This window comes from Novosphingobium percolationis, assembly GCF_020179425.1.
GTDB lineage: Bacteria > Pseudomonadota > Alphaproteobacteria > Sphingomonadales > Sphingomonadaceae > Novosphingobium > Novosphingobium percolationis.
The window spans coordinates 230,043-340,409 of sequence record NZ_JAILYM010000001.1; the positions used below are offsets into that span (position 1 = coordinate 230,043).

Here is a 110,367-nt window from a genome sequence, read left to right on the forward strand (position 1 = left end):
CTGCGGTGTGCGCGGGCAGCCGACCGTGCCCTATGCCGGGCCGGTCGACTGACCATTCACGTCACCCGGGTTCGGCCTACTGGGCCGTAAGGCCGCCATCGACGACGAATTCGCCGCCGGTCACGTACTTGGACGCAGGCGAGGCGAGGAAGGCGATCATCTCGGCGATGTCGTCCGGCTCGCCCATGCGGCCCATCGGGATCGAGGCGTTGATGGCGTCGTACTGGTCGGGGTTATCCTTGATCGCGACCTGCTGCATGTCGGTCCAGATCACGCCGGGATGGACCGAGTTGACGCGAATGCCCTCGCGCGCGACTTCGAGCGCCAGCGCCTTGGTATACAGCCGCACGCCGCCCTTGCTGGCGGCATAGGCCGACGCACCGGGAATGCCGACGAGGCCCGCGACCGACGACAGGTTGACGATCGAGCCCGTGCCCTTGGCGCGCATCGCCGGAAGCGCGGCGCGGCAGCCAAGGTAGACGCTGGTGAGGTTGACGTCGATCTGGCGCTGCCACGAGATCGGATCGAGATCGGGCGTTGCGTGCAGCACGGCAATGCCGGCATTGTTGACGAGAATATCGGGCGCGCCGGTTTCCTGTTCGATCGTGGCGAGAACCGAGGCCCACGCCTCGGCGCTGGTCACGTCATGGCCGAGCGCGTGCGCGTTCAGTCCGGCCGTGTTCAATTCGGCAGCGCGGTCCGTTACTGCAGCTTCGGCAAGATCGGTCAGCCATACCGTCGCGCCCAGCTGGGCGAGCTTGCGGGCGGTAGCAAAGCCGAGACCGGCGGCCGAAGCAGCGCCGGTGACGAGGGCAACCTGGCCCTGAAGGATCGTCATTTCGGGGTCATCCTTTGCAATACGGCTAAAAAGATACCCCGGCACACAAAGGTGCCGGGGTACAGGGAGGAGATCGTCACCGCAGTTCGGAAGACGTTCAATCACTCCCAGCCGCAATCGTCAAAGAAAACTACAGTGAGCTGTATAAAATCACAGGGGGCCTGAAGCGATATCCAGGCAACGATCAGGCAGCCGGCCCAGCATGGAATTCCGCCAGCAACTGACGTGTTCCAGCAGGCGTCGCCCATGGCAAAAGCGGTTGCGCACATTGGCGCACAAGCCAGCTTTCGAACTCGGCATCGGCAACCTCGCCCTTCGACCAGAACAGCACGCTCGACACGATGCCGAGGCGAATCGCGCGAACGAGTGCATCGACCGGAGCTTGGGCCACAAGATAACCTTCGCCGACCATATCGCGCAGGCTGGCGCCGACGTGGTCGACGTACAGGGCATGCAGGCCGACCAGCTCGGCATGATCGAGCAGCAGCACCGCCATGGCGCGCGACAGCAGTGGTTCATCGAGTGTCGCCTGGGTCGCTTCGGTGCAGAAACGACGCAGTTTCTGCCAGCCGGACATTGGCTCGGCGGCTGCGGCGCGCTGGAACACGCCTTCGGAGCGATCGTGCGCTGCAAGCGCGACGAGCCGGTCCTTGGTGCCGAAGATGTTGTAGAGCGTCTTTTCCGCCGTGCCCGCCGCAAGTGCGATTTCGCGCATGGTCACCGCGTCGTAGCCGTCGCGCGCCACCAGCGCTTGCGCGGCGTTAAGGATGCGGCGCCGTCGTTCCGCCTGGCGCGCGGTCAGCGGCTTTTCGGTAGGGCTTGATACTGGATCCGGCATGCACCGCCCATGCAGCCAAGTGCGCGCGCTGCCAAGGGCTGGTGTCGCAGCAACCGGCCCACCCCATCAAAGCGCCAGTCCCCAAGCGGTTCACCGGCCCCTAGCCTTGGCATTCATACCAGAAAAAGGGGAGAGGTTCATGGAAGCAGTCGCCGCAGGAATAACCATTCGCATGATCGTGCTGTTCGCGGTCTCGGTAGCGGGGCAGATCGGCGGATCGCTGCTGCTGGGCCGCACCGATGGCTGGACCAATCCGCTGTGGAGCGCGGTATGCGTGGCTGTCTATGCCCCCAGTTTCTGGGCGATCGCCACGCTGATCCGCGAAGGCGGTCCGCTCAGCCTGATCATGCCGCTGCTTGCCGCCGTGGTGCCGCTGGCGGTGGCGCTGATCGCGGTGCTGGTGCTGGGCGAGGCGGCCTCGTGGGCGCGGCTTGGCCTGCTGGTCTTCGCTTGCGCGGTGATCGGCGTGGCGGGCGCGGTTTAAGCGCCTGAAGGCCTAATGTCCTGAAGGCCGGGCGCCGCGCGTGATCAGACGCGCGGCGCTGTGGCGCAGCGTATCGAAGGGCAGGGCGGGGTCGAGCTTTCCGGCCATCTGCAAGACGACGAGCCCGTGCAGCACCGCCCAATAGGCGTGGGCGATGTGGTCGGCATCGCCTTCCAGAAGCCCGGCCTCGACCATGTCGCGGACGTAGCGCGTCATCAGGTTCCCTGCGCGGGCCTGTGCGGCGCGAAGTTCGGCGCTCTTGTCCGCTTCGTCTTGTTCGAAGGCGAAGATCAACTGGTAGGCGGCGGGCTCGCGAAAGGCGAAATCGGCATAGGCATCGCCGATCGCACGCGATTTTTCCCACATGTCGCCACCGCTTTGCCCGGCAGTTTCGATGCAATTGGAAAAACGTTCATAGGCGGCGGCGCGGGTGGCATCGAGCAGCGCGGCCTTGCTGGCATAGTAGCGATAGAGCGAGGCGGCGGTCCAGCCCATCTCGGCGGCAATGGCGCGCATCGAGGCCCCTTGCGGACCATCGCGCGCGATGTGGCGTTCGGCCACTTCCCGGATCTTCTGCCGCACATCGGCGACCTGTTCTTTGGTGAGCAGCACGGCCATGCGCTTGCCATAGTGAACGCTGTTCGTTACGTCTACTGCCAAACAGTGTTTAGTATGAGAGGGGATTCGCCGTGAGCATCAAGTATCCGCACGTCTTTTCGCCGCTGAAGGTGGGCCACACCACGGTCAAGAACCGCATCCTGATGGGCTCGATGCACACGGGCCTTGAGGACGTGCCCAATGCGGCGGAACGCCTTTCGGCCTACTTCGTGGAGCGCGCCAAGGGCGGCGTCGGCATGATCATCACCGGCGGGATCGGGCCGCACCCGACGGCGGGGATGGGGGCCAAGCTGATCAACGCCGATGAGGTGGCGCTGCATCGGCAGGTGACCGATGCGGTCCACGCGGCGGCGAACGACGTCAAGATCGTGATGCAGGTGCTGCACACCGGCCCGCTGGCGGGCACGCCCGATTGCGTTGCGCCGTCGCCGGTCAAGTCGCGCATCGGGCGCTATCAGCCCAACGAGCTGACCGAGGAAGGCATCGAGGAGCAGATCGAAGCTTTCGCAAGCTGCGCCGCGCGGGCCAAGGAAGCGGGTTATGACGGGGTCGAGATCATCGGCTCGGCGGGCTACCTGATCTCGACCTTCCTCGTTTCCAAGACCAACCAGCGCACCGATCGCTGGGGCGGCGAATGGGCCAACCGGATGCGCTTCCCGGTCGAGATCGTGCGCCGGACGCGCGCGGCGGTGGGCGACGACTTCATCCTGATCTTCCGCATTTCCGCGATGGACATGCTGCAGGAAGGCCTTGCGTGGGACGAAGTTGTCAGTCTCGCCAAGGCGCTGGAAGCCGAGGGCGTGAACGTCATCTCCACGCACTTCTGCTGGCACGAAAGCTTCGTTCCCACCATCGCCACGATGGTGCCGCGTGCGGCCTTTGCGCAAGTGACGGGCCGACTGCGCAAGGAACTGACGATCCCGGTCATCACCAGCAACCGCATCAACATGCCACAGGTCGCCGAAGAAGTGCTGGCGCGGGGGGATGCGGACCTCGTTTCGATGGCCCGCCCGATGCTGGCGGACCCGGATCTGGTCAACAAGGCCGCCGAAGGCCGCGAGGACGAGATCAACACCTGTATCGGCTGCAACCAGGCGTGCCTTGATCACACCTTCACCGGGCGGCTGACCACCTGCCTGGTGAACCCGCGCGCCTGCCGCGAGACCGAGCTGACGATCGCGCCCGCACCTGCGCAGCGCAAGGTCGCCGTGGTGGGCGCAGGGCCGGCCGGCCTTGCCTATGCCGTAACCGCCGCCGAGCGTGGCCATGCCGTGACGTTGTTCGATGCAGGCGACGAGATCGGCGGCCAGTTCAACTATGCCAAGCGCATTCCAGGCAAGGAGGAGTTCTACGAAACCTTGCGCTACTATGGCCGGATGCTCGACAAGCTGGGCGTCGATGTGCGGCTGAACACGCGCGTCGGTGTCGATGCGATCAAGGCGGGCGGGTTCGATCACGTGGTCGTTGCAACCGGTATCGCCCCGCGCACCCCGCCGATCCCCGGCATCGACCACGCCAACGTGGTGAGCTACATCGACGTCATAACCGGCAAGGTCGAGGTCGGCCAGAAAGTGGCGATCATCGGCGCGGGCGGCATCGGCTTCGACGTGGCCGAACTGATCACCCACGCGGGCAAAAGCAGCGCGCTCGACGTCGATGTCTTCGCCAAGGAGTGGGGCATCGACTTCAAGAACCACCCGCGCGGCGGCGTGACCGGAGTGACGCCTGAGGTCGCCACCAGCGGGCGCGAAGTGACGCTGCTCCAGCGCAAGGAAACGCCGGTGGGCCAGGGCCTTGGCCGGACGACAGGCTGGACGCACCGTATCACGTTGCAACGGCGCGGGGTGAAGATGGTCTCGGGCGCCGACTACGTGAAGATCGACGATGCGGGCCTTCATACCCTGGTCGGCGGAGAGCCGGTGCTGTTCGAGGCCGACACCGTGATCGTCTGCGCCGGACAGGACCCGCTGCGAACTCTGCACGACGAACTGGCGGCGGCGGGCATTTCGTCCGAACTGGTCGGCGGCGCCTATGAATCCGCCGAACTCGACGCAAAGCGGGCGATCAAGCAGGCAACCGAGCTGGCAGCGGCGGCCTGATCTACCCGATGCCCGCTTGCGTCATTGCCTGCCGTGCCCAGGCTGTGATGGCGCTGGCGGGAATTGCGCCCGACTGGCGCGCGATTTCCCGGCCCTTGTGGATCAGCACAAGGGTCGGAATCGATTGGATGCGATAGCGCACGGCGATCTCGCGCTCGGCTTCTGTGTCGAGCTTGCCGAGGCGCAGGCGTGGTTCGAGCTGCCCGGCAGCGGCGGCGAACGCCGGCGCCATCGTGCGGCACGGCCCGCACCACGTCGCCCAGAAATCGACCAGCAGCGGAAGGTCGCTGCGCGCGGCGTGCGCGTCGAAATTGGCCGAGGTCAGCACCACCGGATGGCCGGCGAACAGCGGCTGCTTGCAGCGCCCGCACGTCCCCGATGCCCCGAGTTTTGCGCGCGGAACGCGGTTCGCCGCGGCGCACGATGGGCAGGTGATGATCAGCGGATCGGGCAGCATCGGTCGCGTCTCCTTCACGCCCCCGGCACGGGGCACAAATCGCACAAGGTGTGGATCACCCCGCGCACGATCGGGTCGGCCAGTCGGTAGTACCGCGTCTGCGCCTCGCTGCGCGTAGCGACGACACCTTCCTCGCGCAGCAGCGCGAGATGCTGTGAGGCCGAGGATTGCGAAAGCCCGGTCAGGTTCACGAGTTCCGTTACGGACACTTCGCCTTCGTCCATGCGGCACAGCATCAGGAGGCGTTCCGGGTGGCTCATCAGCTTGAGCTTGCCCGCCATCATCGCGGCATTGGCCTTCAGCTCGGAAAGGTCGGTGGGCTTCATCGCGTCTTACCGTTCGACCGGCAGATCGGCCTGCGCCCAGGCGCCGAAGCCCCCGGCGAGGTGCGTGTCGACCAGCGCCTGCGCCGCCGCGCAGCGATCGAGCGCCATGGCCGACCGCTTGCCACCAAGGCAGTTGAGCACCAGCTTGCGCCCGCCGGCATCGGGCAGGTGTGCCACGTCGAAACCCGACAGCGGCACGTTGATCGCGCCCGGCAGGTGGCCAGCGGCAAATTCGTCGGGCTCGCGCACATCGACGACCTGCACGTCGCCCCGTTGCAACATGGCGTTGAGTTCGGCGGGGGAAACCTCGTTATGGGCCATGGTCATGCGTCCTTTCGCGATGGCGGTCTTGCCTTGCATTCGATATTTCGAATATAACGTCGTGGCAATGTTGTTCAAGCGCCTGTGTTCTTGACAGCGCAGGTCAATTCGTCCCACCACCGCGCGCGAACGAACAATGGGGCAGGATACGATGCGCGGGCGAGGCGGGTTGAAGCATTACGTCGGACGCGGTTGCGCGGCGCTGGCCATGGCCGTGGGCCTGACCGGCGCGCATCCGCCGCGTGCCGCTGCCCCCTTTCCGATGCCCGCTCCTGCACCGGCCGAGCGCGCGCGCCTGTTCGTGCTGTCCGATATCGGCAACGAGCCCGACGACCAGATGTCGCTGGTGCGGCTGCTGCTCTACGCCAACGAGATCGACATCGAGGGCTTCGGCGCGACGACCTCGGTGTGGCAGAAGGACAAAGTACGCCCCGACATCGCGCGCGAGGTGATCGGTGGCTATGCGCAAGTGCAGGCCAACCTGCTGCGTCACGCGACGGGCTATCCCACCGCCGAAGCGCTTTCGGGCAGGGTCAGCGAGGGGCTGACGGGCTACGGCCTCGCCGCGTTCGAGAAGGCTCCGGTCGAGACTCCGTCGTCGGCCGCGCGCGCGCTGGTAGCCGCCGCCGAGCGCCCCGATGCACGCCCGCTCTGGGTGGCGCTGTGGGGCGGGGCAAACACGCTCGCCGAAGCGCTGCGCTATGCGCAGGCGACGAAAAGCCCCGAGGCCTTCGCCGCGATCGTGGGCAAGCTGCGCGTCAGCTCGATCTCCGATCAGGACGATGCCGGGCCGTGGATCCGCGCGCATTACCCGGCGCTGTTCTACATCGTATCGCCCAGCACTCCCGATGGTTCCGACTATGCCCGCGCGACGTGGACCGGGATTTCGGGCGATCGCTTCTACCGCAACGGGCAGGGCGCGGACTTCACCACCGTCACCAACGAATGGCTCGACGCGCATATCCGCAAGGGCCCGCTGGGCGCGCACTACCCGCGCTTCATGTTCATCATGGAGGGCGACACGCCCAGCTATTTGAGCCTGATCCCCAACGGGTTGCAGCCCGGCGAGAATCCCAACTGGGGCGGCTGGGGCGGGCGTTACCTGCTGCGCCAGCCCTATGGCGAGACGCGGCCGATCTGGACGCAGGGTGGCGACAGCTTCCCGCGCGTGACCAGCGCCGACACCGTGGACGGCGTGACCAGCGATCAGGCGACGATCTGGCGTTGGCGGACCGCCTTTCAGAACGATTTCGCCGCGCGCATCGACTGGACGATCAAGGCGCCTGCCGAGGCCAACCATCCCCCGCAGGTGGAGGTGAACGGGCAGGCAGGCCTTGCCCCCTTGCGGATCCAGGCGAAGGTCGGCGAACCGATCCGGCTCGATGCCTCGGCCAGCCGCGATCCCGATGGCCAGCCCTTGACGTTCCACTGGTTCCCCTATGCCGAAGCGGGGTTCGAGGGCGGGTATGCCGGGCCGCCGACGCTGAGGGTGGAAGGCGCAGATAGCGCCACGCCCACCGTCACCGCCAAAGCGACCTGCACGCCGGGCTGGTTGACCTTCGGCGATTGCCCGAAAAGCGGCGAGGCGCACCTTATACTTGCCGTGACCGACAGCGGCGAGCCTGCGCTCACCCGTTATCGCCGGGTTATCGTGACGGTGCGCTAATCGGTGGGCAGCACCACCGTGTTGAGCGAATCCGCCTCCATCGGCAGCGCCAGCATCCGCTCGCCCAGCACGAAGCGCACTGTCTGCGGCTGTGCGAGCGGGTTGCTCGCCACCAGCACCAGCGATCCGTCCGGGTTACGGAACGCGAGCTGGTCGGTGAAGCCGAGGAAGGTCTCCGCCGGGATCATCCGCGCGCCGGGACGCACGTATTGGGCAAGGTGGCGGATCAGCCAGTAGTCCTCGCTCGGGCGGAAGGTGCCCGCCTTGGGATCGACGACGATCAGCGAGTTCTGCGGCCAGCCCCATGTGCTCCAGCCGCCCTCGGCCAGCGCCATGTTCCAGTAGGTCCAAGCGGTCGCGCCGTGTTCGAAGTAGCGCTTGATCGTGGCCCAGCCATAGCGGGCATAGCGCCAGTCGTTGGTGCCGATGCCGCATTCCTGCTCGCTGCCCCATAGCTCCAGCCCGGGGAAGCGTTCGGCCAGCTGGGGCAGGGCGTCCTTGCCCGCCCACTGCACGCCGAGGCCCCGGACCACGCGCGCGGCGGCAGGATCGCCCATGACCGCCGAGATCAGGTTGGCGTTGCCGCGCTCCAGCGTGCCGAGGAACACCTTGACGCCCACCGCGTCCATCTCGCGCCCCAGCAGCGGAAGGAAGCGTGCAAGCCCCTGCGGCGTCCAGCAGCAACTGGGATAAGGCTGGGCCGAATTGAATTCGTTCTGCGGCATGACGGTGCCGATGCGGATGCCTTCGGCGGCATATGCTTCGACATAGCGGCGGAAATAGCGCGCATAGGCATCCAGGGTCGCGTCATCGAGCTTCATCGAATCGACGCCTTCCTTGCCCTCGTGCCCCGGTTTCAGGCCATTGGCGGGCTGGCCCGGCCATGACGGCGCTTCGGCATAGTGCCCGCCCTTCTTCATCCACGCAGGGGGCGACCATGGCGAGGCCCATAGCCGCAGGTCGGGGCGCACGGCCTGCGCGGCCTTGATGTAGGGGATCAGGCTGGTGCGGTCGTTGGCGATCGAAAAGTGCCTGAGCGCAAGGTCGCCCGGCGTCTCGTCATAGCTGTACGCGTGCCGGGCAAAGTCGCTGGCGCCCACCGGCGTGCGGCACTGGGTGAAGGCACAGCCTTCGTCGCCGAACAGCAGCGCCAGCGCTTCGGCGCGCCGGGACGCGGGCAGGGCGTTGAGCGCGTCCCAGCCGAGTTCGCTGAACGCGCCGCCGAAGCCCGCGATGGTCTGGCGCGGGCGATCGAGCGCAAGCGTGACATCGTGCGCGAACGGGTTGGCATCGGGCGCGGCGAGGGCGGGCACGGCGCGGCTGCGCCACGGCTGCCCGGCGGTGCTCGCGCGCCAGATCGCGGTGCCCCTCGCGGCGGGGATGGCCGCGGCGCTTTCCTGCGCCAGAGCGGGCGTTGCGGGCAGCACGCTGGCGGCAGCACCCGCGCCGAACAATTGCAGCGTGGCGCGGCGGCTGAGCGCAAGCGGGGTTTCGTCGCTGGACGACATGGTGTTCCTCTCCTGTGGCCCGGATGCTCCCGTTATCTGGTCGGGGCCGGGCGGTTTGGTTCAAGTCATGTCGGCGGGCAGGCCGGGGTATTGCGTCAGGCGGGTGGCGGGGCCACCGAATCGCGTTCGACCAGATGGAAATCGAGCGTGCGCAGCGGCTTGTCGCGCGCGGTGCCCTCGATCAGCATCGTCGCCGCATCGTGCGCCATTTCCTCGATGGGCTGGTACACGGTGGTCAGGTACGGCCAGACCGACTTCGCCACCCAGCTGTCGTCGAAGCCGACGATCGAGATGTCCTGCGGCACGGTCAGCCCCGCGCGCGATGTGGCGACGATCGCACCCGCCGCCGAATCGTCGTTGCAGGCAAAGATCGCCGTCGGGCGCGGATCGAGCCGCAACAGGCCTTCGCCCGCCGCGATGCCGCCTTCGAACGAGAACCCGCCCGAAACTTCGCCGCACAGTTCTCCGCCCAGTTCCGCGATGCGCCCGACGAAGCCTTCGCGGCGCAAGTGCGCGGCGCCATGCTCGGCAGGGCCGGTGAGGATGCCGAAGCGACGGTGGCCCTTGGTCCACAGGTGATCGGCAACCATGGCGGCGGCGGCGCGATCGTCGATCATCACCCCGGCGGCGCGGTCCTGCATGATGTCGGGCGCGATCCGCGCATAGGGCACGTCGTGTGCTTCGAGGAAATCGAGCGCCTGAGCATTGTCGGTGATCGGCGGGGTCAGCACGAAACCGTCGCAGCGACCGTTGCGCAGGATCGAGGCGAGTTGCTGTTCCACCTGGCTGGTACCGCCATAGGTGTCGATGTTGTCGATGCGCAGGTGGTACTGGTGTTCCACGCAGGCGCGATAGCAGCCGGTCTGTACCTTCATCGTGTAGTTGGGGCTGGGGTTGTCGAACAGCACGCCGATGATGAACGAGCGCGATCCGGCCAGGGTGCGCGCAGCCATGTCGGGCACGTAATCGAGTGCGGCGACTGCCGCCTCCACCTTGGCGCGCAGCTTTTCGGAAACGTGCGGTTCGCGGTTGATCACGCGTGACACGCTCTTGAGCGAGACGCCCGCGTGGGCCGCAACATCCTGCATCGTGGCGTTGCCGTTTCCGCGAATGCGCGAAATCGTATTCATGATGTCCCCGAAAGCCTTTCCCGTACGCCCTGTGCGCCAAGGTTTCCCTTGGGCCAAGCCCCTTTTTCGATGCGACCCGAAGGAGCTGGCAGGTGCGCTCACCCTGTTCTTCGTGTTAGTCTGACAGCGCAGTCTTGACAGCGCAGTCATGACAAGTCAATTGCAGCCTTGAGAAGCGGACATCGATCCGCCGAGCGGAGAGGACCAGGCATTGCCGCGCACGTCCTGCGCGGCTCGCGTCACCCCGGATGGGCAGATCCGGGCATGGCGCGGCGTACTCTCCCTTGGTGATCGATGTGCTTCTTGCGGCGAGCCCAGTCGGCTTCGTCCGGGGCTCACGCTGGCCGTTCGCGGTTGGCGCAATAGGGAGGAAAAACCAATGAAGCTTATCAAGACCGTCTGCATGGTCTCCGCGATCGCGCTGTGCGCGCCGGTTCATGCGCAGGAAACCGCCCAGCAGGGTGCCGACGCCGTGCCGACCGGCGACATCGTCGTCACCGCCACGCGCCAGTCGACGCTGCTGTCGAAGACCCCGATCACGCTCTCGGCCATCACCGGCGACGGCCTCAAGGACGCCGGCATCACCGACGCCCGCGCGCTGACCACGGCCGTGCCGAACCTCGCGCTGACCGACAGCGGCGATGCTCCGCGCATCTCGATCCGCGGCGTGACCAGCACCGACACCACCGAAAAGGGCGATCCCTCGGCGGCGTTCCTGCTCGATGGCATCTACATCGCGCGTCCGGCCGACACGCTCGGCAGCTTCTATGACGTCGAGCGCGTCGAAGTGCTGCGCGGTCCGCAGGGCACCCTTTATGGCCGCAACACCACGGCAGGCGTGATCAACGTGATCGCCAAGGCCCCGGTCGATGCGTTCCACGCTTCGGTCGACGCCAGCTACGGCAACCTCGACAGCGTCGACGTTTCGGGCATGGTCAACGTTGGCCTCGGCAACGGTCTCGGCATCCGCGCTGCGGTGAACTACCAGCGCCAGAACCCTTACTACACGTTGTCGAATTCGGATCAGCGCACCGATCCGTACCGCGACACGCAGTCGGCCCGCCTTTCGTTCGGCGGCGAGACCGGTAACCTCAAGTTCGTGATCCGTGGCGATTATTCGCGCACGCGCGGCACCGGCGTGAACGGCAACTTCGTCACGCTTGACCGCTTCTACGATGTGTCGACGCTCACCCTGAAGAATGATCCGGTCTATGTCGGTCGCAGCAGCGACGAACAGCGCGCGCTGACCGTCGAGCCTGCCTATCGCAACTGGCGCGACAACAAGGCTTACGGCATCATGGGTGACTTCACCTATGACTTCGGTCCGGTCCAGCTGACCTACCTCGGTTCGTACCGCAAGACCGAGCGTGACGACACGCGCAACCTGCTGCTGTTCGGCGCGCTCAACAACTCGGCCTTCTTCACGGGTGACTTCAAGCAGGACAGCCACGAACTGCGCCTCGCCTTCGGCCAGGGTTCGCGCTTCCACGGCCAGGTCGGCGGTTACTACTTCCACGAGAAGTCGTTCCTCGAATACAACCTCGGCAATCCGCTGTCGGGGATCGTTGCGCCGGGCGCGATCGGTTTCGCTTTTCCGCAGGGCCCGACGGTGTCGCGCTCGAAGGCGGCATTCGGCCAGGTGACGTTCGACATCACCCCGGATTTCCACCTGACCGGCGGCGTGCGCTACACCAACGACTTCAAGTCGCGTGACGGTGCGACCGTGCTTGACTTTGCCGACGCTGCGGGTGTGGCTGCCTATCAGGCCGCCCAGCTCGAAGCCAATGGCGCGACGCCGCCCTGCACGGGGCTGCGCTGCACGGTGAACGAGAACATCGCGAAGAAGACCTGGAACAAGACGATCTGGAAGGTCGGCCTCGATTACGACGTGCCCGGCCTGGGCCTGATCTATGCCAACGTCTCGACCGGCTACAAGGCGGGCGGTTTCAATGACGGTTGCATCGCGGGCAGCGGTTTCAACTGCTTCCTGACCCCGGAAGCGTTGTACTACAATCCTGAAAACCTGAAGTCCTACGAAGCGGGCCTCAAGTTCCGCGTTTCGAGCGCGTTCCGCCTGAATGCGTCGGTGTTCCACTACGACTACACCGATCTCCAGGTCAGCCAGGGCGTGCTGAAGCCGGTCCCGGCCACGCTGATCAGCAACGCGGGCAAGGCCAAGGTCGATGGTCTCGAACTCGAAGCCACGCTGCAGCCGGGCGACAACGACAAGTTCGAACTGGGCTATACCTACACCAACGCCCGCTACACCGACTTCACGCCCGAGCCTGAAACCGACCCGACCTTCAACTACAACGGTCTCCTGCTCGACCACGCGCCCAAGCACGTTGCGACCGCCGCGTGGACCCACACGTTCCCGCTCGGCGATGCCGGCAAGGTCGATGTGGGCGTGCGCAGCCGCCTCAGCTCGGAATACTTCATCATCGATCTGAACAACAAGTCGCAGTTCCGTCAGCCGGGCTTCACCAAGACCGACGCGACGATCACCTACACCGCCCCGAACGACCGCTACTACGTCCAGGGCTTCGTCAAGAACATCGAGGACAACATCACGATCGCCCACGCGGCGTCGGGTGTCGGAGCCGGTGTCTTCATCGAAGCGCCCCGGACCTACGGCGTGCGCGCAGGGGTCAAGTTCTAAACCTCTCCACCCTGAACTGGGCCGCAACCTCACCGTTGCGGCCCATTTTTTCAGGGGCGACCAAGTTTCAATATTCCGCCGGTCCTCCTCCCTCGCGGACCGGTCACGTTGCCTGAGATCTCCATCCCCCATTCCCCATTCCCGTCCCAAGGAGTTCGCATGACCATCTCCCGGATCCTCGCCAGTGGTGTCGCCGCCGTCGCGCTCGCCCATGGCGCCGCGCAGGCGCAGCAGGCCCCCGTCATCGACATGAAGGCGGCCGAGGCCCGCGCCGCCGCTACCGTCAAGCAGATGACCCCGGACGAAAAGGTCGTGCTGACGCTCGGCGTGATGCCGCTGCCCGGCTTCCCCGGCGCGCCGCCGCCCGCCGATGCCGTGCCCGGCGCGGGCTACGTGCCCGGCATCGCGCGCCTTGGCGTTCCGGCGCTGCGCGAAACCGACGCGAGCCTTGGCGTGTCGTGGGTGATGGGCCTGCGCAAGGACGGCGCGACCGCGCTGCCTTCGGGTCTTGCCCAGGCGGCCAGCTGGAACCCCGATGTGCTCTATCGCGGCGGCGCCACCATCGGTGCCGAAGCCCGTGCCAAGGGTTTCAATGTCCTGCTGGCGGGCGGCGTCAACCTGATGCGCGATCCACGCAATGGCCGCACCTTCGAATACCTCGCCGAAGATCCGCTGCTGTCGGGCGAACTGGTCGGCGCGGCGATCCGCGGCGTGCAGTCGAACCACATCATCTCGACGATCAAGCATTTCGCGCTCAACGGCCAGGAAACCGGCCGCAAGTACGTGGACGTCAAGATCGCCGAACCTGCTGCGCGTGAAAGCGACCTGCTGGCGTTCCAGATCGGCATCGAGCGCGGTCAGCCCGGATCGGCCATGTGCGCGTACAACCGCGTGCTGGGCCACCAGGCCTGCGACAGCGACTGGCTGCTCAACAAGGTGCTCAAGGGCTCGTGGGGCTGGAAGGGCTTCGTCATGTCTGATTGGGGCGCGGTCCCCGGCGTCAGCGCAGCGCTCAACGGCCTGGACCAGCAATCGGGCGTGCAGCTCGATCCCGCGCCGTTCTTCGGCGATGCGCTGAAGGCCAAGGCGGCCAGCGATCCGGTCTATGCGGCGCGGCTCGATGACATGAACAAGCGCATCCTGACAGCGATCTACGCGGCGGGCGTCGACAAGAACCCGGCCCAGCCGGGCGGCGCGATCGACTTCGCCAAGGGCGCGGCCGTGGCCGAGGACGCGGCGAAGCAGGGCATCGTCCTGCTGCGCAACACCGGCAACCTGCTGCCGCTGGCCAAGACCGCCAAGTCGATCGCCGTCATCGGCGGCTATGCCGATACCGGCGTGCTGTCGGGCGCAGGCTCGAGCCAGGTCCACAGCGAAGGCGGCCCCGCCGCCGTCCGTTCGCTCGGCGGTGACGGTCCGTTCGCGGCGCTGATGTCGCAGCAGTACCACCGCTCGGTCCCGCTCAAGGCGATCAAGGCGATGGCGCCGAACGCCGTCGTCACCTTCCGCGATGGCCGCTACATCACCGATGCAGTGGAAAAGGCCCGCCAGGCCGAGGTCGCCATCGTCTTCGCCAACGAATGGCGCATGGAAGGGGCCGACCAGCCCGACCTGTCGCTGCCCGATGGCCAGGACGCGCTGATCGCGGCGGTGGCTGCGGCCAACCCCAACACCATCGTCGTTCTCCAGACCGGCGGGCCGGTGCTGATGCCCTGGCTCGACAAGGTCGGTGCCGTGGTCGAGGCCTGGTATCCCGGCGCGCGCGGTGGCGAGGCGATCGCCTCGGTGCTGTTTGGTGACACCAACCCCGGTGGCCGCCTGCCGGTTACGTTCCCGGCCAGCGTCGACCAGCTGCCGCGTCCCAAGCTCGATGGCAGCGACTGGGTCGAACCCAACTTCGCGGGGGATCCCGCGCCGGGCAAGGACCAGCTCCACGCCGACTACGATATCGAAGGTTCCGATGTCGGCTATCGCTGGTTCGCGAAGAAGGGCCAGAAGGCGCTGTTCCCGTTCGGCTATGGCCTGTCCTACACCACGTTCGCGGGCAGCGGGCTCAAGGTGGCGGGCCTTAAGGCCGGCTTCACCCTGACCAACACTGGCAAGGTGGCGGGCGACGATGTCGGCCAGGTCTATCTTGTCGGCCGCAACGGGCAGAAGCTGCAACGCCTGGTCGGTTTCCAGCGCGTTACCCTCGCGCCCGGCACGTCGCAGAAGGTCAACGTGACCATCGACCCGCGCCTGTTGGCCGACTGGAAGGATGGCGGCTGGACCATGCCCGCCGGCAGCTACAGCTTCGCGTTGGGCCGTGATGCCGAAACGCTGTCCGCGCCAGTCAGCGTGAAGCTGTCGGGCAAAACCTGGAAGGACTGACTTTTCCCCGAGCTGCCGCCGTCCCTCCGGCGGCAGCTCACTCTTTCGGCTTACCCGCCAGCGCGCGTGCCGCAGCGGCCGCGATCTGGCTGGCACCGTAAGGCTTCTGCACCAGCGGCGTGTCCTCCAGGCCTTCGACCACCAGCGTGTCGCCCAGCCCGGTCATGAAGGCGAAGGGCACGCCCAGTGCGCGCAGCCGTTCTGCCACGGGCACGCTCGTCGCATCACCCAGGTTATAGTCGAGCGCGGCGAAATCGGGCGTGTCAGCCTCGATCATCGCCAGCGCTTCCTCGGCGCTGGCCGCCACCAGCACATCCGCCGCGCCCAGGTCGAAGAGATGTTGTTCGGCATCAAGCGCGATGATCATGTTGTCCTCGGCCAGCAGAACCTTGAGCCCCGACAGCGGCGCATGATCGACTAGTGGAACATGGGCGCGCGCGCGTTCCGCCGCCACCGTGCCGCCCGTCCCCACCACATGGCGGGCCGGAATGCGGAAATGCCCGGCAAAGCCATGGAGCCGGTATTCGGCGTCTGCCTGCCCGCCCAGATCGTGCGGGATCGACGTTTCGATGATAACCGACCCGAAGCCGCGCCGTGTTGGTGGGGCGACCGGCGGGCCGCCGCTTTCCACCCAGTCCAGCACGAGATCGCCTTCAGCGTCGAGCCGCCAGGAGATAAGCACCATGCCGTCGCCCGACAGCGCGCCATATTTGGCGGCATTGGTCATCAGTTCGTGGAACACCAACGCCAGCGCGGTGAACGCCACCGGCTGCAGCAGCACGTCCGGTCCCTTCATCAAGAGTGCCTCGCGCCGCTCGTCGAGATAGGCGCTGGCCTCGACATTGAGCAGTTCGATCAGGCTTGCCGGGCCCCAGTGGTCGTGCGTCACCTGATCGTGCGCGCGGGCGAGCGACTGGACCCGCCCGTCGAGGTTGGCGACGAAGTCCTCGATCGTCTCGCTGGATCGCTCCGTTTGCGAAATCAGGCCGCGGATCAGCGAGAGGATGTTGCGCACGCGGTGGTTCAGTTCCGCGATCAGCACTTCCTGCCGCTCGTGCGCGCGCTCGCGCTCCTGCGTGGCATCCTCTGCCAGCCGCAGCAGCACTTCGAGCATCCCGTTGCGCAGCGTTTCGGCCACTTGCCGTTCGGCGCGGGTGAAGGGCAGGCTGGTGCCCTGCACGAGCCGGGTCCACGCCTCGAAGCTCTTTCTCGGGGTCAGTCGGTCCCCGTTGGGCCCATGCTCGACTGACTTTTCCGGATTTCCGGCCCAGCGCACCGTCCGCAATTGCTCGGCGCGGAACAGAACGACGTGGTTGCGCGGCGCGCGCGACAGCGGTATCGCCAGCATGCCCGCTGCCGTATCGGCATGGGCGGCCGCGGCGGGTAGCAGCGTCTGGATCGAATCTGTCGCCATCACCTCGCGTGCAGGTCCCGCGTTGAGGAAATCGAGGATGGCTGTGCATTGCGCGGGGGTCGGCGTGAGTCCGCTCAGCGCAGTCTGTCCGTCGAGGAATACCGCCACGCCGTCTGCCGGGATCAGTTCGAAGATCACGTCGCCCAGCCAGTCCGGGTCCTGCATTAGCGCAGGGTTCTGCGCTACCGTCGCCATGATGCGGTCGCTCGCCCGCCTTGCACGCAGTTCATAGTCGCTGGTTTCGCTGCGCAGCCGGCTTTCGAGCATGAAGGAGAACAACTGCCCGAACAGTTCCGCCGTCGTCCGCATGGCAAGTCCGGGCAGGCGCGGGGCATGGTGGTGGCATGCAAAAAGCCCCCAAAGCTGCCCTTCCACAACGATCGAGATCGACAACGATGCGCCCACGCCCATGTTGCGCAGGTATTCGATGTGGATCGGCGAGACGGCGCGCAACAGGCACAGCGACTGGTCGAGCGCCACCCCCGGCGCGTCGCCTGCCGACAGCAGCGGCACCGGCTCGGCGCCGATGTCGGCGATCACGCGGAAGATGTTGCGCAAGTACAGCGCCCGCGCCTGCGCGGGGATGTCCGATGCGGGATAGTGCAGCCCGTGAAAGCTGTCGACTCCTGCACTCAGCGCTTCGGCCACGACCTCGCCCGATCCGGTCTCGTCAAAGCGATAGACCATCACCCTGTCGAAGCCGGTCATCGCCTTCACCTGTCGTGCCGCTTCTCGCAGGAACGCGGGCATCGTTTCGGCCTGCCGCAATCGCCCCGTGAACGCGCGGATCAGGTTGCCCGCTTCGGCGGCGCCGTCGGTGGCCGGCTCGGCCTCGATCACCCATTCTCCGTTCGAGAAATGCACCGCTACGTCAAAGGCCGGGCCACCTTCGAACAGCGAGAGCGCGAACAGGCGTTCCACCGCGTCGCCCCCGCGCAGCAGCGGGATACGCTCGCGCAGCGCCGCCAGCGCGCCGGGCTCGATCAGGTCGGCGATGTCCGCTCCCAGCGCCACGTCTGGCGGGAACGGTGCGAACCGGGCAAGGTTTGCCGAAGCGCGCCGTACCCGTCCATCACCATCGACGCCCAGCAGGAAGCCGAAGGGCTGAACCGTCCCGAGGATATGGATCGGCTCACGGTCGCAATTGGTGAGATCGACCGGGGTATCGAGGCTATCATCCGTGTGCAGCATGAGCTTCCCGCGCGGCAGAGTCGAACAGGGCAAAGGCCCGCATCGCGCCCGTCAGCGCCTGCTCGCGCCACAGCGGCCCGCCGATCGCCGCCGCGCGTTCGAGTGCCTGAACGAGATTGCGCCACAGGCCCGGCGGGGCGCTGGCGTTGAGATAGCCGGTCGGCAGGTCCGGCCCGACCGCGCGTGCCAGCACGGCCGCGCCCATGCGCGATCCTTCCAGCACGTAGAGCGCGCCCCAGCGCGCCGCTTCGTTGTCTGGCCATGCGATGCGCGGGCACGGCGGAGGTGGCGCGGCCAATGTCGCGAGGTCGTCGGCCACGGCAGCGCTGCGCCCGCGCCAGCCCGGCAGCAGGCGCGCGGCATCGATCCAGTCTTCGAGCGGGATCAACGCTCTGGCGTGCGCAGCCAGGAAATCGCGATAGGAAGCGCGATCAGCGAGGGTGAAGCGGGCATAAGCGGCATCCACGCGGGTATGCCAGTCACGGGTCGATGTGCGCAGCCAGCCGCGGACATCACCCACGCGCTGCGGCCCGGCAGTGGGGGCCGTTGTGATACTGCGTCGGTGAAATCGTGGGGCCCATGCTGCCTTCGTCTGCGCGCGAGACCGGCAATACGCCCGACCTGTCCGACAGGTTCCCGCCGTTGTCGAAAAAGGCGACGCGTCGGTGGCTTGGGCTGGAAATGTCGCATGATTGCAACACGCGTTGGTCATGGCGCGACCGATCCCTTCGCCACAGGCCATCATGACCCTTCGCACCCCCCTGCCAGCCCCGCGCATCATCGACGGCACGGCCGACGCCGACGTTCTGGACGGCACTGACGGCGCGGATACGCTCCACGGCTTCGCTGGCAACGACGTGCTGAACGGCGGTGCGGGCGACGACCTGCTCGATGGCGGCGCGGGCAACGACAGGATGGTCGGCGGCGCAGGCGATGATACCTACATCGTCGATGCGATCGGCGACAAGATCGTCGAAAAGGCCAACGAAGGGCTGGACCTCGTCCAGACCGGGCGGGCCATCTACAGGCTTGGTGCCAACCTTGAGAACCTCACCTTCACCGTCGGCGGCACGCATACCGGTACGGGCAACAACCTGGCCAACGTGCTGACGGGCAATGGCGGGGTGGATATCCTCAGCGGCCGCGGCGGTGACGATACGCTGCTGGGCATGGCCGGCCGGGACATCCTCTACGGCGGCAAGGGCACCGACCATATCGATGGCGGCGCGGGCGCAGACCTGATGCGGGGCGACCTGGGCGACGACACGTTCATTGTCGACAACGCAGGCGACCGCGTCATCGAAACGCGCGGCGAGGGCACGGACACGGTCGAATCCTCGATCAGTTACGTGCTGCCCAGCAATGTCGAGAACCTGCTGCTGACGGGCACCAAGGCGCTCAATGGGACGGGCAACAAGCTCGACAACGACCTGACCGGCAATGCGGGCAAGAACGTGCTTTCGGGCGGAAAGGGCAATGACGTACTCGACGGCCACGGCGGTGCGGATCGCCTGATCGGCGGCCTCGGTGCGGATCACTTCGTGTTCGGCACCGATGCGCTGGACGAAACTTTCGATACAATCACCGATTTCTCGCACACGCAAGGCGACCAGATCTTGATCGACCGCGCGGTGTTTGACGCCTTTGGCGGGGTGCGCGCGGTGACCAACGGCATGTTCCTTGCGGGTGACGGCGCGACCGAAGCTGTCACCGGCAACCAGCACCTGATTTACGACACCTCCACCGGCGCGCTCTATTACGATGTCGACGGCGCGGGCGGTGACGATGCGGTCAAGTTCGCGACGTTGAGTGGCGCGCCATCGCTGGTGATCGGCGACTTCCTGCTGTTCGGCTGACCCTATCACTTGACAAGTCGCGCTGTGCGCCGTCACTGCCGGTCAACCAGAAAATGACCGGAGAGTAGGTGCATGACCGATAGCGTGGCCGCGGGCGTTCAGCCGCCGAACGAAATGCTGGCAACGCTGGGCCTGCAACGCATCGTGGCGATGGGCGGCGGGCGTTCGCGCATGGAGTTCCTGGCCGGAATGCACATGTGCCATTCCGGCGGGGTGGTGCAGGGTGGCTTCGTCAGCGGGTGGATCGACGCAGCGATGGCGCACGCGATCATCGGTCTGCACCATGAAAAGGGCGATTTCGACGTCTCGCCAATTTCGCTCGAACTGAAGATCAGCTTCTTTGCGCCCGCGCGCCCCGGCCTGATCGTGGCCGAAGGCTGGATCGAGCAGGGCGGTCGTTCCACCTGCTTTGCCGAAGGCCACCTGCTCGACGCCACAGGCAAGGTGCTGGCCAAGGGCAGCTCCACCATCCGCCTGATGTCGAACGCGAAGATCGAGGCTGCATCGCGCGCGGCGGTGGGTTGATCGCCATCCCTTAATCAAGCGGTTAATCCGGCTTGTCCTCGGGCTGCCGCTGGTGCAGTCTCGCATCAAACGAACACGGGAAGGAACAGCCATGGCCGAACATACGGGCGGATGCCTCTGCGGCGCGGTCCGCTACAGCATTGCCACCGATCCGCCGATGCAGGCGGTGTGTCATTGCAAGAACTGCCAGAAGCAGGCGGGCAGCGCCTATTCGATGATTGTCGGCGTGCCCGAAAGCGCGCTGAGCGTCACGGGCGAACCCAAGGTCTACATGGACAAGGGCGACAGTGGCGCGCCGGTAACGCGCCAGTTCTGCGGCACCTGCGGCTCGCCCCTGTTCTCGCTGGTCGAAAGTGCGCCGGGCATGGTCTTCGTCAAGGCCGGCACGCTCGACGATACCAGCAGCTTCAAGCCGCAGGTGCAGGTCTGGACCAAGAGCCGGCAGGACTGGGTGGACCTTGGCGCGGTGCCGGGTTTCGAAACGGTTCCGGGCTGACCCGAGCCTTCATGCAGGCGGGGTAATGTCGGGCGTGTCGGCACGCTCGTCGACCGGCGCGGCTTCGTCGTCCTCGTTCGCAAGGATCGGTGCGTCCTCGTCGGCGCCGGCGACTTCCACCTGATCTGCGTCGATCCGATCGGCGTCGATTTGCCGCCAGTCGCCGTCGTCGCCATAGCTGCGGGTCAGGCGCGCCTCGGCGGGCGGCAGGGCGGCCTCGGCGTAAGTCGCGGCGCGGTGGATGGCGGGCAACACTTCATAGGTGTTCGCGGCAAACCACGGTGCGCTGTCGTCGCTCGATGTGATGGTCAGGATCGGAGCGCTGGGAATGCGCCACTCCGGCTCTGGTGCAGGCCGCATCCGCGTCGGCGTGGCTGCTGCCAGCGCACCGCCCAGAACCAGCCCACCGGCCATCAGGGCCAGCCCTGCGCTCTGCGGGTCGAAACGTGCCATCGTTGCCTCCATGCCCGTCCGCGCCATCAAAGCGCAAAGGGGGGAAGGCGTTCCCGATCGAGCTGGGAATGACGACGATGCAGCCGTGTTCGCAAACTCTGAAGTGGCAAACAAAAAGCCCCCGCCCGTCGCCGGGCAGGGGCCTTTCAAAGCGCGGGGGAAAGTCGCGCTTACTTGGCGTCGGCGATCAGGCCGGCCTTCTTCGCCTCGGTCAGCGAGAAGCTGACGGGCTTGTTGTTGAAGGTACCGTCGACGGTCTTCTTGCGCACGCGCAGTTCGAACGGAACCTTGCCCGAATAGGCGGTGCCGCGCAGAACCTTTTCGCCGTTCTGCTCTTCGGTGGTGTAGCTGTACTCGACGCCCTTGTGCTTGAAGCTCTCGGCGCTCGCCACGGCGGGCGCAGCAACGATGAGGGCGGCGGTCAGCGCGAAAGTCTTGATCATGGCAATATCCCTTTTTCTCTGAGAGACGGATTCTCTGCGAGGTTGGATCTTGCCTTCGAGCACCCGTCACATGTTCTGTTTGCGCTGCACTACATTCATGTTGCAGGTGCGAGCAATTGCATTCACCGCCCGCCCGGTTGCGTGAAATGCAATTGAGTTTCGATGCGCCACCTAACGCTACGGAAAGGGGAGGTTTACCATGCGCATGGCAATGAAGATCCTCATGATCCTGCCCTTTTGGACAGTGTCGGGATGCGCCTCAGCGCCGCTCCAACCAGCTCCTTCGATCGCTGGAGGCTGGCATCAGGTCGCACCCGACGCCCCCGAGGTGCAGGTCGATGCGCAATTCGCAACTGCACAATTGCCGCCGCCTCCCACGCTGGCGCAGGTTGAACAGGCGCGCCAGCAGGTGGTCGCGGGCACGAATGTCACGCTCGTCCTGCGCCTTGCCGATGGCCGCCGCTGGCAGGTCGTGGTCTGGCGAAAGCTCGACGGTACGCGCGAGATGACCAGCGCGGCCCCGCTCCCCGCGCTCAGGCCTTGAGCGTCCGCTCCAGCGTCACCTCGCAATTGAGCAGCTTCGAGACCGAGCACGTCGCCTTGGCCTCGTCGGCGATCGCCGCGAAGTCCTTTTCGGAGATCCCCGGGATCGTCGCCGTCAAGGACAATGCGGAGCGCGTGACGGCAAAACCACCGTCCTTCTGCTCCAACGTCACCTTGCAGGTGGTGTCGAGCGTGCCATCGCCGTGCCCTGCACGCGCCAGCGCAAAGCTGGTCGCCATCGTGAAGCATGCCGCGTGCGCCGCAGCGATCAGTTCTTCCGGATTGGTGCCTGGGATGCCTTCGAAGCGCGTGCCGAAGCCGTACGGCTGATCGTTCAGGGCGCCCGATCGCGTGCTGATCGAGCCCTTGCCCTCCTTGCCGAAACCTTCGTAGCGGGCAGAAGCGGTGCTGGTGGGCATGGGGCGAACTCCTCCTGGCGCGGAAGTGCGCCTGCGTCGTCCAACGCCCTTGCGCCCGGCGCGTTCCGTCAGCGCTTGCGGACGAATTCCGCGCGCAGGACGAGCCCCTTGATCCCGTCGAACTTGCAGTCGATTTCTTGTGCATCGCCGGTCAGGCGGATTGACTTGATCAGCGTGCCACGCTTCAGCGTCTGGCCTGCGCCCTTGACGTCGAGGTCCTTGATTAGCGTCACCTGATCGCCATCAGACAGCAGGTTGCCCACCGCATCGCGGACCTCGATCGTGTCGGACGACGCGCGCTTGGCCGCCAGTTCGCTTGCGGGAAGCCATTCGCCGCTGTCTTCGTCATAGACGTAGTCTTCATCGCTCATCGCAATTCCCCTTTGCCTTGCCCATGGCAGGTTCGCGGCAAAAGGGAAGGGGCGTCACGGCCCCGCAGCGTTGCGCCTTGCCCACCACCAGTCGATCGCCCCACTGCACCACAGCGCCAGCCACACCAGCACCGGCTGCACGACCATGCGCGGAAGATGATAGGCAAGGCCCAGTCCATGATCGGGCTTGGCCATGTCGAGCGCGAAGTGATGGATGTTGGCCGGGAACACGCAGACCGCATAGAGCGAAAGGCCCATCCCGCCCCAGCGCCGCAACGCGCCGGAAAAGGTCTGCGCCAGCGCGCCGGCGCCCACGATCTCGGCCATGCCGGTCCAGAAGATCACCGCTTCGGGGAATGGAACCCAGCCCGGCGTGATGGTCAGGAACGGCAGGGGCCGTGAGATGTGCAACAGGCCCGCCGCCATGTAGAGCGCGACGAGCAGCGCGCGCGTGATCGCCTTTCCGGTCATGCGCCGGGCGCCCAGCCCGGCGCGGCAAGGCGGAACCCTGCAAAATCGAAACCGGGCGTGACCACGCACGACACCAGGGCATAGCCATGGGCGCCATCGGGGACGGGCGCGGCGGCCTGCCAGTGGCCTTCCGGCACGACGTGCTGCACGCACTCGCCATCTGCGATAGCATCGCCCAGCACGACCGTCTCCACCGGCCCCGCGTCGGTTGCAGCAAGTCGCAGATGCACCGGATCGCCTGAGTGCCACAACCAGATCTCGCTGGCGTCGACCGTGTGCCAATGCGACGATTGCCCCGCTTCGAGCAGGAAGTGGATCGCGGTGCCCACCGCGCGTCCATCCCCGCGCGCCGGGCCTCGCCAGGTTTCACGATACCACCCGCCTTCGGGGTGCGGCTGCAGCATCAGCCGTTCGATCAGGTCGCGTGCCTTATCCATCGCCCGCACCCTCGGTGCCTGGCTGTGCGCTGTCAACGCTCTACCACACGGCGGGCGCCAGGCGGATCGGTCCGCCCTCGCACGGCTCCCAGCCGTTGCGCGCCAGCAGCGTGCTGCTTTCCTCGGTCATCCGGTCTTCAGCCAGCGACCAGATCACATGCCAGGTTCCGCCGTCAGGCCGGGTAGTGGTCCCATCGAGCGCGACGACCAGGGCTTCCAGCCCTTCGCCGTCGTCCATTCGCCCGACGATGCGCGCATGGCCGATGGCTGGGGGAGGCACGGCGTCCGGCTCGGCCATGGCATGCCGGGTCACATGGCGTGCCACTGTCCGGGCATAGCGTGGCGGAAACAACGCTAGCAGGCGCTCACGGCATTCCGGTTCGATGATCCAGCCGACGGGCATGGCAAAGCGTGCTCCCAAAGCCACTGCTGCTCAGACAACGCAGGACGCGCGCTAGGTTCCAGCCTTAGTACCGGATCATGTGGGTGGCGCGGCCTGTCCGCTGACCTGGTCCCCGCGATCGGGTTTGGGTGAGGTCAGCGCTCCGGTGATCCAGATCGCGGACAGCGCAAGGATGGCGAGCGTGATGCCGATCAGCAGCACCCAGCGCATGATGCTGGGCGTTTCGCCGCCGCGGGCTTCTTCGGTGGTAACGTGGGTTTCGGCGCCCTGGCGTTCCATGACGGGCTTCTCCTGTTCGGCGGGACGATGCGCCCCGTTGCCGAACCTACGCCCCAGTCCTCTGCGGGTTCCTTCCCATCGGGGGCAGGAACCCGGAACAGGGCAGCCGATCAGTCGCGGAGCAGCTCGTTGATGCCGGTCTTGCTGCGGGTCTGCGCGTCCACGGTCTTGACGATGACCGCGCAATAGAGCGACGGCCCCGGCGTGCCGTCGGGCAGCGGCTTGCCCGGGAGTGAGCCCGGCACCACTACCGCATAGGGCGGCACGCGGCCGGTGTGCACTTCGCCGGTCGCGCGATCGACGATCTTGGTCGAAGCGCCGAGGAACACGCCCATCGACAGGACCGCGCCTTCGCCCACGATCACGCCTTCGGCCACTTCCGAACGGGCGCCGATGAACGCGCCGTCCTCGATGATCACCGGCCCGGCCTGCAGCGGTTCCAGGACGCCGCCGATGCCCGCGCCGCCTGAAATGTGGACGTTCTTGCCGATCTGCGCGCACGAACCGACCGTGGCCCAGGTATCGACCATCGTGCCTTCATCGACGAAGGCGCCGATGTTGACGAAGCTCGGCATCAGCACCACGCCCTTGGCGATGTGCGCGCCACGGCGGGCGACGGCGCCCGGCACCACGCGGAAGCCGGCCTCGCGGAAGCGGTTCTCGCCCCAGCCTTCGAACTTCGACGGCACCTTGTCGAACGCGGGCGCGCCGCCCGCGCCGTTGTCGATCACGGCGTTGTCGTTCAGGCGGAACGAGAGCAGCACGGCCTTCTTCAGCCACTGGTTGACGCGCCATTCGCCGTCCACCTTCTCGGCCACGCGCACCTTGCCCGCATCGAGCAGTTCGAGCGCTTCTTCCACCACCGCGCGCACGTCGGCGCTGGCGGGGGTGACGTCGGCGCGTGCTTCCCAGGCGGCTTCGATGGCGGCTTCGAGCTGTGCGGTCATGGAATCTGGCTTTCTCTGGGAAAAATGGTCGGGCGCGCGGTTAGCCGACCCGCCCGGTTACGGCAAGCTCCGCAAGGCAGGCATCGAGCCATTGGCCGATGTCGTCGATGACGAGATCGATCGCGGCATCGTCCTTCGCCCGGTCGCCCCAGTCGGTACCAAGGTCCAGCCACACCGTCTGCATTCCCAGCGCCTTGGCGGGCGACAGGTTGCGCGCCGAATCCTCGACGAACACGGCCCGCTCCGGCTCCACCCCCAGTGCCGCGATCATCCCGGCATAGGCCGAAGGCTCCGGCTTGGGCCGGTATTCCATCGCGTGGATGTCCCACATCCCGTCAAAGCAATGCGCGATGCCCAGCTTGTCCAGCACCTTGCCCGCATAGGGCGCATCGCCGTTGGTGAAGATCAGCCGCCGCCCCGGTAGCGCCAGCAGCTTTTCCTCCAGCCTCGGCGCCTCATCCAGCGCGGCCATGTCGATATCGTGGACGAAGCCGAGGAATTCGTGCGGGTCGATCGCGTGGTAGTGCATCAGCCCCGCCAGCGTCGTGCCGTGGTCGTGAAAGTACATCTTCTGGATGCGCCGCGCCTCGGCGTGATCGCACCCCAGCAGCTCTTCGATGAACAGCCCCATGCGCTGGTCGATCTGCTCGAACACCCGCGCCGCCACGGGATAGAGCGTATAGTCTAGATCGAAGATCCACGTGTCCACGCGGGCCGGATCGAATGCCATCGCTCAACTCTCCTCAGCGCGGCGTGATCTTGCGCAGGCGGCCAGTCTCGCCGTCCTCCAGCACCCAGATCGCGCCGTCCGGTCCCTGCCGGATCTCGCGAATCCGCTGGTCGAGCGCGATCCGCTCCACCTCTCGCGCCTTCTGGCCCTCGATCGCCACCCGCACCAGCCCCATCGAGCCCATGCCTGCGATCAGCGCCTGCCCCTTCCACGCGGGGAAGCGGTCGCCAGAATAGAAGACGAAGTCCCCCGGCGCGATCACCGGGTTCCAGCTGATCGCGGGCGCCGCCAGATCAGGTCGCGTGGCATGGCGCGGGATGGGCGTGCCGTCATAATGGTCGCCGTCGGACACCAGCGGCCAGCCGTAATTCCTTCCCGGCTCGACAAGGTTCAGCTCGTCGCCGCCCGCCGGCCCATGCTCGAGATCCCACAGCCTTCCGCTCGCATCGAACTGCAAGCCCAGCAGGTTGCGATGGCCATAGGACCACACCTCGTCCGAAACGCCTCCCTTGCCGACAAAGGGATTGCCCGCCGCCGCCTTGCCATCCAGCGTCAGCCGCAGCACCTTGCCCAGATTGACCTTCAGATCCTGCGCAGGGCTGAACTTCTGCCGCTCGCCAGAGGACAGAAACAGGAAATGCCCGTCCGGCGAAAACGCGATCCGGTGCGAGAAATGCCCGCGCCCGTCGACCTTGGGCACCTGCCGCCAGATCACCGCCAGCCCTTCGATCCGGGGCGCACCCGCCAGCATCAGCTTGCCCTTGCCGAGCACGGCCCCACGGGTGTCGTTCGGCCCGGCCTCCACCCACGTCAGGTAGATCGTACCGCTCGTCGCGAAATCGGGCGCGGGCTTCACGTCGCCGAGGCCACCCTGTCCGCCGTAATCGACCTTTGGCACGCCCGCCACATTCTGCATGGGGCCGCCCTCGCGCCACCACTTCAGCGCGCCTGCCTTCTCGGTGATCAGCGCGCTCCCGTCGGGCAGGAACGCCATCGCCCAAGGTTCCTTGAACGTCGCCTTGTCCTCGATCCGCAAGGGCACCGACGCCGCCTCGGGCGCGTTTTGCGCCACCGAGGACGACCCGCAGCTTGGCAACAGCAGGGCAAGGGGCGATAGCGCGATCAACAACGGATTCGTCTTCATGCCCCCGACAATGCCTTCGCCCCGCAAAAGTGTCACCCTGCCATCGGGGGCGATCATCGGCGTGGACGAAGCGGGCAGGGGGCCTTTGGCAGGCCCCGTCGTCGCCGCCGCCGTCGTGCTGTGCAAGCCGCGCCCCGCCGGCCTCGACGATTCCAAGAAGCTCTCCGCAAAGCGCCGCGCCGAACTCGAAGGCCAGATCAAGCGCCGCTGCCGCTGGGCGGTCGGCGTGGTCGATGTGGACGACATCGACCGTCTCAACATCTTCGGCGCGACCATGCTGGCGATGACGCTCGCCGTGCAGGCGTTGTGCGACCAATTGACGGACGAGCCGATTGGCGAAGTGCTGATCGACGGCAACATGACGCCCCACGGCCGCCGCCCCGAATGGTGCTGGCCCGCGCGCGCCATCGTCGGCGGCGATGCGATCGAGCCCTGCATCTCCGCCGCCTCGATCATCGCCAAGGAGCACCGCGACCGGATCATGCGCGAAGCCGCGCTGGCCTATCCGCAGTATGGCTGGGACCGCAACGCGGGCTACGGTACGCCTCAGCACATGGCCGCGCTGCGCGAACACGGCCCCACGCCCTTGCACCGCCGCAGCTTCGCGCCGGTGGCGCAACTGCTGCTGTTGTAGCGCTCAGCCGTTTTCGCTGATCGCGCCCGGCGGCGTCCGGCTCTTCAGCTTGCGCAAGGTCGCGGTGAAGCCCATGACCGCCTCGTCATCCTGCCGCAGCGTGCCGCGGATGAATGCCAGCCGCCCCGTTTCGCGGATGCATTCCACTTCGCCCACCAGCGGCACGCCCAGCGCCGCACCCGCAAGATACTGCATCGCGAAATCCACCGTCAGCGTGCCGCCGCCCGCGCCCAGCCGCTCGTGCAGCGCCAGCGGCAGGAACAGCACCTGTTCGCCCAGCGAGGCGAGGAACGCGCCATGCACCAGCCCCTGATAGTTGCTGCTGCTCTCGTCGGGCAGCACCCAGCATTCCGCCCCGCGCTCGGTCTTGCGCGCAAAGATCGGCGGCATCGTCCGGCCATAGCCAGCAGGCGTCTGGTTGATGCGGCGCCACCCGGCACCCTGCGGGCTATCAAGCTTGAGAGTTTCCATGAAACGAGGCCTTTGTCGCACCTGCGAAGGCGAGGCAAGCGCTTCCTGCTCCTCCCGCAAGCGGGAGGGGCACTTCATCTGCTCCCCTCCCGCTTGCGGGAGGAGCCGGGGGTGGGCATGAAGCCCGCTCCACCTATCCGCCCGGACCCGCACGCCCATGATCACGCCCGACCACGCTACGCCGCTCGCTGAAGGCTACCACGCCGTCGCCCCCGGCGATCTCGCCTGCGTGGTCACGGCGTTGGAAATGCGCGAACGGCCCGAAGGCCTGCGCCGTCTCGCCCCCGAAACCGACGTCCCGCTGCAACTCGCGCGCTGGAAGGATGCCGCGCCCGAAAAGTACCGCCTGCTCTACAAGCGCGTCGGTGCCCCTTGGCTGTGGTGGTCGCGTCTCACCAAAAGCGACGAAGACCTCGCCGCGATCATCCACGATCCGCAGGTCCAGCTCTACGCCGTCACCGACCGCGCCCGGGTCGAAGTCGGGGTGCTCGAACTCGATTTCCGCGTGGACGGCGAATGCGAGATCGCCTTCTTCGGCCTGATTCCCGGCGCGACCGGCAAAGGGCTCGGAAAATGGCTGATGCGCCGCGCGCTGCAACTGGCCTGGGCCCCAGGCGTCACCCGCGTCTGGGTCCACACCTGCACGCTGGATGGCCCGCAGGCTCTGCCGTTCTACATGGGGCAGGGCTTCACACCCTTTGCCCGCTATGTCGAAGTGTTCCCCGATCCGCGCCTCGCCGGGGTGCTGCCCGAAGACAGCGCGCCACAGCAGCCGGTTTTGCGCTGACCGAACGAGCGTCGGATGCAAAGGTCACCTCCAGCTTCGTCACCCCGGCCTTGATCCGGGGGCCCGCTTTCTGGCTGTCACCTGCGCTAAAGCGTCAGAGCGCGTTCTTGCGCACGAACGAATATTCGTGGCCGACGTTGCTGACCGCGAACAGCACATAACCTGCGGCCTCGATCTTCGCCACCGCGTCCAGCGTTTCCTGCGCCTTGTGGCCGTACATCGTGTGATGGAACTCTATCAGCCACTGCGTGGGCAGCGGGCCGGTGGCGATCATGTCGTCGATCACGCCGTATTCGAAGCCCTCGATATCCATCTTGAGCAGGTCGACGCGGGTGTGGCCCAGATCGCGCGCGATCGTGGAGAAGCGGCGGGCCGGGCACAGCACGATGTCATCGCCTGAACTCGACGAGCCACCGTTGGCCATGCTGAACGAGACGTGGCCATCGGTGGCGGGCTTCTTGAACGGGATCTCGCCGTCTTCCGGGCTCAACCCGATCGCGTGGAATGCGAACTTTTCGGGCAGCGACTGGCCCGCGATCCACTGGCCGCAGATCGGCGTCGGATCGAAGGCATCGACCCTGCAACCGAAGCGCTCGATCAGGGCAAGGTCGAAGCTGATATCCTCGCCCACGCCCACGCCATAGACCACACTGTCGGCATTCAGCAGCGCAGGCACGACCACCCAACCCCCATAGTCCGAGCCAAGCCGAAGCGTCGGCCGAGAGATCGCGACTGGGGAATGGATGCGCGTGCCCCGCGAGCGGCTGAGCGCGCGGTGAAGCGGACCGACCGAGTGAAGCACTTTCTTGGCCACGTTGAGCATGGTCGTTCCCTTGCAAAGTCACCGTCCGCGACGAAACTTATGCTAGGCACCATAAGTGATTCCCGCAATGCAGCATTGATGCCGGTCACACATCGGTCGTCGCGCCGCGCCGCCACACCATCCACACCAGCCCCGCAGCGGCCAGCGGCATCAGGTTGAGGTGCAGGGGCAAGGCAATCGCGCGCGTCGCCAGCGGGGCAAGCCACAGCGCCACACAGGCGAGTTTCTCCCAGGGCCGCCACCCCGTCGTGCGCGCTTCGGCCACCAGCCAGAACAGCGGCATGGCCATGAACGGCAGGTCATAGGAAAACAGATAGGGCGATGCGAGCGCGGTTGCCGCCAGCAGCATCGCACCCGCCGCCATCTCGTCCTTGGCACGCCGCCAGTACAGGCAGGCGGCGGCAGCGGTCGCGATCGTCACTACGCCTTGTCCCACCAGCGCCGTGGTCGGATCGAAATGATACCGAAGGCCTGCATAGAGCGTCGCCATGCGCAGGAAGAAAGGCCCGCCGTGCTCGTTGGCCATCAGCACCGCGCTCGCCTTGAAGCTTTCGGGGTAAGCCGCCCAGGTATCCGCGCCGAACACCAGCAGCGAGGCAAGGCATAGCAGCACCGCGCTCAGCGCCGCCCAGCAGAACGCGGTCCATTTGCGCCCTGCTGCCAGCCACAGCGGCACCAGCAGCGCAAGATGCGGCTTGATGATCAAGGCCCCGAACAACGCGCCCGACAGCGCCTGGCTCCGCCGCAGCGCCAGCACCGCGCCGATCAGCAGCGCCCCGGTCACGAACCCGTTCTGCGCATGGCTCGCCGCAAGGTATGCGCCGGGAAAGGCCAGCACCGCGATTCCGGCATCGGGCAGCAACCGCCGCGCCACCGTGAACCACAGCGCCCACCCGGCCACGACCCAAGCGATCCACGCCGCGGCATAGGGCATCAGCCCCAGCGGCGCGGTTAGGAACAGGTAGGGCGGGGGGTTGACGTAGACGACCAGTTGCCCGGTACCCGCCAGCGCCTGCACCGCCTGTTCGGTGGCAATGTCATAGACCTTGGCCGGTAACCCCGCCACGACCAGCTTGCCCGCACCCCAGAACGCGAGGAAGTCGCTGCCGACGCTCCCGGTCGCTTCGATGAAGGCCTTGGCCAGCATCGGCAGGTAGGCGATCGCGATCATCACGCCATAGGCCCGAACCCGCTGGCGGTTCAGGAACGCGAACGAGCGCACTGACGCCAGCACTGTGCCAAAGCCGTGTTCGGACGGCGGTTCTGGCGCGGTCGGGATCGCTTCTGTTGCGCTCATGTCACCTTAGGTGTCGTTCAGGGCGGTTTAGGTGTCGTTCAGTGCATCATGGCAAACAATGCGTAAAGAAAGCCTTTTGCCCCGCTTTTCCCTTGCGGAACCGAGGCTTTTCCGCCCATTTTAGGGGTCAGATGCTCCGTCAGTACGAACTTGTCGAACGCGTGCTCGCCTATGCTCCCGATGCGGACGAGGCGATGCTGAACCGCGCCTATGTCTACACCGTCCAGAAGCACGGCACGCAGAAGCGGGCCTCGGGCGACCCCTACTTCTCGCATCCGGTCGAAGTCGCAGGGCTCATGACCGAGCTGAAGTTGGACCAGGAAACCATTGTAACCGCTCTGCTTCACGACACGGTCGAGGATACGCTCGTCACCGTCGAGGAGATCGAGCGCCTGTTCGGCCCCGACGTCGCGCGCCTTGTCGATGGCGTCACCAAGCTCTCCAAGATCGAAACGATGACGGAGAACGAACGCGCCGCTGAGAATCTTCGGAAATTCCTCCTCGCGATGAGCGAGGACCTGCGCGTGCTGCTGGTCAAATTGGCCGACCGGCTCCACAACATGCGCACGCTGCACTTCATCAAGAGCGAGGAAAAACGCCGCCGCATCGCGCGCGAGACGATGGAGATCTACGCCCCGCTGGCCGAGCGCGTGGGCATGTATGAATACATGCGCGAGATGCAGTTGCTCGCCTTCGAGCAGATCGAGCCCGAAGCCTACGCCACAATCACCGGCCGTCTCGCCGCGATCCGCAGCGAGGAAGGCGCGCAGGTCGATGCAATCGCCCTGCAGATCAAGCAGGTGCTGGCGGAAGCTGGATTGAAAGTTGAAGTTTCAGGACGCGAAAAGCACCCCTATTCGATCTGGCGCAAGATGGCCGAACGCCACGTCAGCTTCGAACAGATCACCGATATCATGGCCTTCCGCGTTCTGACCGACAACGAGGACGATTGCTACAAGGCGTTGGGCATCCTGCACCGGGCCTGGCAGATGATCCCCGGACGGTTCAAGGACTACATCTCTACGCCGAAGATGAACGGCTATCGTTCGTTGCACACCTCCCTGATTTATAACAATGCGATGCGCGTCGAAGTTCAGATCAAGACAAAGCATATGCACGAGCTGAACGAGTACGGGCTCGCCGCGCACTGGGCCTACAAGCAGGGGGGGACGCCCGACAGCCAGATCGGATGGCTGCGCGACCTCGTCGAAATTCTCGAAGCCAGCCATGACGCCGAAGAACTGCTCGAGAACACCAAGATGGCGATCTATCAGGATCGCATCTTCGCTTTTACCCCCAAGGGTGCGTTGTTCCAGTTGCCCAAGGGCGCGACGCCGATCGACTTCGCCTTTGGAGTTCACACGAACCTGGGCGCGCAAGCCGTTGGCGCAAAGATCAATGGTCGCCACGTACCGCTGCGCACGACGCTCAACAACGGCGACGTCGTGGAGATCATCAAGAGCCGCAACGCCGAGCCCCAACTTTCGTGGCTGGCCTTTGTCGTTACCGGCAAGGCCCGCGCCGCGATCCGCCGCTTCGTGCGCCAGAAGGAGCGCGCGGAGATCGCCGCGATCGGGCGCAAGCTCTACGAGGAAATCGCCGAGCGCCTACCGTCCAAGATCGGCAAGAAGGCGCTGGCCGACGCCGTCAAACGGCTGAAAATGACGTCTGAAGAGGACCTCATGGTCGCCATCGGGTCGGCCAAGCTGGATGATCGTGCGGTGATGGAAGCGCTGGTTCCGGGCAGCGCCGCCAACCTTCCTGCCAGCGAGGAATGGCCCAAGCAGCAACGCGCGATTGCGGTGCGCGGGCTGACGCCGGGTATGGCGTTCCAACTCGCCGAATGCTGCCACCCTGTGCCGGGTGATCGGATCATCGGCCTGCGCCGCCCGGGCAAGGGCGTGGAAGTCCACGCGATCGACTGCCTGAGCCTGGCCGACGGCGTCGATGCAGACTGGATCGACCTGTCGTGGGACGCACGCACCGACGGTGCGATCGGCCGCTTGCGCGCCGAGCTATACAACCGTCCCGGGACGCTGGCGGAAATGGCGGGGATCTTCGCCAAGAACCATGCCAACGTGGTCAATCTGGAAATGACCCAGCGGGAAAATCCCTTTCATACCTACGAGGTAGACCTGGAAGTTCGCGATCTGGCGCACCTGACGCGGATCGTCAGCGCGCTGCGCGCCAGCGACGCGGTGGCGCAGGCCGAGCGGATCTGAACGCCGGGGACTGGCGCCCCCGGACGCAATTTCAGAACGATAGCAGGATATCGCTGGCCACCAGATCGGGATGCGTGGTCAGCCCCAGCTTGAACACCTGGATCGCCGCTTGGCCGCCCGCGCCATCGGCATCGTAGTAGAGCCAGCCGCTAGTCGTGTTGTAGACGATGCGATCATCAGCATCGTGCGCGGCCGTCGCGCCTGCGGCCTTGTAGAAATGCACGTCGCTCAGCGGGCTGTCGACGGCACCGGAAAGCCCGGGGAACATCAACTGGCTGAGCAGCAGATGATCGCCCTGCGCGTGGCTGAAATCGGTGATCAGGTCGCGATCGTTCTGGGTGAACAGCGAGAACATCACGAAGCTGTCCGCTCCGCCGCCACCGGTCAGAATATCGCGCCCTTCGCTGCCGTCCATCCGATCATTGCCGCCGCGACCATTGATGACATCGTTGCCGCCCAGCCCGATGATCTCGTTGTCGGCGCCGGTGCCCAGCAGCTTGTCGTTGTAGAGAGAGCCGTAGAGCCGGTCGAAGCTCGAAACGGTATCGATGCCCGCGCCGCCGGTATCCTGCGCGGTTGTCAGGCGGATATCGACCGTGACGCCGGCATCGGCATATTGGTACGACAGCGTGTCGACCCCGCCGCCACCCGCCAGCAGGTCGTTGCCAGCACCGCCTTCGAGCTGGTCGTCACCGGCGCCGCCGTAGACCTTGTCATTGCCCGCGCCGCCATAAAGCAGGTCACCCCCGTCATTGCCGTAAATCACGTCATCGCCGGCGTAACCGTTGGCGAGGTCGGCATCGTCGGACAGGGTGAAGGTGTCCTTGCCCGAAAAGGCCTTGGAAAGCAGCGCGATGTCGTCCTCAGTGGCCTGCGTCTTCATCGCTGCGCCGACGTCCGCGCCGGTCAGAGCTATGCCGGTGATGCGATATTCGGCGTGGCTGAAATCATCCAGTCGGCCGGTGAACTTCGAAAATCCGGTGACCGTGCCCGCCGAAAGCGCCGTGTCCGTTCCTCGCGCGAGGCCCGTCCCGCCGAAGTAAAACGCGTGATAGCCGCTGAAACTGCGGGTTTCGTAGGACGCGACGTCCTGAAAGGTCTTGCCGCCAATCGTGCGATTGACGTTGTCGCCGAAGGTGGACTGCTCTTGCGCGAACATCGTGTCGGCCAGAGTGAAGTCGAATTCGAAGAATGCGGTGGTAGCGCGCAGATTGGCCATGAAATTTTCCCCTGTTGCACACGTCGCATCGGACGTGCCCGGCGCGCAACCGGCTCAGAGCTTGAGCATGGCGGTCACCGAAACCACGTGTTCTCGATAATCGTAAAAAGCGACGTTCGAACGGCGATCAACGTAGCGGGCCTGCGGTCGCAACGTCACTCCCGCGATCACGGGAACTTCCAGCCCCGCGCTGAAGGTCGAGCGCGTCTCGTGCCGGGCCTCGTCGAGCGTGGGCCATGGGGCAAGATAGTCCCGGTTCTGGAAGGCATAGCCAGCCCGCGCCTTCCACACCGACTTGCCGACATGGATCGGGATCTGCACGCGCACGCTCGCCTGCACCCCATCGAAGCGGTACTGCGCGGCGCGGGTGCGCTCGTGATCGCCGCGCACGGCGATGGCGACGTAGCCCTTGCGCTTGGCGAAGAAGCGATAGGCATCGGCACCCAGCGTCAGCGTCGTCGCATCGAGCGGGTCGACCTCGACGAAATCCTTGCGCTGGTATGTTCCCGCCAGGCGTACGAACAGGTTGCGGCTGACGAAGGCCGACAGCGAGGGCGAGGCGGTGTGAATGTCCAGATAGCGCTTGCTACCAAGCAGCACGTGACTGAACTGGTAGTCGGCTCCGGACATGGCTTTGCCGAAGCGGCGCGAAATCCCCGCCGACAGGGCGTGGATGGTGATGTTGACATCCGACAGTTGGGCATTGCGCTCGTCGTCCAGACTGTAGCCAAGGCGTAACGTCGTCGCCTTGCTCTCAATCGGGGTTATTGCGACCGCGCCTTGCAGCAGTAGGGCGTAGTCACCGCGTCGCGTGGGAATGTCGGCCTCTTCGACCGAAATGTTGCTATCGTACTGAGCGCCGGCGGCGAATGTGGCACTGACCGGGCTTCGGGCAGGCGCAAGCGATGGCCACAGGGCAAGACCTGCGGCGAGGAACACGGCGGAGCGCATTGATGAAGGCTTCCATGGCTACGCGCCGGATGGCCTGAGGCCACCCGGCGCGCGCAATTGGCATGTCAAAGGGCTTAGCGCGGCTCGGCGGGGAGCGGCGCTTCGCTAGCGGCAGCCTTGTCCGCCATGCGGTCGGCTACCTGCTGCGCGGCCTGTTCGGCAGCGGTTTCGGCAGCCTGCTCGACCGGGTCGAAGCCTGCGCCCCCGGCCCCCATCGTGTAGAAGATCACGTCGGGGTTTTCGAGCGGATCGCCGCCGCCGAGGTTGCGTTCGGTTTCGCCGATGATCCCGTCATCGCCCGCGCGGGTGATCTCGACCGGATCGTCGAGCTTGACGTCGACCGGATCGACGGCGGTTTCGACAACCGGGTCAACGACTTCGATCGGCGTGTCGATGGCGACGTCTTCGCCCTCGGCAGCGTAAGCGGTGCCGGAAAGGGCAAACGCGGCCGCGAGGCCCAGAAACGATGCAGAATACTTCGTCATGATCTTCCCCTGATCATTAAGGTGGTCCACTTCCCCCGGACCTTGACTTGAACAGTATCATTGCGACGCGTCTGGGGCACGAACAAACAATTTCGTGCATTCAACATGTTGATCGGCAAGGCGCATTAAAAACGTATGTCGAGTTGGCAGGATTCGCCTTCGGTCAGGCCTTCGGCCTTGCGAACAGCGGCCTTGACCGGGACGATCCAGCCGGTGTCCTTCGAAGGGAAGGCCGATGTGGCCCAGGTGCTGTCGCCCACCGTGACTTCCACCTTCACCGAGCCCCAGCCCGCACGGCGCCCGCTTTCGAGCCTGCGCATCAGCGCGGTGGCGGAGAGCGCCTCGCCCGCCGGGCCGTCGATGGTGACGAAGAACCAGGCCACGCCGTTGCCGCTGGTCCAGCGCCACAGCGCGACGGTGAGGGTGTGCGCCTCGTTCATCTTGGCGCGCGGCGGATGGGCACGGGCACGTTGCAGATGTCCGCACCGCCTGCAGGCCGGATGAAGAAGGGATCGCGCCGGTTGGCGCGCGCATCGGCATAGCGCACGAAGCTGGCACTTTCGGTGGAAAGATACTGGTAGGCCGGCAGGCCGGGGACTTCTTTGCCGAGGCGGATTGCACGGATGGGCACGCGCTCCTCGGCCTTTGCATAGAAGCCCAGCTGGCCGGTGCCGCGGGGGAGGGAGGACAGGTGTTCGATGCCTTCGATCACGCGCCCGACGAGCGCGATGTTGCGATCGAGATGGCGCGGCGGCGTGCCGATGACGGCATAGAGTTCCGCGCCCGAGCCGGTGTCGGGCGGCATGGCGCGGCCTACGCCGATCATGCCGTAGCAGTGGATAGGCCAATAGAGATTTGGACGGTCCGCAGGGAGTTCTACCTCGCCGTGAGTATCGTCACTACGCGTTCCAGCCAGCGGCCATCCGCGCCAAAATGCTACCGCATCTGCATATCCATCTCTTTTGGAAATGGGCCAAGGATTTGGGAAATTGAAATGAGCCATTCCTTGAGCAGACCTGAGGATTTGATATGTCACGGGCGTCAGGTATCGCTCCTGCGGAATTGCCGTCAGCCCCTCTAAAAGCGGCTTCGCCTTAGCCTTGTCCTCCGCCTCGGCATCGCCCCACTGCACGACGTAATTGTCCTGCACGCGGTTCACGCTCGTGTCGTCCCACCAGTGCGCGGCGGCGAGCTTGCGGATGTTGCCGATCCAGCCTTGCGAGAAAGGCGGCGGCATCAACTGGATCACCACCCGGCGCGCCTTGCCCGAGGCATCGGGCGCAAGGTCCATCACCAGCAGGTCATGCGCGTCAATCGCGGTCCAGTCCGCAGCAGGCGCCTGCGCCACGATCTCGGCCGGGGCGAGCGGGGCGGGAACGGCCGCGAACAAGGCGGCGGGAGCGGCGAGCAGCGCGGCGCCGACGAGAAAGTGCTTCATAAGCCGGTTGTGCCACCACCGACGCTCTTGCGAAAGCCACCCCATGCCGCTAACGCCCGCCTTCCAGTGCATGCGGAGCGGTGGCCGAGTGGTCGAAGGCGCTCGCCTGGAAAGTGAGTATACGTCAAAAGCGTATCGAGGGTTCGAATCCCTCCCGCTCCGCCAGTCAATCCCTGCAAGGACCGAAAATGCAGGGTTTTCTGAAAATCTCCGCTCATCACTAACCGATGTTCTAGCCGATCCAGCGGACGGGCGACGGCGATTGCTGACGGCGCTGGTGACAGCTAAACGCGATAGCATCCGGCTTCGGTCCATGGCCGCCAAGCGTCTAATGGGGAATCATCATGGAGCAGGCCGTTCACGTCGAAGCCGTGGAGCAAGTGCTTTCCGCGATCTACCCGAGCGGGGACATGCTTCTAAGTTCGTTCATAATTCGCGAACCGGGTGCTCCAAATTGGCTTCGTCTTTCAGGAATCCGCACTGAAATTTTTGTCAGGCGTGAAGAATATACCCGAGCGGTGTTGTTCATTCGCCAAAATGGCGCTTCGTACCTTCGCGGGATTTCTGTGTTAGACCTAAGATCGCTGGTCACGTCATTCCTCACCGAAAATTTCTGGTATATTCGCGATGGCGAACTGGGGCGGAGACACGATTGCTCATATGCCGAGCAGGTCGATCTGCCGGGGAAATTGGCATTGGCGGACGCGTTGTCAAAATCAGCGCTGTTCAAGCCAGTAAACGCACTAACGCTGTGTCCGCTGATCCCGATTCGCGTTGAATTGAAATTCGAGTGCCCACGCTTCTTCCTCGCTTCGACAACCGACCTTTCAACTGATCAATTGCCCGCAGGCGTTCAGACCAAAGACCTTGATCCACCCTGTTTTCCCCCAATAGCCCGGTGGGAGGGCATCAAAAAGCCAACGGGGAGTTGGCTCGGAGTGCGATCCCCGTTGCTTCAAGTGTCAACGAAGATTGCATCGGCCATTCTTGGCGCGGTGGCGCTAACGTCTATACCGCGTGAGCGATATTCGCATTCTCAGCGCAAAATGTTCGGGGGGCATTGCACCTTCTCGGGCGGCAATTGTATCGTGTCTATGGGCGATGCTCCCCACACGCCGCCATTGATGAATGATATCGTGCTGACTACCGACGATCATACGTGGTTGGCGCGATTGGCAGAACTTGTTGATGCCGACGATCTCCATTCGCGCAAGCGCGTCCGGGCGTTGGAATATTTTTATAGAGCTTGGTTCCTTGATCCGCGTGAGCGTTTCTCGCTGCTATGTATGTCGCTAGATTCACTAGTCGGCGTGAAGGAACGGCACACCGCTGCTGCGGTGAAGTTTGTGCGCGACACGATTAACACTTCAATCCCAGAAGATCGGCTTCGGCTCCTGATGCGTGTTAGAGGCGCTGTGATCCACGGTGCTGCCCCGGACGTGTATGATTCTCAACACTATGAACAATACTATCTGAACTACGAGACTGATCCCATTCTCGACATAGAGTTGATAGTCGCCAAATGCCTTCGCGCTGACATTTTTGGCGATGGTTTAAAATGCCATGCTGATCCGCACGCGGACCTTGTCGCAGACATGCAAGCGCGGGGTCACTTACCCTTTCGGCTTGATGATCGCTGTATCATTCCGTGGGATATTTAGGTCATTCTTTGAATGAAGCGCTATTAGTGAGGTCTCGCTATGATTGACACCACAGCTACGGTTGACGCGGTCGCTTCGGCGCAAAGTGCGGCAAGTTGCCGGGTTGCCGTTCGGCGGTGCTGTAAATTGAGCGCGAGCGCCAGCGATGCCCTGTGGTGTGCGCGGACTTCCTTATAGCTTTCGCCGGGGAAGACGTATCCGATATACGCTTCTAACATGCGGTTTGCATCGGTTCTTACATACCTCTTCGCGGCTTCAGATTTTTGAACAAGTTGATCTCGCTGATATTCAAGATCTTTCTTTTGCCTTTCAAAGGCAATGATTGATCCCTGGCAATCATTGCGCTGCCGTTCCGCTTGCCGTTTTTGCTCTTTTGCCCTTTCTCGAGAAGCTTCCTTGGCCGCGATATCCTCGATGGGATTGCTTGCTAGCTCTTTAGATATTTCTTGGAGATCCGCATCGAGCCTCTGAATCTCCCCCTCGAGTCGTCGCAAGTCTTCCTGATTTCGTTCAAAGTCGCTCCATGCGCGCTTGCTTTTCTCGACCAGGGTTCCGAGGGCCGTGCTCGTGGTCATCACGCGCGACATAACCACCTGGTCTCCGGCGGTTTCAAGGAGCGCCTTGATTTTCTCGTACTCGGGGCTGCCCTGAGCGATTGGGCGACCGCACACGCACATTTCATCTTCTAAAAGTTCATCTACGAACTTCTGATCATAGGGTGCAGGTAGTCGTCCACGCGTGTCTTCGTTTCGGATGACATTGCCGGCTTCCTCGACGAGCTCCTCGGCCAAGACTGACGTCGCGAACGTACGCATCCAGCTGTCAGCTCGCTGTGAAGCCTTCGCCTTTTCGACTTCCTTCTGTCGAATATCGGCCTCGATACGGGCTCTACGCGCCTGGGCTTCTTTCGCAGGCTTAGCGCCTGCAAGTTCTTGATTGAGGCGCTGAATGCGGTCTTCTGCAGCTTCAATCTCTTGTTCAAACTTTGTGACCTGCTCTCGATATTGAGAGATTCTTGCGTCGGCCTTCTCAATGGCGGCTTCGGCTGCTTGCGCATCCTCGCTAGTATTATCAGATGCTTGGCGCTTATAGTCAGCCATTACCTTGGACAAGTCGTCGAGAGCCATCCGAGCGACCGTCGAGCCCAGGATACCCTTCACTGCCTCGCCAAATTTTTTGGCCCCGGTTGAACCAGTATATCGGCTAGTGGCCTCCCCGTAAAAAAAGAAATGTGGAGCCATCTCTTTAGGGATAACCGAGTTGATGAAGCGATCAGGACGGTCCTTGGCGCTCGGAACCTCGGCACCGTTATCGATTTCACTCAGGCGAAGCGGCCTAGTTTCACGTCGAGGCTGATCATAGGTTCTGGAGGCGCGATAGGTTTTTCCCTCGTGCCTGAAATCAATCTCAACGGTTGTGGTGGTGGCACCGTCTTTTTGCGCTGCAAATTTGTTGACGAGCCGTTCGGGGTCCTCAAATTCGCTGGGGGCAGGCAAAATGTCGAAAAAGCACCAGTTTATGGCCGCCAATAGACTCGTTTTCCCAACGCCGTTTTCAGCCCTAATAAGGGTGACGTTCCTCTCTGGGTCAGTTGAGACAAGAAAGGAGTTCTCACCGTAAAAGCTGCGCCAATTTTCGATACGAATATATTCTATTTGCATGATCAGAGGCGGTCCACGTTGTTGTCTATGATCTTCTTTACTTCCCCGGGAATCCCTCGGGCGGTTTCCCCATTGAGAAAATAATTGCCTCTCACCTTATCGACGATTTGACGGATGAGTTTGTCTAACTCCCTGACATCAAACCCTTCTTTTTTGCCGGGGCTATCCTCATCGCCTATTCCGCTCATGCCCACTCCGCTCATCTGAACTGGTTGCAGCTCATCCTAGATAGAAACTTGGCCCGCTTACAAGGGCGAACTGACCCACAATATGTTGGTTTCAGTTACCAATTGGTGATGGGTGCGATGCCGTGTCTGGGACTATGGTCCGCGCCAGCGCATTTGAACCGATTTGAGCCCCGCAATCCGAGGCTGCCGGCTTCACACGTTCATGCTCCACAGGGGGCTGAGGTCAAGGAGTTAGGACCGTTCGATCATAGGTTCTCTCCCACCGCCACTTACTCAAATTCAAATATCTCGATATCGGGTGCTGTCAAAGCAAACTGGCTGGCGGGGCAGGGCGGTGGTAGCTGGCTGGAATGAGCAAGTCCGCCAACCCGTTCCGCTATTTCAACTCGTCCCCTGAGATCATCCGGCTCGCGGTGTTGATGTACGTGCGCTTCCCGCTGTCGTTGCGGAACGTCGAAGACCTGCTGTTTGAGCGCGGCATCGACGTTTGCCACGAGACGGTACGGTTGTGGTGGAACAGGTTCGGTCCGCTGTTTGCAGCCGATATCCGTAGACAGCGGGTGAACCGGATGCGTGGTTTCCGGCACTGGCGTTGGCACCTCGACGAGATGTACGTGAAGCTGAACGGCGAGATGGTCTACCTCTGGCGCGCCGTTGACCACGAGGGCGAGGTTCTGGAGAGTTTTGTCACCAGAAAACGGGACAAAACTGCGGCTTTGACCTTCATGAAGAAGGCGCTGAAGCGGCATGGAAAGGCCGAAACCATCGTCACCGACGGGCTGCGTTCCTACCCCGCGGCGATGCGAGAACTGGGAAATGAGGGACGACGCGAAGTCGGTCGGCACCTCAACAATCGCGCGGAAAATTCACACCTGCCGTTCCGACGACGAGAGCGGGCAATGCTGCGGTTTCGGCAGATGAAGTCGCTGCAGAAATTCGCCTCGGTCCATGCCTCCATCCACAATCACTTTTTTCAGGAACGCCACCTCGTCGACCGACAAACCTTCAAGCTCCGCCGCTCGACCGCGCTGGTCGAGTGGCAGTCGCTTGTAGCCTGAAGTTTAGATGCTTTTGCGCCAGCTCCGCCAAGTGGAGACAAGTTCGCATTAGACTGACAGCACCCACCTCGACGAGGTCTACGTGAAGATCAATGGCGAGATGCATTACCTCTGGCGTGCCGTTGACCAAGAGGGTGAGGTCCTGGAATCTTACGTCACCAAGAAGCGCGACAAACAAGCCGCACTGCGGTTCATGCGCAAGGCTCTGAAGCGTCACGGCCAGGCGGAGGTCATCGTGACGGATGGCCTGCGGTCGTATCCTGCAGCGATGAAGGAACTGGGCAACGACCACCGCCGCGAGGTGGGACGCCATGCCAACAACCGGGCCGAGAACTCACACCTGCCGTTCCGACGAAGAGAGCGTGCCATGCAGCGGTTTCGGCAGATGAGGTCGCTACAGAAGTTCGCGTCCGTGCATGCTTCGATCCACAACCACTTCTCTCAGGAACGTCACCTCGTTGATCGCCAGACCTACAAGCTTCGCCGCTCGGCCGCCCTGGCCGAGTGGCAGAACCTTATGGGCTGAGGTCGCGTGCGGCAAAGGGGGCGCTTTGTCAGGAGAGAACGTTTCGCATCAGACTGACACCTCCCTGCGAAGGATTTGGACTTCATCACTGCCCTTACGAGTCGGTTCAATGATTGAAGTTATGGGGCGCCAAGAGGGAGTCAAGGCGGGAGCGTCGGCAACGCAGGTGGCCCGGTTCTTTTGGACCGTTGCTGCCCGGAGCTGGCGAGATGGTCGGGTGCGCCCGACCCTTGCCAACACTATTCAGCCACCGGCAATTCGATAACGAAGCGCGCGCCCTGATCGGTGTTCTCGGCCCGAATGGTGCCGCCCAGATCGCGAATGATGCCATAGCTGATCGGCAGGCCAAGCCCCGTCCCTTCCTTGGGAGGCTTGGTCGTAAAGAAGGGTTCGAAGATCACGGGAAGGATTTCGGCGGATAGTCCTGTGCCATTGTCCTCCACGGTCACTGTTGCCAGCCCATCATGCTGGCCAAAGCTGACCTTTATCCAGCCCTCGCGCCGATCGCCGGCATTGCGGCGAGCGCGGATGGCGTCATTGGCATTGAGCATGAGGTTCAACAGAACCTGCTCGAGCAGAACCGGAAGCGCGCGGACCCTGACTCTGGGGGCGTGTTCCGAAGTTTCCACGCGAGTGCCGTCAAGTTCGAGTTGCGGCACGACCATTCTCAGGACGGAGTCCACCGCCGCTTTGATATCCATCGGGAACGGCGTTTCCCTTGGCATTCGGCCGAATATGCGCATCTGAAGGATGATCGCCGATGCGCGACTGACCTGGGACAGGATGGCATCCAGTTTTGCCACGACACGTTCGGGAGGCATCCCGCCGCGGCGCGTATGCTCGCGTAGGTTCGAAGCTGCCATCTTTATGAAGTTGAGTGGCTGGTTCAGCTCGTGCGCCGTGCCGGAAATCATCCGCCCAAGACTGGCCATCTTGTCGGCCTGCAGCAATTGTTCGGCAGCCGCCTTGCGCTCCGAGATATCGATGAAGACCCCGACCGCCTCGAAATTGCCTGTCGTCGAATTGGCTTCGACGGACAGGGTATCGTACACCCACACATAGTGGCCGAGCTTGTGACGCAGGCGGTACTCGACATTGACCACTTTGCCCGACTGCAGATTGCTGAAAGCTGCGATGCAGCGCTCGTAATCTTCTGGATGGATGGCGTGGCTCCACCAGCCGGCAATCGCAGCCTCGTCGCGCGTGTAACCGAGGATCTTCCCGATGGCCTCGCTCACATAGACCATTTCCCCCTTGCTGTGATCGCGTACATCCAGGGCGTAGACCACGATCGGCGCATGCTGCGAGATGCTGTCCAGCCGCCGCTGATAGCTGACCAGTGCGCCGCGTTCCTGCGAGACGGTCGAACTCGCCGAAGCAATCTTCCCGGAAATTTCATTCAGCTCGGCAATGACAAGGCTATCGATCGTCTCCCGCCTGGTCCCCAACACGGCAAGATCGGCAGCCGACCGCGCAAGCTGGCGCAACGAATGCCGGGTCTGCTTGCTCAGGAAGGAGGCGACCAGCGTGACCAGAACGACGAAGGCGCAAAGGGCCGTGAACAGCCGAAGCTGGCCCTCGCGGGCCTTGAGCACCTCAGGCGCAAGGCTGGCAACGGACAGAATCCGCCAGTCGGGTAAGCCCCTAATCGAGCCTGCCCGCGCCATCCGCGCGTCGCGCAAGTCGCTCATCAGAGCATTGCCATAGACCACATCGCTGATGAGTACGGCCGCCTTCACCGCGGATTCCCGCACCGCGTCAGGTATTCTGGTAACGTTCCGGATAACCAACGGATCAGGCTGGGACAGGGGTATGGTGCCCGCAACAGGGTTGGTCAGGAACGTCTCGTCTACGGCACTGCCATCCGCATCGGAAAGCACCCTTTGCAGAGCGCCCTGGCGCACGGGTGCGACAATCGCGGCGGGGATTCCATCAGCCTTGAAGGGGACAACTAGGACGAGTTGCTGGTGCGCATCTTTGCCGTGCCCTCCAATGGAGCCAAGGCGGACGCTGCCCGCTTTGCCCACGTACTGCGATGCCAGCGTCGGCAACGCGCTCCAGGCGAAGCCTGTCGGTGCTGTGGCCCACAGCGGCGTGCCGTCCTTGGCGACGACAGCAACCCCATTGAATTCCAGTCGTAGACTTTCAGGCAGTTCATGCGCCGGGTCCGCACCGCCGAAAGATTGCTGTGCTGCGAACATGCGCAGGACCGTGGCGCGGGAATCTGCCCACATGCCGACCGTGGCACCGGTGATCTGCAGGCGCTCTTGCAGGACTTCGTCCACGCTGCTCCTTGCGGCCTGCTCGCGGGCGGGAGCATCAATCGAGAGGTAAACCGTCGTGGGGATCAGGATGATGGCCAGCAAGACGGTCATCAAGAAGCTCTCTATCGGCATCTTTGGCCAGTCTGGCCATCTTGTCGGCGCTTTCAGGCTCAACAACGCGAGGTAGATGATCTCGCCGATAACGACGTTCAGAACGCCGTTGGTGGCCTGCTTGGCTATCACCAGCAAAAGCGAAAGCTGGTCCATGTCCATCACCAGGCCATAGCAGATGACGAGCAGTGGCGTGCCGGCGACGAGCCAATACAAGACATCACAGCGGACGGGCGAGGCATTCCTGGCAAAACGAGCGATGCAGGCTGCCTCCAGGGTCCAGATTACCCAGGCCCAGGGATGGTTCCACAAGAATACGCTGCGAAGGCTGGAAATCGACGCAGCCATCACGAGCCATCGCCGTCGCAGAACCCGGACAAACGCGAAAATCAGCGCATTTCCGAACATGAAATGCATCCCCCAACCGAGTTGGAGTTCCAGCATGTTGAGCAGAAAGCCCACCGCACCGAGAGCCAGCGCCAGGCTGATATCGCCAGCGCGGGATTCAGCGGGAAAAAGGCGCCCGCGGACGGTTATTGCGTTCATGCCAGGGCAGACTTGATCTCCGCCACCAGCGCATCGGTGTCGGGCGGTTTGATGAAAACCGGAATGTCGGGGATGGCGGCGGAAATCAGCGAGGTTGCGTCTCCTGTGAGGATGATGAACTCGACATGCCGACCCTGCGGCAGCGCCATGCGCAATTGCCTGATCAAGCTCATCCCATCGAGCCTTGCCATTCTCAGGTCCGTTATCACCAAACGGATGCTCGGCTGATCCAGAACGATCTGCACAGCTCGTTCCGGGGCCGAGCAGATCGCGGCAGTGAACCCTTCCAACTCCAGAAATTCCTGATATTCCGGTAAGATCTCTTCTTCGTCATCGACCAGCAAAATCGATGCCGCGGCTTGATCCGGAGCCTCCTCCGCTGCATCGTTCATTGTCTACCCATTCTTGGCGCATCGGCCGGTCAAGGGATCTCAGTGCCGCTGGCGGCGTCGCTCGATTGCATTACTATAGGGTAATCAATGTTTGGGGTAATAGCCGGTTGGTCTATATGCCGCCTGCGGCGCCCCTTGCTTCGCCCGTCTATGCCGTATGGCGCGACATGCGAAATGAGCTTAGGCTGCCGGCCCACTTCCCGCCCGGTAGATCAGTCGCGACTGCGCCATCCATTGGCACGCGCCTTCGTTTCCTCGGCCGCATCCAGGGCGGGGCCCGCTGCCATGTCTTGGGCTTGTTGCATGACGTCGGCTTCGCTCGCGGCTTGTCGATATTCGCCGTACTGCTGCCCGCCGGACGCCGCCCTTTCGATCTTCCAGCCGCTATCGTCGCGACAAGCGATGCCGCTGGCATTCGGAGTACTGAAGGCGCGACAGAAACGTCCGTCGGCGGTCAGAAAACTCAGCAGAACCCGCTCTTCCGCCCCTTTTCGCTGTTGCGATATCAATTGCTTATCGAGCATCCCTGCCAAGTCCGGTTGCGCGTAGTCTCGGCTCGTGGCTGCCGGACGCAGGAAAACCGCAAGCGCGATCGAGGCCGCGAGCGCGGGCGCGGCAACCCACGCCCAACGCCGCCGTCGCGCCCTGACCTCCGCGAGGTCAACCACGCGATCCTCCTGTCGGAGCAGGTGCAAGTGCGCGGGACTGGCAGGCTCATCCAGCAGCGGCGCGAAATGCGCGACAAGGCGGGCACGCAAGGCCTTGTGCGATGCCACTTCGGCCTGAAGCCTCGGAGACCGGGCGACGGCCTTGGCCACAAGTGCCGCCTCGCTGCCTGACAGCTCGCCATCGGCGAAGGCCGCGATCTGTTCAGGTGTAGGTGTCATGTTGCTTCTCCCAGTCGCGCCAGCAGCGCCTCGCGTCCGCGGACCAGGCGCGAATTCAGCGTACCGACCGGGCAACCCACGATTTCAGCCGCTTCCTTGTAGGAATAGCCTTCGACCATCACGAGGATCACCGCCTCGCGCTGTTCGTCAGGCAGGGTAGCAAGTGCGCGATCGACGTCGCCCAACATGGCGCTTGCTTCCTGCCCACCATCGGCGCCAACGTCGCTGCCGAGTTCGTCGGCGATGAACGTCTGGCCACGCCGGCCCCGCGCACGCACTTCGTCAATCCACATGTTCCGCATCATCCGGTAGATCCAGCTGTCGAGCCGGGTGCCGTCCTGCCATCGCGTCCGATTGCGCAAGGCCCGTTCGATGGTGGCCTGGCACAGGTCATCGGCTTCCGCACGATCGCGTGACAGGCCGACCGCAAAACGCCTCAGGCGTGGCAGCAGATCGAGCAGGGCAGTGGCGAACGGGTCTGACAGGGGCATCGGCCTTTCTGCAGGATGCAACGGATGAGTTCGTCCGTTTCATCCATGGGCAATCGGATTTATGGGAATAGTCAGCCATGCACAAACACTTGATCCCTGCCGGAGCAGTCCTGACGCTGATGACCACCCAGCTCGGGGCCCAAATCATCGTGCCCGGGTTTGGTGAAGCGGTCGATTCGGCGACACGGCTGGCGCGCCAAGCCGTCGATCCCGCGCTCGACACGGCATTCGACACGGCGACCAATCTGCCCGACCGTGCGGTTGAGGGCGCGCGCGACCGGATCGAGCGGCTCGCCCGGCTGGTCCGCAAGCAGCGCGAGCATCTCGACTTCGATCGCGAAGGCCAGCCCGCCCGCAAGGGCATGTTGCTGATTTCCGATCCGCCCGCCGATGTGGTGCAGCGCCTCGAAGGGACGGGCTTTCACGTCATCGGCCGGGAGCTTCTGGCCGATCTGGACCTGTCGGTCCTGCAAGTGGCGATCCCAGACGGAATGACGCTATCGGGCGCGCAGGATGCATTGCGACAGCGTCTGCCTGAAGCCGACGTGGCTGCGGACAATCTGCTGTTTGCGAGTGGAACAGCCGGTCGCGGCAAAGTCGCCAAGCCGTCGCAAGCCGTCCTTCCTGCGCCGATCAACGCCCCCGTGGGCGTCATCGACGGCGGAGCTGGGGGCGCGGTGGAGCAACAGCGCGGCTTTGCCTCGGGCGCACCCGTCCCCGGCACGCATGGCAGCGCCGTTGTCTCATTGCTGCACGTTGCAGGCGTTCGGCGTGTGTTCGTGGCCGATGTTTATGGGAGTGACCCGGCGGGCGGCAACACGCTTGCCATCGCCCGCGCGTTCGACTGGCTGGTCGGACGGGGCGTGCGTGTGATCAACATCAGCCTGGTGGGACCGGCCAATCCGGTTCTGGCGCGCGCCGTGGCTGGAGCACAGCGGCGAGGAACGATCATTGTCGCACCGGTGGGCAACGATGGTCCAGCGGCGCCACCTGCCTACCCGGCGTCGTTTCCCGGCGTGCTGGCCATCACCGGCGTCGACGGTCGAAACAGACCTCTGATCGAGGCGGGCAGGGCCGGACACCTCGATTATGCTGCCCCGGCAGCGGACATCACGGCGTCCAACGCGCGCGGCCAGCGCGTTCCGGTCCGGGGCACCTCGTTCGCGTCACCGCTGGTCGCGGCACGCGCAGCCGCAGCGAGTGGCCGGAACGTGCGCGAGATGCTTGACCGTGAGGCCGTGGACCTGGGACCACGCGGCCCTGATGCCAGCTATGGCCGCGGGCTGCTCTGCGGGACGTGCAGAGGTTGAAGAAAAATTGGGTCTCCGATGCATTAAGCGGGCCCAGTCATCCGTTTTCCATGTCGAAGGACGCTCACAAAGCGCCGCAATTCGACGAAAGGAACATGCGATGCGTACCATTCTAGCAGCTTCTGCCGCGATGCTGATCGTGGCTGCGCCGGCTCACGCACAACTGCTCGGCGGGGGTGGACTTGGTGGCGGTTTGAGCAGCACGCTCGGCGGCAGCGTCGGTGGTACCCTGGGCGGCACGTTCGATGGTGTTCCGCTCCATTCGGCCATGGACGCGGTCGATGGCGCCGCCTCGGGGACCGTGCGGGGCTCCGGCTCGGCCAGCGCGCACAAATCAATCGATCACAAGAGCGGCAAGGTGCATGCCGATGGCAGCGCGGACGGGTCGTTGACCAGCGCAGCAACCGGCAACATCACTGCCGCCACCGGCCCGCTGAACGCCGTCACCGGGGCGAGCGGCAGAGGTACTGCGTCGGGCCATGGTTCAGCGGGCGCGGACGGTCAACTTGTCGGCACCGATGCGCTGCGCTCTGCAGCAGGATCCGCGCAAGCCGCGACAGCCGGAGCGAGCGATGCCGCGCTGGCAGGCGCTCGAACTGCGGCGGGTTCGGTGGCGAGCAGCGCCAGCGGAGCAGGGCGCGCCGCCGGTTCGGGCACTGGCGGCGCGAGCGCGGGTAAGCTTGCGCTGGCCGGCAGTCTCGCATCTTCGGCCGAAGGTGCGTTTGCGATCGGCAAGGGTATGACCGTACTGGGCCCCGATGCGTTGCGTCTCGGCACTGTTCGTCAAGTGATCAGCGATGCGCGAGGCAACGTCCAGGCGCTGGTGTTGAAGGTCCATGGTGCAACCGCGACCTTGCCCGCCAGCAATTTCACAGCCAACGGCAACGCACTGGTATCAGCCATGGCTGCCGGGCAAATCAGGCACGCCGTAGCGGGACAGCCTGCGCCGGCCAAGGCCGCCGCGCCTGCCAGGTCCGCCGGCCGGCACGAACATGACCAGGCGGCGAAGTAGAACTGTTAGCGCCCCGAAACTTGGATGCTGTGCCTTGCACAGCATCCAGGTTCCTGTGCCCTTGGTATTCGGGACGTGCAGCGCCTCTGTCGTCACGGATGTTTGGACCGTCAACGACGAAAGCTGGCCGCGGAAGGGCAAGTTAGGGAAGTTGGATGGCCTTGGCGGCCTCGCGCTTCGCGCGTGATGCCTCGTTCAGGACTTCCCGATCAGCAAGGACCTGCCATGCAGCGCGAGCCTGAAGGTACTTGTTGCGTTGGTTGGTCAGAGTTGCTGCCGCAGCCGCTTCCCCACACTGGGCGATCTGATCGAGATAGAATTCGCTTGAGACGGCCATTGGAGATATCCAGTCATCTGACCCTTGCCTGCGGCTTGCAAATCGCCACGCTGGGGATCTCGACGCGTTACACCAGTGCGTCGTGCCTGTAGCTGAGTATAAACTAACGCTTGCAGGCCATGATGATGACATGCTGCGACGTATCACCCTGCGGGCGGACGGTGATCGATCGTTGGGCTTCGATCACCGTGACGGAAAATCCACTGCGGGCGAGGCGGCCCGCGAAGCGATCATCGTGCGACGCGGACCAGATCGCGAGTATTCCACTTGGCCGCAGGGCACTGCGAGCGGCGGCAAGCCCATCGGCGGAATAGAGCCAGTCGTTGACATGCCGGGTCAGGCCTTCGGGGCCGTTGTCAACATCCAGCAGGATACAGTCGTAGCCTTCGGACGCAGCGTCGATCAGCATGGCAACGTCATCCTGTACGAGTTGCACACGCGGGTCGTCGAGGCAGCCGTTGGTGATGGTGCACATCGGGCCTCTCGCCCACTCAACGATCTTGGGCACGATTTCCGCGACGGTGACTTCGGCGTCGCTTCCCAATCCTTCAAGCGCAGCCCTCAGCGTATAGCCCATGCCATAGCCGCCGATGAGCATGCTCACCGAGGCTTTCCCAGCGAGCTCCGCACACGCAAGTCTTGCCAGTACCTGTTCGGACGCGGAAAGGTCAGTGCTCATCAATTCGTTGTGGTCGAGCAGGATCGCGAAGTCCTCGCCGCTCCGGATCAGCCGCAGGCGACTGCCGTCTGGCACAAAGGCGAGATCGACCAGATGCTCCCCCTCATCGAGCGGAGACCAGCCGGGCATGGCCGATGGCTGATCGGCCATCTTCGCTGAGGTCGCTTCCAACCTCTACTTCTTCCGCGCTTGGCGGGCGGCATACTTGGCATCGCGCGCAGCCTTGCGCTCCGCTTCCGTCGGTACGGGTGCCGGTGCCGATCGGGCTGCCAGTTCTGCCTTCTCGGCAAGTTCCTGCGCCTTCTTCGCTTTCAGTTCCTCGCGCTTTTCGGCCTGAGCCTTCTCACGCGCCTGGGCTGCAGCAATCCGTTCTGCCTGCACAGCCGGATCAAGCGGCGCCTTCGCCTTCAGCTTTGCCAATGCCTTGTCTCGTGCCGATGCTGCTGCGGCGCGGCGCGCTTCCAGCCCGGGTTCCTTGTAGCCTGCCATGAAATTGATTGCCTGGGAAATAGAGGATGAGGGAACGCATCCCTCGATGGAAACAACGCGCTGCCTCGCAAAGGCGTTGCAAAGAAGTATCCGAATTTGCCACCGGCAAGCCGGACTGTTTTGTGCCTCCGCACCGCGCGAAGCGCACCCAACGGCACTACGCCTCCCCGCTCGCATTGTCACGCGTTGATGTTTGAGCGGACAGCGCAGTGCATCTTGCTTCGCGGACAGATCCACGGCGCCCTCCAATTGAATGGCCGCTGCCGAGCCGGCAACGCGCACCCGCGAGACGCTAGCCCTTCAGCCTCACCGGAAGTCCGGCCGCGACGAACACGACCTCGGTCACCGACTTTGCCAGAAGCTGGTTTAGCCATCCGGCCTCATCGCGAAAACGGCGTGCCAATTCGTTATCAGGCACGATGCCGAGCCCCACCTCGTTCGCAATCAGCGTTACCGGCACGGGGCAGCCTCTAAGAGTCTGCACCAGCGCGTGGTACGCCTGCGCGATATCCTCTCCGGCCAGAAGCAGATTGGAAAGCCACAGGGTCAGGCAATCGACCATGATGGCATCGGCACGGCCAGACGCCGCCGCCATGATCGCACTGCACAGGTCGATCGGTGCTTCGATCGTTTCCCAGCAGAGGCCGCGCTCATCGCGATGGCGCGCGATGCGTTGCGCCATTTCCTCGTCCCGGGCTTCGGCCGTGGCGACGTAGACAAGCCTTTCGCCCAAGGCCTCGCAACGTTGCTGGGCATAGCGGCTCTTGCCGGAACGCGCGCCGCCCAGAACCAGCAGGCTGGTCATCGCTCCTTCTTGCGTGTCCTGCAATGTCATACCAGCCATGCCAGACCTCCCACGATGCCCCACGCGATCGCACAGGCGCGGTGATAGACGCGCCTTGCCCGTACCAGCGCTCTCAAACCCGGCTGGTCGCCTTCGCCGATCCATGGCTTGTCCCGAAGTGCGCCATCATAGCGGACGGGGCCGGCCAGCTTCACGCCCAGAACGCCAGCCATCGCTGCCTCGGGCCATCCGGCATTGGGCGAGGCATGCGCACGGCGGTAGCGCCAACCTATCCGCCACCCACCTGGCCCGGCCAGGCAGATGAGAATGGCCGCGATCCGGGCGGGCACGAAGTTCATCGCATCGTCGAGCCGCGCCGCCGCCCAGCCGAAGTCGCGGTGCGGCTCCTCGATATGGCCGATCAGGCTGTCCGCCGTGTTGACCGCCTTCATGATCCATACGCCGGGCAGCCCTGCTGTTACGAGCCAGAGCAATGGGGCTATTACGCCGTCGCAGAAGCTTTCGGCGAGGCTTTCGATGGTGGCGCGGGCGATGCCAAATTCATCAAGGTCACGCGTGTCGCGACCTACGATCATGGCCAGGGCCGCTCGCGCGCGGGCTGTTTCGCCCGCTTGCAACGCGGCGATGACGGGCTGGACGTGCTGGTCGAGACTGCGCTGCGCCAGGGCGGGCCAAGCGAAGATCGCGATCGCGAACCAGCCCGCGGCGCCCAGGGTTCGGGCAAGCAGCGTGAGGAGGATGCCACCGCCGCCGGCGAGGCCAACGAGCAGCAGTACCGTTGCGATGCCCCCCGCCTTGCGCGCGCCGCGACCGCGAGACGGGCAGTTCCAGCGGCGCTCGCACGCGGTGATGATCCTTGCAAAAAGGCCGACCGGATGGCCGATGCGGGCATAGACGCGGGCGGGCCAGCCGACGGCTGCGTCGAGCGCCAGCGCCAAGAGGGCCACAGGTTCAGCCATGCGCGCGAACTTCGGCGAGTGCGCGATCAAGGCGTTCTAGCGCGGCACTGTCCGGGGGGAGCCCCACGCGTAGCCGATCGGCGTGGTCGGCAAAGGGCCGCGTCAGGATGTGCCGCCGGGCCAGCGGCGCGAACCAGTCGCCCGCGCGCGGCGCGGTGATCAGGCGGAACAGGGGGCACGCACCGCCCGCGCGCAGGCCATGCCGCCGCAGCACGCCGTCCAGCGCGGCGGCGCGCGCGACCAGATCCCGGCGCGTACGCGCGATCCACGCTGGATCGGCATAGGCAGCGGTGCCGATAGCCAGCGCGGCGGCATGGACCGGCCAGTCGCCCAGCGCATCACGCAATGCCTGCAGCACATCCGGCGGAGCGATGATGAAGCCGAGGCGCAGCCCGGCGAGCCCGAAGAACTTTCCGAACGATCGCACCACGACCAGCCGCCGCCCCGCCGCGACCTCGGCAGCGATGCTCGTGCCGGGGTCGCAATCGGCAAAGGCCTCGTCGACGATCAGCCAGCCTTCATGGCGCTGCTGATGCCCGAGCAAGGCCAGCAGATCCGCCGGGGGCATGACATGGCCATCGGGATTGTTCGGGTTGCCGAGAACCAGCGCGGTGGCGCGATCGGGGAGGTCGGCAAAGTCCGCAATGGCGCCTGCCTGCGCAAAGGCGGAACGATAGGTGCCGTAAGCCGGAGGCCGGTAAAGCCCGGGCAGGCCGAGTACCCGCGCGACGAGGCGCAATCCGGTCTCGCTGCCGGGCACCGCAGCGCAGAGCGAGGGAGGGCAGCCGAAGTGCGCTGCGGCCACGCGTTCCAGCCGGGCGAGGGCCGCAGGATCGGGCAGGGCACGCCAGTCGACGGCGACGTCCTCAGGCACCTGCCACGCCACCGGATTGATCCCCGTCGAAAGGTCGAGCCACTGGTTGGGGGCCCCGCCGAACCGCGCGCAAGCTTCTGCCAGCCGTCCGCCGTGATGTCGGAACCCGGCATTCATAGGGCCAGAACCAGCACGAGGAGGGCGGCGGTTTCGACCAGTTCGATCCCGGCGCCATGACCATCGCCCGATATGCCCCCGATGCGCGAGCGCAACCACAGCGCCCATAGCGGGATGGCCGCGGCGGCAGACAGGAGCAGGGGAACACTGAAAGCCGCGCCCAAACTCCAGACGGCAAGCCACGCCACAAGCACCGGCACGTTCGCGCCCTTGCGGAACAAGGTGCCGAACCCTTCGTGCAGCGGCGGCAGCAGCCGCGCCCAGACCAGCGGCCCGATCCGGGCAAGCACCGGGACGATCGCCAGTGAGGCCAGAACCGTTGGCGCACCGGACCGTGCGATCAGGGAGAGGGTGATGAACTTGGCCAGCAGTTGCAGCGCTATGGCGGTAACGCCGAAACTGCCGAGGTGCGGATCGGCCAGCACCGCGGACAGGCGCGCGCGGTCGGCATGGGCGGCGCCCGCCGCATCGGCAATGTCGCCGAGGCCATCGAGATGCAGCGCCCCCGTCAGCGCCACCCACGTGACCAGCCCCAGCAAAGCGCCCAACGCCGGGTCCTGCCGGGTGCCGATCCATACGGCTGCTGCAACCGCGATGCCGACGACCACGCCGGCCAGCGGGAACCAGCGGATCGCGTTGCCGAAATCATCCTGCGTCGCCGCGACTTGCGGGAACGGCAGGCGGGTCATGAATTGCAGGGCGACGATGACGGACTTCATGAAGGGTGGCCCGCCCGCAGGCCGATGATCTGTCCGGCCGGTTCCGCGCCCGGCCAGATCCGCAGCGAAAGCAGCGCGCCATACGGCAGATCGAAGGCCCAGACCTGCCGGTGATCGAGGCCGGTCAACACCGCGACGGCAGCACGCATCGCACCGCCGTGCGTGACGACGAGACCCATGTCGGCGAGATCGACGAGCGCCGCGCGGACACGCGCCTGCAACGCGGACCAGCGCTCGCCGCCGGGGGGAGGAGATGCGTCGGGATCGTCCCAGAACCGGGTCAGGCCTTCGCGCGGAACGTCGTCTGCGGAAAGACCCTCCCATTCGCCGAAATCCAGCTCTCGCCAGCGCGGGTCGATGGAGAGCCCGATGCTGCGGCGCTTGGCAATGGCTTCGGCACCGACACGCGCGCGCTGCAGATCGGAACTCCAGACGTGGCTGATCGGCAGGGCTTCGGGCACGGCATCACGCAAGCCGCCGGACGGGTCGGCGGGCGCTTCATCGCTCTGACCAAGCAGCAGCCCGGCGCTGCGGGGTGGACCATGCCGCACGAGGTGGATGAGCCTTGCGTTCACAGCCCCTGCGCCACCGCTGCTTCGGCAAAGGTTGCCATGCCATTGTGCGCGGCAAGCGCGGCGCGGACGAGGTGCACCGCCACCGCCGCGCCCGAGCCTTCGCCCAGCCGCATGCCGAGGCGCAGCAACGGCGCCAGCCCGAGATGTTCCAGCAGCCGCGCATGGGCCTGTTCGGCCGAGCAATGCCCGGCAAGGCAGTGCCCGACGAAGTCCGGACGTATGCGGGCCATCGGCGCGATCGCCGCGCAGCAGATGAAACCATCGAGCATCACCGGAATACGCAACATGCGCGCGGCGAGGATCGCGCCGGCCATCGCCGCGATCTCTCGCCCGCCGAGACGGCGCAGCATCTCGAACGGCGTGGCGCAATGCGGCCCGTGCAATGCGATGGCGTGGTCCACCGCCGCGATCTTGCGCATGATCCCGGCGCTATCCACGCCGCTGCCGTGCCCGCACCAGTCCTGCGCGCTGCCGCCGAAGGACTGCAGGCACAGCGCAGCGGCAGGCGTCGTGTTGCCGATCCCCATTTCGCCCACCAGAAGCAGGCTGGTATCGGGCCGGACCACGGCGGCGCCCGCGTTCAGCGCGGCGAGGCAGTCCTGCGCCGTCATGGCAGGTTCGCGCGCGATGTCGCCGGTCGGACGGTCAAGATCGAGCGCGACGACCGACAGGTCCGCGCCACAGGCTTGCGCCAGCTGGTTGATCGCCGCACCGCCCGCGCGGAAGTTGTCGACCATCTGGCCGGTGACTTCGACGGGAAAGGCACTGACCCCGCGTGCGGCAACGCCGTGGTTTCCGGCAAAGACCGCCGCCTGCACGCGGCGCAGGACGGGCCGCGCATGGCCCTGCCAACCGGCCATGAACGCGGCAATCTCCTCAAGCCGCCCCAGCGCGCCCGCAGGTTTGGTGAGGCAGGCCTGCCGCTGGCGCGCTGCATCGATCGAGGCGGCATCGGGCGCTGGCAGCGCACCCAGCGCCCGTGCAAAGGCGCGCTCGTCTGCGAAGCGGATCATGTGCAGACGAACCCTTCGGGCGGCGTGCGGGTGATGAAGCGCCCCTTCACGCCATCGGGCCATTCGCCATAGGGCACGACCCCCTCGGCGCTTGCGGTGTGGCGCGCGGCATACTCCAGGATCGCGCGCGCCTCCTCCTCGCCCGGTCGGAAGCCACCGAGCACGTAGCCGACCTTGCCCGGCGCGCGCACGTGGACCACGCAATGGCGCTGACAGGCAAACAGGCAGGGCATTTCCTGCACGGCCACGCCTGCCAGCGCTGGATCGTCCCGCTGCACGTCGCGCAGGGCCTCGGCCAGCAAGGCGCCGCCGCGTTGCCCGCCCGCATCCTCGCGCTGGTCCGGCGAAAGGCGGCAGGTGGAGCAGACGACCACGGCAGGGCCGGTTTCCACGGCGCGCAACATCAGAACCGGCTCCGCAGGCCGAAATAGACCGTGCGGCCCAAGGCGCCGTAGCCGCCCGCCGTCTCGTATCGCTTGTCGCCCAGGTTCTCGACCCGCCCGTTGACCGTCAGGCCTTCCGTCACCTGCCATTGCGCGCGCAGATCGAGCAGCCAGTAGCCCGGCAGGACGGTGGCAGTGCCCGCGCGATCGAACGTGCGGCCCGCGTGGCGCGCCGCCAGGCTGGCCCGCAAGCGTTGCGGCAGATCCACCCCGCCTTCGACATTGGCGAGGTTGCGGGGCACGCGGGCCAACTGGCGGCCAAGATCGGCGCCCCCCGGCGAGCGGTCCTCGGCTGCGACCCAGCTGTAGTTGCCCGACGCAAAGAGCACGCCCAGTTGCGCCCGCGCGCCAAGCTCCAGCCCCTTGGCATGGGCCTTGCGGACGTTGGCGTAGTAGCCGAAGCGACTGACGGCGGTGCCGGGGATGTAGCACGCAGGCGGAAGCGCCCCGGTCGTCGGGCAGAAGGCGAAGTCGATCAGGTTGTCGGTATCGCGCTCGAACCATGTGGCCGACGCGTGCAGGATCCGGCCCAGCGTCTGTTCGGCACCCACCGACCAGCCTCGCGCACGCTCCGGCTGCAACGCGGCCGAACCGTAAAGGCTGAACAACTGATAGAGCGAAGGCGCCTTGTAGCCTTCGTCATAGCTCGCGCGCAGTACGGTGCGGCCCTTGTTGGGCGTATACACCCCGCCCGCGGTGAACACGGTGTTGCCGCCAAAGCGCGACTGGTCGTCGTGACGCACACCGCCATTGAGGGTCAGGCCCGCCAGCGGCGTGGCGCGCAGTTCGGCATAGACGCTGTTGGTGTCGGCGCTTTGCGGCACGAGCGCATAGGCGGCCGTCGAGTTGCCGGGGGAGGCGCTGGTCATGCGTTGCTCCTCGCGCTCGGCGCCGAACACGGCCTGCACCGCATCGCTGATCCGCAGCGTGCCCTGATATTCGTAGCGCCGCACCCGGCCATGTGCATCGAAGTTCAACTGCCGGATCGTGCGCGCCGGGTCGTAGTTGGCGCGGTCGGTCTCGGTCTGAAGCACGGCCAGCCGGTTGATCAAGCGGCCATCGAGCAGGGCGAGGTTGACGCCAGCATAGGCGGTCCATTCGGTCGTCAGGCCATAGGCGCGCGTATCGCCCGTGGTGCCGTCGAAGTCGTTGCGGGCATCGGCCCAGTAGCCGCGCAGGTCGACCGAGAGATCGGGCGCGAGCTTCAGCGTCGCCGTGCCGCTGGTGGAGGTGCGGCGATAGCCATCCGGCTCGGTACCATTGCTGCGCGCAGAAATGCCCTTGGTGAAGAAGGTGGATCCGGCCACGCGCCAGTCGAGCAGCGATCCGGTGCCGCCGACGCCGGCCTGGGCGTTGACCGTCGCGTGAGTGCCGCCTTCGACCGCCATGCTGCCTTCCAGCGGCTTTTCCGCTCGGCGGGTCAGCACGTTGACGACCCCGCCGATCGCGTCGCTGCCCCAGAGGATCGACTGCGGTCCGCGCAGGATCTCGACCCGCTCGATATCGTCGATCAGCAGGTTCGAGAACGCATAGCCACCGCCGGTGGCCGACGGATCGGCAATGCGCACGCCGTCGATCACCATAACCGTCTGCGAGGAATCCGCGCCGCGAATGCGCAGCGACGTTGCCGTGCCATAGCCGCCGTTGCGGCTCAGGCTGATGCCCGGCGTGCGCAGCAGCAGGTCGGCAAGGGCGATGGGTTGTTGCTGGCGGATCGCCGCTTCATCGAGGACGGTGACGGTAGAGGAAACCCGGTCCTGTTCGACCGGGCTGCGCAGTGCCGTGACGACGATGGACGGGTCGGACGCGTCGCCGGGAACGGCTTCTTCGGCAAGAGCAGGGCAGGAAACGAGGGCAAGGGCGGACACGACAGAGTATTGGGCAAGGCGCATGATGCGGCTCCCTCCGGTACGAACGGCATGGTCCTGCCGTTCCGACCTGCGAGGGAGACGCGGCCCGACCTCAGCGCCCGGAACAGGCGCAACGCGGCAACGCCTCCCGCGCGGGGCTTCCCGGCAGGCAGTGGCTGTCGTTGCGCGAGGGCTTGTGCCGACCTTGCGGACGGCAACCTCGAACATCCGGGGCACCCTGCCCGAATGAAGAACGACTGCGTCAGGCAGGTCTCCTGGCTCACGGGTCAAGGCCGGTCCGGCCGCCTTCTCAGGATGATGAATCCCAATGGCGTGTTGGCCGGTCGGCTCGCCGCTTACAGTTGCAGGGGCAGCCGGGGTTTCGCACCCCGTTCCCTTTTGATCCCCTCTCGGGGAACCTGTCGCGGCGCTGCAGGTAGCGGGCCATTCGGTCTGCTGCAAGTGCGAATACTTGCGCCGAACATGGACTTACCCTATCCATGCAGATGCAACGGGTGCCCGAAAGGGCTTAATCGGGAAGTCCGGGCGGCGGCGAAAGCTGTCAATCCGGCACTGCTCCCGCAACTGTAACCGGTGAGCGCATCGCCATCATGCCATTGGGATTCGTCCCGAGAAGGCGGCGGAAGGCGCGACGATCCGGGAAGTCAGGAAACCGGCCCCTTGCCGTCGTTTCTCTGCGCGGGCGGGATGTACCGGGCGGACGAAGGCACCCCCTTCGCGGACGACACCGATGTGTGTTTTGCCCAAGGGAGTCCGCGATGACCAGCACCTGACATCAGCGAATCGCGCACCCCAGCGGTGCGCTCAAGGCTTCTGCCGGGCCGAGCTTGCGCCCGGCCCGCCCGCAGCATTTCCCGTATCCATCTTTCAGGAGGCACCCATGGTTGGCCCCGCAATTCGCAATTCCCGTTCCGATCTCGCCGTTTTCGGCCTGCTCGCGCTCGTCATGCTGGTGACGCGCACCCATTCGCTCAGCAACGTGATGCACCTGCCGGACACCAGTCTGGCCAGCTTCTTCGTGCTGGGCTTCCTCGTGCGCCGCGCGGCGGCCTTTGCGGGCCTGTTCCTGCTGGGCTTTGCCATCGACGTGACGGTGATCGGCTGGTTCGGACAATCGAGCTTCTGCTTCACCCCGGCGTACTGGATGCTGGTGCCCGCCTATGGCACGATGTGGCTGGCCGGACGCTTTGCCGCGGAAAAGCTGGGCGATCAGGCTTCGGCTTTGCCCCCGACGATCGCGCTGCTCGCGTTGGCCACGTTCGTTTCGGAACTGTTCTCCAGCGGTGGCTTCTATTTCCTGGGTGGACGCTTCGCCGATCCGACGCTGGCCGGTTTCATGCCGCGCCTTGCCCGCTACTTCCCGCCGACGCTCTACGCGACCTTGCTCTGGACAGGCACGGCGGCCGGCATCCATGCGCTGCTCGCCATGACCCGCCCGACGCTGCTGGCGAAGCGCGGCAAGTGAGCGTGGACCAGACCGCGCATCGCGAGCGGGCGCGCAAGCACAAGGCGGTGGTCGATGCCAAGATCGCCGCCGCCACGCGCGACAAGGGATTGTTGCTGGTGCTGACCGGCAACGGCAAGGGCAAGTCCTCCAGCGCCTTCGGCATGGTCGCGCGGACGCTGGGCTATGGGCGCAAGGCGGCGGTGTTTCAGTTCATCAAGGGGGCGGAGAACGTGGGCGAACGCGCCTTCTTCTCGTCCCATCCCGACGTGATCTGGGAAAAATGCGGCGAAGGCTTCACCTGGGAAACGCAGGACCGCGAGCGCGACATCGCCGCGGCCCGCGCCGGATGGGAGAAGGCCAAAGCTGCGCTGGCCGATCCCGCCATCAGCCTCGTCGTACTCGATGAACTGACATACCTCGTCACCTATCGCTACCTGGCGCTGGACGAGATCATGCCCGCCATCGAGGGCCGCCCGCCGATGCAGCACGTGGTCGTCACCGGGCGTGCGGCCGACGATGCGCTGATCGCCGCTGCCGATACCGTCAGCGCGATCCGCGATGTCAAACATGCCTTCCGTGATGGCGTGCGCGCGCAGGAAGGGATCGACCGTTGAGCGTCGGGCCCGCTCCCGCGCCTGATTCGGCGGCTTGTCCCGCGCTGCTGATCAGCGCTCCGGCATCGGGGCAGGGCAAGACCATGGTCACCGCAGCGCTGGCCCGCCGCCACCGGCAGGCGGGTCGGCGCGTGCGCGTGCTCAAGTGCGGGCCCGATTTCCTCGATCCGATGATCCTCGAGCGGGCAAGCGGTGCGCCGGTCTTCCAGCTCGACCTGTTCATGTGCGGCGAGGCCGAATGTCGCCGCCTGCTGCACGAGGCCGCCGAGGAGGCCGACGTGATCCTTGTCGAAGGGGTCATGGGTCTGTTCGACGGCCAGCCATCGGCCGCCGATCTGGCCGCGCGCTTCGCCTTGCCCGTGCTTGCGGTGATCGATGGCAGCGCCATGGCGCAGACATTCGGCGCCCTGGCGCATGGTCTTGCCAGCTATCGCAACGACGTTCGTGTTGTTGCCGCCATCGGCAACCGCGTCGGTGGCGAGCGCCATGCAGACATGCTCAAGACCAGTCTGCCCGAGGGGCTGCGCTGGTTGGGCACGCTTCCCCCGAATGCCGAGGCGGCGCTGCCCGAACGGCACCTTGGCCTTGTGCAGGCAAGCGAGGTCGGTGATCTGGAACGGCGCATCGACCGCGCCGCCGCCGGCCTTGCCGACGCGGCGCTGTGGCTGCCCGAGCCGGTCGTCTTTGCGCGCGCGCAACCCGTCGCGCTTCCTCCGGCGCTGGCGAAAACGCGCATTGCCGTGGCGCGGGATGCCGCGTTCTCCTTCATCTATCCGGCGAACGTCGCCTGCCTTGAAGCAATGGGTGCACAAGTCCGGTTCTTCTCGCCGCTGGCTGACGCTGCCTTGCCGACGTGCGACGCGCTGTGGCTGCCGGGCGGCTATCCCGAACTGCACATGCAAGGCCTTACGGCCAACCACGCGATGACCGCCGCCATTCGCGCACATCATGCCGCGGGAAAGCCGATCATCGCGGAATGCGGTGGCATGCTCTACTGTCTGGACGAACTGGAAGATCGCGAGGGCCGATCGGCCCCGATGCTCGGCCTGATGCGCGGGAAGGCCGCGCTGCAGGGGCGGTTGGCCGCGCTGGGCCTGCAATCCGTGGAAATGCCCGACGGAACGCTGCGCGGCCACACCTTCCACTATTCACGCCTGGAAACGCCGCTTTCGCCGCACAGCCGCGCGCAGGCGCCGGGTGGCGCGGCAGGCGAGGCGGTATTCCGGCAGGGATCGCTATGGGCAAGCTACGTCCACGGCTATTTTCCGTCTGCCCCGGCAGCCGTTGCCCAGCTGCTTGCTCCACCCCGATCCTAGCGCGCGTGCTGCCGAGCCGGATCGCAGGACCAAGACGAGCGCTGCTCAACCTTCGCCGTGTGGCCGGTGAACGCCCCGTCAGGGCGCATTGCGCTGCGATGGATCCCGCTGGAACGCCGGCGCGGCAGCGGGCAGGCCGACGGCTGCGCGTTGCGCCCGCGCCGCTGCGGCCCACCATTCCAGCTGCGCCATGGTTCGATCGAAATACATCTGCCAGGCCTGCGCATCTGCATCCGCGTCAAAATTGCCGGATTCGGCAAGAACCTCCTGCGCCTTGGGAATATGGATCATGGCCGACACCGGCAGGCAGCCCAGTTCGGACAGGAACGTCCGCATGCCCACCGCCGCGCGCGCGCCGCCCCATTGGCCTGCCGAATAGGTGACGATCGCGCTGGGCTTGTAGGAAAACAGCGAGCTACCGAAATGGTTCAGCAGGTGCGCCAGCGCGGGGCTCATCGCGTGATTGTATTCCGGGCTGATCATCACGTAGCCATCAGCCGCTGCGATCTTTTCCGCCAGCCGGGCGAGGCCCGCAGGCGCCGCCCCTTCCGCATAGGCGAAATGCGGCTTGAACGCGACGGGGAGATCGAGCGACAGCGGGTCGATCAATTCGGCCGAATGCCCGCTGGCGTTGAGCCGCGCAGCGAATTGCCGGGCGACGCGAAGGCCAAGCCGGATCGGACGCGGCGGCGCGCTGTCGCGAACGGACCCGAGGAAGACAAGGAAGTTCAGCACGGGTGCGATCTCCATTCGTTGTACGTGTGCCAGGTGCGCATGGGGACCCGGATCATCCATCGCCGGTCAGGGGTGCCGTCTTGACCACGGTCGGCTTGCCCTTGAACGAAACCAGCCGGGAAAAGACCCAGGCGAGCACCATTGCAGCCGCAACCGCCGTGACCTGCACCCAGAACGCTCGGCCAAGCAGCCCCGCAATCCAGATGAGCACGGTCAGGTGCACGCAATAAAGCGGCAGCGAATAGGTGCCGAACCATTCGGACGCCGGTTGCAGGGCCTTTGGCGGCTGCGACTGGGCCACGGACCACACGGCGAGCGGCAGGAAACCCATGACGAACAGCAGATCGCCATGCGCTAGGCTGAGCGGCAGGCGGGGGACCAGCGCGATCCCCACCACCGGCAACGCCATGGCCAGCCACCACGGCAGCACGGGGCCGCGCACACCGTCCTTGTACTTGCGCCCCATCCACACGCCCAGCACATACGACCATCCGACGCGCGGAAGCCCCATCCACCAGGTGTCCCACGTGGGCGCATTCACTCCCATCGTGTCGGTCTTGTAGATGCGCACCGTGAAGATCAGCGCCACGCCCAGCGCCATCGCCAGCGCCAGCATCCAGCGGGTCGGCACCTTGCGCAAGACCAGCGCATGCACGAAGTTTGCCAGCAATTCGTAGAACAATGTCCATTGCGGCCCGTTCAGCCGATAGAACGGCCCGGTTCCGGCAAGGCTGGGGATCATCGCCAGATCCAGCGCCAGCCAGAGCAGCAAGGTCAGCGGATCCGCCATGCCGACGGCAAAGGCCTGCGCCGCGGCCACCCCGGCTCCGACAGCGACCAGCGGCCATAGCCGGACGAAACGGTCGCGGGTGAATGCCAGCGCCCCGATCCCTGCGTTCAGCTTGCGCTCGGTCGAAACCGCCAGCACGAACCCGCTGAGCAGGAAGAACATGTCAACGAACAAGTATCCGCGCACGAACGGGCCGTGGACGCGATAGACGAGATCAAGGTGAAACAACATGATCACGACCGCCGCGATCCCGCGCAGCGCGTCGAGCTGGAACAGCCGTGGCGTGTGGCTCGCGCCACCTTGATTTGCGATATCGGTCAATTCGGCCTCTTCCCCTCGTTCGCCTTTGCCACCCTTGCACCCGGCGTGCCGGATCGTGCAACCGCGAAACGGGCGATGCGGCACCCATTGCCCGCATCAGCGCGAAAGTTCGAGCGGCCCCGGCCCTCCGGCCGCAGGATCGGAGAACGAGTCCCGTCCATCCTCGACATGGCCGGCCATGCGCCAGCTCTGTCCGCCTGCTGCGATCTGCCAGTCATACCAGCCATGGCTGGCGGCAAGGTCGATGGGCACGCTGCGCGCCGCACCGGGCTGGAGCACGATCTGCCGGGGCGCGGCGCCATAGGCCCGGTCGGTGATGGCGATGGTTTGCGGCACGGTCGCGACGTTCATGATCCGCAGCGCCTTGGCCTTGCCGGCGCGCTCGACCAGGCTGGCCGAGAACACGTCGGCCCGCCCGTTCAGGCGGCGATGGAAGCCGTTGGGGCCGGTCACGAAGATATCTGCCGTCTCCCCCGTTGCGGGCAACGGATGGGCCAGTTCCTGCCCCGCGCCCACGGTGTAGCGGGCAGGGGCTTCGTGCAGCCGCGCCATGTCGTGAACGTGGAATACCGCCGCGCGCTCGGTCCCGTGGTTGGCGAAACGCAGCGCGGCACGGCCATCCTCACGCGTCAGCAGCGCGTCGAGCCGATAGGGCGTGGGGCGCCGCCGCCGCAGGCCGCTTTCCTGCACCGGGGCGGTCAGCCGGGCGGGCAGGGGCGGGGGGATCTCCTCGAGCCGGGCGGCGCGTTGCGACAATTGCGTGGTTCCCGGCAGCGAGGCCATGAACGACACCGTATCAGGGGCGCGGAAATCGAAGCACGAGGTCAGGTCGCCGCACACCGCGCGCCGCCACGCGCTGATGTTCGGTTCGCGCACGCCGAAGCGCGCTTCGAGGAAGCGCAGCACGCTGGTGTGGTCGAACACTTCGGACGCGACGTGCCCGCCCACGCTCCACGGCGAGACCACGTAGAGGGGCACGCGCATCCCCAGACCATAGGGCCGCCCGAGATAGGCGGCATCTTCCGCCCCTTGCGAATGGGCGTGGTATTCGTCGTCGGCGGGGATGGTCGTACCGCCCAGCACGCGCCCTTCGACGCGTGCGGGCGGGGCGGGCGGGGGCACGTGATCGAACAGGCCGTCGTTCTCGTCGAAGTTGATCAGCAGCACGGTGCGTGCCCACACGTCGGGGTTGGCGGTCAGCGCATCGAGCACGCGGGCGGTGTAGTCCGCGCCCTGCAATGGGGTGGAAGCGCCGGGATGTTCCGACATCGCCGCAGGGGCAACGATCCACGAAACCTCGGGCAGCTTGCTGTCCATCACGTCCTGCTTCAGATCGTCGAGCGAGCGGGTGGTCATGGTGCGTCGCGCCAGCAGCGCCTCGGCGGCGTCCGACGCCGTGCGCGCCGCGCGATACCGCCGGAACCCGGCGAGCGGGTTGTCCGAGAAGTTGTCGGCCATGTCCTGATAGATCTGGAAGCCGATCCCGGCGGCCATCAGCCGTTCGGGATAGGTCGTCCACGCGTATCCGCCATGCTTGCGCGGATCGGCATCGAGCGTGTCGTAGCCGTTGTCGATCGCCGGGCCGTTGCCCTTTGCCAGCGGATCGTGCGTGCCCGTCCAGATGTAGAGCCGGTTGGGATTGGTGCTGAGGTGCAGCGCGCAGTGATAGGCGTCGCACAGCGTGAACGCCTCGGCCAGCGCATACTGGAAGGGCAGGTCCTCGCGCGTGAAATGCGCCATCGCGTGGTTGCGCTTGGAATGCGGCCAGGCGCCCATCCGCCCGTTGTCCCAGGCGGCCTGGCTGTCGGTGAAGCCGTGCGGCGTGCCCAGCGGGCGATAGAGCCGGAAGTCGGTCGAGGTGTCGAGTCGGAACGGCGCGATCAGCGCGGGCTCTGCCTGCGCGAACTCGTTGGGCTGCACCAGCACGGTGCGCTGCGGCGCCCCCGGCAAGGGTGCCGCCGGAATGGCAAAGCGATCGCCGAAGCCACGCACCCCGCGCATGGTGCCGAAGTAATGGTCGAACGAGCGGTTTTCCTGCGTCAGGATCACCACGTGGGCGACATCCTGCAAAGTGCCGGTGCGGCGATGCGCGTCGATCTCCAGCGCGCGGGCGATCGCCGGGGTGAACGGCGAGGCCGCCCCTGCTGTCGCCGCGAGGGCGCGGATGAAGCTGCGGCGATCCTGCGTCATGACCATGCGGGTTCTCCTGTGCGGGCGTGTTCGGGGCGCGGCGTCATCCCGCCGTCGCAAAGGTGTGGCCTAGACCAGTGATATGGCGAATGGGTGACGCTGCAGGTGACGGGAACGTGATGAATCGCAAAGGCTTTGTCGCGCTGCTGGCGGGGTGTGCGCTTTCCGCGCAGGTTCCGGTGGCTTCCCCCGATGCGCACTACCTGACGCCTGCAACGACGCCTGATGGCCTGCGCATCCTCCCACCGCCGCCTGCGCCGGGCAGCCCGCGGGGCAGGGCCGACCGCAAGATCTTCGTGACAACGCGCAAGCTCGTTGGATCGCCGCGCTGGCGGGTGGCGAGCGCCGATGTGGACAGCGAGGCCTTCGAACACTTCGCCTGTGCGCTGGGCATGAAGCTGACCGCGCAGACCGCGCCCGCGCTGGCGCGCCTGCTCGATCGCGCCGGAACATCGGGCGTCGTCGATCCGGTCAAGCAGTTCTATCGCGCGCCGCGGCCCTACATCGGCACGCGCGCCCCGATCTGCCAGGCGCGCACCGCGCATCTGGCGGGGAACGGCGATTATCCTTCCGGCCATGCCGCCGGGGGCTGGATGGAGGCGCTGATTCTCGCCGAACTCGTGCCCGATCGCGCCACCGCCATTCTTGCGCGTGGCCGGGCCTTTGGCGAAAGCCGCGTGATCTGTGGCGCGCACAGCCTGAGCGCGGTCGAGGCGGGGTGGATGGCAGGCGCGGCGGCGACGGCTGCGTTGCACGGCTCGCCTGCGTTCCGCGCCGATCTGGAAGCCGCGCGCGGGGAAATGGCGGACCTGCGCGTCCGTGCACCCGCGCCCGACGCCGGGGTCTGCCGCGCAGAAAATGCCGCACTGGCGAAGAGGGTCTTCTGACGCAGGATGTCAGGCGGGGCGTGAGATATGATGCGATTCTGCCACACCTTTGCGCCTGCGCTTCGCTCATGCGGAAAAATGAGGAAGCCTGTCGAGCGATGTAACAGAGGAGTCGCCACCGTCTGCTTTGACCAACTGGTTCATACCAATTCCAGGGGGTTCTCATGACGAAGTCCAACCAGAAGAGCGTTTTGCTAGCCACGGTCGCGGCGGTGATCGTCGGCGCCATGCCCGGGATTGCAGCCGCGCAGCAGGCCCCCGACGCGGGCGCCGATGCTTCCACCGCCGACCAGATCGTGGTCAGCGGCTATCTCCAGTCGCTGGTCGTCGCGCGCGACATCAAGAAGAAGGCGGTGATCTCGGTCGATGCGATCGTGGCCGAAGACATGGCCAAGTTCCCCGAACTGAACCTTGCCGAATCGCTCCAGCGCCTGCCGGGCGTGCAGATCACCCGCGAAGCGGGCGAAGGCCGCCGCATCTCGCTGCGCGGCCTCGGTTCGGACTTCGCGCGCGTGCAGCTGAACGGCATGGAGGTGCTTGGCAACGTCGACTCCGCGCAGGACAGCCGCGGCCAGCGCACGCGTGACCGCGCGTTCGATTTCAACATCTTCGCCTCCGAACTGTTCTCGCGCGTCGAGGTCGAAAAGACCTTTCAGGCCGCGCAGAACGAAGGCGGCATGGCGGGCACCGTCGGCCTGTTCACCGGCAAGCCGTTCGACTACGCCTCGGGCACCAAGGGCGCGATCACGGTCAAGGGCGGTTCGAACCAGTACACCAAGGATGGCCAGTACCGCGTCGCCGCGCTGCTCAGCCAGAACTGGGACAACCGCTTCGGCATCACGATTTCGGCGGCCTATGGCAAGCGCAAGACCACCGAGCAGGGCCACAACACCTACAACTACACCCAGCCCAGCGCTGGTGACATGGCTGATCTGGTCGCCAACGGGCTCGACATCTCACACCTCTCGACCGAACAGCAGGCCAAGGTCATGTCGGGCGATCTCTACTGGGCCGATGGCAACCGCATTTCCTCGTGGAACGGCGACATGGAGCGCCTTGGCATCACCGCTGCGGTGCAGTGGCGCCCGGCCGACAACCTGCTGCTGACGCTCGATGCGCTGCACGGCCAGTTCACCACGCACCGCGACGAGGTGCACCTCGCCACGCGTCCGATCAACGGCACCGGCTCGATCGCCATCGACGGTGCGGCCAGCGCGCCCTGGCCGAGCGTGTTCCAGTCCGGCTCGACGATCAACGACATCGCCTGGGACAAGAACAACTACGTCACCATGAGCGACACCAGCGGCACCACGTTCGGCAGCGAACACCGCCGCGAGCTGAACAAGAACAAGTTCAACCAGATCGCGCTGACCGGCAAGTGGGACGTGAATGACCGCCTGACCATCGACGGCCATTTCGGCTTCGAAAAGTCGAGCTACGACACGCCGTACGACGACAAGTTCTACATGCGCGCCAAGGGCAATCTCGTCGCCGACTATGGCGCCAACGGCCGCTCGGCCACGTTCTCGTACCCCGGCACGGACCTGACCGATCCGTCGCTCTATGCGATGGACAACTTCTACTACCGCTCGTTCTACAACAAGTCCGAGCTGACCGAGGGTACGCTCAACCTGCACTACAAGCTGGACGATACCCTGACGCTGCGGGCGGGCGGCGCCTATCACAGCTTCTGGCAGGACGGCGCGAGCTACTTCTACGATGGCGGCGCCAACGGCACCACGGGCAAGACGCGCGGCACCTCGGTCGGTGACATCACCGACGTGTTCTCGAACAGCTTCGGCACCTGGCTGATCGGCAACTACGATCGCGGCTTTGCCAAATACAACGAATATCACCGCCTTTCGACCAACACCAAGGACGGGTCGGGCGGCGTTCTGCAGGACATCGAGAACGTCTACACCACCAAGGAGGAGACCATTTCGGGCTACGCCCAGCTCGACTGGGACACCGAAGTGATGGGCATGGGCCTGCGCGGCAACGTCGGCCTGCGCGGCTATCACACCAAGACCCGCAGCCAGGGCTGGATCCAGGGCGACAGCTACGCCTACCTCGGCACGGCGGATGTGAAGGGCGAATATTCGGGCGTGCTGCCTGCGATGAACGCGGTGCTGGACCTGACCGACGAGACGCTGCTGCGCTTTGCCGCGACGCAGAACCTCAACCGTCCCGGCCTCGGCTCGATCGCGGCGCAGGGCTCTGCCTTCCAGGACGAAAGCACCGGCGAGATCAGCGCTTCGCGCGGCAATCCCAACCTCAAGCCCTACAAGGACACCACGCTCGATTTCTCGGTCGAGCACTATTTCGGCAAGGTCGGCCTGCTTTCGGCCAGCGTGTTCCACAAGTGGATCAAGAACTTCATCGGTTCGCAGACGCTGACCAACGTGCCCTTCAGCCAGACCGGCGTTCCGGCCAGCACGATCCCCGGCGCGACGCCGGACACGATCGTCAAGGAATTCTCGATGCCGGTGAACATCGCCGGGACCAAGAGCCTGACCGGCGTGGAACTGGCGGCGCAGACGCAGTTCAGCTTTCTGCCTGCGCCCTTCGACAATCTGGGCGTCACGGCCAACTTCACGTATGTCGATGCCGACAAGACGCTGACCGGAATTTCCAACGTCAGCTACAACGCCACGCTCTATTACGAAACCGATCGCTGGGGGATGCGCGGTTCGCTCAGCCACCGCAACCGCTGGTACACCGGGCGCAGCGATGACGTGATGAGCGCGGACACGCGCGGGTTCGAAGCGACCACTTACGTCGATGCCTCGGCCTTCTTCAACGTGACGCCCAGGCTTCAGATCACGCTCAACGCGATCAACCTGACCAACGAGAAGGACACCCAGTTCTGGGGCCAGAACCGCTACCTCTACAACCAGAACCAGAGCGGCACGACCTACATGGGCGGGCTGGCCTACAAGTTTTGATCGCCTGATGGACCACGTGTTGCGCTCCCCTTGTCATAAAGGAGGGCGCAATCGCGTTCTAATGATGCGCCCATGATCGTCTCGCACCGTCACCGCTTCATCTTCGCCGCCGTGCCCAAGACGGGCACGCACGCCGTGCGGCAGGCGCTGCGCGAGCAGATGGGCGAAGAGGACGCCGAACAGGTGGGCCTGTTCGTCAACCGGCGCTTGCCCTGGGAGGAACTGGCGGCGATCCAGCACGGCCACCTTTCGCTGCGGCAGGTGCGCCCGTTCCTGGGCGAAGATGCGTTCGCGCGCTATTTCAAGTTCGCCTTCGTGCGCAATCCGTTCGACCGCTTCGTATCGTACTGCGCCTTCATGCTGCGCGGCGGCGACATGTTCCAGCGCCACCCGCGCGAGGCGATGCATCACTTCCTGTTCCGCGAACCGCCCGAACACCACGTGCTGTTCCAGCCGCAGGCAGCGCTGCTGGTGGACGAGGATGGCAGGACGCTGCTGACCGATGCGGTGGGTCGGGTCGAGGACATGCAAGCGTCCTACGATGCGATCTGCGCGAAAATCGGCATCGCGCCACGCCCGCTCGACCGGGTCAACGCCACCAGTCATGCCGATTACCGCCACTATTACGACCGCGCGCTGGTCGATGGCATCGCCCGTCGCTACGCGCTCGATTGCGAACTGTTCGGCTACAGCTTCGACGGCGGGTCATGAGGCCGTCCCCCAATCCGCGCAAGACCACCGGCACCCGCGTGCTCGGCAACGTCGAGATCACGCCCTTGCGCGCGGCCGTGCTGGCGCTGCCCGAGGCGGTGTGGGATGCCGAAAACGCGCGCAAGCCCAACCGCTTCGACGTGCTGGGCCAGACCCGCCACATCGTGTTTCGCTTCATCGCCGATGCGCGCGACTGGCGCGGGTCGTACGATTGCCCGCCGTGGGCCGGTTGGCGCGCGCTGCTGGAGCCGGTGCTGGCACAGGCGGTGCGCCCCTATGGTTACGAGCGCGGGCAATTTCCGCGCGTGATGCTGGCGCGCATGCCCGCAGGCGGCCTGATCCACCCGCACACCGACGCCAACCCGGCGGCGCTCTGGCCGCACAAGATCCATGTTCCCCTGCTGACCAACGCGGCGGTCGTGTGCAGCTTCGGCGGCGTGCAGCACCATTTCGCCGAAGGGGCGGCGGTGGAGGTGGACAACATCGGCCCGCACTGGGTCCACAATCGCGGCGAGACCGACCGCATCCACCTGATCTTCGAATATTTCGACGCCGACCAGCCCGATCCCGCTTGGCGCGCGCCGCTGCTGGCGCAAGGGGCGGCGCGATGATGCCCAAGCTGGCCGAGCGCGAGGCGCTGTTGCAGCAGGCGCAGGGCTTGCGCGCGAAGGGACAGGTCGCCGATGCGCTGGCCGTGCTGGCGCGGATCGAGGCGGCCGAGCCGCGCTTCAGCCGCTTGCACCAGGAACGCGGCCAGTGCCACGTCCTGCGGCGCGATGCGGCGGCGGCGGTGCAGTCGCTGGAAGAAGCGGTGCGCCTCAACCCCACGCTGCCGGCAAGCTGGGACATGCTGGCGCAACTCTACCGCATGTGTGGCGATGCGCCGCGTGCCGATGCGGCGGCGCGCCGCCTTGCGGTGTTGCGGCAGTTGCCGGTCGAGATCGTCGCCGCCAGCAGCCTCCACGCCGACGGCGATTGGGACAAGGCCGAGGCGATCCTGCGCGACTATTTGCGCGGTCAGGGCAACAACGCGGGCGCGCTGCGCCTGCTGGCGCGCATCCGGCTCGATCGGGACGATCCCGCCGGGGCCGAACGGCTGCTGCGCGCTGCGCTCGATCTGGCACCCGACTGGCACGAGGCGCGGCTCGACTATGCCATGGCGCTGTTGCAGCAGCAGAAGCACCAGCATGCGCGGGACGAGGCCGTGCGGCTGCTGGCCCATGGGCCCGCCAACCGCGACTATCGCAAGCAGTATGCCGCCGCCTGCGTCGGGCTTGGCGATCACGCAGCGGTGGTCGATATCTATACCGGATTGCTGGCCGAAACGCCCCCGACAGGGCCGGAAGCAGCGGAATTGCGCCTCTGGCGGGCCAATGCACTGAAGGCCGAGGGCCGCACGCAAGACGCCATCGCCGAGTACCGCGCCGCCATCGCCGCCGGGGATGAAGGCGCGGGCGGAGTCGCGTGGTTCAGCCTTGCCAACCTCAAGACCTACCGCTTCACCGACGACGAGATCGACCGGATGCGCAGGGCCGAGGCGGGGGCTGAAATCCCCGCCATGGAGCGCGTCTACCTCGCATTCGCGCTCGGCAAGGCGCTGGAGGATCGTGGCGATCACGCTGCGGCGTGGCGCTGCTACGAACGCGGCAATGCGCTGCGCCGCCGCCTGGGCCGCTATCGCCCGGAGGTGGCCGAAGCCTGCGTCGCGCGGCAGGCCGGGGTGTTGACGCCCGATTTCTTCGCGGCGCGCGCGGGCTGGGGCCTGGCCGATCCCGCGCCGATCTTCGTGGTAGGAATGCCGCGCTCGGGCTCCACCCTGATCGAACAGATCCTCGCCACGCACCCTCAAGTGGAGGGCACGCACGAACTGACCGAGATCGGGCGCTACGCCGCCGAAATCTGCGGCGCCGATCCCGATTGCGGGCTGCCGGTCGAGCCCGAGGCGCTGGCGCGGCTGACGGAACGGCAGGCGCGCGCGCTGGGGGAACGCTTCCTGACTGAAACGCAGGTCTATCGCCGGGCCGGGCGGCCGTTCTTCATCGACAAGATGCCGAACAACTTCTGGCATGTCGGGCTGATTCACCTGATGCTGCCGCGCGCCACGATCATCGATGTGCGGCGCGCGCCGATGGCCTGCTGCGTCGGCAATCTCAAGCAGTTGTTCGGCACGACCAACCAGGAATTCGCCTATGGCATCGATGACGTGGCCCGGCACTACCGCGCCTACCTTGGGCGGATGCGCCACTGGGACGCGGTGCTGCCGGGGCGCGTGCTGCGCGTCCATCACGAGGACGTGGTCGCCGACCTGGAAGGCAACGTGCGCCGCCTGCTGGCGCACGCCGGATTGCCGTTCGATCCAGCCTGCCTCGCCTTTCATGAAAACCCGCGCAGCGTGCGCACGCCCAGTTCCGAACAGGTGCGCCGCCCGATCGACGCTGCCGCGATCGACCAGTGGCGCGCCTATGCCCGCTGGCTCGAACCGCTGGAACGCGCGCTCGGCCCGGCGCTGACCACGTACCGGACCTGACCCATGCGACTGCCGCGCCCATTCTACCAGCTGCCCGTCCTGTTCGACATCGCCCGGTTGCAGGCCGAAGTCGCCAGCCTGCCCGAAGCGGCCTGGGCGCCCCATCCCGATGGCGTCGCGGGCAACAGCGCGGCGCGGCTGATCACCGCCGAAGGGGGCGAGAACGATGCCCACGTCGGGCAGATGCTGCCGACGCGCTGGCTGGCGCAGATGCCGTTCGTGCGGCAAGCGCTGGCGAGCTTCGGCGTGGTCTGGAGCCGGTCGCGGCTGATGCGGCTCGGCCCCGGTGTGGGCGTGCCCGAACACGCCGATATCAATTACCACTGGCACACCCGTGTACGCCTGCACATCCCCGTGTTCACCACGCCCGAAGTGCGTTTCCACTGCGGCGGCGAGGCGGTACACATGGCCGCCGGCGAAGCGTGGATCTTCGACAACTGGCGGCGTCACCACGTGGCGAACGGCGCCGCACAGCCGCGCATCCATCTCGTCGCCGATACGTCGGGCACCGCGGCCTTCTGGCGCTTCGCGCTTGCCGATACCCCGCCGCGCGACGATTGGCGGCGCCTTGCGTGGAACCCGCAGGCCGATCCGGCGGTGCTCACCGAAGCCGACCAGCGCTCGCCCGCCATGCCCGCCGCCGAAGTGCAGCTGCTGATCGACGACCTCTGCGCCGAACTGCAGGGCGGGGCTGCGCAGGCGGACGCATTTACACGCCTGCTGCAAGGCTTCGTGCAGGACTGGCGCCAGCTTGGCGCGCTGCACGGCACGCAGGGCCGGGCACTGCCCGCGTTCCAACGCCTCGCCATCGGCGTCCATCAGGCGGCGCGGGCGCTCGCCGATGGGCTGGTGATGCGCACCAATGGCGCGCCCGCCCTGCTCGTGCTGGAAAAACGCGTGCTGCAACACCTTGTCGCGGCCGGGTTGTAATCGAACTGCCGCACGTTTGGTCTAGTCCAATGGCGATGCAGTCGTCGCCCGTCATCCCGGCCCGAAGGGCGCAGAGCCGTTTCAAGGCGCTCGGCTCGGGCGAAATGCCGCTGCTGCTGCTGGGCGGCCTCGCGGCGTTCTCGGCCTATTTCGCGATGTACGCCTTCCGCAAGCCGCTGACGGTGGCGACGTATGACGACGTCGGGTTCATGCCGTTCGGGCTCGACTACAAGTCGGCGCTCGTGATCATGCAGGTCATCGGCTACGCGCTGTCCAAGCTGATCGGCATCCGCGTGATCGCGGGCTTCGGTCGCAAGGGCCGGGCGCGGGCGATCGCCGCGCTGATCGGCGTTTCATGGGGGGCGCTGGTCGCCTTCGCGCTCGTCTCGCCCGCGCTCGGGCTCGTCTGCGTGTTCTTCAACGGCCTGCCGTTGGGCATGATCTGGGGGCTGGTGTTCAGCTACGTCGAAGGGCGGCGCGTGTCCGAACTGCTCGGCGCGATGCTGTGCGCCAGCTTCATCGTCTCGTCGGGGCTGGTCAAATCGGCGGGCGCGCTGCTGCTGCAGGCAGGCGTGAGCGAACGCTGGATGCCCGCGCTGACGGGGCTTCCCTTCATGCCGCTGCTGCTCCTGTCGCTGTGGATGCTCGAGCGCCTGCCGCCGCCATCGCCGCAGGACGAGGCCGAACGTGCCCCACGCGCGCCGATGGGGCGGACCGATCGCGCCGCGTTCCTGCGCGATCACGGCCTGCCGCTGGCGCTGCTGGTCGGCGGCTACGTGCTGCTGACCGCGATGCGCGATTTCCGCGACAACTTCGCGCCCGAGCTGTGGAACGCGCTGGGCATGGGCGGATCGGCGGCGGTCTTTTCACAAAGCGAGGTGCCGGTCGCGGTGATCGCGCTGTCGGGCCTCGCCGCGCTGATGCTGGTGCGCGACAACTTGCGCGCGCTGCTGGCGATGCACGCGCTGATCCTGCTCGGCGGGCTGATGCTGGGGCTGGGCACGCTGGCGTTCCAGGCTGGGTGGCTGGGTCCGATGCCGTGGATGATCGTGACCGGCGCCGGCCTCTACCTTGCCTACACGCCGTTCAATGCCATGCTGTTCGACCGCATGATCGCGGTGGTGGGCAGGGCGGGCAACGCCGGGTTTCTGATCTATGTCGCCGATGCGTCCGGCTATGCCGGCAGCGTGGCGCTGCTGGTGTGGCGCAGCCTGTTCGCGCCGGGGCGCAACTGGCTGCCGGTGTTCATCGATTGCGCCTATCTGGCCTCGGTGCTGGTCATGGCTTTCACGCTGTGTTCGGCGGTCGTGTTCATCGCGCGGGGAAGGGAGAAGGGCCATGACTGACCTGATCGTGATAGGGGCGGGCATAGTCGGGTTGGCCCATGCCCTGGCCGCCGCGCGACGGGGCAAGCGGGTGACCGTGATCGACCGTGATGCGCACGCCAACGGCGCCTCGATCCGCAACTTCGGCTTCGTCACCGTGACCGGCCAGCAACGCGGGCAGGTCTGGCAGCGCGCCCGGCGCAGCGCCCGGATCTGGCGCGAGGTCGCCGCGCCCGCAGGCATCCGCATCGAACAGGAAGGCCTGCTGATGGCAGGGCAGCGGGCCGAGGCCGGGCCCGTGCTCGATGCCTTCATGGACACCGAAATGGCCGAAGGCTGCACCCGCCTGACCGCAGCGGAGGCGCAGGACTTGTGCCCCCGCGTCAGCGCGCCGGCGGGCGCGATCCTCAGTTCCGCCGACCTGCGCGTCGAATCGCGCGAGGCGCTGCCCCGGCTGGCGGCCTGGCTGGCGCAGGCGCACGGGGTGACGTTCCGCTTCGGCGCGGCAGCGGTGGCGGTCGAGCCGGGCCGGGTCGCGCTGGCCGACGGGACCGACTTGCGCGCAGAAGCCATCGTCGTCTGCCCCGGAGACGATTGGGCCACGCTGTTCCCCGCGATCTACGCAGGCGAGGCGATCACGCGCTGCAAGCTACAGATGCTGCGCCTTGCCGCGCCGGGCTGGCAGCTGCCCGCGCCAGTGATGAGCGACCTCAGCCTGATCCGCTACCTTGGCTATGCGGAGCTGCCCGAGGCCGCAGCGCTCAGGGCGCGGCTCGAAGCCGAGGAGCCCGAGGCGCTGGGCTGGGGCATCCACCTGATCGCGGTGCAGAGCGCCGACGGGACGCTGGTGGTGGGCGACAGCCATGAATACGGTCCGACCCCCGATCCCTTCAGCCGCGCCGCGATCGACGCGGCGATGTTGCGCCAGTACGCCGCCGTGCTGGGGCCGCCACCGGCCGTGGTCGAACGCTGGACCGGCACCTATGCCTCCGCCGCCGGGCACAGCATCGTGCGCGCGCCGGCGGACGGGGTGCGCCTGGTCGTGGTGACCAGCGGCACTGGCGCATCGACCGGCTTCGCGCTCGGCGAAGAAGTGATCGCCGACCTGTTCGGCAAGGAAGGAACCTGCGCATGATTCCGGGGCTCAAGGCGGTGGTGTTCGACTGGGCGGGGACCATGATCGATTTCGGCAGCCGCGCGCCCGTGGTGGCGCTGTGCAAGCTGTTCGAAGCCCACGGGGTTCCGCTCGAAGAGGCCGAAGCGCGCGCGGACATGGGGCTGGCCAAGCGCGATCACATCGCGGCCATCCTGCGTGGTCCCCGCGTGGCGGCGGGATGGACCGCCCGCCACGGCGGCGCGGCGGACGAGGCGACGATCGACCGCCTGTTCGGCGCGATCGGCCCGATGATGCGCGAAGCGGCCAATGAATGCGCCACGCTGATCCCCGGCGCGGCGGACGTGGCGCACGCCTTGCGCGCGGGCGGGGTGAAGATCGGATCCTGCACCGGCTATACCCGTGCGATGATGGCCGACATCCTGCCCGCCGCCGCGGCGCAGGGCTATTCCCCCGATGTCCTCGTCTGTGCGGGCGATACGGCGCAAGGGCGCCCGTCGCCGCTGATGCTGTGGGAGAACCTGATCCAGCTGGAGGCCTGGCCCGTCAGCGCCTGCGTCAAGGTGGACGACGCCGCCGTGGGCATCGCCGAAGGCCGCAACGCGGGCGTGTGGACCGTCGGCGTGGCGGCCAGCGGCAACGGCGTGGGCCTTTCCGCGCAAGCGCTCTCCGCCTTGCCCGAGGGCGAACGCCAGGCGCGCATCGCCGCGGCGCGCAAGGCGCTGGAAGAGGCGGGCGCGCATCTGGTGATCGACACCGTGGCCGACCTGCCCGAAGCACTGGCGCGCCTACCCATCAGTTAAACTCTATTGGCCGGGGCCGATCGGCTAACCCCGAACGGTCAGGTCGACGTGTACGCGGATGGCGTCGTGCCGCCAGTATTCGCGGTCGTATTCGACCACGCGGCCTGCCTCGTCGAAGCTGGTGCGCGTCACCTTCAGCCCCGGCGTGCCCGATTTGACGCCAAGCCGTTCGGCCACGTCGCGGATCAGGGCGCAGGGGCGCATATCCACGCGGTTGCGGAACGCGGCGATGCCGTAGTGGGTCTTGAGGATATCGGTCAGCGAGCCGTCGAGCGAATGGTCGAGCAGGTCGGGCGCGAGCGCGGGATCGACCGCGATGCGCTCCACCAGCACCGGGCGCGCATCGATCGTGCGGCGGCGCTCGATCAGGAACAGCGGCGATCCCGGCGCGATGCGAAAGATATCGGCCATGCCGGGGCTGGCCGGGACGACGTGCTTGTCCAGCGTCTCCGTCCCCGGAACGCGGCCCTGTTCGCGCACATAGCGCATGAAACCGGCCCAGCGGGTGGGGTCATAGGTGACGGCAGGCGGCGATACGTACCAGCCACTGCGGTCGCGGCGATAGATCAGCCCTTCGGCCTCCAGCTGCGCCAGCGCCTCGCGGATGGTGCCGCGCGCGGTCCCCGTCTCGCTCTGGAACTGGCGTTCCGAGGGCAGCCGGGTGCCGGGGCCGATCCGCCCCATCTCGATGTTGAGCGCGATCCGGTCGCGCAGCGCGAGGTATTGCGGACGGCCTGCCTCGTCGTCCGAAAGATCGGGAAGGTCGAGCATCCTGTGGGTCACCGTCATTGTTCCCGCAGCATGGCAGGCGGGGCGCGGGCCGGTCAAGGGCGAGGGCGAGGGCTGAGGGGGCAGGCGTCAAGCAGGCTGCAGCAGCCCCTCCAGCAGAGCCCGATAGGATTCGAGCGGCGGCACCGCCAGGTCGGGCTGCTTGGCCGCATCGTCGAAGCGGCGCAGACGGATGGCGTCGGCGAAGAAGGGATCGCGTTCGAACGCGGCCACCTCGTCGGCATCCATCGCACCGCCCTGCAATTGCAGGCTCAGTTCGGATGCCGCGCTCAGGCCCTCGCGATAGCCCGGCTCGACCGCGCACAGATAGCGCTTGGCCGCGACGTGCAGCCGCATCGGTTCGGTCACTTCGGGCCCGAAATAGGGCCGCAGGAACGCCGCGCCGATTTCCTCGTGCAAGGCGTCGACGCCCTTGCCCTCGGCGGCGTTCCCGGCATCGTCGATGAACTGGCCGACATCGTGGAGCAGCGCGGCGGCGACAAGGGCGGGGCCACAGCCTTCGCGCTGCGCCAGCCAGGCGCATTGCACCGCGTGCGCGTACTGGGTGATCGCCTCGCCATAATGCAGGGCGCCGAACCGGATGATCGGGGCCATCACGTCGTCAATTCGCTTGCTGTCCATCCGGTCGGTCCGTTCCCTTGCTGGGTGAGGCGTACGTCGCCAATCTGTCGTCATTTTGGACTATACCAATAAGGTGACTGGCTGGCGACATCCGCCGGCGCATAGAACCGGGAAAAACGAATGCACGGACACGACCGGCGCAATTTCCTGAAGCTCGGCGCAGGTGGCGTGGCCGGGTTGGGCAGCTGGGGGGCACTGGTCGACCGCGCGCTGGCGATCGTGCCTGCCCGACGCACCGGCACCATCGCCGACGTGCGCCACATCGTGGTGCTGATGCAGGAAAACCGCGCGTTCGACCACTACTTCGGCCTGCTCGACGGCGTGCGTGGCTTCGGCGATCCGCGCCCGTTGCGCCTGCCCTCCGGGCGGTCGGTCTGGGCGCAGCCTTCGACCGAGCACCCCGATGGCCATGTGCTGCCCTATCATGGCGACAGCCGCACCAGCCGTGCCTTCACCGTCGATGGCGCGGATCAGTCGCATCAGGAGGCGATGCACATCTTCAACCGGGGCCGCTACGATCGCTGGGGCCATAGCGGCGAGCTGCGCAACCGGATGCTGCACTATGGCCCCGGCGACCTGCCGTTCTACTATGCGCTGGCCGACGCCTTCACGATCTGCGACGCCTATCACTGTTCGACGATGACGCAGACCTATCCGAACCGTCTGCACCTTTTCACCGGGTGCAACGGCGGCGGAACCGTGGGCGGCGACCCCGAGATGAGCAATTATGGCGAGGACGAGACGCCCAGCGCCGACATGGCGACCGACCGTCCCTTGCGCCCCGACGCCTATCGCTGGACGACTTATGCCGAGCGTCTGCAGCGGGCCGGGGTAAGCTGGAAGGTCTATCAGGAATACGACAATTTCGGCGACAACCTGCTGTCGGTGTTTCCCGCGTTCCGCCCCTGCGACACGCAGTCCGACCTCTACCGGCGCGGGCGTTCGTGGGTCAGCGAGCACAAGGCCGGAGCCGATCGCACGCGGTCGGACGGAGACCAACTGGTCGAAGCCTTCCGGCAGGACGTTGCCGCGGGCACGCTGCCGCAAGTCTCGTGGATCGTCACCGCGGCGGACCTGTCCGAACACCCCAAGGCCGAACCTGCCAAGGGCGAAGACCTGACCGCGCGGCTGCTCGCAGCGCTGATCGATCACCCTGACGTCTTTGCCGGAACAGCGTTCATTCTGAACTACGACGAGGCGGGCGGCTTCTTCGATCACATGCCCCCGCCAGTGCCGCCGGTGGGCGACTATCGCGGGCACAGCACGGTGTCGCTGGCGGGCGAGGCGAAGGACTGGTCGCAGGCGCACGCCTGGGCAGCCGATCATGGCGCGGTGCATCCGATCGGCCTCGGCATCCGTACGCCCACGATCATCGTGTCGCCCTGGACGCGTGGCGGCCACGTCTGTTCGCAGCTGTTCGACCATACCTCGGTACTGCGCTTCATCGAGCAGCGCTTCGGAGTGGCTGAGCCCAACATCAGTGCGTGGCGGCGCGCGGTGTGCGGCGATCTCACTTCCGCGTTCGATTTCGCCGTGGCCGATCCTGCGCGCGGCGTTGCGCCGAAGCCCGACGCCGCCGCCTTGCGCGAACGGCTGGCGCGCTCCGCCGCCGGAACCGACAACGCCATTCCCGCTCTCCAGCAGCCGACGGCGCAACTGCCCGGCCAGCGCGCCCACCGTGCCTTGCCCTATCGCTTCGCCGTGCAGGGGACCACGACCGAGCGCGGCGCGTTGCGCATCGCCATGGACAACCCCGGCCCGGTCGGTGTGACCATGACGGTCCACGATAACGCGGCGGCACAGGACCCGTGGCATTTCACCATCGGCGCGGGGCATGCCCACGCGCACGCGGACTGGGGCGCTTCGGCTACCTTCGATCTCACGCTCCACGGCCCCAATGGCTACCTGCGACGCTTTGCCGGCCACGCCGACGATGCGTTCGACGTGCTGGCACACGAAAGGCGGGACCTCGACGCGCTCGAACTCGTCCTCATCAACCGCAGTGCCGCGCCGCTGGCATTCACCGTGATGCTCGATCCCGCCTATCGCGTGCATGGTCTGCGTCGGCGGCGCCTCGCCGTCGGCCCCGGCACGCAGGTCTCCCACCTCTGGCGGCTTGGCGCGAGCGATCGCTGGTACGACCTGACGCTGCGTGTCGAAGGCAGGCCCCATGCCATGCGCCGCTTTGCCGGAATGCTTGCCACGGACCGGCCCGGCCGCACCGATCCGGGCATCGGCGCAATGCGCGTCGATCCCGCGCAAATGTCACACAACGCTTGTTGTAAACCCTAGAACAATGTGGAGTGGCCCGGCGTCGAACCCGCCGCCTAGAGTGCAGGGCAACGCAAGAGCGCGCGCAGGTGGCCGACGCCATCCGCGCGGGCAGGGCAGAAAAATCCGGGAGATGGGTGATGGTGCAAGGTGTGAATTGGGACCGCGAGGTTGACGTTGTCGTCCTGGGATCGGGCGGCGCGGCGATGACGGCGGCGATCTCGGCCCACGATTTCGGCGCGAAGGACGTGGTGATCCTTGAAAAGACCGGCATGGTCGGCGGCACGACCGCGATGTCGGGCGGGATGCTTTGGATCCCCAACAACCATCACCAGCACGAAGCGGGCTATGAGGATTCGGACGAGGAGGTGGTGACCTACCTCGACGCCCTCGCGCCTGATGGCCTCGACCCGGAGACGCTGTGGGCCTTCATGCAGAACGGCCCCGAAATGCTGCGTTACCTGGCGGACAAGACTCCGGTGCGCCTTCGTGCGTTCAACGATTTCCCCGACTACCAGCCTTATGCGCCAGGCGCGAAGCCCGACGGCGGGCGCTCGCTCGACAACGAGGCGTTCTCGTTCGAAACGCTGGGCAAGTGGGCGGCGCGGGTCAACCCCAGCAAGATGGCCTACCCGTTGCGCGGCAGCCTGATGGAAGCGACCCAGGGCACGCTCGACGAAGCGACGCTCGCGGAGCGCGAACGCGGCGACTATCGCGGGCTCGGCCAGGCGCTGGCCGGGTCGCTGTTCAAGGCGGTGCTCGACCGCAACATCCCGGTCGAGTTCGAGAAGCGCGCGCGCAAGCTGGTCAAGGACGGCGACCGCGTGATCGGCGTGATCGCCGAGGACGCCAGCGGCAAGGACTTCAAGGTGCGTGCCCGGCGCGGCGTGGTCATCGCCACCGGCGGGTTCGAATGGAACGAAACGCTGGTCAAGGCCTTCGTGCGCGGGCCGCTTACCGGCCCGGTCAGCGTTCCCGAAAACGAGGGCGACGGCCTGCTCATGGCGATCGAGGCCGGGGCGCAGCTCGGCAACATGCAAAACGCCTACTGGATGCAGAGCGTGCTGGAAATGAAGCCGCAGCATCGCAACGCCAAGCCCAACTATTTGCTTGGCTCGGACGAGCGCGCGCGCCCCGGTGCGATCCTCGTCAACCGCGCGGGCAAGCGTTTCGTCAACGAATCCGCCAACTACAACGCGCTGGGCAAGTCGCTCCACGCCTTCGATGCGGGCACGCACACGTACTCCAATCTGCCGTACTGGCTGATCATCGACCAGCGCAACAAGAACAAGTACCACAACTTCAGCTCGGGGCCCGGCGCACCGCCGCCGTCCTACATGATGCAGGCCGATACGTTGGAAGAACTGGCCGAGAAGGCCGGGATCGATCCTGCGGGCCTCGTCGCCACGGTGGAGCGCTTCAATACCATGGTGCGCAACGGCCATGACGATGACTTCAATCGCGGCGACAATACCTACGACAACTTCTACATGTGGGGCGACATGGATTTCGAGCCGCCCTACCGGACGCTGGGCGTGATCGACCAGGGGCCGTTCTACGCGGTGAAGATGGAAGCGGGCGCGCTGGGGACGGCGGGCGGGCCCAAGACCAATGCCGATGCGCAGGTCGTTGACTGGAGCGGCAACCCGATCCCTGGGCTCTATGCTGCGGGCAACGCCATGGCGGCGGTGCTGGGTGACATTTATGGCGGCGCGGGCGGCACGCTCGGGCCGGGCATGACCTTCGGCTACATCGCCGGGCGCCACCTTGGCACTGTGATCTCCAACCACTGACAGGGCGCGCGCCTCCTCAAGACGGGGCGCGCCGTCCATGCACGGCAAGGCGACGCGCGGTCCGGCGGACTGCGCGTTGTCGTTTGGATCGCCGGCAATGCGTCAACTCTGCGTGCGGTCGATCATGTCCATGAAATTGCGCGCGGCGTCGCGTGTCGCTTCGTCTTTGAAGGCAACGTCAAGATCGGGCGCGCTGCCGAGCATGTGCAGCAGCGACCACAGCGCAAAACGGCGGGCCGGGTCCTGTTCGAGACCCAATTCGACCTGCATCCGTTCGATCCCGGCGGCAAGACCGACCGGCGTGACGGTGCCAAGATCGTCCGTGCCGAAGAAGCGGCGCAACTGGTCGTCGAGTTCCATCGCCGCAGATCCCGAAAATCATGAGCGGACCGGGCGTCGCACGCGCAAAGGGCGCGACGCCCGGTGCGGCATCAGCCGTTCAGGCGATCCTTGACGGCCTTGGCGGGCGCGAAGGTCAGCTTGCGCGAAGCGGCGATCTGGATGGTCGCGCCGGTCGAGGGGTTGCGGCCTTCGCGGGCCGGGGTGTCCTTGACCTTGAACTTGCCGAAGCCGTTCAGCGACACTTCTTCGCCCTTGGCGGCGGCGGCGGCAATGGCTTCGACGACGGAATCGACGACCTTGCGGGCATCGGCCTTGGTCAGCTCGTTGGCGGCGGCGACGGCTTCGACGAGTTCTGCATGGTTCATTGGAGTACACCTCGCTGATTGGAGCGCGTCTTTTAGGGGCTGGTCGCGGGCAGGGCCACACGTCACAGCCTCGTCCTGACGCGTTTTCCACCGCCGATATCGCCGATGTTCGGGCATTTTGGTCGAAATAGGCCTTGCCTCGGCAGATTCGCGGCGTGGGGGCGATGCGCGCTTGCGGACGGAGCGCGCGCCGGAACATTCCCCACACCTTGCCAGCAAACGATTGCAGTCGTATTCTGCGTGCCAAGGCAGCGCCCGCCATGCATGCCATCGCGCGGGAAAAGACAAGGAAGAGGAACACATGGAGCAAGGCAGCGGCGCAACGGGCCTGATCGGCGCGGTCGAAGCAGGCGGCACCAAGTTCGTGGCCGCGCTGGCGACGGCGCAAGGCGACGTGCTGGCGCGCGTCCGCATCCCCACCGAAACGCCCGATCGCTGCTTCCCGGCGCTGGCGGCGTTCTTCGAAGAAGTGCAAGGCCAGCATGGCGCAATCGCCGCGTTCGGCGTGGCGAGTTTCGGCCCGATTGACATCGACCCGGCTTCTCCTGCCTATGGCACGTTCACCACCACGCCCAAGCCGGGCTGGTCGGGCGCGCGCTTCCACGATGCGCTGGGCCGGTTCGGCGTGCCAATCGTGGTCGATACCGATGTCAACGGCGCGGCGCTGGGCGAATGGCAGGCGGGCGCGGGGCAGGGCTGCGACACTGTCGCCTATACCACCGTCGGCACCGGCATCGGCACCGGGGTGGTCCACAAGGGCCGCCCGCTGATGGGCATCTCGCACTTCGAGAGCGGGCACATCCTGCCGCCGCACGATCGCGCGACCGATCCGTTCGATGGCAGTTGCCCGTATCATGGCGACTGCCTCGAAGGCCTCGCCTGCGGCCCGGCGATCGAGAAGCGCTGGGGCCGCAGCCTGGACCAGCTGGTGGACGATGCGGGCGCGGTCGACCTGATCGGCGGCTATGTCGCGCACCTCGCCGCAACGCTGGTGCTGCTGCACATGCCGGACCGGCTGATCTTCGGCGGCGGGGTGATGAAGGCGCCGGGCGTTCTGGCTTCGGTGCGTCGCCACACCGAAGCGAAACTTGGCGGTTATGTGAAGCATCCCCGGCTCCATCCGGGGCTGGAACGCTACATCGTCGCGCCGGGCCTTGGCGACGATGCCGGAATCACCGGGGCCATCGCGCTTGGGCGGCAGGCGCTATAGCGCGGAAAGACCGACCGGCAGCGGCCGGTCGGCGCGCAGGTACACGTCCGCGCCGCCAAGCCGGTGCTGAAGCGTCAACGAAAGCGCGCCTGTTGCATCGAGCAGTTCGATGCTGCCGACGTCCAGCCACAGCGTCAGGGCCGCTCCGGCCGCGACAGGGGCTTGCCAGCGCCCGTCGAGTTCGGGCGTGACCGGATCGTGGCGGGCCACGCTGACCTTGCCATGATCGCGTTCGATCAACAGGTGGCGGCCATCGGCGGCACCGATCTCCAGCGACCACGCGCCGGTATCGGCAATCGCGATGCGCGAGGCTATCGGCATTGTCTGCGCCGCAAGCGACAGCGTCAGCGGCGCGTCCGGCCCGAAGCGGCGGGCGGTCGAGGGTTCCATGTCCTGCCGCAGCACCAGCGCGCCTTCGCGCCGCACCAGCGAGAGCCGACGGGGCACGCTCATCGCACCGCGCCAGCCCTGCAACGGCAAGTGCTTCTGATACGCATGGTTGCCCATCCACCCGATCCAGCAAGGGCGGGTCTGTTCATCGCGCGGTTCATGCCAGGCGATCGCGGCGTAGAAGTCCGACCCGGCATCTGCCAGTTGCCACGGGCCATCGGGCGTGAAGGCCGCGCCATCGAACGTGCCCGTCAGATAGAGTGCGCCCGATCCCGGCGCGCCCGACAGCACGTCTACCTTGAACAGCCAGCGCGAGGCGGTTTCGCCTTCGATCGGAAGTTCGATCAGCAACGGGCATTCCCACAAGTGCCCCGGCGCGTCGAGCGTCGGGATATGGCTTTGCAGCGTCCACGCCTTGAGATCGGGCGAGGCGTAGATCGCGGCGCGGTTTTCGGTCGAGAGCACCACCGCCATGATCCAGCGCGCGGTGGGGGCGTGCCAGAAAACGTTGGGATCGCGGAAATCGGCAAGCCCGATGTCGAGCACGGGATTGCCTGCGTACTTGCTCCATGTCGCGCCCTTGTCGGTGCTGACGGCAAGGCACTGGCTCTGGCGCTGGTGCGGAATGTCTGCGCCCGTCCAGATCGCCACGATCGCGTCCTTTCCGAACCCGGCGCTGTCGGCGCGGTCGACCACGGCGGAGCCGGAAAAGACCATCACGCCGGCCTCCTCGACCAGTGCGGGCGCACGTTCCTGCCAGTGCGCCAGATCCGCGCTGACCGCGTGGCCCCAGGCCATGTGGCCCCATTCCTCGCCATGCGGGTTGTACTGATAGGCCATGTGCCAGTGCGTGCCGTCGTGGACGAGGCCGTTTGGATCGCTCAGCCAGTTGCGGGCAGGGGCATAGTGATAGCGCGGGTGCATCTAGGCCTCAGGGCTTGGGGACAATGTCGAACGCGATGGTCATGCGCTCGCCGTCGGCGAAGGGCACGGTGCCGTGCCACATGGTCGAAGGGAACAGGGCGAGGCGGCCCGGTTCGGGCGCGATGTCGCCATAGGGTTCCAGCGGCAGCCCCAGTTCGGGCGGCGGCGTGCCGAAGCGCAAGTGCCCGGCGGGCGGCGGGCCGAGATCATCGCCTTGCGGCACGGTGACGTAGAGCGCCGAGCTGATCCAGCCCATCGGATGCGTGTGGCTGGCGTGAAATCCCTGTGGGCGCAGGCGCACCGACCAACTGCCCGAAAACAGGAATTCGCCACGCGGGCGTGACAGCAGCGGATGCGCCGGATCGGGCGCGGGCAGGGCGTCGATATAGGCGCGGACCGCGCGCTCGATCGCGGCGCGCGCGCGCTGGATCACGGGATCGAGCCGCAGCAGCAGCGGGCGTTCGGTCTGCGTGCCCCCGCGCACGGATTGTTCGTGCCAGGGCGCCTGCGCGGTGTGGAGCGTGCGCAAGGTGGTCGCCAGCTCGGCAAGATCAGGCGTCGTCAGTTCGGTGTCGAACGCGCGGACGAAATCCATGCCGCGATCGAGCCATTCCGCCTGGGGATCGCCCAGCAGCCGCCACGCCAGCGACAGGTAGGGCCAGAACGCCCCCATCGTCGGTGCCCCGCGATGCCGCAACGCCACATCGCGGGCGCGCTCGATCTGCCCGCCGCGCAGGAAATGGCGCACGCGCGCAAGGTCCAGTCCGGTGTCCTGCTCCCCCTCCAATGCATCGAACAGGGTTGGATTGTCTGCGCCTTCGCCGGATTCGCTCAACAGGTAGGCCCGGCCCATGATCGATGCGCGTTGCTGGCCGAGGTTGCTCTCGGCGGCATTGAGGACGGACCGCGCATCGTCCCAGCGCTTCGCCGCGCACAGCGCATGAAACAGGGCCATGCGCAGGCCGAACACCTGCGGCTGCGCCTTGATCGCGCGGGCATAGCTGCGCGCGAAATCATGCTCGCCCGCTGTGGTGCGCAATGATGCCAGCGCGCGGTGCCCGTCGAGCCACAGCGGGTTGTCGGCGACCAGCGCATCGAGCATCGCATCCGCGGCAGCGGGTTCGCCCTCAGCCGCGAGCGCCATCGCATGGCTGCGCAGAACGTCGGGCCGCTGCGGCAGCAGCGCGGCGGCGCGTGCGAACTGCGGCGCGGCGGCAAGCCCGCATTCGAAACGGATTTGCGCCAGACCCAGCACAACCTGTGGCGCATCGGGTGCGAGCGCGGCGGCCTTGCCGATGGCGTCGAGCGCCTCTTCCATGCGCTGGCCCGCGCGCGCCGCGGCTGCGCGCGCCAGCCACGCGCCGGCGTCGTCAGCCATGGTCGCCGGCTGGTTGACCAATCGCGGCGGCGATCGCGGCTTCGTGGCTGGGCAGGCGTTGCGCCGCTGCCTGCATCGCTGCGCGCAGCTTGCCCAGCCATTCGCGCCCATCGACGCCGCGATAGGCGGCGAGCGGATCGGTGCCCTGCGGAAGGTTGAACTGCCCGACGTGGACCGCGAGCCAGCTTGGCGGCCCGAACAGGTCGTTGTCGCGCTGGACGAGACGGCCATGGCGGCGGAAATGCTCGATCTTGGTGGCGAGCGTGTCCGGAATGTCCATGGCTGCGCAATAGCGCCACAGCTCGCTGTCGTCGCGCTCGGTCAGTTTGTAATGCAGGATCAGGAAGTCGCGAATGCGCTCGAACTCGTTCACCGCGATGCGGTTGTATTCCTCGATCACCAGCGGATCGAAGCTGCGGTCCGGGAACAGCGCCAGCAGCTTGGAAATGCCCGCTTGGATCAGGTGGATCGAGGTGGATTCGAGCGGCTCCATGAACCCGCTCGACAGGCCGATGGCGACAACGTTCTTCGTCCAGAAGCTGTTGCGCCGCCCGGTCACGAAGCGCAGTGGACGCGGATCGCCCAGCGGCTTGCCGTCGAGGCGCTGCGTAAGCTTGTCCGCCGCTTCGTCCTCGGACATGAACTGGCTGGAATAGACATAGCCGTTGCCGGTGCGATGCTGCAGCGGGATGCGCCATTGCCAGCCCGCTTCCTGCGCGGTGGAGCGGGTGTAGGGCGTCAGCGGCGCGACATTCTCACACGGCATGGCCACCGCGCGGTCGCAGGGCAGCCAGTGCGTCCAGTCCTGGTACCCGGCCTTGAGCGCGCCTTCGATCAGCAGGCCACGGAAGCCCGAGCAATCGATGAACAATTCCGCATCGAGCGCGCGCGCGTCCTCCAGCGTCACGCCTTCGACAAAGCCGGTCTCGCCGTTCTGGCGCACGGATGCGATCTTGCCTTCCACCCGCACCACGCCGCGCGCTTCGGCGTAACGACGCAGGAACGCGGCATAGAGCCCGGCGTCGAAGTGGTAGGCATAATCGAACGTCGACAACACGTTGCGCGGATCTGGCGAGGGTGGGGCGAAACGGCCCGCCTTCGCGATCTGCCAGGCCATCGCGTGATCGTCGAGCGGGGCGGTCTCGCCCTCTTCGCGCGCGCGCAGCCAGTATTGGTGCAGGTCGACGATATCGAACGCGCGGCCATAGGGGCCGAAGGGGTGAAAATAGCGATGCCCCTGCCGCCCCCAGTTCACGAACTCAATGCCGAGCTTGAACGAGCCTTTGGTCTCACGCAGGAAATCACGCTCGTCGATGCCCAGCGTCTGGTTGAAGGTGCGGATGGGCGGGATGGTCGCCTCACCTACGCCGACGGTGCCGATCTCCTCGGACTCCACCAGCGTGACCGTGCAACCTTCGCGCAGGGCATGGGCCAGCGCGGCGGCGGTCATCCATCCGGCGGTACCCCCGCCGACGATCAGGATCGAACGAATGCTGTGGGGCGATTGGGTCATGGCATCACCGGATAAGGCGGATGGGCGGGGCTGGAAACGGAAAAAGGCGGGGCGGGCCAGTGGACCGCTCCCGCCTTTTCCTGTGCGACCCTGACGGGCTTGGTGTGCGAGACGAGACCCCGGCCGGAGGGAATGGCCGGGGTTCCTTCGCGGGGCTCGGTCAGAAGTTGTAGCGGACCGAAGCACTGACGGTGCGCCCCAGCGCCGGAGCGCCGCTGATCACCGCCGGGTTGCTGCCGAGGTTGGCGATGCCGCCGTTGCCACGCAGGTCGAACGTGTTGAACACGTTGTAGACCTGCACGCCGAGTTCGAGGTTATCGATCGGATAGACGCGCAGCGAGGGGTTGAAGATCGCCTTGCCGGGATACTGGTAACCGTTGCTGTCGATGGCGTTGGTCTGGCCGGTGACGGCAAGGCCCACGGTCGCGATCTTGTTCACATCGTAGTTGGCCGAGACCGAGTAGATCAGGTCGGGGATGCCATCCGCGCGCTGGAAGCTGGTTGCGCCGGCGCCCTGCTTCTTCGCCTTCGAATAGGTGGCGTTGCCGACAAGGCTGAAGCCGCCGTTGCGATAGGTGGCGAACAGTTCCGCGCCGGTCGACTTGTACTTGGCGTCGATCACGCAACCGCCTGCGCCGCCGGGGCACTTGGTGGCCGACAGTTCATAGGTCGACTGCTTGAAGTTGCCCTTCAGCAGCGTCAGTTCGACAGTGAAGCGGCCACCCAGCAGGTCGCCCTTGCTCTTCACGCCCAGTTCGTACTGCTTCACGATATCGACCGACGGCGTCACGCCATCGGCGGTGCAGCCGTTGCTGCCGATATCGGCCGATGTGCAGAGCTGGCCGTCGTTGCGGATCTTGCCGCCCAGCGTCTGGCGGTCGGCGTTGAAGCGGCCACCGCGCGAGGCACGGACGAACAGCGAGGTGGTCGAGCTGGCCTTCCACAGCGCGCCCACCGACCACGAGGTGTACTTGCGGGTGTAGTTGAGGTCTTCGCGGGTGCCGTTCGAAGTGATGGCGGGGATGGTCACGCCATTGCTGTCGATCGGGAATTCCGCGCCGCCACCGATGGCATAGCCGCTGGCCTTCACGCTGTCGAAGCGCACGCTGCCGTCGATGTCGAAGGCATCGTGGTCGATGTCGAGCGACAGGTAGGGGGCCGTGTCGGCATAGGACAGGCTGTAGTCGCGGGCGCAGCAGTTGCCCCAGTTGTTGTTGTAGCCCGAAATGCCGGCCTGGGTCAGCTTGTTGCCTTCGGCATCGAACAGGTCGAGCTGCGAGGGGTTGTCGCCTTCAAGCGCACGCAGCGACTTGTTGACGTGCCAGTCCATCGCGATCTTCTGGTTCATGTAGAACAGACCGCCGCGCGCCGTGACCTTGGCGGTGCCGAGATCGTGCTTGGCCGCCAGCGTCAGATCGTTGGCGAAGCTGCCGATGTCGCGGATGTTGGTGCGGACGTTGACGTTGTTGTCGATGTAGGGCGAGATGTAGGACTGCCCGGCCTTCGCACCGCTGGCGTAGCGGATGTCGGCCACGGTCGCGCCGTTGACGGTCGAGCCGAGGACGCTCGCGGTGCTGCCCACGTTGAGGAACGGCGAAGCGAAGCCGCCCTTCATCTTGGTGTAGCGCATGTTGTTGTCGACGGTGATGCCGCCATCGAATTCATAGTGGAACTGACCGCCGAAGGACGTCGCCTTCGTGGTGATCCCGTCCATCGCCACGCGTTCGAGGTTGCCGTCGCGGTTGTAGATCAGGAAGTCCTGGTTGAACGCCGAATAGTTCGACTGCTTGCGCCCGTCGAACCCGTCGAAGGGACGGATGTCGGTGACGTTCTTGCCGTTGATCTGGGCGTACGCCGGGGCGCCGGTGTAGTTCGGTTCCTTGGTGTCGGCCACCTTGAACAGCAGGCGGAAGTAGCCCTTGCCGCCGTCGAATTCCTTGGTCAGGTTGCCCTTGACCTGGATGGAGTCCGACACGGTGTACCCGGCGTGGAGCGGGCCACGGCCGTTCTTGAAGTAGCCGCCGACGTGGAAATACGTGGTGTCGTTGATCGGGCCGCCATAGCGGAAATCGACCTTGGTCTCGTCGTAGTTGACGCCCTTGCTGACGCCGATGAAGCCGCCTTCGGTCTTGCCGGTCTGGCTGATGTAGTTGATTACCGCACCCGGCGCCTGGCTGGCGAACGTCGAGGCCGAACCGCCGCGAACGCCTTCGACGTTGGCTACCGTGGCGTCGAAGTGGGTCCAGTAGTCGTTGTTGCCGAACTGGATGTCGCCGAACAGGACGGTGGGCAGGCCATCTTCCTGGATCTGCACGAACGGCGAACCGCCCGTGGCGACGGGCAGGCCGCGCACGGCAATGTTCGAGTTACCGCCCGGGCCCGACGTACCGGCAACCTGGATGCCGGGGATCATGCGGAACACTTCGGCTTCCGACGAGGGCTTGAGGCTCTGGATGGTTTCGGCGCTGATCGAGCTGACCGACACCGAGCTGTTCAGCTGGGTCTTGTCGCGGCCCGAAGCAGTGACGACGATCTGATCAAGGCTGCCGTCGCTGGCGGCGGCATCGGCGGGCGTCGCGGCGGCGTCCTGGGCGATAGCCGGAACGGCAATCATCGCGCCGGCGATGGCAAGCGCGGACGCGCAGGTGGTGAAGGCCGAAAGCCTCATGTTGCATCTCCCCCAAGTGAGCCCTGCCATCATTGGCACAAGCTGATGCTTCCACCTAGTCCTTTCGGCAATCGTTTGCAACGGAAATAGCAAAGGTTTGCGAAAATGCCCTTGCGTGCAGCATTCGTGCAACATCGACGGTGAGGGCGAGCCTTGGAACGGCGGGAATCCGTGCCTTCTCGCAAACGTCTGCCAAACGTCTTGCCATTGCTGCGCCGCACCCTAATACGCAATTATGCCGAAGACCACGAAGAGTGCGGACGCTGCGCCGCCAGCGCGAATCAAGAATATCATCGAGCTGGCCAAGCTGGCCGGGGTGTCTCCTGGCACGGTATCGCGCGCGCTGACCGGAAAGGGCACGCTCAGTGAAAAGACGCGCGCCAAGGTGGTCGAACTGGCCCGCCAGCACGGTTTCCGGCTCAATCAGATGGCCAGCCGCCTGCGGACGCAGCGCACTGGCGTGGTCGGCGTGGTCTTTCCGCTCGGCCACGCGCGTCATCAACATATCTCCGACCCGTTCTTCATGACGATGCTGGGAGCGCTGGCGGATCAGCTGACCGAATCCGGCTACGATCTCATGCTCTCGCGCGTGGTGCCGGGCGATGGCGAATGGCTCGACCGCATTGTCGATTCGGGGATGCTGGACGGCACGATCGTCATCGGCCAGTCGGACCAGGTCGATACGATCGAGCGCGTTGCGCAGCGCTATGCCCCGATGGTGGTCTGGGGCAAGGTAGGCTTCGGGCACTGCACCGTCGGCACCGACAATGCAGCGGGCGGCCAGATGGCGGCCGAGCACCTGATCGGGCAGGGCCGCCGCCGCCTCGCTTTCCTTGGCGACGTGCGCGGCCCGGAAATCGCTGACCGCCTGGCAGGGGCGCGGCGCGCTGCCGAGCAGGCTGCCGACGTGACGCTCGAAGCCTTCGAAGTATCGCTTTCGCAGGACGACATGCAGGCGCCGATCGCGGGCTTCGTCCATCGCCATGGCGGCGAGATCGACGGCATCTTTGCCGCCACCGACCTGATCGCCACCACCACCATGCGCACCTTGCGCGAAGCCGGACTGCGCGTGCCCGAAGACGTCGCGGTCGTCGGCTACGACGATCTGCCGCTGGCGGCGCAGGCCGATCCGCCACTCACCACCGTCAGCCAGAACGTGGTGCAGGGCGCGCAGGCGCTGGTCCGCGCCCTGCTGGGCCGTATCGAGGGCGCCGAAGCGCCCTCGCACGTCATCGTCCCTGAACTGGTGGTCCGGGGTAGCGCCTGATCATCCGGCGGCGACGGCTACCCTGTCGCCGTCGTAGGCAAGCCGGAACACCGGCGCAACCGTGCCGCCGAAGCGGGTGCGCAGCAGGTCGGGGTTGTCCTCCGGTCGCCTGCCTTCCAGACCCCAGTAATCGACGAAGCTCCACACCTCGTCCTCGCCCGTCACCCACCAGCTGTAGGTCTGGCGAGGCTCTGCGAGCGGGTTCGCCACGACGAGGCCATTGCCATTGACCGGCTTCCACGGTCCACGAAGATCGTTTGCCACGGCGCTATAGAGCCCGTTCGGGCCTGCCACCGCCTTGGGCGAGAACGTGTGCCGCTGCGTTGACCAGAACAGGTAGTAGCGTCCGTCGCGATGGTGCAGGCAGGGCCGCTCCAGTTCGTTGTTGACGCCGATTGCCTCGATCAGCGGATCGCCGAGCACCCAGCGTCCGTCGCGCAAGGTGGCCATGCCGACCACGCCGTTGTGCGGATCGTCGCTCCATGCCGCGCTGGCGGTGAACAGGATGTGCGCCTCGCCGGTCTGCGGATCCCGGAACCACGCCGGATCGCGAAAGCCCTTGATCATGCCCGGCGCGCCCGCTTCGCGTTCCTGCCGATCGAGCACGTAGCGCACCCCGTCCGCCACGATGATTTCGCGCGGGGGCTGCCAGCCGGCGATGCCATCGGCGACGAGCGTGCCTTCGCACACGAACAGCCGCTGCTCGAAGCTGGGCGGACCGTCCTTGCGCCCCGCGACGGTGTAATAGAGGCTGACGCTTACGCCATCGTCGGCCAGTACCGCGCTGCCCGCCCATTCGCGCGCGCCCGGATTCAGGCCATCGGGCAGCGCGTTGCCATGGTCGCGCCAGCCATCCGCGCCGTGCGAGGCCAGGCGGATGCGCGCCATGTCATGCCGGGCGGCAGGATCGGGCAGTTCGGGCGCGGACAGGAAGAACCACCAGGTCCGCCCCTGATGCACCACCGTGCGACCATCCTCGTGCGCCAGCGGCCAGCTGTCCCACAGGTCGAGGCCCGGCAGTATCTTGCAGATATCGTTTGCCGAAATTGGCGCGAGTTCGGGCACCCGGTCGAACTGATCGGGCTCCCAGCGGCTGATGCCAGCGGGGTCGAAGGGGAAGGTCATTGATGGGGTCCCAGCAAGTCAGGAATTTCGGGTTGTCACGTGGAAGATACCCACGCTTTCGGCCTTGGTCGGAGGTAGCGGCAGGCCATGCGCGGCGAGCCAGCCGCCATCGAGCGTGACGCCATCTGCCTGCATCGCCCGCCCCATGGCGGTCGATGCGGCGGCATGGCCATGCTCGCCACCGGCCACGCGCAGCAGTCGCACGGCGCATGGGCCCGCGTTGGCAAGGAACGGCAGGCGCAGCGGTTGCGCGCGCCGGTCGAGAGGCGGTGCGGTGCGGATCGCGAACAGCAGGAAATCGCGCGGGCTGCCCTGCGCCTGCCAGACCAGGCCGTCCGCGCCGCGGCCCTGCCAGACGGTCCCGCCGTGGAGCAGGTCGCGCCATTGCTTGTGGAACGCAATCCAGTCGGCCAGTTCGGCACGCCCTGCCTCGTCCAGTGTGCGCGGGTCCATCTCTACGCCATAATGCCCCGGCATCGCCACGCCTGCGCGGAACGCCAGCGACTGGCTGCGTCCGGTGGCGTGGGCGGGGCTCGCGCCGATATGGCTGCCCATCACTTCGGGCGGCAGGAAGGCGAGGAACCCGCGCTGGATGTCAACGCGGCTGACCGCATCGATGTTGTCGCTCGTCCAGTAGCGGTGGACGTAAGAAGCCATACCCGCATCGCTGCGCCCGCCGCCGCCAGCGCAGGCCTCGATCTCCACCATCGGGTGCGCCGCGCGCACGCGTGCGAAAAGCTCCAGCGCGCCCTGCGTCTGCGCAACGCCGCCGCCGGGGGCATGGTCGCGATTGTGGTCCCACTTGAGATAGCCGATCGGCACGTCGCGCAGCACGGTGTCGATGCGATCGAACAGGTAGTCGCGCACCTGTGGCAGCCGCATGTCGAGCACCAGCTGGTTGCGCGCGGTCGGCCGTGCGCGGCCCGGCAGCGCCAGCGCCCAGTCGGGGTGGGCGCGATATAGGTCGCTGTCGGGATTGATCATTTCCGGCTCGACCCACAAGCCGAACTCCATGCCCAGGGCGTTCACGCGCTCGGCCAGCGGGCGCAGCCCGTGTGGATACTTGGCCGGATCGGGCGTCCAGTCGCCAAGGCCCGCGCGATCGTCGTCGCGCCCGCGAAACCAGCCATCGTCGAGCACGAAGCGCTCGATCCCTACCGCCGCCGCCGCTTCGGCGAGCGCGACGATGCGGGTCTGGTCATGGTCGAAGTAGCACGCCTCCCACGAATTGAGGTGGACCTTGCGTGCGGATCGCTCTCCGCCCGGCCAGCGCAGCATCGCGCGGACGGCGGCGTGGAATGCCGCCGCTGCGCCGTTGCGTCCCGCGTCGGAAAACGCGGTCAGCGCCACCGGCGCCTCCCACGAAGCGCCCGGCGCCAGCACGATCTCGCCCGGGGCTGGCACCGCACCTGCCGCCAGCGTCCAGAAGCCTTCGTCGTCGCGCTCGATCGCGATGCGACTGTCCCCGCTCCACGCCAGTTGCAGCGCGCGCACTTCGCCCGAATGGAACCCTGCGCCTTCCCCCAGCACGTAGACGCCGGGCGCGCCGCCATGGCCCGAAAGCCCGCGCCGCCCTTCGCGCATCCAGCGCTGCTGCGGCATGGCCTCTTCGCATTCGACCAGTTCGGCGTTGTGCCGTCCGCGCCATGACACGATCCGTGCGCTGTCGGCGGGCAGCGGCAGCAGCGCGCTCGCCAGCCAATCGACGGCAAACGGCGCATCGCCGGTGTTCTCGACCCGCGCCGAACAGGCGATCACTCCGCCATCCGCTGCTGCGAAGGTCTGTTCCAGCGTGACTCCCGCCACGGGATCGCTGCAGGTCAGCACGATGCGGTCCGGCGTGGCCGTGGCCGTGCACGTCGCCCAGCTCACCGCCATGGCCCGCCCGTTGCGCGACAGCCGCAGCGCTTCTTCGCCGAACCAGCCGAGCCCGCCGACCGAGGCCGGTCCAAACGGCACGTCGCCATCAAGCGAGAACGATGCCGCGCTGCGCGTGTCGGCCAGCGGCGCAAGGGCCGAGGAAACCACGCGGGCGCCCCAGTGTCGCCATGCCGGCGCACCGGCAACGGCTTGTTCTATGACCAGGCTCGTGGTCGCGGTATCGAGCGAGAGGATGCGCTTGCTCATGCAGCGCCCGCTTCGGTCAGGCGGATTGCCGCCGCGCGTCCTTCCTGCACCCACAGTACCGACAACGCCGCGCAGACCAGCATCGCACCACACAACGTCAGCATCTGGCGCGGGTCGTTACCCAGCGCGCGTTCGTACAGGCCGAAGCCCAGCGACACGACGCCAAGGTCCAGCCTGCTCATCAGCACGGCGAACAGCAGCATCGGGATCACGATCATCATGTTGAAGATGCCCATGTAGACCCCGGTACGTGCAGGCGGGATGGCGTTCGAAAGGATGGTGTAGGGGTTGCCCATGATGCTTCCCCACGCGAGGCCCACGCCGATCGCGGGCACGAACAGCAGCGCCTTGTCGGTCACGTGGGGCAGGGCGATCATCCCGATCCCACCCGCCGCCAGGCACAGCGCGTGCAGCGGCCCCGGCCCCATCCGCTTGGCCAGCGGCACCATCGCGAAAGCCGCGACGAAGGCGACCGCATTGTAGAAGGCGGCCACTTCGCCATTGGTCAGCACCGCGCTGTGGAAATCGGGCGAATGCGCGTCCTGCGTGGCATAGACCGTGCGGCCGATCGAATAGACCGCATAAGTCCAGTAGCCCGACATCCCGAACCACTGGAACAGGCTCATCAGCCCCAGCTTGCGCATCGCCTGCGGCATGTCGCGGATGGCCGAGCCGATTTCGGCCAGCGTGGCAGAAAAGCCCTTCGGCGCGGCGGCGATATGCGCGCGCTGCTCGTCCGTCAGCGGCAGTTCGGGCACGCGCAGCACCGACCACACGATCGTCGACAGCGACAGAACCGCGCCCACGGTGAACACCACGCGCACGGTGTAGGGGATGTTGTGCGCGTCCACCCAGTCCTTGTTCATGCCGAACGCCACCAGCAGCGACGGCGTCAGGAACGCCAGCATCTGGGCAAGCCCGGTGAACGCGCTCTGCGACAAGAACCCCGTCTGGCGCTGGTTGGGGTTCAACCGGTCGGAAACGTAGGCGCGGTAAGGCTCCATGGTGATGTTGTTGCCCGCGTCGAGCACCCACAGCAGCGACACCGCCATCAACAGCGACGACGACAACGGCATCAGGAAAAGCCCGAGCGCGCACAGCACTGCGCCCGCGATGAAGTAGGGCGTCCGCCGACCCCAGCGGCTGTCCGTGCGATCGCTCAACGCGCCGATCAGCGGCTGGATCAGCAGCCCCGTGATCGGCCCGGCCAGGCTCAGCATCGGCAGTTGTGCCTCGTTCGCGCCGAGGTAGCTGTAGATCGGCCCCATGTTGCCCTGCTGCAGCCCGAAGCTGAATTGCAGCCCCAGGAAGCCGAGGTTCATCTCCAGTATCCGGCTGAGCCGCAAATGAGGTCGAACGGGTTGCATGTGCCTCTTCCCCTTGCCCGCAGCGGGCGTCGATTGACCCTGCTCCGGGCCTTGTGACACCCTTTCTCGCACAGCTTCTCGATTAGTGCAAACGATTGCTGAAAGTGACCGTCCGATTAGCGCAGCGTTGATTGCCGCACGATCAGGTCCGATGCGAATACGCGGTGGGGGCATGCGGCGGGATCGCCTTCGAGGTGGTCGATCATCAGTTGCATCGCGGTCTCGCCGATCTCCTTGGCAGGTTGGCGCATGGTCGTCAGCGGCGGCTCCATGAAGGCTGCGAAGCGGATATCGTCAAATCCGACGATCGCGATATCCTGCGGCACACGCAGGCCCGCGGCGCGGATCGCCTCGCGCGCGCCCATCGCCATTTCATCGCTGGCGCAGAACAGGCCGTCAGGCCGTTCGACCAAGGCGAGCAACGCGCGCATCGCGGCATGGCCGGTCTCTATCGAAAAGTCGCCATGCGCTTCGCAAGCAGGATCGCGCGGCAGGCCTGCCTCGGCCAGCGCGGCGCGATACCCGGCAAGGCGATCTTCGCTCAACGTGTTGCCCTTGGGCCCTGAAATCATGGCGATGCGCTTGCAACCCTGCGCCACCAGATGCGCGACCGCCGTCTTCGAAGCCGCCACATTGTCGATCGCGACCGTCGGGCACGCCAGTCCCTCGAACCGCTCGCACGCCAGCACCAGCGGGATAGGCAGGGGGGCCCCGTCGCGCATCGCGCTGCGGACGGCGGTGGGCAGCAAGGAACCGAGCAGGATCAGTCCTTCTGCCGTGCGGGTCGAAATCAGATCGGCGTAGTGATCGATCCGCACCTGATCGCCGCGTGTTTCACCCAGCAGCACCTTGTAGCCGCGATCATGCGCGACCGCTTCGATCCCGTGGATGATCCCGGAAAAGAACGTGTTCTGGATCTGCGGCACGATGACGATGACCGTCTCGGTCCGCTGACGGCGCAGGTTCCGGGCAATCGCGTTGGGGCGATAGCCGAACTCGTCGATCGCGGCACGCACCTTGTCGCGCGTCTTTGAACGGACAAGGTGCGGGTGGCTGAACGTGCGCGACACCGTCGCCACGGAAACGCCTGCGCGCGCGGCAATTTCGCTGATCGTCGCCACGGCGTTTTCGTCGATCCCTTTCGCATCGAGGCGATGCATCCGCCCACGATCTGTAACGGTTTACACCTCGGGTCAAAGAGTTTAATCGAATTAAAGAATTGCATCATGCGATAGGGGAGAGTGCTGTGGGAAAGGGGCCCAGGGCCGCGCGCTTGCGGCTGTTCGCTTTTGCCGTCGATCCGCGGACGCCCGGCCCTTTGCGCCCGGCCACGTGCTGAGCCCGATTTTTCCGACCCCGGCAGGAGCGACGACATGACGATCAAGAAGCACGTGGGCCTCAGCCGTCGGGACACGCTCGCAGGGGGCGTTCTGGCCGGGATCGCGGCGGCCTTGCCTGCGCGGGCGGCAACGTTCTTCGGCCAAGGTCATGCGGTGCCGGGCGTACAGCTCTACCCTCTCTCCGATGCGGTGACGAAGGATCTCGACGGCACGTTCGCGCGGCTTGCCGCGATGGGCTACCGCGCGGTCGAGACGGCCGGATTTCACGGCAAGCGCCCTCACGAACTGAAGGCCGCCGCAGACCGCGCGGGCCTGACCATCGTCTCTGCACACATCCAGGCGCAGCTGCGGATGGCGCCGACCGATCGCGCGCTGGTCGATGCGGATCTGGCAGCCCTTGTCGATGACCTCCATGCACTGGGCGTTAAGAATGTCGTGATGCCGCTCCCGCTGCTGTCCGACGAGATCGTGAGCACGATCCAGACGCAGGGCTTCGCCGGGCTGACCGGCGGGGTCGCGGCGTTCACCGTGGCCGACTGGCAGCGCAGTGCCGCTTTCCTCAACCAGCGCGGCGAGGTGCTGCGCGGCGCTGGGCTGGCGCTGTCATATCACAACCACAACATGGAATTTGCGCCAGTGGCGGGCACCATGGGATGGGACGTGCTGATGCGCGAGACCGACCCGGCGCTGGTCGGCTTTGAAATGGACGTCGGCTGGGTCGCGGCGGCCGGACGCGATCCGGTGGCGGTCCTGCGCCATAACCCGGGGCGGGTGCGCATGCTCCATGTCAAGGACATCGCCCCCTCCACCAAGCCCAATTTTGCAGGTCAGCAGGTGTCTGCTCCGGTGGGCAAGGGCGTGGTCCCCTGGCCTGAACTGCTCCACCTCGCCCGCGCGCAGGGCGTGACAGGCTATTTCGTGGAGCAGGAGCCGCCCTTTGCCACCGACGCGTTTGGCGCCATGGCACAGTCGATTGCCTACCTGAAAGGCGTGAAGTGACCGTCCGATGACCGGGGCGAGCAGGGCAGCCAAGGCCGCCCGCTTGCCCAAGGGGCAGGCCAAACGCGAGGAGATCCTCACCGGGTTGATGGCGGCGCTCAACCGGGGTGAGCTGCGCAATCCCTCGCTCAAGGCGATCGGCCGGACCCTCGGGCTCGAACCCGCCCACATCCTGTACTATTTCGGCAGCCGCGAGGCGCTGATGCAGGCGGTAATCCGGCGCTCGGACGCGGACAATACGTCGCAGGGAAACAAAGGCGACGGTGACGGCGAGATGTCGCTCGATGGCTTTGCCGAAGTGGTCCGCGCCAATCTCGCGCGCCCCGGCGTGGTCCACCTCTACCTTGCCTTCGCGGCCGAAGCCGTGGACCCGCTGCACCCGGCGCACGACTTCGTGCAGACCCGCTTCGAACACGTCAAGTTGAGGCTAGCTGCCGCGATCCGCCGCGAACAGGGCGCGGGCACGGTTGCGGAGCGCCACGACCCGGACATCGAGGCGCGGCTGCTGATCGCGCTGGCCGATGGCTTGCAGCTCCAGTCGCTGATCGATCCACAGGTCGATGCGGTACGCCATATCCGCGCTGCGGTGGAAGCGCTCAGGAATTGATGCGGCCGATGCGAGGCATCGCCGCAAATCGATTGGCCAGAAGGCGAACGATCTGCGAGCGGGGTGGGTGGCGCGGACCAGAACGGCGCGATGGGAGAAGCGATGACCACGATTTCGGTGGGCCAATTGGATGCGGATTCGCACATGAACGCCGCCCGCCAGCCCGGTTTCATGACCGGTATCTCGCTGCTCCTGCCGATCACCCTGACGACGATGGCGGTTGTGCTGCTCGCGCCGGTGGTGCCGCAGATGATGCGCGAATTCGCGGGCATTGCCGACAGCGAATACCGCGTGCCGATGATCCTGACGGTGCCCTCGCTCTGCGTGGCGTTGCTATGCCCCTTTGCCGGAATGCTGGGCGATTACTTCGGCCGCCGCCGCCTGCTGCTGGCCTCGTTCCTGCTCTATGCGCTGGTCGGCATCGCGCCGGTTTTCCTGCATGATCTGAACGCCATCCTGCTCTCGCGGGTGGGCGTGGGGATAGCAGAGTCGCTGATCTACGTGCTTTCGACCACGATGATCGGCGACTATTATTCGGGCGCGGCGCGCGATCGCTGGCTGGCGGGACAGACGGCCTTCGCCTCGATGTCGGCGCTGCTGTTCTTCAACCTCGGCGGCGCGCTGGGCGAGGCTGGGTGGCGCACGCCGTTCTGGGTCTATGCCTCGGCGCTGGTCATGTTTGCGCTGGTGCTGCGCTTCACGTGGGAGCCTGGATCGCGGGATACTGCCGAACCTGCGCCCCAGGCCCCGCACAACACCAGCTGGGCGGGCTTCCCGTGGGCGGTCATGGCGATGATCGTGGGCATCACGATCTACGGCTCAGTGTTCTTCTATACCGTGCAGATCCAGGCATCGAGCGGCCTTGCCGCGCTGGGGCTGACCAGCCCGGCGCGGATCGGTTTCCTGACCTCTGTGGCGAGCATCGGGGTGCCACTGGGCACGCTGGTCTATTCGCGGATCGGCCATGCGCGCGTCGCCCTTCTGCTTCTCGCCGAATTCACGCTGCTGGCACTGGGCTTCGCGCTGATGGGCAAGAGCGGATCGGTGCCCGGCTTCCTGATCGGCTGCTTCATCAACCAGGTCGGCGCAGGGCTGCTGCTGCCGACGTTGCTGGTCTGGTCGATGAGCATCCTGCGCTTCGAATTTCGCGGGCGCGGCACGGGCTTCTGGCAATCGGCCTTCGCCTTCGGCCAGTTCCTCAGCCCAATCGTGGTGACGGCGAGCGGCAAGGCCGTGGGTGGGTTGCTGGGCGCGTTCAGCGTCCTTTCCGCAACCGCAGCTGTCGGCGCGCTGGTGGCCCTGGCCACGCTGGCCGGCCGGAGCCGCGCGGCATGAGCGGGCGTCTGGCAGGCAAGGTCGCGGTCGTCACCGGCGCGGCCAGCGGCAGCGGGCAGGGCTGCGCCGCGATGTTCCGCACCGAGGGGGCAACCGTGATCGGCGTGGACCGCGAAGGGGCGGATCGCACCTGCGACCTGCTCGATGAAGCCGCCGTGACTGCGCTATTCGCGGACATCGGGCAGGTGCATGGGCGCATCGACGTGCTCGTCAACGCCGCCGCCTTCGCCGTGTTCGACTGGATCGAGCACCTGTCCTACGCCGACTGGAAGCGCACGCTGGCAGGGGAACTCGACATCGTGTTCCTGCCCACCCGTGCTGCGTGGGGCTGGTTGAAGGCGAGCGGCCGGGCCTCAGTGATCAACTTCGCCAGCGCCAACGCGCGCCACGCGCTCGAAGGCTCGCCCGCGCTGGCGCATTGCGCGGGCAAGGGCGGGATACTGGCGATGACCCGGCAACTCGCTATGGAGGGCGGCCCCCACGGCATCCGCGCCAACACCATCGCCCCCGGCTTCATCCGCACCGCCGCGACCGAGCGCCACCTTGCCGCCGATCCGACTTTTGCCGATCAGGTGCTGGCGAAGAATATGGTCAAGCTGCTGGGCGAACCGCACGATATCGCCTGTGCCGCCACCTGGCTTGCCAGCGACGAGGCGCGCTATGTCACTGGTGCCGACATCGCGGTGGACGGCGGCGCGACGGCGTGGTGACGCGCTAGCTGCCGTCGGTGATCAGCGTTCCACCATCCACGACAAGGTTGTGCCCGGTCACGAACGCGCCCGCAGGCGAGGCGAGGAACACCGCCGCGCCCGCGACTTCCTCCGGCGTGCCCGGACGGCGCAGCGGGGTCATGCCCATGCGCCGCGTCATGAACGCTTCGTCCGCCAGCAACGGCGCGGACAGTTCGGTGGCGATGAAGCCGGGCGATATCGCGTTCACGCGCACTGCCTTCGGCCCCCATTCAACCGCCAGATTGCGCGCCAGTTGCGCCACCCCCGCCTTGGCCAGCGCATAGGCGTTGATCCGCCCGTTGCCACGCAGGCCTGAAAGGCTGGAGATCAGCACCACCGATCCGCCACCGCGCGCCGCGATGCGCGGCAGGGCGAGGGTCGCCAGCACCACCTGGCTGGTCAGGTTGATCTGGAGGACGCGCGCGTAGTCGGCGATGTCCATCTCGGCGAACGGCCCGGCGCGCCCGGTGATCCCGGCATTGCACACCAGAATGTCGATCCCGCCCAACGCGGCGCAGGTGCCTTCGACCAGCGCGGCGAGCGCCGTATCGTCCGACACATCGCAGGCAATGCCTGTCTGCCTCAGTTCCTCGGCAACGCGCGCTGTGTCGGCGGCATCCTCGCTCGAGATCACCACTTGCGCGCCCGCCGCGATCAGCGCCTCGGCAATCGCCCGCCCGATCCCGCGCGTCGATCCGGTGACGAGCGCCACCTTGCCATCAAGCCGGAAGCCCGCCGTCACAGCGCCGCCCTCACAACGCTGCCAGGCCCGCTGCAGCGCAGACCTCGTCCTGATGCCCCACCGGCATCCCCGCCGCACCCGAAACGCCGATCGCACCGATCAGCTTGCCATCGCGCAAAATCGGCAGCGCGCCCCCTTCGACGAACATTGCAAGCGTGACCTTGGCGCGAAGCCCGGCATCCTTCTGCAAGGCCGCATTCGCCGCCCCGCTCGCCATGCCGAACGCGCGCACCACCTCGGTCTTGCGCATGGCCACGAACACATGGCTGCCATCCGCGCCATCGGCGGTCAGCAACGCCCGCGCCTCGCCCACGCTGTCGACCACCGCCACGCCGACGCGAAAGCCGTCATGCGAACAGGCAGCGAGCGCGGCCTGCGCCATGCGCGTCGCCTCGATCAGGTTCGGACCCGGCGCGGTCGATTCCGGACCGTCGCCCGGCTGCGGCAGATGGACACCCGGCGGCAGCGGCGGAGGGACGAGGGGAAGGTCACCCTTGTCGTCGATCATGGCGAAGGGCGGCAGGCGATCTCCCGGCAGCGCGCGGGGGCCAGCGGGCGTTTCGTGGAACGGCTTGCGGGCGGGTTGCGCCACCGCGGTTCCCGCAAGCACAACCCCCGCCATCAGCATCATCCAATGTCCGCGCATGATCGCTCTCTCCCCCTGTCAGGTGTCGTTAGGTGCCGCTCAGTGCTTGTTCTCGGGCCTGTCCTCGGGCAGCGGCGCGCCGTTGTGGAGGTAGGCGGGCGCTTCGATCAGGATGAAGGCGATGCGACATACCTTGTCGGTCGTGTTGCGCCACAGGTGGTTGGTGCCGCGCTGCACGATGATCCCGCCCTGCCGCACGGTGCGCTTCGCGCCGTCGTCCAGCTCCAGCTCGATTTCGCCTTCCAGCACAATGCCATAGTCGATCGAGTTGGTGCGGTGCATCGGGCTTTCCTTGCCCGGCAGCATGTCCACGATGCGGATCACCGATCCGCCTTCCAGCGTCAGCCCGGCCTCGCGGTGGCGGCCATCGGTCTCGTCGTTGTTGTCGGCAGGAACGGTCGGCGTGGTCCACACCAGCAGGAACGAGGCATCGCCCGAAGGGATCATCTTCGTGGGGCTGACGTCCTCGGACTTGAACACCGCACGGCCATTGGCGTCGTGCCCCGTGACGACGCGCTGCACCGGCGGCAGACCGCTGTCGGAAATGTCGCTCATGCCTTGATCACCTTCTGCTCAAGCACGCCGAAGGGCGCGCGTCCGGCGCCATCGAGCGCTTCCATCCGCACCACGTCGCCGAACTGCATGAACTCGGTGCGGGGGCTTCCTTCATCGACGATCTCGATCCCGCGACGTTCGGCGATGCACGACGATCCGATCTCGCGGAAATTGGCGTTCGAGACGGTGCCCGATCCGATCACCGTGCCCGCCACCAGATCGCGCGTGCGCGCGGCGTGGGCAACGAGATCGTGGAAGCCATGGCCCATCGGCTCGCCATTGGCGGCACCGAAGCGCGTGCCGTTCCAGTCGACGTTGAGGTTCAGGCACACCCGGCCATTGCGCCAGTCATCGCCAAGTTCGTCGGGCGTCACCGCGAAGGGGGCCATGCCGCAGGGGGGCTTGGCCTGCACCCAACCGAAACCGGTCTTCATTTCCGGACCCGCGAGCATCCGCAGCGACCAGTCGTTGATCTGCACGATCAGCTTGATGTGCTTCAGGCAATCAGCCGCACTGGTGCCCATGGGCACGGCATCCACGATCACGCCGAACTCGCCCTCGAAGTCGATGCCCAGCGCCTCGTCGGGGAACTTCACGTCGGCCAGCGGCGCATGGAAGGTGTCCGACACGCCCTGATACATCAGCGGGGCGGCGGTCTTGATCGGGGTCACGCCCAGCACCTTGTCCATCAGGTCGCCGTGGCTGGCGAAGGCCGAGCCATCGAGCCACTGCCATGCGCGGGGCAGGGGCGCGGCGACGTCCTTGGGCGAAAGGGCTTCGGGGAAACTGTCGATCGCGGCGAGATGCGGTGCCACGGCATCCCAGTCCTCCAGCGCCTGCTGCAAGGTTGCGACGGGGGCCACCGCGTAATGCGCGCCATCGGGCGCAACCGCCACCAACTGCCCGTCGGGCGTTCCGTTCCGCAAAGTCGCAAGGCGCATGGCCTGTCCTCTTCCCAATTTCTCCGCTGCTCGCGGTAGCCAGCGACGCGCACACGAACAACGGCGGCGCGTCGATACCAATCCATCGACGCTATGCGTTGGTCCGTCGCTGTCGCCGCTGGCAAGGGCAGGGCAAACAGCAACACCACTGGGGAAGATCATGGCCATCTGGCTGAAGCGTGGGGCGAGTGCGGAAGCGAAGGCGGACGCGGATCGCAAGGTTCGGGACATTGTCGAGGCGTCGCTGGCCGACATCGAGCAGCGCGGTGACGCCGCGGTGCGCGACATGTCGATCAGGTTCGATGGCTGGGACCGCGAGGACTACCGCCTGAGCCAGGCCGAGATCGACCGCGCGGTCGAGAGCCTCACCCCGCAGGAGCGCAAGGACATCGAGTTCGCGCAGGCGCAGGTGCGTAACTTCGCGCAGATCCAGCGCGACAGCATGAAGGACGTCGAGGTCGAGACCATGCCCGGCGTCGTGCTGGGCCACAGCCACGTGCCGATCAACGCGGCAGGCTGCTACGTGCCCGGCGGCAAGTACCCGCTGCTCGCCTCGGCCCACATGTCGGTCATCACCGCCAAGGTTGCAGGCGTGAAGCGCGTGATCACCTGCGCCCCGCCGTTTCAGGGCACCGTCGCGCGCCATATCGTCGCAGCGCAGGCCATGGCCGGCGCCGATGCGATCTACGCGCTGGGTGGCATCCAGGCGATCGGCGCCATGGCCATCGGCACCCAGACCATCGACCCGATCGACATCCTCGTCGGCCCCGGCAACGCCTTCGTCGCCGAAGCCAAGCGCCAGCTGTTCGGCCGCGTCGGCATCGACCTGTTCGCAGGCCCCACCGAAACGCTGATCATCGCCGACGAGATCGGCTGCGATCCCGAAATGGCCGCCACCGACATCCTCGGCCAGGTCGAGCACGGTCCCGACAGCCCCGGCGTGCTGCTGACCAACTCGGAAAAGTTTGCCCGCGAGACGATGGCGGAGATCGAGCGCCTGCTGCAGATCCTGCCCACCGCCGATCATGCCCGCAAGGCGTGGGAGACCTTCGGCGAGGTGATCGTGGCCGAAAGCTACGAGGAAATGGTCCGCATCGCCGACGACCTCGCCAGCGAGCACGTGCAGGTGATGACCGCCGATCCCGACTACTTCCTCAAGCACATGACCAACTATGGCGCGCTGTTCCTGGGCCAACGCACCAATGTCAGCTTCGGCGACAAGGTGATCGGCACCAACCACACGCTGCCGACGAAGAAGGCGGCGCGCTACACCGGTGGGCTGTGGGTCGGAAAGTTCCTGAAGACCTGCACCTACCAGAAGGTTACGACCGACGAGGCCAGTGCGCTGATCGGCGAATACTGCTCGCGCCTCTGCGCGCTGGAAGGCTTTGCCGGCCATGGCGAGCAGGCCAACATCCGCGTCCGCCGCTTCGGTCACCGCGACGTGCCCTATGCCGGGCAGGCGACCCCGAGCGAACTGACGCGGGCGTGATCGACCTTCCCCGCACGCCCAGCTTCCGCCTCGATGGCCGCCGCGCGCTGGTCACCGGGGCGGGCCGGGGCATCGGCCTCGCGCTCGCCGTGGCGCTGGCGGAAGCCGGGGCAGAGGTCACGCTCGCCGCGCGCACCGCCAGCGAGATCGAGGACGCCGCCGCCGCGATCCGCGCCGCCGGGCACAAGGCGGACAGCGCCGTGCTCGATGTGTCGGACACGGGCGCGGTGGCCGCGTTCTTCACAGGCCGCCCCGCATTCCACGTCCTGATCAACAACGCGGGCACCAACCGGCCCAAGCCGCTGTGGGATGTGAGCGAGGCCGATTACGACGCGGTGCTCGATCTCAACCTCAAGGCCGCGTTCTTCGTCGCGCAGGCCTGCGTCAAGGCGATGCTCGCCGCTGGCATCAGGGGCAGCCTGATCCACATCGGCAGCCAGATGGGCCATGTCGGTGGGCCCAATCGCAGCCTCTACTGCGCCAGCAAGTGGGCGATGGAGGGCATGAACAAGGCCTTCGCGCTCGATCTGGCCCCCCACGGCATCCGCTCCAACACCATCGCGCCCACTTTCATCGAAACCCCGCTGACAAAGCCGTTCTTCGAGGACGAGGCGTTTCGCGCCAGCGTGCTGGCCAAGATCAAGCTGGGCCGCATCGGCTCGGTCGAGGACCTCATGGGCGCCGCCCTGTTCCTCGCCTCCGATGCCTCCGCGCTCGTTACCGGAACCAGCATCGTCGTCGATGGCGGATGGACCGCAGACTAGGAAGGACACCCATGTTTGAACCGTTTCCCGGAAACTACGTCTGGAACCTCGCCACCAACCTCGCGCTCGTGTGCGGGGGTAACCATGGCGAGATCGACGAGGCCAACCGGCCGATCATGGAAGCGTCGAAGGCTGGCGCCGATGCCGGATCGGCGCAGATGTTCGACAGCTGGATCCGCGTGGCCGACCAGGTGACGCGCAACGCCGAACGCGACGAGGCCGAAGGTTTCCTGCTTTCGGCGGGCAGCAAGTACCTGCGCGCCTCTGGCTACTACCTTGCCGCCGAACGGATGCAGAGCCGCGACTATGCGCCGCGCTGGGCGGCCTATGACAAGGGGCTGGCGCTGTATCGCAAGGGCAGCGGCCTGCGCGGGTTGCACGTCGATCACGTGGAAATTCCCTACGACGACGGCAGCTACACCGCGATCTTCGTCCACGATGGCAGCGGCACGCCGCGCCCGACGCTGGTGTCCGTGAATGGCCTCGATTCCATGAAGGAACAGGTCAACATGGCGGGGCACGGGGCGTCGAACCTCGAGCGCGGCATGAACACGCTGTTCGTCGACCAGCCCGGCACCGGCGAGGCGATCCGCAAGCGCAATCTGCCCGCCGTGTTCGACGCCGAGCGCTGGGGCAGCCCGGCGTTCGACTACCTGCTGACACGGCAAGACGTGATCCACAGCAAGATCGGCATCTTCGGCTTGTCGTTCGGTGGCTATCACGCGCCGCGCATCGCCGCGAACGATCAGCGCTATGCGCTGTGCGCGGTGATGGGCGCGAACCATGTCTGGGGCCAGCGCCAGCGCGAACGCGTCGCCAACGAGGGCGAGAACCCCGTGCCGCATTACTGGGACCACGTCATGTGGGTGTTCGGGTTTGCAGACCGAGACGAATTCCTCGCCTATGCCGACCAGATCACACTCGACGGGCAGGTGGAGAAGATCAAGGTTCCCTTCCTGATCACCCATGGCGAAAACGACCGGCAGATCCCGGCCTACAACGCACAGATGAGCTACGACCAGGCGGTCAACAGTCCCAAGCGTACCTTGCGCATGTTCACCAAGGCCGATTTCGAGGTCGAGCACTGCGGCGCGGACAACGGCACCGGAATGCGCGACTACATCGCCGACTGGTGCGCCCAGACCTTTGCCGAAATGGCCTGACGTCATGGCGGAGTTCACCTTTCACCATGGCGGCGTTTCGGTGCCAAGCCTTGACGCGGCGGTCGACTGGTACGGGCGCGTGCTGGGCTTCGAGGTCGAGAAACGGTTCTATATCGAGGCGGCGAAGAGCCACACGGCCATGGTCCGCAAGGGGCCGCTGCGGTTCGAGCTGTTCGAAGTGGAGGGCGCCGCGCCCTTGCCCGAGGACCGCCGCCACCCGCCCGCCGACTTGCGCACCCACGGCAACAAGCATGTCGCGTTCCGCGTGGACGATCTCGACGCGTTTCTGGCCGAGATGGAGGATAAGCAGGTCGATGTCGCATTCGTGGTGCGCGAGGCGTTCGGGAAGGGCTGCTTCCTCCGCGATTGCGCGGGCAACCTGATCGAGTTCGTAGAAGAACCCGGCGACTGATCCGCTGGCTTTAGGGGGAGAAGACGATGAACACCGATCCGCTCAACATGGCGCGCCTTTCCGGGCCGCTGCACGCCGTCCTGCGCATCACCACCGCGCTGACCTTCGTTTCGCACGGGTCGCTCAAGCTGCTGGGCTTTCCTGCCTCGCAGATGCCCGCGCCGCCGCTCGCATCGCTGATGGGCGTGGCCGGGTTGATGGAGATCGTCGGCGGGGTGCTGGTGCTGGTCGGCCTGTTCACGCGGCCGATCGCGTTCCTGCTCGCGGGCGAGATGGCGGCCGCCTACTGGATGGCGCACGCGCCGCGAGGGCCGTTCCCGGTGCTGAACATGGGCGAGAGTGCCTACCTGTTCTGCTTCGTGTTCCTGTGGCTGTCTGCTGCCGGGGCGGGGCCGTGGTCGCTTGACGCAGCGCGTGGGGAGGGCAAGGCTGCGGCATGATCCACGAAATCGCCACGATCACCATCGACCCGGCCCGCGCCGCCGATTTCGAAGCCGCCGTCGCCGCCGCGCGCCCGCACTTCGAGGCGGCCACGGGGTTCGTTTCGTTCGGCCTGCAACGCTCGATCGAAACGCCCGAGCGCTATCATCTGGTGGTGGGCTGGGAGAGCGTGGAGGCGCACATGGTCGATTTCCGCGCCTCCGAAGGCTTCCAGCACTGGCGGACGCTGGCCTCGCCGTTCTTTGCCGCGCCGCCCAGCGTGGAACACGTCAGCACGGTGATCTGATGTAGAAAGGGGACCGTTTCCGGTCCCCTTTCTACATCAGATCGCGTGTTCGTCCTCGTCGGTCAGGTTCGCCAGATCGCCGCCGATGGGGCGCTTGCCCGGTGTCGCCTTGCGGAACGGCTCGAAGCTCGCCCGGTCGGCGTCGAAGGTCATGTCCCAGGGGATGTTCTCGCCCCGGAAGATCGCGGGCGCGTTGGCCGACCATAGCAGCGAGCCGAACTTGAAGTCCCACGCGCGCGGCACCCAGCTGTCGTCGAGGTAGTCGGTGTCGGCGTGATATTCCGCCTCGCCGCCGTGGCCGGGGATCTCGCAGTAGTAGTAGATCGCGCTGGAAATGCGGTGGCGCGAGATGCCGCC

The 110,367-nt window shown here is 66.1% G+C and carries 109 protein-coding genes, 1 tRNA gene, 1 pseudogene and 2 riboswitches (2 of these 113 running past the window's edge); of the genes and pseudogenes, 45 read left to right on the top strand and 66 right to left on the bottom strand.

The genetic code is table 11. From position 1 onward, the window contains the following. On the top strand, positions 1–52 hold the end of the coding sequence (locus K3A84_RS00930) for an SMP-30/gluconolactonase/LRE family protein (RefSeq protein ID WP_225007187.1). Its footprint begins 818 nt before the window's first position; only the last 52 of its 870 coding nucleotides appear in the window; the start codon falls outside the window, past its left edge; the stop codon is at positions 50–52. 24 nt (positions 53–76) lie between these two features. On the opposite strand, the gene K3A84_RS00935 is transcribed toward K3A84_RS00930, so the two are convergent. Both K3A84_RS00935 and K3A84_RS00940 read right to left on the bottom strand, forming a co-directional pair. Then, on the bottom strand, positions 77–838 hold the full coding sequence (locus tag K3A84_RS00935) for an SDR family NAD(P)-dependent oxidoreductase (RefSeq protein ID WP_225007188.1): 762 nt from the start codon (positions 836–838) through the stop codon (positions 77–79). A gap of 184 nt (positions 839–1,022) precedes the next feature. Further along, entirely contained in the window at positions 1,023–1,676 is a 654-nt protein-coding gene (locus K3A84_RS00940) for a TetR/AcrR family transcriptional regulator (protein WP_225007189.1), read from the bottom strand. Positions 1,677–1,815: 139 nt separating this feature from the next. On the opposite strand from K3A84_RS00940, the gene K3A84_RS00945 reads away from it, so the two are divergent. Next, on the top strand, positions 1,816–2,160 hold the full coding sequence (locus K3A84_RS00945) for a hypothetical protein (RefSeq protein WP_225007190.1): 345 nt from the start codon (positions 1,816–1,818) through the stop codon (positions 2,158–2,160). Between the two features lie 12 nt (positions 2,161–2,172). Here K3A84_RS00945 and K3A84_RS00950 read toward each other — a convergent pair whose 3' ends face one another. After that, a complete protein-coding gene (locus K3A84_RS00950; RefSeq protein ID WP_225007191.1) occupies positions 2,173–2,820 on the bottom strand; it encodes a TetR/AcrR family transcriptional regulator in 648 nt (215 codons plus the stop codon). Positions 2,821–2,849: 29 nt separating this feature from the next. Here K3A84_RS00950 and K3A84_RS00955 point away from each other — a divergent pair, with 29 nt between their 5' ends. Then, the gene (locus K3A84_RS00955; RefSeq protein ID WP_318248272.1) at positions 2,850–4,877 is read left to right on the top strand and encodes an NADPH-dependent 2,4-dienoyl-CoA reductase; all 2,028 of its coding nucleotides are present in this window, start codon (positions 2,850–2,852) and stop codon (positions 4,875–4,877) included. 1 nt (position 4,878) lies between these two features. Here K3A84_RS00955 and trxC read toward each other — a convergent pair whose 3' ends face one another. From trxC to K3A84_RS00970, 3 genes are read right to left on the bottom strand one after another with little or no spacing between them, the layout of a single operon-like run. Continuing rightward, positions 4,879–5,334: a thioredoxin TrxC gene (gene trxC, locus K3A84_RS00960; RefSeq protein ID WP_318248273.1), complete on the bottom strand. Its 456-nt coding sequence runs from the start codon at positions 5,332–5,334 to the stop codon at positions 4,879–4,881. 14 nt (positions 5,335–5,348) lie between these two features. Beyond that, on the bottom strand, positions 5,349–5,660 hold the full coding sequence (locus K3A84_RS00965) for an ArsR/SmtB family transcription factor (RefSeq protein WP_225007192.1): 312 nt from the start codon (positions 5,658–5,660) through the stop codon (positions 5,349–5,351). Positions 5,661–5,666: 6 nt separating this feature from the next. Further along, a complete protein-coding gene (locus K3A84_RS00970; protein ID WP_225007193.1) occupies positions 5,667–5,987 on the bottom strand; it encodes a rhodanese-like domain-containing protein in 321 nt (106 codons plus the stop codon). Positions 5,988–6,132: 145 nt separating this feature from the next. On the opposite strand from K3A84_RS00970, the gene K3A84_RS00975 reads away from it, so the two are divergent. After that, positions 6,133–7,647 carry a DUF1593 domain-containing protein gene (locus K3A84_RS00975; protein WP_225007194.1) on the top strand — a complete coding sequence of 505 codons (1,515 nt, stop codon included), beginning with the start codon at positions 6,133–6,135 and terminating at the stop codon, positions 7,645–7,647. On the opposite strand, the gene K3A84_RS00980 is transcribed toward K3A84_RS00975, so the two are convergent. Further along, entirely contained in the window at positions 7,644–9,155 is a 1,512-nt protein-coding gene (locus K3A84_RS00980; RefSeq protein WP_225007195.1) for a hypothetical protein, read from the bottom strand. The two genes, K3A84_RS00975 and K3A84_RS00980, sit on opposite strands and share 4 nt — an antisense overlap. A gap of 95 nt (positions 9,156–9,250) precedes the next feature. Further along, a complete protein-coding gene (locus tag K3A84_RS00985) occupies positions 9,251–10,285 on the bottom strand; it encodes a LacI family DNA-binding transcriptional regulator (RefSeq protein WP_225007196.1) in 1,035 nt (344 codons plus the stop codon). A gap of 379 nt (positions 10,286–10,664) precedes the next feature. On the opposite strand from K3A84_RS00985, the gene K3A84_RS00990 reads away from it, so the two are divergent. Further along, positions 10,665–12,944 (top strand): TonB-dependent receptor, encoded by a 2,280-nt coding sequence (locus K3A84_RS00990; protein ID WP_225007197.1) that lies wholly within the window; start codon positions 10,665–10,667, stop codon positions 12,942–12,944. 159 nt (positions 12,945–13,103) lie between these two features. After that, positions 13,104–15,314, top strand: a complete 2,211-nt coding sequence (locus K3A84_RS00995; protein ID WP_225007198.1) for a beta-glucosidase family protein — start codon at positions 13,104–13,106, stop codon at positions 15,312–15,314. 37 nt (positions 15,315–15,351) lie between these two features. Here the strand turns inward: K3A84_RS00995 and K3A84_RS01000 are convergent, their stop codons facing one another. Continuing rightward, positions 15,352–17,919: an HWE histidine kinase domain-containing protein gene (locus tag K3A84_RS01000; protein WP_225007199.1), complete on the bottom strand. Its 2,568-nt coding sequence runs from the start codon at positions 17,917–17,919 to the stop codon at positions 15,352–15,354. Then, positions 17,903–18,439 carry a biliverdin-producing heme oxygenase gene (locus K3A84_RS01005; RefSeq protein WP_225007200.1) on the bottom strand — a complete coding sequence of 179 codons (537 nt, stop codon included), beginning with the start codon at positions 18,437–18,439 and terminating at the stop codon, positions 17,903–17,905. The genes K3A84_RS01000 and K3A84_RS01005 overlap by 17 nt, the downstream gene beginning before the upstream one ends. A gap of 223 nt (positions 18,440–18,662) precedes the next feature. Between K3A84_RS01005 and K3A84_RS01010 the strand changes: the two genes are divergently transcribed. The 3 genes from K3A84_RS01010 (at position 18,663) to K3A84_RS01020 (ending at position 20,796) form a co-directional block, all read left to right on the top strand. After that, positions 18,663–19,775 carry a calcium-binding protein gene (locus tag K3A84_RS01010; protein ID WP_225007201.1) on the top strand — a complete coding sequence of 371 codons (1,113 nt, stop codon included), beginning with the start codon at positions 18,663–18,665 and terminating at the stop codon, positions 19,773–19,775. A 72-nt stretch (positions 19,776–19,847) separates the two neighbouring features. Continuing rightward, positions 19,848–20,300 (top strand): PaaI family thioesterase, encoded by a 453-nt coding sequence (locus K3A84_RS01015; protein WP_225007202.1) that lies wholly within the window; start codon positions 19,848–19,850, stop codon positions 20,298–20,300. 91 nt (positions 20,301–20,391) lie between these two features. Continuing rightward, entirely contained in the window at positions 20,392–20,796 is a 405-nt protein-coding gene (locus K3A84_RS01020; RefSeq protein WP_225007203.1) for a GFA family protein, read from the top strand. A gap of 9 nt (positions 20,797–20,805) precedes the next feature. Here the strand turns inward: K3A84_RS01020 and K3A84_RS01025 are convergent, their stop codons facing one another. Then, on the bottom strand, positions 20,806–21,249 hold the full coding sequence (locus K3A84_RS01025) for a hypothetical protein (RefSeq protein WP_225007204.1): 444 nt from the start codon (positions 21,247–21,249) through the stop codon (positions 20,806–20,808). A gap of 170 nt (positions 21,250–21,419) precedes the next feature. Further along, positions 21,420–21,692, bottom strand: coding sequence for a hypothetical protein (locus K3A84_RS01030; RefSeq protein ID WP_225007205.1), 273 nt, complete (start codon positions 21,690–21,692; stop codon positions 21,420–21,422). A gap of 223 nt (positions 21,693–21,915) precedes the next feature. On the opposite strand from K3A84_RS01030, the gene K3A84_RS01035 reads away from it, so the two are divergent. Beyond that, complete coding sequence (locus K3A84_RS01035; protein WP_225007206.1) at positions 21,916–22,236, top strand: cystatin family protein; 321 nt, start codon at positions 21,916–21,918, stop codon at positions 22,234–22,236. Here K3A84_RS01035 and K3A84_RS01040 read toward each other — a convergent pair. The 9 genes from K3A84_RS01040 to K3A84_RS01080 all read right to left on the bottom strand — a co-directional run bounded on the left by K3A84_RS01040 (position 22,226) and on the right by K3A84_RS01080 (position 27,436). Next, positions 22,226–22,654 carry an OsmC family protein gene (locus tag K3A84_RS01040; protein ID WP_225007207.1) on the bottom strand — a complete coding sequence of 143 codons (429 nt, stop codon included), beginning with the start codon at positions 22,652–22,654 and terminating at the stop codon, positions 22,226–22,228. The genes K3A84_RS01035 and K3A84_RS01040 overlap by 11 nt on opposite strands. A 68-nt stretch (positions 22,655–22,722) precedes the next feature. Continuing rightward, positions 22,723–23,025 carry an alkylphosphonate utilization protein gene (locus K3A84_RS01045; RefSeq protein ID WP_225007208.1) on the bottom strand — a complete coding sequence of 101 codons (303 nt, stop codon included), beginning with the start codon at positions 23,023–23,025 and terminating at the stop codon, positions 22,723–22,725. A 54-nt stretch (positions 23,026–23,079) separates the two neighbouring features. Further along, positions 23,080–23,496, bottom strand: a complete 417-nt coding sequence (locus K3A84_RS01050; RefSeq protein ID WP_225007209.1) for a DoxX family protein — start codon at positions 23,494–23,496, stop codon at positions 23,080–23,082. Continuing rightward, on the bottom strand, positions 23,493–23,933 hold the full coding sequence (locus K3A84_RS01055) for a cupin domain-containing protein (RefSeq protein ID WP_225007210.1): 441 nt from the start codon (positions 23,931–23,933) through the stop codon (positions 23,493–23,495). Before K3A84_RS01055 ends, K3A84_RS01050 begins: the two co-directional genes overlap by 4 nt. Before the next feature lie 40 nt (positions 23,934–23,973). Beyond that, complete coding sequence (locus K3A84_RS01060; protein ID WP_225007211.1) at positions 23,974–24,360, bottom strand: hypothetical protein; 387 nt, start codon at positions 24,358–24,360, stop codon at positions 23,974–23,976. Between the two features lie 51 nt (positions 24,361–24,411). After that, positions 24,412–24,615, bottom strand: coding sequence for a hypothetical protein (locus K3A84_RS01065; RefSeq protein ID WP_225007212.1), 204 nt, complete (start codon positions 24,613–24,615; stop codon positions 24,412–24,414). A 110-nt stretch (positions 24,616–24,725) separates the two neighbouring features. Beyond that, complete coding sequence (gene dapD / locus K3A84_RS01070; protein WP_225007213.1) at positions 24,726–25,562, bottom strand: 2,3,4,5-tetrahydropyridine-2,6-dicarboxylate N-succinyltransferase; 837 nt, start codon at positions 25,560–25,562, stop codon at positions 24,726–24,728. Positions 25,563–25,602: 40 nt separating this feature from the next. After that, entirely contained in the window at positions 25,603–26,292 is a 690-nt protein-coding gene (locus K3A84_RS01075) for a pyrimidine 5'-nucleotidase (RefSeq protein WP_225007214.1), read from the bottom strand. Positions 26,293–26,305: 13 nt separating this feature from the next. Further along, positions 26,306–27,436, bottom strand: coding sequence for a PQQ-dependent sugar dehydrogenase (locus K3A84_RS01080; protein ID WP_225007215.1), 1,131 nt, complete (start codon positions 27,434–27,436; stop codon positions 26,306–26,308). Here K3A84_RS01080 and K3A84_RS01085 point away from each other — a divergent pair. After that, the gene (locus tag K3A84_RS01085) at positions 27,435–28,070 is read left to right on the top strand and encodes a ribonuclease HII (RefSeq protein WP_225007216.1); all 636 of its coding nucleotides are present in this window, start codon (positions 27,435–27,437) and stop codon (positions 28,068–28,070) included. The genes K3A84_RS01080 and K3A84_RS01085 overlap by 2 nt on opposite strands. A 3-nt stretch (positions 28,071–28,073) precedes the next feature. Here K3A84_RS01085 and K3A84_RS01090 read toward each other — a convergent pair whose 3' ends face one another. Further along, entirely contained in the window at positions 28,074–28,541 is a 468-nt protein-coding gene (locus K3A84_RS01090; RefSeq protein WP_225007217.1) for a PaaI family thioesterase, read from the bottom strand. Between the two features lie 157 nt (positions 28,542–28,698). Between K3A84_RS01090 and K3A84_RS01095 the strand changes: the two genes are divergently transcribed. Beyond that, positions 28,699–29,328, top strand: a complete 630-nt coding sequence (locus K3A84_RS01095; protein WP_225007218.1) for a GNAT family N-acetyltransferase — start codon at positions 28,699–28,701, stop codon at positions 29,326–29,328. A gap of 94 nt (positions 29,329–29,422) precedes the next feature. Here the strand turns inward: K3A84_RS01095 and K3A84_RS01100 are convergent, their stop codons facing one another. Continuing rightward, entirely contained in the window at positions 29,423–30,151 is a 729-nt protein-coding gene (locus K3A84_RS01100) for an FkbM family methyltransferase (RefSeq protein WP_225007219.1), read from the bottom strand. 85 nt (positions 30,152–30,236) lie between these two features. Then, entirely contained in the window at positions 30,237–31,448 is a 1,212-nt protein-coding gene (locus K3A84_RS01105; protein ID WP_225007220.1) for a glycosyltransferase family 87 protein, read from the bottom strand. Positions 31,449–31,579: 131 nt separating this feature from the next. Here K3A84_RS01105 and K3A84_RS01110 point away from each other — a divergent pair, with 131 nt between their 5' ends. Then, positions 31,580–33,670: a RelA/SpoT family protein gene (locus K3A84_RS01110; RefSeq protein ID WP_225007221.1), complete on the top strand. Its 2,091-nt coding sequence runs from the start codon at positions 31,580–31,582 to the stop codon at positions 33,668–33,670. Positions 33,671–33,701: 31 nt separating this feature from the next. On the opposite strand, the gene K3A84_RS01115 is transcribed toward K3A84_RS01110, so the two are convergent. The 5 genes from K3A84_RS01115 to K3A84_RS01135 form a co-directional block, all read right to left on the bottom strand. Continuing rightward, complete coding sequence (locus tag K3A84_RS01115; RefSeq protein ID WP_225007222.1) at positions 33,702–34,889, bottom strand: calcium-binding protein; 1,188 nt, start codon at positions 34,887–34,889, stop codon at positions 33,702–33,704. Positions 34,890–34,943: 54 nt separating this feature from the next. Beyond that, entirely contained in the window at positions 34,944–35,840 is an 897-nt protein-coding gene (locus K3A84_RS01120) for a hypothetical protein (protein WP_225007223.1), read from the bottom strand. Between the two features lie 74 nt (positions 35,841–35,914). Further along, on the bottom strand, positions 35,915–36,325 hold the full coding sequence (locus K3A84_RS01125) for a hypothetical protein (protein ID WP_225007224.1): 411 nt from the start codon (positions 36,323–36,325) through the stop codon (positions 35,915–35,917). Positions 36,326–36,450: 125 nt separating this feature from the next. Further along, positions 36,451–36,765 (bottom strand): DUF1905 domain-containing protein, encoded by a 315-nt coding sequence (locus K3A84_RS01130; protein ID WP_225007225.1) that lies wholly within the window; start codon positions 36,763–36,765, stop codon positions 36,451–36,453. Further along, positions 36,762–37,763 carry a peptidylprolyl isomerase gene (locus K3A84_RS01135; protein ID WP_225007226.1) on the bottom strand — a complete coding sequence of 334 codons (1,002 nt, stop codon included), beginning with the start codon at positions 37,761–37,763 and terminating at the stop codon, positions 36,762–36,764. The genes K3A84_RS01130 and K3A84_RS01135 overlap by 4 nt, the downstream gene beginning before the upstream one ends. 74 nt (positions 37,764–37,837) lie before the next feature. On the opposite strand from K3A84_RS01135, the gene K3A84_RS01140 reads away from it, so the two are divergent. Then, positions 37,838–37,928: transfer RNA gene (locus tag K3A84_RS01140), tRNA-Ser, on the top strand. 179 nt (positions 37,929–38,107) lie between these two features. Then, the gene (locus tag K3A84_RS01145; RefSeq protein ID WP_225007227.1) at positions 38,108–39,424 is read left to right on the top strand and encodes a hypothetical protein; all 1,317 of its coding nucleotides are present in this window, start codon (positions 38,108–38,110) and stop codon (positions 39,422–39,424) included. Between the two features lie 23 nt (positions 39,425–39,447). Here K3A84_RS01145 and K3A84_RS01150 read toward each other — a convergent pair whose 3' ends face one another. Together K3A84_RS01150 and K3A84_RS01155 are read right to left on the bottom strand one after the other, a co-directional pair. After that, a complete protein-coding gene (locus K3A84_RS01150; protein WP_225007228.1) occupies positions 39,448–41,085 on the bottom strand; it encodes an AAA family ATPase in 1,638 nt (545 codons plus the stop codon). A 2-nt stretch (positions 41,086–41,087) separates the two neighbouring features. Next, the gene (locus tag K3A84_RS01155) at positions 41,088–41,273 is read right to left on the bottom strand and encodes a hypothetical protein (protein WP_225007229.1); all 186 of its coding nucleotides are present in this window, start codon (positions 41,271–41,273) and stop codon (positions 41,088–41,090) included. Positions 41,274–41,623: 350 nt separating this feature from the next. On the opposite strand from K3A84_RS01155, the gene K3A84_RS01160 reads away from it, so the two are divergent. Both K3A84_RS01160 and K3A84_RS01165 read left to right on the top strand, forming a co-directional pair. Then, entirely contained in the window at positions 41,624–42,331 is a 708-nt protein-coding gene (locus tag K3A84_RS01160; RefSeq protein WP_225007230.1) for an IS6 family transposase, read from the top strand. 64 nt (positions 42,332–42,395) lie between these two features. Continuing rightward, positions 42,396–42,857, top strand: a pseudogene (locus tag K3A84_RS01165) (IS6 family transposase); the annotation flags it as partial. A 239-nt stretch (positions 42,858–43,096) separates the two neighbouring features. Here K3A84_RS01165 and K3A84_RS01170 read toward each other — a convergent pair. From K3A84_RS01170 to K3A84_RS01185, 4 genes are all read right to left on the bottom strand, one after another. Then, on the bottom strand, positions 43,097–45,778 hold the full coding sequence (locus tag K3A84_RS01170) for a sensor histidine kinase (protein WP_225007232.1): 2,682 nt from the start codon (positions 45,776–45,778) through the stop codon (positions 43,097–43,099). Next, positions 45,775–46,170 (bottom strand): response regulator, encoded by a 396-nt coding sequence (locus tag K3A84_RS01175; protein ID WP_225007233.1) that lies wholly within the window; start codon positions 46,168–46,170, stop codon positions 45,775–45,777. Before K3A84_RS01175 ends, K3A84_RS01170 begins: the two co-directional genes overlap by 4 nt. Positions 46,171–46,382: 212 nt before the next feature. Further along, the gene (locus K3A84_RS01180) at positions 46,383–47,057 is read right to left on the bottom strand and encodes an anti-sigma factor (RefSeq protein WP_225007234.1); all 675 of its coding nucleotides are present in this window, start codon (positions 47,055–47,057) and stop codon (positions 46,383–46,385) included. Further along, entirely contained in the window at positions 47,054–47,548 is a 495-nt protein-coding gene (locus K3A84_RS01185; RefSeq protein ID WP_225007235.1) for an RNA polymerase sigma factor, read from the bottom strand. Before K3A84_RS01185 ends, K3A84_RS01180 begins: the two co-directional genes overlap by 4 nt. A 119-nt stretch (positions 47,549–47,667) precedes the next feature. On the opposite strand from K3A84_RS01185, the gene K3A84_RS01190 reads away from it, so the two are divergent. Then, on the top strand, positions 47,668–48,858 hold the full coding sequence (locus K3A84_RS01190; RefSeq protein WP_225007236.1) for a S8 family serine peptidase: 1,191 nt from the start codon (positions 47,668–47,670) through the stop codon (positions 48,856–48,858). Between the two features lie 100 nt (positions 48,859–48,958). Next, positions 48,959–49,870, top strand: coding sequence for a hypothetical protein (locus K3A84_RS01195; RefSeq protein WP_225007237.1), 912 nt, complete (start codon positions 48,959–48,961; stop codon positions 49,868–49,870). A gap of 142 nt (positions 49,871–50,012) precedes the next feature. Here K3A84_RS01195 and K3A84_RS01200 read toward each other — a convergent pair whose 3' ends face one another. From K3A84_RS01200 to K3A84_RS01250, 11 genes are all read right to left on the bottom strand, one after another. Then, positions 50,013–50,207 (bottom strand): hypothetical protein, encoded by a 195-nt coding sequence (locus K3A84_RS01200; protein ID WP_225007238.1) that lies wholly within the window; start codon positions 50,205–50,207, stop codon positions 50,013–50,015. Between the two features lie 103 nt (positions 50,208–50,310). Next, positions 50,311–51,036 carry a spermidine synthase gene (locus tag K3A84_RS01205; protein WP_225007239.1) on the bottom strand — a complete coding sequence of 242 codons (726 nt, stop codon included), beginning with the start codon at positions 51,034–51,036 and terminating at the stop codon, positions 50,311–50,313. Positions 51,037–51,060: 24 nt separating this feature from the next. Then, the gene (locus K3A84_RS01210) at positions 51,061–51,375 is read right to left on the bottom strand and encodes a DUF6481 family protein (protein WP_225007240.1); all 315 of its coding nucleotides are present in this window, start codon (positions 51,373–51,375) and stop codon (positions 51,061–51,063) included. A 292-nt stretch (positions 51,376–51,667) separates the two neighbouring features. Continuing rightward, the gene (gene cobU, locus K3A84_RS01215; RefSeq protein WP_225007241.1) at positions 51,668–52,180 is read right to left on the bottom strand and encodes a bifunctional adenosylcobinamide kinase/adenosylcobinamide-phosphate guanylyltransferase; all 513 of its coding nucleotides are present in this window, start codon (positions 52,178–52,180) and stop codon (positions 51,668–51,670) included. Positions 52,181–52,206: 26 nt separating this feature from the next. Continuing rightward, on the bottom strand, positions 52,207–53,139 hold the full coding sequence (gene cbiB / locus K3A84_RS01220; protein WP_225007242.1) for an adenosylcobinamide-phosphate synthase CbiB: 933 nt from the start codon (positions 53,137–53,139) through the stop codon (positions 52,207–52,209). Next, the gene (cobD, locus tag K3A84_RS01225; RefSeq protein WP_225007243.1) at positions 53,132–54,130 is read right to left on the bottom strand and encodes a threonine-phosphate decarboxylase CobD; all 999 of its coding nucleotides are present in this window, start codon (positions 54,128–54,130) and stop codon (positions 53,132–53,134) included. The genes cbiB and cobD overlap by 8 nt, the downstream gene beginning before the upstream one ends. Further along, positions 54,127–54,849: an adenosylcobinamide-GDP ribazoletransferase gene (cobS, locus tag K3A84_RS01230; RefSeq protein WP_225007244.1), complete on the bottom strand. Its 723-nt coding sequence runs from the start codon at positions 54,847–54,849 to the stop codon at positions 54,127–54,129. The genes cobD and cobS overlap by 4 nt, the downstream gene beginning before the upstream one ends. Next, on the bottom strand, positions 54,846–55,424 hold the full coding sequence (locus tag K3A84_RS01235) for a histidine phosphatase family protein (protein ID WP_225007245.1): 579 nt from the start codon (positions 55,422–55,424) through the stop codon (positions 54,846–54,848). Before K3A84_RS01235 ends, cobS begins: the two co-directional genes overlap by 4 nt. Beyond that, on the bottom strand, positions 55,421–56,437 hold the full coding sequence (cobT, locus tag K3A84_RS01240) for a nicotinate-nucleotide--dimethylbenzimidazole phosphoribosyltransferase (protein ID WP_225007246.1): 1,017 nt from the start codon (positions 56,435–56,437) through the stop codon (positions 55,421–55,423). Before cobT ends, K3A84_RS01235 begins: the two co-directional genes overlap by 4 nt. Beyond that, a complete protein-coding gene (locus tag K3A84_RS01245; protein ID WP_225007247.1) occupies positions 56,434–56,841 on the bottom strand; it encodes a DUF1636 domain-containing protein in 408 nt (135 codons plus the stop codon). Before K3A84_RS01245 ends, cobT begins: the two co-directional genes overlap by 4 nt. Continuing rightward, positions 56,841–58,772: a TonB-dependent receptor plug domain-containing protein gene (locus K3A84_RS01250; protein WP_225007248.1), complete on the bottom strand. Its 1,932-nt coding sequence runs from the start codon at positions 58,770–58,772 to the stop codon at positions 56,841–56,843. The genes K3A84_RS01245 and K3A84_RS01250 overlap by 1 nt, the downstream gene beginning before the upstream one ends. Before the next feature lie 206 nt (positions 58,773–58,978). Beyond that, positions 58,979–59,168, bottom strand: a riboswitch (cobalamin riboswitch). 59 nt (positions 59,169–59,227) lie between these two features. Beyond that, positions 59,228–59,426: riboswitch (cobalamin riboswitch) on the top strand. Between the two features lie 205 nt (positions 59,427–59,631). On the opposite strand from K3A84_RS01250, the gene K3A84_RS01255 reads away from it, so the two are divergent. From K3A84_RS01255 to K3A84_RS01265, 3 genes are read left to right on the top strand one after another with little or no spacing between them, the layout of a single operon-like run. After that, positions 59,632–60,216, top strand: a complete 585-nt coding sequence (locus K3A84_RS01255) for a hypothetical protein (protein WP_225007249.1) — start codon at positions 59,632–59,634, stop codon at positions 60,214–60,216. Next, the gene (gene cobO / locus K3A84_RS01260; protein ID WP_225007250.1) at positions 60,213–60,812 is read left to right on the top strand and encodes a cob(I)yrinic acid a,c-diamide adenosyltransferase; all 600 of its coding nucleotides are present in this window, start codon (positions 60,213–60,215) and stop codon (positions 60,810–60,812) included. Before K3A84_RS01255 ends, cobO begins: the two co-directional genes overlap by 4 nt. Then, the gene (locus K3A84_RS01265) at positions 60,809–62,128 is read left to right on the top strand and encodes a cobyrinate a,c-diamide synthase (protein ID WP_225007251.1); all 1,320 of its coding nucleotides are present in this window, start codon (positions 60,809–60,811) and stop codon (positions 62,126–62,128) included. Before cobO ends, K3A84_RS01265 begins: the two co-directional genes overlap by 4 nt. Positions 62,129–62,206: 78 nt before the next feature. Here the strand turns inward: K3A84_RS01265 and K3A84_RS01270 are convergent, their stop codons facing one another. The 3 genes from K3A84_RS01270 to K3A84_RS01280 form a co-directional block, all read right to left on the bottom strand. Next, complete coding sequence (locus K3A84_RS01270) at positions 62,207–62,878, bottom strand: NADPH-dependent FMN reductase (RefSeq protein WP_225007252.1); 672 nt, start codon at positions 62,876–62,878, stop codon at positions 62,207–62,209. Between the two features lie 37 nt (positions 62,879–62,915). After that, positions 62,916–63,974, bottom strand: coding sequence for an acyltransferase family protein (locus K3A84_RS01275; protein ID WP_225007253.1), 1,059 nt, complete (start codon positions 63,972–63,974; stop codon positions 62,916–62,918). A 96-nt stretch (positions 63,975–64,070) separates the two neighbouring features. Continuing rightward, the gene (locus tag K3A84_RS01280) at positions 64,071–66,170 is read right to left on the bottom strand and encodes a phosphocholine-specific phospholipase C (protein WP_225007254.1); all 2,100 of its coding nucleotides are present in this window, start codon (positions 66,168–66,170) and stop codon (positions 64,071–64,073) included. 113 nt (positions 66,171–66,283) lie between these two features. On the opposite strand from K3A84_RS01280, the gene K3A84_RS01285 reads away from it, so the two are divergent. The 9 genes from K3A84_RS01285 (at position 66,284) to phnX (ending at position 77,406) form a co-directional block, all read left to right on the top strand. Then, complete coding sequence (locus tag K3A84_RS01285; RefSeq protein WP_225007255.1) at positions 66,284–67,051, top strand: acid phosphatase; 768 nt, start codon at positions 66,284–66,286, stop codon at positions 67,049–67,051. Positions 67,052–67,215: 164 nt separating this feature from the next. Further along, positions 67,216–69,996 (top strand): TonB-dependent receptor, encoded by a 2,781-nt coding sequence (locus K3A84_RS01290; protein ID WP_225007256.1) that lies wholly within the window; start codon positions 67,216–67,218, stop codon positions 69,994–69,996. Positions 69,997–70,068: 72 nt separating this feature from the next. After that, complete coding sequence (locus K3A84_RS01295) at positions 70,069–70,707, top strand: sulfotransferase family 2 domain-containing protein (RefSeq protein WP_225007257.1); 639 nt, start codon at positions 70,069–70,071, stop codon at positions 70,705–70,707. Beyond that, the gene (locus K3A84_RS01300) at positions 70,704–71,318 is read left to right on the top strand and encodes an aspartyl/asparaginyl beta-hydroxylase domain-containing protein (protein ID WP_225007258.1); all 615 of its coding nucleotides are present in this window, start codon (positions 70,704–70,706) and stop codon (positions 71,316–71,318) included. Before K3A84_RS01295 ends, K3A84_RS01300 begins: the two co-directional genes overlap by 4 nt. After that, positions 71,315–73,234 carry a tetratricopeptide repeat-containing sulfotransferase family protein gene (locus K3A84_RS01305; RefSeq protein WP_225007259.1) on the top strand — a complete coding sequence of 640 codons (1,920 nt, stop codon included), beginning with the start codon at positions 71,315–71,317 and terminating at the stop codon, positions 73,232–73,234. The genes K3A84_RS01300 and K3A84_RS01305 overlap by 4 nt, the downstream gene beginning before the upstream one ends. 3 nt (positions 73,235–73,237) lie before the next feature. After that, positions 73,238–74,164: an aspartyl/asparaginyl beta-hydroxylase domain-containing protein gene (locus tag K3A84_RS01310; protein ID WP_225007260.1), complete on the top strand. Its 927-nt coding sequence runs from the start codon at positions 73,238–73,240 to the stop codon at positions 74,162–74,164. Between the two features lie 29 nt (positions 74,165–74,193). Next, positions 74,194–75,510, top strand: a complete 1,317-nt coding sequence (locus K3A84_RS01315; RefSeq protein WP_225007261.1) for a DUF5690 family protein — start codon at positions 74,194–74,196, stop codon at positions 75,508–75,510. After that, positions 75,503–76,624 carry a TIGR03364 family FAD-dependent oxidoreductase gene (locus tag K3A84_RS01320; RefSeq protein WP_225007262.1) on the top strand — a complete coding sequence of 374 codons (1,122 nt, stop codon included), beginning with the start codon at positions 75,503–75,505 and terminating at the stop codon, positions 76,622–76,624. Before K3A84_RS01315 ends, K3A84_RS01320 begins: the two co-directional genes overlap by 8 nt. Beyond that, a complete protein-coding gene (phnX, locus tag K3A84_RS01325) occupies positions 76,621–77,406 on the top strand; it encodes a phosphonoacetaldehyde hydrolase (RefSeq protein ID WP_225007263.1) in 786 nt (261 codons plus the stop codon). Before K3A84_RS01320 ends, phnX begins: the two co-directional genes overlap by 4 nt. 24 nt (positions 77,407–77,430) lie before the next feature. Here phnX and K3A84_RS01330 read toward each other — a convergent pair whose 3' ends face one another. Beyond that, positions 77,431–78,195 (bottom strand): UTRA domain-containing protein, encoded by a 765-nt coding sequence (locus tag K3A84_RS01330; RefSeq protein WP_225007264.1) that lies wholly within the window; start codon positions 78,193–78,195, stop codon positions 77,431–77,433. 69 nt (positions 78,196–78,264) lie between these two features. Next, positions 78,265–78,816 (bottom strand): phosphonate degradation HD-domain oxygenase, encoded by a 552-nt coding sequence (locus K3A84_RS01335; protein ID WP_225007265.1) that lies wholly within the window; start codon positions 78,814–78,816, stop codon positions 78,265–78,267. A 120-nt stretch (positions 78,817–78,936) separates the two neighbouring features. Between K3A84_RS01335 and K3A84_RS01340 the strand changes: the two genes are divergently transcribed. Continuing rightward, on the top strand, positions 78,937–81,108 hold the full coding sequence (locus K3A84_RS01340) for a phosphocholine-specific phospholipase C (protein ID WP_225007266.1): 2,172 nt from the start codon (positions 78,937–78,939) through the stop codon (positions 81,106–81,108). Positions 81,109–81,227: 119 nt separating this feature from the next. Continuing rightward, positions 81,228–82,880 (top strand): FAD-dependent oxidoreductase, encoded by a 1,653-nt coding sequence (locus tag K3A84_RS01345; protein ID WP_225007267.1) that lies wholly within the window; start codon positions 81,228–81,230, stop codon positions 82,878–82,880. 102 nt (positions 82,881–82,982) lie between these two features. On the opposite strand, the gene K3A84_RS01350 is transcribed toward K3A84_RS01345, so the two are convergent. Beyond that, positions 82,983–83,240, bottom strand: coding sequence for a hypothetical protein (locus K3A84_RS01350; RefSeq protein WP_225007268.1), 258 nt, complete (start codon positions 83,238–83,240; stop codon positions 82,983–82,985). A 71-nt stretch (positions 83,241–83,311) separates the two neighbouring features. Continuing rightward, positions 83,312–83,587, bottom strand: coding sequence for an HU family DNA-binding protein (locus tag K3A84_RS01355; RefSeq protein WP_225007269.1), 276 nt, complete (start codon positions 83,585–83,587; stop codon positions 83,312–83,314). Between the two features lie 301 nt (positions 83,588–83,888). Here K3A84_RS01355 and K3A84_RS01360 point away from each other — a divergent pair, with 301 nt between their 5' ends. After that, on the top strand, positions 83,889–84,797 hold the full coding sequence (locus K3A84_RS01360) for an ROK family protein (RefSeq protein WP_225007270.1): 909 nt from the start codon (positions 83,889–83,891) through the stop codon (positions 84,795–84,797). On the opposite strand, the gene K3A84_RS01365 is transcribed toward K3A84_RS01360, so the two are convergent. The 4 genes from K3A84_RS01365 to K3A84_RS01380 form a co-directional block, all read right to left on the bottom strand. Next, a complete protein-coding gene (locus K3A84_RS01365) occupies positions 84,792–86,111 on the bottom strand; it encodes a glycoside hydrolase family 32 protein (RefSeq protein WP_225007271.1) in 1,320 nt (439 codons plus the stop codon). The two genes, K3A84_RS01360 and K3A84_RS01365, sit on opposite strands and share 6 nt — an antisense overlap. 7 nt (positions 86,112–86,118) lie before the next feature. After that, positions 86,119–87,489 (bottom strand): putative 2OG-Fe(II) oxygenase, encoded by a 1,371-nt coding sequence (locus K3A84_RS01370; RefSeq protein WP_225007272.1) that lies wholly within the window; start codon positions 87,487–87,489, stop codon positions 86,119–86,121. Then, a complete protein-coding gene (locus tag K3A84_RS01375; protein ID WP_225007273.1) occupies positions 87,482–89,002 on the bottom strand; it encodes a tryptophan halogenase family protein in 1,521 nt (506 codons plus the stop codon). The genes K3A84_RS01370 and K3A84_RS01375 overlap by 8 nt, the downstream gene beginning before the upstream one ends. 160 nt (positions 89,003–89,162) lie before the next feature. Next, positions 89,163–91,670: a TonB-dependent receptor domain-containing protein gene (locus K3A84_RS01380; RefSeq protein WP_225007274.1), complete on the bottom strand. Its 2,508-nt coding sequence runs from the start codon at positions 91,668–91,670 to the stop codon at positions 89,163–89,165. 235 nt (positions 91,671–91,905) lie between these two features. Between K3A84_RS01380 and K3A84_RS01385 the strand changes: the two genes are divergently transcribed. Continuing rightward, on the top strand, positions 91,906–92,937 hold the full coding sequence (locus tag K3A84_RS01385) for a LacI family DNA-binding transcriptional regulator (protein ID WP_225007275.1): 1,032 nt from the start codon (positions 91,906–91,908) through the stop codon (positions 92,935–92,937). On the opposite strand, the gene K3A84_RS01390 is transcribed toward K3A84_RS01385, so the two are convergent. The 4 genes from K3A84_RS01390 to K3A84_RS01405 form a co-directional block, all read right to left on the bottom strand. Continuing rightward, positions 92,938–94,062, bottom strand: coding sequence for a glycoside hydrolase family 68 protein (locus K3A84_RS01390; RefSeq protein WP_225007276.1), 1,125 nt, complete (start codon positions 94,060–94,062; stop codon positions 92,938–92,940). A gap of 18 nt (positions 94,063–94,080) precedes the next feature. Continuing rightward, entirely contained in the window at positions 94,081–96,189 is a 2,109-nt protein-coding gene (locus K3A84_RS01395; protein ID WP_225007277.1) for an alpha-galactosidase, read from the bottom strand. After that, positions 96,186–97,511, bottom strand: coding sequence for an MFS transporter (locus K3A84_RS01400; protein ID WP_225007278.1), 1,326 nt, complete (start codon positions 97,509–97,511; stop codon positions 96,186–96,188). The genes K3A84_RS01395 and K3A84_RS01400 overlap by 4 nt, the downstream gene beginning before the upstream one ends. Before the next feature lie 161 nt (positions 97,512–97,672). Continuing rightward, the gene (locus tag K3A84_RS01405) at positions 97,673–98,716 is read right to left on the bottom strand and encodes a LacI family DNA-binding transcriptional regulator (protein ID WP_225007279.1); all 1,044 of its coding nucleotides are present in this window, start codon (positions 98,714–98,716) and stop codon (positions 97,673–97,675) included. Between the two features lie 213 nt (positions 98,717–98,929). Here K3A84_RS01405 and K3A84_RS01410 point away from each other — a divergent pair, with 213 nt between their 5' ends. From K3A84_RS01410 to K3A84_RS01425, 4 genes are all read left to right on the top strand, one after another. Then, on the top strand, positions 98,930–99,895 hold the full coding sequence (locus tag K3A84_RS01410; protein ID WP_225007280.1) for a sugar phosphate isomerase/epimerase family protein: 966 nt from the start codon (positions 98,930–98,932) through the stop codon (positions 99,893–99,895). Between the two features lie 7 nt (positions 99,896–99,902). Then, positions 99,903–100,502 (top strand): TetR family transcriptional regulator C-terminal domain-containing protein, encoded by a 600-nt coding sequence (locus K3A84_RS01415; RefSeq protein ID WP_225007281.1) that lies wholly within the window; start codon positions 99,903–99,905, stop codon positions 100,500–100,502. A gap of 102 nt (positions 100,503–100,604) precedes the next feature. After that, entirely contained in the window at positions 100,605–101,837 is a 1,233-nt protein-coding gene (locus tag K3A84_RS01420) for an MFS transporter (RefSeq protein ID WP_225007282.1), read from the top strand. Continuing rightward, positions 101,834–102,547 (top strand): SDR family NAD(P)-dependent oxidoreductase, encoded by a 714-nt coding sequence (locus K3A84_RS01425; RefSeq protein WP_225007283.1) that lies wholly within the window; start codon positions 101,834–101,836, stop codon positions 102,545–102,547. Before K3A84_RS01420 ends, K3A84_RS01425 begins: the two co-directional genes overlap by 4 nt. 4 nt (positions 102,548–102,551) lie before the next feature. Here K3A84_RS01425 and K3A84_RS01430 read toward each other — a convergent pair whose 3' ends face one another. From K3A84_RS01430 to K3A84_RS01445, 4 genes are read right to left on the bottom strand one after another with little or no spacing between them, the layout of a single operon-like run. Beyond that, positions 102,552–103,310 (bottom strand): SDR family NAD(P)-dependent oxidoreductase, encoded by a 759-nt coding sequence (locus K3A84_RS01430; RefSeq protein ID WP_225007284.1) that lies wholly within the window; start codon positions 103,308–103,310, stop codon positions 102,552–102,554. Positions 103,311–103,320: 10 nt separating this feature from the next. Beyond that, on the bottom strand, positions 103,321–103,956 hold the full coding sequence (locus tag K3A84_RS01435; protein ID WP_225007285.1) for a GlcG/HbpS family heme-binding protein: 636 nt from the start codon (positions 103,954–103,956) through the stop codon (positions 103,321–103,323). 39 nt (positions 103,957–103,995) lie between these two features. Beyond that, positions 103,996–104,511: a cupin domain-containing protein gene (locus tag K3A84_RS01440; RefSeq protein WP_225007286.1), complete on the bottom strand. Its 516-nt coding sequence runs from the start codon at positions 104,509–104,511 to the stop codon at positions 103,996–103,998. After that, entirely contained in the window at positions 104,508–105,452 is a 945-nt protein-coding gene (locus tag K3A84_RS01445) for a fumarylacetoacetate hydrolase family protein (protein ID WP_225007287.1), read from the bottom strand. The genes K3A84_RS01440 and K3A84_RS01445 overlap by 4 nt, the downstream gene beginning before the upstream one ends. Positions 105,453–105,612: 160 nt before the next feature. Between K3A84_RS01445 and hisD the strand changes: the two genes are divergently transcribed. The 6 genes from hisD to K3A84_RS01475 are packed head-to-tail and all read left to right on the top strand — an operon-like array spanning position 105,613 to position 110,010. After that, a complete protein-coding gene (gene hisD / locus K3A84_RS01450) occupies positions 105,613–106,944 on the top strand; it encodes a histidinol dehydrogenase (protein WP_225007288.1) in 1,332 nt (443 codons plus the stop codon). Beyond that, positions 106,944–107,708 carry an SDR family NAD(P)-dependent oxidoreductase gene (locus K3A84_RS01455; RefSeq protein ID WP_225008109.1) on the top strand — a complete coding sequence of 255 codons (765 nt, stop codon included), beginning with the start codon at positions 106,944–106,946 and terminating at the stop codon, positions 107,706–107,708. The genes hisD and K3A84_RS01455 overlap by 1 nt, the downstream gene beginning before the upstream one ends. Positions 107,709–107,719: 11 nt before the next feature. Next, complete coding sequence (locus K3A84_RS01460; protein ID WP_225007289.1) at positions 107,720–108,871, top strand: alpha/beta hydrolase; 1,152 nt, start codon at positions 107,720–107,722, stop codon at positions 108,869–108,871. Between the two features lie 4 nt (positions 108,872–108,875). Continuing rightward, positions 108,876–109,283, top strand: a complete 408-nt coding sequence (locus tag K3A84_RS01465; RefSeq protein ID WP_225007290.1) for a VOC family protein — start codon at positions 108,876–108,878, stop codon at positions 109,281–109,283. Between the two features lie 26 nt (positions 109,284–109,309). Continuing rightward, positions 109,310–109,723, top strand: coding sequence for a DoxX family protein (locus tag K3A84_RS01470; RefSeq protein WP_225007291.1), 414 nt, complete (start codon positions 109,310–109,312; stop codon positions 109,721–109,723). After that, positions 109,720–110,010, top strand: coding sequence for an antibiotic biosynthesis monooxygenase family protein (locus tag K3A84_RS01475; protein ID WP_225007292.1), 291 nt, complete (start codon positions 109,720–109,722; stop codon positions 110,008–110,010). Before K3A84_RS01470 ends, K3A84_RS01475 begins: the two co-directional genes overlap by 4 nt. A gap of 36 nt (positions 110,011–110,046) precedes the next feature. On the opposite strand, the gene K3A84_RS01480 is transcribed toward K3A84_RS01475, so the two are convergent. Then, positions 110,047–110,367: the final stretch of a VOC family protein gene (locus tag K3A84_RS01480; RefSeq protein WP_225007293.1), read on the bottom strand. 750 nt of this gene lie beyond the right edge of the window; the window shows 321 of its 1,071 coding nt (coding positions 751–1,071); its start codon lies beyond the right edge, outside the window; its stop codon occupies positions 110,047–110,049.

Excerpts from the sequence above, each read along its gene's own strand:
- K3A84_RS00935 (WP_225007188.1), bottom strand. The coding sequence starts at position 838 with ATGACGATCCTTCAGGGCCAGGTTGCCCTCGTCACCGGCGCTGCTTCG.
- K3A84_RS00940 (WP_225007189.1), bottom strand. The coding sequence starts at position 1,676 with ATGCCGGATCCAGTATCAAGCCCTACCGAAAAGCCGCTGACCGCGCGC.
- K3A84_RS00945 (WP_225007190.1), top strand. The coding sequence starts at position 1,816 with ATGGAAGCAGTCGCCGCAGGAATAACCATTCGCATGATCGTGCTGTTC.
- trxC (WP_318248273.1), bottom strand. The coding sequence starts at position 5,334 with ATGCTGCCCGATCCGCTGATCATCACCTGCCCATCGTGCGCCGCGGCG.
- K3A84_RS00965 (WP_225007192.1), bottom strand. The coding sequence starts at position 5,660 with ATGAAGCCCACCGACCTTTCCGAGCTGAAGGCCAATGCCGCGATGATG.
- K3A84_RS00970 (WP_225007193.1), bottom strand. The coding sequence starts at position 5,987 with ATGACCATGGCCCATAACGAGGTTTCCCCCGCCGAACTCAACGCCATG.
- K3A84_RS00975 (WP_225007194.1), top strand. The coding sequence starts at position 6,133 with ATGCGCGGGCGAGGCGGGTTGAAGCATTACGTCGGACGCGGTTGCGCG.
- K3A84_RS00980 (WP_225007195.1), bottom strand. The coding sequence starts at position 9,155 with ATGTCGTCCAGCGACGAAACCCCGCTTGCGCTCAGCCGCCGCGCCACG.
- K3A84_RS00985 (WP_225007196.1), bottom strand. The coding sequence starts at position 10,285 with ATGAATACGATTTCGCGCATTCGCGGAAACGGCAACGCCACGATGCAG.
- K3A84_RS00990 (WP_225007197.1), top strand. The coding sequence starts at position 10,665 with ATGAAGCTTATCAAGACCGTCTGCATGGTCTCCGCGATCGCGCTGTGC.
- K3A84_RS00995 (WP_225007198.1), top strand. The coding sequence starts at position 13,104 with ATGACCATCTCCCGGATCCTCGCCAGTGGTGTCGCCGCCGTCGCGCTC.
- K3A84_RS01000 (WP_225007199.1), bottom strand. The coding sequence starts at position 17,919 with ATGCTGCACACGGATGATAGCCTCGATACCCCGGTCGATCTCACCAAT.
- K3A84_RS01010 (WP_225007201.1), top strand. The coding sequence starts at position 18,663 with ATGACCCTTCGCACCCCCCTGCCAGCCCCGCGCATCATCGACGGCACG.
- K3A84_RS01015 (WP_225007202.1), top strand. The coding sequence starts at position 19,848 with ATGACCGATAGCGTGGCCGCGGGCGTTCAGCCGCCGAACGAAATGCTG.
- K3A84_RS01020 (WP_225007203.1), top strand. The coding sequence starts at position 20,392 with ATGGCCGAACATACGGGCGGATGCCTCTGCGGCGCGGTCCGCTACAGC.
- K3A84_RS01025 (WP_225007204.1), bottom strand. The coding sequence starts at position 21,249 with ATGGCACGTTTCGACCCGCAGAGCGCAGGGCTGGCCCTGATGGCCGGT.
- K3A84_RS01030 (WP_225007205.1), bottom strand. The coding sequence starts at position 21,692 with ATGATCAAGACTTTCGCGCTGACCGCCGCCCTCATCGTTGCTGCGCCC.
- K3A84_RS01035 (WP_225007206.1), top strand. The coding sequence starts at position 21,916 with ATGATCCTGCCCTTTTGGACAGTGTCGGGATGCGCCTCAGCGCCGCTC.
- K3A84_RS01040 (WP_225007207.1), bottom strand. The coding sequence starts at position 22,654 with ATGCCCACCAGCACCGCTTCTGCCCGCTACGAAGGTTTCGGCAAGGAG.
- K3A84_RS01045 (WP_225007208.1), bottom strand. The coding sequence starts at position 23,025 with ATGAGCGATGAAGACTACGTCTATGACGAAGACAGCGGCGAATGGCTT.
- K3A84_RS01050 (WP_225007209.1), bottom strand. The coding sequence starts at position 23,496 with ATGACCGGAAAGGCGATCACGCGCGCGCTGCTCGTCGCGCTCTACATG.
- K3A84_RS01055 (WP_225007210.1), bottom strand. The coding sequence starts at position 23,933 with ATGGATAAGGCACGCGACCTGATCGAACGGCTGATGCTGCAGCCGCAC.
- K3A84_RS01065 (WP_225007212.1), bottom strand. The coding sequence starts at position 24,615 with ATGGAACGCCAGGGCGCCGAAACCCACGTTACCACCGAAGAAGCCCGC.
- dapD (WP_225007213.1), bottom strand. The coding sequence starts at position 25,562 with ATGACCGCACAGCTCGAAGCCGCCATCGAAGCCGCCTGGGAAGCACGC.
- K3A84_RS01075 (WP_225007214.1), bottom strand. The coding sequence starts at position 26,292 with ATGGCATTCGATCCGGCCCGCGTGGACACGTGGATCTTCGATCTAGAC.
- K3A84_RS01085 (WP_225007216.1), top strand. The coding sequence starts at position 27,435 with ATGCCCCCGACAATGCCTTCGCCCCGCAAAAGTGTCACCCTGCCATCG.
- K3A84_RS01080 (WP_225007215.1), bottom strand. The coding sequence starts at position 27,436 with ATGAAGACGAATCCGTTGTTGATCGCGCTATCGCCCCTTGCCCTGCTG.
- K3A84_RS01090 (WP_225007217.1), bottom strand. The coding sequence starts at position 28,541 with ATGGAAACTCTCAAGCTTGATAGCCCGCAGGGTGCCGGGTGGCGCCGC.
- K3A84_RS01095 (WP_225007218.1), top strand. The coding sequence starts at position 28,699 with ATGATCACGCCCGACCACGCTACGCCGCTCGCTGAAGGCTACCACGCC.
- K3A84_RS01100 (WP_225007219.1), bottom strand. The coding sequence starts at position 30,151 with ATGCTCAACGTGGCCAAGAAAGTGCTTCACTCGGTCGGTCCGCTTCAC.
- K3A84_RS01105 (WP_225007220.1), bottom strand. The coding sequence starts at position 31,448 with ATGAGCGCAACAGAAGCGATCCCGACCGCGCCAGAACCGCCGTCCGAA.
- K3A84_RS01110 (WP_225007221.1), top strand. The coding sequence starts at position 31,580 with ATGCTCCGTCAGTACGAACTTGTCGAACGCGTGCTCGCCTATGCTCCC.
- K3A84_RS01115 (WP_225007222.1), bottom strand. The coding sequence starts at position 34,889 with ATGGCCAATCTGCGCGCTACCACCGCATTCTTCGAATTCGACTTCACT.
- K3A84_RS01120 (WP_225007223.1), bottom strand. The coding sequence starts at position 35,840 with ATGCGCTCCGCCGTGTTCCTCGCCGCAGGTCTTGCCCTGTGGCCATCG.
- K3A84_RS01125 (WP_225007224.1), bottom strand. The coding sequence starts at position 36,325 with ATGACGAAGTATTCTGCATCGTTTCTGGGCCTCGCGGCCGCGTTTGCC.
- K3A84_RS01130 (WP_225007225.1), bottom strand. The coding sequence starts at position 36,765 with ATGAACGAGGCGCACACCCTCACCGTCGCGCTGTGGCGCTGGACCAGC.
- K3A84_RS01135 (WP_225007226.1), bottom strand. The coding sequence starts at position 37,763 with ATGAAGCACTTTCTCGTCGGCGCCGCGCTGCTCGCCGCTCCCGCCGCC.
- K3A84_RS01145 (WP_225007227.1), top strand. The coding sequence starts at position 38,108 with ATGGAGCAGGCCGTTCACGTCGAAGCCGTGGAGCAAGTGCTTTCCGCG.
- K3A84_RS01150 (WP_225007228.1), bottom strand. The coding sequence starts at position 41,085 with ATGCAAATAGAATATATTCGTATCGAAAATTGGCGCAGCTTTTACGGT.
- K3A84_RS01155 (WP_225007229.1), bottom strand. The coding sequence starts at position 41,273 with ATGAGCGGAATAGGCGATGAGGATAGCCCCGGCAAAAAAGAAGGGTTT.
- K3A84_RS01160 (WP_225007230.1), top strand. The coding sequence starts at position 41,624 with ATGAGCAAGTCCGCCAACCCGTTCCGCTATTTCAACTCGTCCCCTGAG.
- K3A84_RS01170 (WP_225007232.1), bottom strand. The coding sequence starts at position 45,778 with ATGAACGCAATAACCGTCCGCGGGCGCCTTTTTCCCGCTGAATCCCGC.
- K3A84_RS01175 (WP_225007233.1), bottom strand. The coding sequence starts at position 46,170 with ATGAACGATGCAGCGGAGGAGGCTCCGGATCAAGCCGCGGCATCGATT.
- K3A84_RS01180 (WP_225007234.1), bottom strand. The coding sequence starts at position 47,057 with ATGACACCTACACCTGAACAGATCGCGGCCTTCGCCGATGGCGAGCTG.
- K3A84_RS01185 (WP_225007235.1), bottom strand. The coding sequence starts at position 47,548 with ATGCCCCTGTCAGACCCGTTCGCCACTGCCCTGCTCGATCTGCTGCCA.
- K3A84_RS01190 (WP_225007236.1), top strand. The coding sequence starts at position 47,668 with ATGACCACCCAGCTCGGGGCCCAAATCATCGTGCCCGGGTTTGGTGAA.
- K3A84_RS01195 (WP_225007237.1), top strand. The coding sequence starts at position 48,959 with ATGCGTACCATTCTAGCAGCTTCTGCCGCGATGCTGATCGTGGCTGCG.
- K3A84_RS01200 (WP_225007238.1), bottom strand. The coding sequence starts at position 50,207 with ATGGCCGTCTCAAGCGAATTCTATCTCGATCAGATCGCCCAGTGTGGG.
- K3A84_RS01205 (WP_225007239.1), bottom strand. The coding sequence starts at position 51,036 with ATGGCCGATCAGCCATCGGCCATGCCCGGCTGGTCTCCGCTCGATGAG.
- K3A84_RS01210 (WP_225007240.1), bottom strand. The coding sequence starts at position 51,375 with ATGGCAGGCTACAAGGAACCCGGGCTGGAAGCGCGCCGCGCCGCAGCA.
- cobU (WP_225007241.1), bottom strand. The coding sequence starts at position 52,180 with ATGACCAGCCTGCTGGTTCTGGGCGGCGCGCGTTCCGGCAAGAGCCGC.
- cbiB (WP_225007242.1), bottom strand. The coding sequence starts at position 53,139 with ATGGCTGAACCTGTGGCCCTCTTGGCGCTGGCGCTCGACGCAGCCGTC.
- cobD (WP_225007243.1), bottom strand. The coding sequence starts at position 54,130 with ATGAATGCCGGGTTCCGACATCACGGCGGACGGCTGGCAGAAGCTTGC.
- cobS (WP_225007244.1), bottom strand. The coding sequence starts at position 54,849 with ATGAAGTCCGTCATCGTCGCCCTGCAATTCATGACCCGCCTGCCGTTC.
- cobT (WP_225007246.1), bottom strand. The coding sequence starts at position 56,437 with ATGATCCGCTTCGCAGACGAGCGCGCCTTTGCACGGGCGCTGGGTGCG.
- K3A84_RS01245 (WP_225007247.1), bottom strand. The coding sequence starts at position 56,841 with ATGTTGCGCGCCGTGGAAACCGGCCCTGCCGTGGTCGTCTGCTCCACC.
- K3A84_RS01250 (WP_225007248.1), bottom strand. The coding sequence starts at position 58,772 with ATGCGCCTTGCCCAATACTCTGTCGTGTCCGCCCTTGCCCTCGTTTCC.
- K3A84_RS01255 (WP_225007249.1), top strand. The coding sequence starts at position 59,632 with ATGGTTGGCCCCGCAATTCGCAATTCCCGTTCCGATCTCGCCGTTTTC.
- K3A84_RS01270 (WP_225007252.1), bottom strand. The coding sequence starts at position 62,878 with ATGGAGATCGCACCCGTGCTGAACTTCCTTGTCTTCCTCGGGTCCGTT.
- K3A84_RS01280 (WP_225007254.1), bottom strand. The coding sequence starts at position 66,170 with ATGGTCATGACGCAGGATCGCCGCAGCTTCATCCGCGCCCTCGCGGCG.
- K3A84_RS01285 (WP_225007255.1), top strand. The coding sequence starts at position 66,284 with ATGAATCGCAAAGGCTTTGTCGCGCTGCTGGCGGGGTGTGCGCTTTCC.
- K3A84_RS01290 (WP_225007256.1), top strand. The coding sequence starts at position 67,216 with ATGACGAAGTCCAACCAGAAGAGCGTTTTGCTAGCCACGGTCGCGGCG.
- K3A84_RS01295 (WP_225007257.1), top strand. The coding sequence starts at position 70,069 with ATGATCGTCTCGCACCGTCACCGCTTCATCTTCGCCGCCGTGCCCAAG.
- K3A84_RS01300 (WP_225007258.1), top strand. The coding sequence starts at position 70,704 with ATGAGGCCGTCCCCCAATCCGCGCAAGACCACCGGCACCCGCGTGCTC.
- K3A84_RS01305 (WP_225007259.1), top strand. The coding sequence starts at position 71,315 with ATGATGCCCAAGCTGGCCGAGCGCGAGGCGCTGTTGCAGCAGGCGCAG.
- K3A84_RS01310 (WP_225007260.1), top strand. The coding sequence starts at position 73,238 with ATGCGACTGCCGCGCCCATTCTACCAGCTGCCCGTCCTGTTCGACATC.
- K3A84_RS01315 (WP_225007261.1), top strand. The coding sequence starts at position 74,194 with ATGGCGATGCAGTCGTCGCCCGTCATCCCGGCCCGAAGGGCGCAGAGC.
- K3A84_RS01320 (WP_225007262.1), top strand. The coding sequence starts at position 75,503 with ATGACTGACCTGATCGTGATAGGGGCGGGCATAGTCGGGTTGGCCCAT.
- phnX (WP_225007263.1), top strand. The coding sequence starts at position 76,621 with ATGATTCCGGGGCTCAAGGCGGTGGTGTTCGACTGGGCGGGGACCATG.
- K3A84_RS01330 (WP_225007264.1), bottom strand. The coding sequence starts at position 78,195 with ATGACGGTGACCCACAGGATGCTCGACCTTCCCGATCTTTCGGACGAC.
- K3A84_RS01335 (WP_225007265.1), bottom strand. The coding sequence starts at position 78,816 with ATGGACAGCAAGCGAATTGACGACGTGATGGCCCCGATCATCCGGTTC.
- K3A84_RS01340 (WP_225007266.1), top strand. The coding sequence starts at position 78,937 with ATGCACGGACACGACCGGCGCAATTTCCTGAAGCTCGGCGCAGGTGGC.
- K3A84_RS01345 (WP_225007267.1), top strand. The coding sequence starts at position 81,228 with ATGGTGCAAGGTGTGAATTGGGACCGCGAGGTTGACGTTGTCGTCCTG.
- K3A84_RS01350 (WP_225007268.1), bottom strand. The coding sequence starts at position 83,240 with ATGGAACTCGACGACCAGTTGCGCCGCTTCTTCGGCACGGACGATCTT.
- K3A84_RS01355 (WP_225007269.1), bottom strand. The coding sequence starts at position 83,587 with ATGAACCATGCAGAACTCGTCGAAGCCGTCGCCGCCGCCAACGAGCTG.
- K3A84_RS01360 (WP_225007270.1), top strand. The coding sequence starts at position 83,889 with ATGGAGCAAGGCAGCGGCGCAACGGGCCTGATCGGCGCGGTCGAAGCA.
- K3A84_RS01365 (WP_225007271.1), bottom strand. The coding sequence starts at position 86,111 with ATGCACCCGCGCTATCACTATGCCCCTGCCCGCAACTGGCTGAGCGAT.
- K3A84_RS01370 (WP_225007272.1), bottom strand. The coding sequence starts at position 87,489 with ATGGCTGACGACGCCGGCGCGTGGCTGGCGCGCGCAGCCGCGGCGCGC.
- K3A84_RS01375 (WP_225007273.1), bottom strand. The coding sequence starts at position 89,002 with ATGACCCAATCGCCCCACAGCATTCGTTCGATCCTGATCGTCGGCGGG.
- K3A84_RS01380 (WP_225007274.1), bottom strand. The coding sequence starts at position 91,670 with ATGAGGCTTTCGGCCTTCACCACCTGCGCGTCCGCGCTTGCCATCGCC.
- K3A84_RS01385 (WP_225007275.1), top strand. The coding sequence starts at position 91,906 with ATGCCGAAGACCACGAAGAGTGCGGACGCTGCGCCGCCAGCGCGAATC.
- K3A84_RS01390 (WP_225007276.1), bottom strand. The coding sequence starts at position 94,062 with ATGACCTTCCCCTTCGACCCCGCTGGCATCAGCCGCTGGGAGCCCGAT.
- K3A84_RS01395 (WP_225007277.1), bottom strand. The coding sequence starts at position 96,189 with ATGAGCAAGCGCATCCTCTCGCTCGATACCGCGACCACGAGCCTGGTC.
- K3A84_RS01400 (WP_225007278.1), bottom strand. The coding sequence starts at position 97,511 with ATGAACCTCGGCTTCCTGGGGCTGCAATTCAGCTTCGGGCTGCAGCAG.
- K3A84_RS01405 (WP_225007279.1), bottom strand. The coding sequence starts at position 98,716 with ATGCATCGCCTCGATGCGAAAGGGATCGACGAAAACGCCGTGGCGACG.
- K3A84_RS01410 (WP_225007280.1), top strand. The coding sequence starts at position 98,930 with ATGACGATCAAGAAGCACGTGGGCCTCAGCCGTCGGGACACGCTCGCA.
- K3A84_RS01415 (WP_225007281.1), top strand. The coding sequence starts at position 99,903 with ATGACCGGGGCGAGCAGGGCAGCCAAGGCCGCCCGCTTGCCCAAGGGG.
- K3A84_RS01420 (WP_225007282.1), top strand. The coding sequence starts at position 100,605 with ATGACCACGATTTCGGTGGGCCAATTGGATGCGGATTCGCACATGAAC.
- K3A84_RS01425 (WP_225007283.1), top strand. The coding sequence starts at position 101,834 with ATGAGCGGGCGTCTGGCAGGCAAGGTCGCGGTCGTCACCGGCGCGGCC.
- K3A84_RS01435 (WP_225007285.1), bottom strand. The coding sequence starts at position 103,956 with ATGCGCGGACATTGGATGATGCTGATGGCGGGGGTTGTGCTTGCGGGA.
- K3A84_RS01440 (WP_225007286.1), bottom strand. The coding sequence starts at position 104,511 with ATGAGCGACATTTCCGACAGCGGTCTGCCGCCGGTGCAGCGCGTCGTC.
- K3A84_RS01445 (WP_225007287.1), bottom strand. The coding sequence starts at position 105,452 with ATGCGCCTTGCGACTTTGCGGAACGGAACGCCCGACGGGCAGTTGGTG.
- hisD (WP_225007288.1), top strand. The coding sequence starts at position 105,613 with ATGGCCATCTGGCTGAAGCGTGGGGCGAGTGCGGAAGCGAAGGCGGAC.
- K3A84_RS01460 (WP_225007289.1), top strand. The coding sequence starts at position 107,720 with ATGTTTGAACCGTTTCCCGGAAACTACGTCTGGAACCTCGCCACCAAC.
- K3A84_RS01465 (WP_225007290.1), top strand. The coding sequence starts at position 108,876 with ATGGCGGAGTTCACCTTTCACCATGGCGGCGTTTCGGTGCCAAGCCTT.
- K3A84_RS01470 (WP_225007291.1), top strand. The coding sequence starts at position 109,310 with ATGAACACCGATCCGCTCAACATGGCGCGCCTTTCCGGGCCGCTGCAC.
- K3A84_RS01475 (WP_225007292.1), top strand. The coding sequence starts at position 109,720 with ATGATCCACGAAATCGCCACGATCACCATCGACCCGGCCCGCGCCGCC.